109 protein-coding genes (2 of these 109 only partly in view) are annotated in these 111,287 nt (G+C 67.3%); 60 read left to right on the forward strand and 49 right to left on the reverse strand.

From position 1 onward, the window contains the following. The 3 genes in view from AC1RSI_RS08275 to AC1RSI_RS08285 are tightly spaced (at most 40 nt apart) and all read right to left on the reverse strand, a layout consistent with a single transcriptional unit that may run on beyond the window. Window positions 1-2,362, reverse strand: partial view of an efflux RND transporter permease subunit gene (locus tag AC1RSI_RS08275; protein ID WP_154725214.1) — the 5' portion only. Its footprint begins 860 nt before the window's first position; 2,362 of the gene's 3,222 nt are visible here — the first part of the coding sequence; the start codon lies at window positions 2,360-2,362; its stop codon lies beyond the left edge, outside the window. After that, window positions 2,359-3,384, reverse strand: coding sequence for an efflux RND transporter periplasmic adaptor subunit (locus tag AC1RSI_RS08280; RefSeq protein WP_035305106.1), 1,026 nt, complete (start codon window positions 3,382-3,384; stop codon window positions 2,359-2,361). Before AC1RSI_RS08280 ends, AC1RSI_RS08275 begins: the two co-directional genes overlap by 4 nt. A gap of 40 nt (window positions 3,385-3,424) precedes the next feature. After that, the gene (locus AC1RSI_RS08285) at window positions 3,425-3,763 is read right to left on the reverse strand and encodes a rhodanese-like domain-containing protein (protein WP_008261203.1); all 339 of its coding nucleotides are present in this window, start codon (window positions 3,761-3,763) and stop codon (window positions 3,425-3,427) included. Window positions 3,764-3,881: 118 nt separating this feature from the next. Between AC1RSI_RS08285 and AC1RSI_RS08290 the strand changes: the two genes are divergently transcribed. The 6 genes from AC1RSI_RS08290 (at window position 3,882) to AC1RSI_RS08315 (ending at window position 8,287) form a co-directional block, all read left to right on the forward strand. Next, a complete protein-coding gene (locus tag AC1RSI_RS08290) occupies window positions 3,882-5,159 on the forward strand; it encodes an NAD(P)/FAD-dependent oxidoreductase (protein ID WP_035305103.1) in 1,278 nt (425 codons plus the stop codon). A gap of 29 nt (window positions 5,160-5,188) precedes the next feature. Next, window positions 5,189-5,392: a YgaP family membrane protein gene (locus tag AC1RSI_RS08295; RefSeq protein ID WP_008259227.1), complete on the forward strand. Its 204-nt coding sequence runs from the start codon at window positions 5,189-5,191 to the stop codon at window positions 5,390-5,392. Then, window positions 5,389-6,657, forward strand: a complete 1,269-nt coding sequence (locus AC1RSI_RS08300; RefSeq protein WP_008258841.1) for a TolC family protein — start codon at window positions 5,389-5,391, stop codon at window positions 6,655-6,657. Before AC1RSI_RS08295 ends, AC1RSI_RS08300 begins: the two co-directional genes overlap by 4 nt. Window positions 6,658-6,869: 212 nt before the next feature. Beyond that, window positions 6,870-7,262 (forward strand): NADH:ubiquinone oxidoreductase subunit NDUFA12, encoded by a 393-nt coding sequence (locus tag AC1RSI_RS08305; protein WP_035305092.1) that lies wholly within the window; start codon window positions 6,870-6,872, stop codon window positions 7,260-7,262. Continuing rightward, on the forward strand, window positions 7,259-7,924 hold the full coding sequence (locus tag AC1RSI_RS08310) for a DUF2155 domain-containing protein (protein WP_008260685.1): 666 nt from the start codon (window positions 7,259-7,261) through the stop codon (window positions 7,922-7,924). The genes AC1RSI_RS08305 and AC1RSI_RS08310 overlap by 4 nt, the downstream gene beginning before the upstream one ends. A 21-nt stretch (window positions 7,925-7,945) precedes the next feature. Then, complete coding sequence (locus AC1RSI_RS08315) at window positions 7,946-8,287, forward strand: hypothetical protein (protein ID WP_035305262.1); 342 nt, start codon at window positions 7,946-7,948, stop codon at window positions 8,285-8,287. Here the strand turns inward: AC1RSI_RS08315 and lepB are convergent. The 6 genes from lepB to aroQ all read right to left on the reverse strand — a co-directional run bounded on the left by lepB (window position 8,284) and on the right by aroQ (window position 13,195). Then, window positions 8,284-9,039 carry a signal peptidase I gene (gene lepB, locus AC1RSI_RS08320; protein ID WP_008261214.1) on the reverse strand — a complete coding sequence of 252 codons (756 nt, stop codon included), beginning with the start codon at window positions 9,037-9,039 and terminating at the stop codon, window positions 8,284-8,286. The genes AC1RSI_RS08315 and lepB overlap by 4 nt on opposite strands. Window positions 9,040-9,120: 81 nt before the next feature. Then, window positions 9,121-9,807 carry a leucyl/phenylalanyl-tRNA--protein transferase gene (gene aat / locus AC1RSI_RS08325; RefSeq protein ID WP_154725212.1) on the reverse strand — a complete coding sequence of 229 codons (687 nt, stop codon included), beginning with the start codon at window positions 9,805-9,807 and terminating at the stop codon, window positions 9,121-9,123. Beyond that, window positions 9,804-10,820, reverse strand: coding sequence for a 2-hydroxyacid dehydrogenase (locus tag AC1RSI_RS08330; protein WP_154725211.1), 1,017 nt, complete (start codon window positions 10,818-10,820; stop codon window positions 9,804-9,806). Before AC1RSI_RS08330 ends, aat begins: the two co-directional genes overlap by 4 nt. A gap of 27 nt (window positions 10,821-10,847) precedes the next feature. Beyond that, window positions 10,848-12,200 carry an acetyl-CoA carboxylase biotin carboxylase subunit gene (accC, locus tag AC1RSI_RS08335; protein WP_035305084.1) on the reverse strand — a complete coding sequence of 451 codons (1,353 nt, stop codon included), beginning with the start codon at window positions 12,198-12,200 and terminating at the stop codon, window positions 10,848-10,850. Window positions 12,201-12,209: 9 nt separating this feature from the next. Continuing rightward, window positions 12,210-12,698, reverse strand: a complete 489-nt coding sequence (gene accB / locus AC1RSI_RS08340; protein WP_154725210.1) for an acetyl-CoA carboxylase biotin carboxyl carrier protein — start codon at window positions 12,696-12,698, stop codon at window positions 12,210-12,212. Between the two features lie 47 nt (window positions 12,699-12,745). Next, window positions 12,746-13,195: a type II 3-dehydroquinate dehydratase gene (gene aroQ / locus AC1RSI_RS08345; protein WP_154725209.1), complete on the reverse strand. Its 450-nt coding sequence runs from the start codon at window positions 13,193-13,195 to the stop codon at window positions 12,746-12,748. 333 nt (window positions 13,196-13,528) lie between these two features. Between aroQ and thiS the strand changes: the two genes are divergently transcribed. Continuing rightward, the gene (gene thiS / locus AC1RSI_RS08350; RefSeq protein WP_054766899.1) at window positions 13,529-13,726 is read left to right on the forward strand and encodes a sulfur carrier protein ThiS; all 198 of its coding nucleotides are present in this window, start codon (window positions 13,529-13,531) and stop codon (window positions 13,724-13,726) included. Window positions 13,727-13,787: 61 nt separating this feature from the next. Further along, on the forward strand, window positions 13,788-14,570 hold the full coding sequence (locus AC1RSI_RS08355; protein ID WP_154725208.1) for a HisA/HisF-related TIM barrel protein: 783 nt from the start codon (window positions 13,788-13,790) through the stop codon (window positions 14,568-14,570). A gap of 180 nt (window positions 14,571-14,750) precedes the next feature. Here AC1RSI_RS08355 and AC1RSI_RS08360 read toward each other — a convergent pair whose 3' ends face one another. After that, on the reverse strand, window positions 14,751-15,500 hold the full coding sequence (locus AC1RSI_RS08360; RefSeq protein WP_008259558.1) for a tRNA1(Val) (adenine(37)-N6)-methyltransferase: 750 nt from the start codon (window positions 15,498-15,500) through the stop codon (window positions 14,751-14,753). 130 nt (window positions 15,501-15,630) lie between these two features. Between AC1RSI_RS08360 and AC1RSI_RS08365 the strand changes: the two genes are divergently transcribed. Both AC1RSI_RS08365 and AC1RSI_RS08370 read left to right on the forward strand, forming a co-directional pair. Beyond that, on the forward strand, window positions 15,631-16,647 hold the full coding sequence (locus tag AC1RSI_RS08365; protein WP_154725207.1) for a polyprenyl synthetase family protein: 1,017 nt from the start codon (window positions 15,631-15,633) through the stop codon (window positions 16,645-16,647). Next, window positions 16,637-17,290 (forward strand): squalene/phytoene synthase family protein, encoded by a 654-nt coding sequence (locus AC1RSI_RS08370; RefSeq protein WP_154725206.1) that lies wholly within the window; start codon window positions 16,637-16,639, stop codon window positions 17,288-17,290. The genes AC1RSI_RS08365 and AC1RSI_RS08370 overlap by 11 nt, the downstream gene beginning before the upstream one ends. On the opposite strand, the gene trmFO is transcribed toward AC1RSI_RS08370, so the two are convergent. Further along, window positions 17,287-18,681, reverse strand: a complete 1,395-nt coding sequence (gene trmFO, locus AC1RSI_RS08375) for a methylenetetrahydrofolate--tRNA-(uracil(54)-C(5))-methyltransferase (FADH(2)-oxidizing) TrmFO (protein ID WP_035305063.1) — start codon at window positions 18,679-18,681, stop codon at window positions 17,287-17,289. The two genes, AC1RSI_RS08370 and trmFO, sit on opposite strands and share 4 nt — an antisense overlap. Window positions 18,682-18,752: 71 nt before the next feature. Here trmFO and AC1RSI_RS08380 point away from each other — a divergent pair, with 71 nt between their 5' ends. Genes AC1RSI_RS08380 through AC1RSI_RS08390 form a run of 3 tightly spaced genes read left to right on the forward strand, consistent with a single transcriptional unit; the run spans window position 18,753 to window position 21,419 of the window. Then, entirely contained in the window at window positions 18,753-19,556 is an 804-nt protein-coding gene (locus tag AC1RSI_RS08380; RefSeq protein ID WP_154725205.1) for a hypothetical protein, read from the forward strand. Continuing rightward, entirely contained in the window at window positions 19,549-20,508 is a 960-nt protein-coding gene (locus AC1RSI_RS08385; RefSeq protein ID WP_154725204.1) for a hypothetical protein, read from the forward strand. The genes AC1RSI_RS08380 and AC1RSI_RS08385 overlap by 8 nt, the downstream gene beginning before the upstream one ends. 29 nt (window positions 20,509-20,537) lie before the next feature. Next, window positions 20,538-21,419, forward strand: coding sequence for a hypothetical protein (locus tag AC1RSI_RS08390; protein WP_154725203.1), 882 nt, complete (start codon window positions 20,538-20,540; stop codon window positions 21,417-21,419). Between the two features lie 28 nt (window positions 21,420-21,447). Here the strand turns inward: AC1RSI_RS08390 and uvrA are convergent, their stop codons facing one another. Further along, window positions 21,448-24,393, reverse strand: a complete 2,946-nt coding sequence (gene uvrA, locus AC1RSI_RS08395; RefSeq protein ID WP_154725202.1) for an excinuclease ABC subunit UvrA — start codon at window positions 24,391-24,393, stop codon at window positions 21,448-21,450. A 130-nt stretch (window positions 24,394-24,523) separates the two neighbouring features. Between uvrA and AC1RSI_RS08400 the strand changes: the two genes are divergently transcribed. After that, entirely contained in the window at window positions 24,524-24,808 is a 285-nt protein-coding gene (locus AC1RSI_RS08400; RefSeq protein ID WP_035305053.1) for a hypothetical protein, read from the forward strand. A gap of 103 nt (window positions 24,809-24,911) precedes the next feature. Next, entirely contained in the window at window positions 24,912-25,097 is a 186-nt protein-coding gene (locus AC1RSI_RS08405; protein ID WP_154725201.1) for a type II toxin-antitoxin system RelE/ParE family toxin, read from the forward strand. Here the strand turns inward: AC1RSI_RS08405 and AC1RSI_RS08410 are convergent. Next, window positions 25,094-25,588, reverse strand: coding sequence for a group III truncated hemoglobin (locus AC1RSI_RS08410; protein ID WP_154725200.1), 495 nt, complete (start codon window positions 25,586-25,588; stop codon window positions 25,094-25,096). The two genes, AC1RSI_RS08405 and AC1RSI_RS08410, sit on opposite strands and share 4 nt — an antisense overlap. A gap of 229 nt (window positions 25,589-25,817) precedes the next feature. Here AC1RSI_RS08410 and AC1RSI_RS08415 point away from each other — a divergent pair, with 229 nt between their 5' ends. Continuing rightward, window positions 25,818-27,428, forward strand: coding sequence for an ABC-F family ATP-binding cassette domain-containing protein (locus tag AC1RSI_RS08415; protein WP_154725199.1), 1,611 nt, complete (start codon window positions 25,818-25,820; stop codon window positions 27,426-27,428). Here the strand turns inward: AC1RSI_RS08415 and AC1RSI_RS08420 are convergent. After that, the gene (locus AC1RSI_RS08420) at window positions 27,425-27,874 is read right to left on the reverse strand and encodes a tRNA (cytidine(34)-2'-O)-methyltransferase (protein WP_008261133.1); all 450 of its coding nucleotides are present in this window, start codon (window positions 27,872-27,874) and stop codon (window positions 27,425-27,427) included. The genes AC1RSI_RS08415 and AC1RSI_RS08420 overlap by 4 nt on opposite strands. 194 nt (window positions 27,875-28,068) lie before the next feature. On the opposite strand from AC1RSI_RS08420, the gene petA reads away from it, so the two are divergent. The 5 genes from petA (at window position 28,069) to AC1RSI_RS08445 (ending at window position 34,363) form a co-directional block, all read left to right on the forward strand. Next, on the forward strand, window positions 28,069-28,611 hold the full coding sequence (petA, locus tag AC1RSI_RS08425; protein ID WP_008260246.1) for a ubiquinol-cytochrome c reductase iron-sulfur subunit: 543 nt from the start codon (window positions 28,069-28,071) through the stop codon (window positions 28,609-28,611). A gap of 16 nt (window positions 28,612-28,627) precedes the next feature. Then, window positions 28,628-29,956: a cytochrome b gene (locus AC1RSI_RS08430; protein WP_154725198.1), complete on the forward strand. Its 1,329-nt coding sequence runs from the start codon at window positions 28,628-28,630 to the stop codon at window positions 29,954-29,956. Window positions 29,957-29,961: 5 nt separating this feature from the next. Further along, a complete protein-coding gene (locus AC1RSI_RS08435; RefSeq protein WP_008261999.1) occupies window positions 29,962-30,834 on the forward strand; it encodes a cytochrome c1 in 873 nt (290 codons plus the stop codon). A gap of 151 nt (window positions 30,835-30,985) precedes the next feature. Continuing rightward, complete coding sequence (locus AC1RSI_RS08440) at window positions 30,986-32,644, forward strand: M28 family metallopeptidase (protein ID WP_154725197.1); 1,659 nt, start codon at window positions 30,986-30,988, stop codon at window positions 32,642-32,644. Window positions 32,645-32,713: 69 nt separating this feature from the next. After that, window positions 32,714-34,363 carry a M28 family peptidase gene (locus tag AC1RSI_RS08445; protein ID WP_154725196.1) on the forward strand — a complete coding sequence of 550 codons (1,650 nt, stop codon included), beginning with the start codon at window positions 32,714-32,716 and terminating at the stop codon, window positions 34,361-34,363. A gap of 66 nt (window positions 34,364-34,429) precedes the next feature. Here the strand turns inward: AC1RSI_RS08445 and AC1RSI_RS08450 are convergent, their stop codons facing one another. Then, the gene (locus tag AC1RSI_RS08450; RefSeq protein ID WP_035305041.1) at window positions 34,430-35,410 is read right to left on the reverse strand and encodes a DUF6607 family protein; all 981 of its coding nucleotides are present in this window, start codon (window positions 35,408-35,410) and stop codon (window positions 34,430-34,432) included. Between the two features lie 39 nt (window positions 35,411-35,449). Next, window positions 35,450-37,654, reverse strand: coding sequence for a TonB-dependent hemoglobin/transferrin/lactoferrin family receptor (locus AC1RSI_RS08455; protein ID WP_035305038.1), 2,205 nt, complete (start codon window positions 37,652-37,654; stop codon window positions 35,450-35,452). 110 nt (window positions 37,655-37,764) lie between these two features. Here AC1RSI_RS08455 and AC1RSI_RS08460 point away from each other — a divergent pair, with 110 nt between their 5' ends. Continuing rightward, window positions 37,765-38,298, forward strand: a complete 534-nt coding sequence (locus tag AC1RSI_RS08460) for a hypothetical protein (protein ID WP_040349386.1) — start codon at window positions 37,765-37,767, stop codon at window positions 38,296-38,298. Here the strand turns inward: AC1RSI_RS08460 and ychF are convergent. From ychF to AC1RSI_RS08500, 8 genes are all read right to left on the reverse strand, one after another. After that, window positions 38,291-39,385 (reverse strand): redox-regulated ATPase YchF, encoded by a 1,095-nt coding sequence (gene ychF / locus AC1RSI_RS08465; RefSeq protein WP_154725195.1) that lies wholly within the window; start codon window positions 39,383-39,385, stop codon window positions 38,291-38,293. The two genes, AC1RSI_RS08460 and ychF, sit on opposite strands and share 8 nt — an antisense overlap. Before the next feature lie 70 nt (window positions 39,386-39,455). After that, entirely contained in the window at window positions 39,456-39,953 is a 498-nt protein-coding gene (locus AC1RSI_RS08470; protein WP_035305029.1) for a copper chaperone PCu(A)C, read from the reverse strand. A gap of 12 nt (window positions 39,954-39,965) precedes the next feature. Beyond that, window positions 39,966-41,336, reverse strand: coding sequence for a PepSY-associated TM helix domain-containing protein (locus AC1RSI_RS08475; protein ID WP_154725194.1), 1,371 nt, complete (start codon window positions 41,334-41,336; stop codon window positions 39,966-39,968). Further along, on the reverse strand, window positions 41,336-43,414 hold the full coding sequence (locus tag AC1RSI_RS08480; protein WP_035305025.1) for a TonB-dependent receptor family protein: 2,079 nt from the start codon (window positions 43,412-43,414) through the stop codon (window positions 41,336-41,338). The genes AC1RSI_RS08475 and AC1RSI_RS08480 overlap by 1 nt, the downstream gene beginning before the upstream one ends. 66 nt (window positions 43,415-43,480) lie before the next feature. Next, window positions 43,481-43,867, reverse strand: coding sequence for a DUF2946 family protein (locus AC1RSI_RS08485; protein WP_154725193.1), 387 nt, complete (start codon window positions 43,865-43,867; stop codon window positions 43,481-43,483). 37 nt (window positions 43,868-43,904) lie between these two features. Next, entirely contained in the window at window positions 43,905-44,525 is a 621-nt protein-coding gene (gene pth / locus AC1RSI_RS08490) for an aminoacyl-tRNA hydrolase (RefSeq protein ID WP_035307603.1), read from the reverse strand. An 87-nt stretch (window positions 44,526-44,612) separates the two neighbouring features. After that, on the reverse strand, window positions 44,613-45,245 hold the full coding sequence (locus AC1RSI_RS08495; RefSeq protein ID WP_035307605.1) for a 50S ribosomal protein L25/general stress protein Ctc: 633 nt from the start codon (window positions 45,243-45,245) through the stop codon (window positions 44,613-44,615). A 167-nt stretch (window positions 45,246-45,412) separates the two neighbouring features. After that, window positions 45,413-47,653, reverse strand: coding sequence for an ATP-binding protein (locus AC1RSI_RS08500; RefSeq protein WP_008263295.1), 2,241 nt, complete (start codon window positions 47,651-47,653; stop codon window positions 45,413-45,415). Window positions 47,654-47,848: 195 nt separating this feature from the next. On the opposite strand from AC1RSI_RS08500, the gene AC1RSI_RS08505 reads away from it, so the two are divergent. The 6 genes from AC1RSI_RS08505 to phoB all read left to right on the forward strand — a co-directional run bounded on the left by AC1RSI_RS08505 (window position 47,849) and on the right by phoB (window position 54,528). Next, window positions 47,849-49,261, forward strand: coding sequence for a sensor histidine kinase (locus AC1RSI_RS08505; RefSeq protein ID WP_008262189.1), 1,413 nt, complete (start codon window positions 47,849-47,851; stop codon window positions 49,259-49,261). A 140-nt stretch (window positions 49,262-49,401) separates the two neighbouring features. Next, the gene (gene pstC, locus AC1RSI_RS08510; RefSeq protein WP_154725192.1) at window positions 49,402-50,832 is read left to right on the forward strand and encodes a phosphate ABC transporter permease subunit PstC; all 1,431 of its coding nucleotides are present in this window, start codon (window positions 49,402-49,404) and stop codon (window positions 50,830-50,832) included. Continuing rightward, window positions 50,825-52,129, forward strand: coding sequence for a phosphate ABC transporter permease PstA (pstA, locus tag AC1RSI_RS08515; RefSeq protein ID WP_154725191.1), 1,305 nt, complete (start codon window positions 50,825-50,827; stop codon window positions 52,127-52,129). Before pstC ends, pstA begins: the two co-directional genes overlap by 8 nt. A gap of 4 nt (window positions 52,130-52,133) precedes the next feature. Further along, window positions 52,134-53,084 (forward strand): phosphate ABC transporter ATP-binding protein PstB, encoded by a 951-nt coding sequence (pstB, locus tag AC1RSI_RS08520; protein ID WP_035307608.1) that lies wholly within the window; start codon window positions 52,134-52,136, stop codon window positions 53,082-53,084. Beyond that, the gene (gene phoU / locus AC1RSI_RS08525; protein WP_008262987.1) at window positions 53,084-53,815 is read left to right on the forward strand and encodes a phosphate signaling complex protein PhoU; all 732 of its coding nucleotides are present in this window, start codon (window positions 53,084-53,086) and stop codon (window positions 53,813-53,815) included. Before pstB ends, phoU begins: the two co-directional genes overlap by 1 nt. Before the next feature lie 20 nt (window positions 53,816-53,835). Continuing rightward, entirely contained in the window at window positions 53,836-54,528 is a 693-nt protein-coding gene (gene phoB, locus AC1RSI_RS08530) for a phosphate regulon transcriptional regulator PhoB (protein WP_035307610.1), read from the forward strand. 39 nt (window positions 54,529-54,567) lie between these two features. Here phoB and AC1RSI_RS08535 read toward each other — a convergent pair whose 3' ends face one another. Continuing rightward, entirely contained in the window at window positions 54,568-55,491 is a 924-nt protein-coding gene (locus AC1RSI_RS08535) for an Hsp33 family molecular chaperone (protein WP_035307637.1), read from the reverse strand. 213 nt (window positions 55,492-55,704) lie between these two features. On the opposite strand from AC1RSI_RS08535, the gene AC1RSI_RS08540 reads away from it, so the two are divergent. From AC1RSI_RS08540 to AC1RSI_RS08550, 3 genes are all read left to right on the forward strand, one after another. After that, window positions 55,705-57,147, forward strand: a complete 1,443-nt coding sequence (locus AC1RSI_RS08540; RefSeq protein ID WP_035307612.1) for an SDR family oxidoreductase — start codon at window positions 55,705-55,707, stop codon at window positions 57,145-57,147. 121 nt (window positions 57,148-57,268) lie between these two features. Continuing rightward, window positions 57,269-59,161 (forward strand): phosphoglycerate dehydrogenase, encoded by a 1,893-nt coding sequence (gene serA / locus AC1RSI_RS08545; RefSeq protein WP_035307614.1) that lies wholly within the window; start codon window positions 57,269-57,271, stop codon window positions 59,159-59,161. A gap of 114 nt (window positions 59,162-59,275) precedes the next feature. Further along, window positions 59,276-61,081: an autotransporter domain-containing protein gene (locus AC1RSI_RS08550; RefSeq protein ID WP_154725190.1), complete on the forward strand. Its 1,806-nt coding sequence runs from the start codon at window positions 59,276-59,278 to the stop codon at window positions 61,079-61,081. Window positions 61,082-61,103: 22 nt separating this feature from the next. Here AC1RSI_RS08550 and AC1RSI_RS08555 read toward each other — a convergent pair whose 3' ends face one another. Next, window positions 61,104-61,667, reverse strand: a complete 564-nt coding sequence (locus tag AC1RSI_RS08555; RefSeq protein WP_154725189.1) for a GGDEF domain-containing protein — start codon at window positions 61,665-61,667, stop codon at window positions 61,104-61,106. Between the two features lie 181 nt (window positions 61,668-61,848). On the opposite strand from AC1RSI_RS08555, the gene purE reads away from it, so the two are divergent. The 3 genes from purE to AC1RSI_RS08570 all read left to right on the forward strand — a co-directional run bounded on the left by purE (window position 61,849) and on the right by AC1RSI_RS08570 (window position 64,536). Next, entirely contained in the window at window positions 61,849-62,340 is a 492-nt protein-coding gene (gene purE, locus AC1RSI_RS08560) for a 5-(carboxyamino)imidazole ribonucleotide mutase (RefSeq protein WP_008263824.1), read from the forward strand. After that, window positions 62,341-63,435, forward strand: a complete 1,095-nt coding sequence (locus tag AC1RSI_RS08565; RefSeq protein ID WP_154725188.1) for a 5-(carboxyamino)imidazole ribonucleotide synthase — start codon at window positions 62,341-62,343, stop codon at window positions 63,433-63,435. It begins immediately after the preceding gene. A 90-nt stretch (window positions 63,436-63,525) separates the two neighbouring features. Further along, entirely contained in the window at window positions 63,526-64,536 is a 1,011-nt protein-coding gene (locus AC1RSI_RS08570; protein WP_230307479.1) for an NAD(P)/FAD-dependent oxidoreductase, read from the forward strand. Here the strand turns inward: AC1RSI_RS08570 and AC1RSI_RS08575 are convergent. Further along, a complete protein-coding gene (locus AC1RSI_RS08575; protein WP_035307622.1) occupies window positions 64,533-65,267 on the reverse strand; it encodes a TonB family protein in 735 nt (244 codons plus the stop codon). The genes AC1RSI_RS08570 and AC1RSI_RS08575 overlap by 4 nt on opposite strands. 178 nt (window positions 65,268-65,445) lie before the next feature. On the opposite strand from AC1RSI_RS08575, the gene AC1RSI_RS08580 reads away from it, so the two are divergent. Together AC1RSI_RS08580 and spbR are read left to right on the forward strand one after the other, a co-directional pair. Then, window positions 65,446-66,243 carry a transglycosylase SLT domain-containing protein gene (locus tag AC1RSI_RS08580; RefSeq protein ID WP_154725187.1) on the forward strand — a complete coding sequence of 266 codons (798 nt, stop codon included), beginning with the start codon at window positions 65,446-65,448 and terminating at the stop codon, window positions 66,241-66,243. An 88-nt stretch (window positions 66,244-66,331) separates the two neighbouring features. Then, entirely contained in the window at window positions 66,332-67,474 is a 1,143-nt protein-coding gene (gene spbR / locus AC1RSI_RS08585; protein ID WP_008261489.1) for a SpbR family protein, read from the forward strand. A 68-nt stretch (window positions 67,475-67,542) separates the two neighbouring features. Here the strand turns inward: spbR and AC1RSI_RS08590 are convergent, their stop codons facing one another. The 3 genes from AC1RSI_RS08590 to AC1RSI_RS08600 form a co-directional block, all read right to left on the reverse strand. Continuing rightward, window positions 67,543-68,019 carry a hypothetical protein gene (locus AC1RSI_RS08590; RefSeq protein WP_008264077.1) on the reverse strand — a complete coding sequence of 159 codons (477 nt, stop codon included), beginning with the start codon at window positions 68,017-68,019 and terminating at the stop codon, window positions 67,543-67,545. 68 nt (window positions 68,020-68,087) lie between these two features. Beyond that, on the reverse strand, window positions 68,088-68,867 hold the full coding sequence (locus AC1RSI_RS08595; protein WP_154725186.1) for an NAD kinase: 780 nt from the start codon (window positions 68,865-68,867) through the stop codon (window positions 68,088-68,090). 32 nt (window positions 68,868-68,899) lie between these two features. After that, window positions 68,900-70,030 carry a DUF2336 domain-containing protein gene (locus AC1RSI_RS08600; RefSeq protein ID WP_230307478.1) on the reverse strand — a complete coding sequence of 377 codons (1,131 nt, stop codon included), beginning with the start codon at window positions 70,028-70,030 and terminating at the stop codon, window positions 68,900-68,902. Between the two features lie 187 nt (window positions 70,031-70,217). Here AC1RSI_RS08600 and AC1RSI_RS08605 point away from each other — a divergent pair, with 187 nt between their 5' ends. The 4 genes from AC1RSI_RS08605 (at window position 70,218) to AC1RSI_RS08620 (ending at window position 76,189) form a co-directional block, all read left to right on the forward strand. Then, entirely contained in the window at window positions 70,218-70,982 is a 765-nt protein-coding gene (locus AC1RSI_RS08605) for a class II aldolase/adducin family protein (protein WP_008264051.1), read from the forward strand. Between the two features lie 131 nt (window positions 70,983-71,113). Then, a complete protein-coding gene (locus AC1RSI_RS08610; RefSeq protein WP_154725185.1) occupies window positions 71,114-71,770 on the forward strand; it encodes a hypothetical protein in 657 nt (218 codons plus the stop codon). Window positions 71,771-71,882: 112 nt separating this feature from the next. Then, entirely contained in the window at window positions 71,883-72,983 is a 1,101-nt protein-coding gene (locus tag AC1RSI_RS08615; RefSeq protein ID WP_008260424.1) for an efflux RND transporter periplasmic adaptor subunit, read from the forward strand. After that, a complete protein-coding gene (locus tag AC1RSI_RS08620) occupies window positions 72,983-76,189 on the forward strand; it encodes an efflux RND transporter permease subunit (RefSeq protein WP_230307483.1) in 3,207 nt (1,068 codons plus the stop codon). Before AC1RSI_RS08615 ends, AC1RSI_RS08620 begins: the two co-directional genes overlap by 1 nt. A 4-nt stretch (window positions 76,190-76,193) precedes the next feature. On the opposite strand, the gene AC1RSI_RS08625 is transcribed toward AC1RSI_RS08620, so the two are convergent. Next, window positions 76,194-76,712: a c-type cytochrome gene (locus AC1RSI_RS08625; RefSeq protein WP_035310842.1), complete on the reverse strand. Its 519-nt coding sequence runs from the start codon at window positions 76,710-76,712 to the stop codon at window positions 76,194-76,196. 153 nt (window positions 76,713-76,865) lie between these two features. Here AC1RSI_RS08625 and AC1RSI_RS08630 point away from each other — a divergent pair, with 153 nt between their 5' ends. Genes AC1RSI_RS08630 through AC1RSI_RS08640 form a run of 3 tightly spaced genes read left to right on the forward strand, consistent with a single transcriptional unit; the run spans window position 76,866 to window position 79,786 of the window. Further along, window positions 76,866-77,132 carry a FeoA family protein gene (locus tag AC1RSI_RS08630; protein ID WP_008258842.1) on the forward strand — a complete coding sequence of 89 codons (267 nt, stop codon included), beginning with the start codon at window positions 76,866-76,868 and terminating at the stop codon, window positions 77,130-77,132. Beyond that, a complete protein-coding gene (gene feoB / locus AC1RSI_RS08635) occupies window positions 77,132-79,000 on the forward strand; it encodes a ferrous iron transporter B (RefSeq protein ID WP_008259671.1) in 1,869 nt (622 codons plus the stop codon). The genes AC1RSI_RS08630 and feoB overlap by 1 nt, the downstream gene beginning before the upstream one ends. Window positions 79,001-79,033: 33 nt before the next feature. After that, the gene (locus AC1RSI_RS08640; RefSeq protein WP_154725183.1) at window positions 79,034-79,786 is read left to right on the forward strand and encodes a prepilin peptidase; all 753 of its coding nucleotides are present in this window, start codon (window positions 79,034-79,036) and stop codon (window positions 79,784-79,786) included. On the opposite strand, the gene AC1RSI_RS08645 is transcribed toward AC1RSI_RS08640, so the two are convergent. Then, entirely contained in the window at window positions 79,783-80,409 is a 627-nt protein-coding gene (locus tag AC1RSI_RS08645) for a TetR/AcrR family transcriptional regulator (RefSeq protein ID WP_035310838.1), read from the reverse strand. The genes AC1RSI_RS08640 and AC1RSI_RS08645 overlap by 4 nt on opposite strands. Before the next feature lie 151 nt (window positions 80,410-80,560). Beyond that, window positions 80,561-82,042 carry a D-alanyl-D-alanine carboxypeptidase gene (locus AC1RSI_RS08650; RefSeq protein ID WP_154725182.1) on the reverse strand — a complete coding sequence of 494 codons (1,482 nt, stop codon included), beginning with the start codon at window positions 82,040-82,042 and terminating at the stop codon, window positions 80,561-80,563. A gap of 273 nt (window positions 82,043-82,315) precedes the next feature. Between AC1RSI_RS08650 and AC1RSI_RS08655 the strand changes: the two genes are divergently transcribed. From AC1RSI_RS08655 to AC1RSI_RS08680, 6 genes are all read left to right on the forward strand, one after another. Further along, window positions 82,316-82,786: a phasin family protein gene (locus tag AC1RSI_RS08655; protein ID WP_008261352.1), complete on the forward strand. Its 471-nt coding sequence runs from the start codon at window positions 82,316-82,318 to the stop codon at window positions 82,784-82,786. 169 nt (window positions 82,787-82,955) lie between these two features. Further along, a complete protein-coding gene (clpS, locus tag AC1RSI_RS08660; RefSeq protein WP_035309618.1) occupies window positions 82,956-83,285 on the forward strand; it encodes an ATP-dependent Clp protease adapter ClpS in 330 nt (109 codons plus the stop codon). 13 nt (window positions 83,286-83,298) lie between these two features. Beyond that, entirely contained in the window at window positions 83,299-85,602 is a 2,304-nt protein-coding gene (clpA, locus tag AC1RSI_RS08665) for an ATP-dependent Clp protease ATP-binding subunit ClpA (protein ID WP_008264041.1), read from the forward strand. A 92-nt stretch (window positions 85,603-85,694) separates the two neighbouring features. After that, window positions 85,695-87,380, forward strand: coding sequence for a class I SAM-dependent methyltransferase (locus AC1RSI_RS08670; RefSeq protein WP_008262082.1), 1,686 nt, complete (start codon window positions 85,695-85,697; stop codon window positions 87,378-87,380). 55 nt (window positions 87,381-87,435) lie between these two features. Beyond that, window positions 87,436-87,759, forward strand: a complete 324-nt coding sequence (locus AC1RSI_RS08675) for an ArsR/SmtB family transcription factor (RefSeq protein WP_154725180.1) — start codon at window positions 87,436-87,438, stop codon at window positions 87,757-87,759. Beyond that, window positions 87,756-88,166: an SRPBCC family protein gene (locus tag AC1RSI_RS08680; RefSeq protein WP_035309620.1), complete on the forward strand. Its 411-nt coding sequence runs from the start codon at window positions 87,756-87,758 to the stop codon at window positions 88,164-88,166. Before AC1RSI_RS08675 ends, AC1RSI_RS08680 begins: the two co-directional genes overlap by 4 nt. 41 nt (window positions 88,167-88,207) lie before the next feature. On the opposite strand, the gene AC1RSI_RS08685 is transcribed toward AC1RSI_RS08680, so the two are convergent. Together AC1RSI_RS08685 and AC1RSI_RS08690 are read right to left on the reverse strand one after the other, a co-directional pair. Continuing rightward, complete coding sequence (locus tag AC1RSI_RS08685) at window positions 88,208-89,356, reverse strand: GNAT family N-acetyltransferase (protein ID WP_447941563.1); 1,149 nt, start codon at window positions 89,354-89,356, stop codon at window positions 88,208-88,210. Beyond that, entirely contained in the window at window positions 89,353-89,811 is a 459-nt protein-coding gene (locus AC1RSI_RS08690; RefSeq protein ID WP_154725178.1) for a RidA family protein, read from the reverse strand. The genes AC1RSI_RS08685 and AC1RSI_RS08690 overlap by 4 nt, the downstream gene beginning before the upstream one ends. 104 nt (window positions 89,812-89,915) lie before the next feature. On the opposite strand from AC1RSI_RS08690, the gene AC1RSI_RS08695 reads away from it, so the two are divergent. After that, window positions 89,916-90,833: a hypothetical protein gene (locus AC1RSI_RS08695; RefSeq protein ID WP_154725177.1), complete on the forward strand. Its 918-nt coding sequence runs from the start codon at window positions 89,916-89,918 to the stop codon at window positions 90,831-90,833. A gap of 19 nt (window positions 90,834-90,852) precedes the next feature. Here the strand turns inward: AC1RSI_RS08695 and AC1RSI_RS08700 are convergent, their stop codons facing one another. Genes AC1RSI_RS08700 through AC1RSI_RS08710 form a run of 3 tightly spaced genes read right to left on the reverse strand, consistent with a single transcriptional unit; the run spans window position 90,853 to window position 94,197 of the window. Continuing rightward, window positions 90,853-91,593: a polysaccharide deacetylase family protein gene (locus AC1RSI_RS08700; protein WP_008260473.1), complete on the reverse strand. Its 741-nt coding sequence runs from the start codon at window positions 91,591-91,593 to the stop codon at window positions 90,853-90,855. Window positions 91,594-91,630: 37 nt separating this feature from the next. After that, window positions 91,631-92,926, reverse strand: coding sequence for a nicotinate phosphoribosyltransferase (locus tag AC1RSI_RS08705; protein WP_154725176.1), 1,296 nt, complete (start codon window positions 92,924-92,926; stop codon window positions 91,631-91,633). 8 nt (window positions 92,927-92,934) lie between these two features. Beyond that, a complete protein-coding gene (locus AC1RSI_RS08710; RefSeq protein ID WP_196066289.1) occupies window positions 92,935-94,197 on the reverse strand; it encodes a DNA polymerase IV in 1,263 nt (420 codons plus the stop codon). Between the two features lie 112 nt (window positions 94,198-94,309). Between AC1RSI_RS08710 and AC1RSI_RS08715 the strand changes: the two genes are divergently transcribed. Then, the gene (locus tag AC1RSI_RS08715; protein WP_164952723.1) at window positions 94,310-94,675 is read left to right on the forward strand and encodes a response regulator; all 366 of its coding nucleotides are present in this window, start codon (window positions 94,310-94,312) and stop codon (window positions 94,673-94,675) included. Further along, on the forward strand, window positions 94,672-96,033 hold the full coding sequence (locus AC1RSI_RS08720; RefSeq protein WP_154725174.1) for a PleD family two-component system response regulator: 1,362 nt from the start codon (window positions 94,672-94,674) through the stop codon (window positions 96,031-96,033). Before AC1RSI_RS08715 ends, AC1RSI_RS08720 begins: the two co-directional genes overlap by 4 nt. Before the next feature lie 144 nt (window positions 96,034-96,177). Here the strand turns inward: AC1RSI_RS08720 and rpmG are convergent, their stop codons facing one another. Further along, window positions 96,178-96,345, reverse strand: a complete 168-nt coding sequence (gene rpmG / locus AC1RSI_RS08725) for a 50S ribosomal protein L33 (RefSeq protein WP_008262536.1) — start codon at window positions 96,343-96,345, stop codon at window positions 96,178-96,180. Between the two features lie 126 nt (window positions 96,346-96,471). On the opposite strand from rpmG, the gene AC1RSI_RS08730 reads away from it, so the two are divergent. Continuing rightward, window positions 96,472-97,038, forward strand: a complete 567-nt coding sequence (locus AC1RSI_RS08730; RefSeq protein WP_154725173.1) for a hypothetical protein — start codon at window positions 96,472-96,474, stop codon at window positions 97,036-97,038. Window position 97,039: 1 nt separating this feature from the next. Here AC1RSI_RS08730 and AC1RSI_RS08735 read toward each other — a convergent pair whose 3' ends face one another. Genes AC1RSI_RS08735 through rnr form a run of 3 tightly spaced genes read right to left on the reverse strand, consistent with a single transcriptional unit; the run spans window position 97,040 to window position 100,501 of the window. Further along, on the reverse strand, window positions 97,040-97,447 hold the full coding sequence (locus AC1RSI_RS08735; protein ID WP_154725172.1) for a DUF5990 family protein: 408 nt from the start codon (window positions 97,445-97,447) through the stop codon (window positions 97,040-97,042). Window positions 97,448-97,449: 2 nt separating this feature from the next. Beyond that, the gene (locus AC1RSI_RS08740) at window positions 97,450-98,169 is read right to left on the reverse strand and encodes an NUDIX hydrolase (RefSeq protein ID WP_154725171.1); all 720 of its coding nucleotides are present in this window, start codon (window positions 98,167-98,169) and stop codon (window positions 97,450-97,452) included. A 16-nt stretch (window positions 98,170-98,185) separates the two neighbouring features. Continuing rightward, window positions 98,186-100,501, reverse strand: coding sequence for a ribonuclease R (gene rnr, locus AC1RSI_RS08745; RefSeq protein WP_154725170.1), 2,316 nt, complete (start codon window positions 100,499-100,501; stop codon window positions 98,186-98,188). Window positions 100,502-100,606: 105 nt separating this feature from the next. On the opposite strand from rnr, the gene AC1RSI_RS08750 reads away from it, so the two are divergent. Next, complete coding sequence (locus AC1RSI_RS08750; protein ID WP_154725169.1) at window positions 100,607-102,007, forward strand: pyridoxal-phosphate dependent enzyme; 1,401 nt, start codon at window positions 100,607-100,609, stop codon at window positions 102,005-102,007. 4 nt (window positions 102,008-102,011) lie between these two features. Beyond that, window positions 102,012-103,175: a cystathionine gamma-synthase gene (locus AC1RSI_RS08755; protein ID WP_154725168.1), complete on the forward strand. Its 1,164-nt coding sequence runs from the start codon at window positions 102,012-102,014 to the stop codon at window positions 103,173-103,175. A 2-nt stretch (window positions 103,176-103,177) separates the two neighbouring features. On the opposite strand, the gene AC1RSI_RS08760 is transcribed toward AC1RSI_RS08755, so the two are convergent. From AC1RSI_RS08760 to AC1RSI_RS08780, 5 genes are all read right to left on the reverse strand, one after another. Then, window positions 103,178-103,435 carry a hypothetical protein gene (locus tag AC1RSI_RS08760; protein ID WP_008260096.1) on the reverse strand — a complete coding sequence of 86 codons (258 nt, stop codon included), beginning with the start codon at window positions 103,433-103,435 and terminating at the stop codon, window positions 103,178-103,180. A 25-nt stretch (window positions 103,436-103,460) separates the two neighbouring features. After that, on the reverse strand, window positions 103,461-103,634 hold the full coding sequence (locus tag AC1RSI_RS08765) for a hypothetical protein (RefSeq protein WP_008262128.1): 174 nt from the start codon (window positions 103,632-103,634) through the stop codon (window positions 103,461-103,463). Between the two features lie 36 nt (window positions 103,635-103,670). Beyond that, entirely contained in the window at window positions 103,671-103,883 is a 213-nt protein-coding gene (locus AC1RSI_RS08770; RefSeq protein WP_008260450.1) for a cold-shock protein, read from the reverse strand. A 175-nt stretch (window positions 103,884-104,058) separates the two neighbouring features. Next, window positions 104,059-104,769, reverse strand: coding sequence for a TorF family putative porin (locus tag AC1RSI_RS08775; protein ID WP_154725167.1), 711 nt, complete (start codon window positions 104,767-104,769; stop codon window positions 104,059-104,061). 34 nt (window positions 104,770-104,803) lie between these two features. Further along, the gene (locus AC1RSI_RS08780; RefSeq protein WP_008261410.1) at window positions 104,804-105,736 is read right to left on the reverse strand and encodes an NAD(P)H-dependent flavin oxidoreductase; all 933 of its coding nucleotides are present in this window, start codon (window positions 105,734-105,736) and stop codon (window positions 104,804-104,806) included. A gap of 544 nt (window positions 105,737-106,280) precedes the next feature. On the opposite strand from AC1RSI_RS08780, the gene queF reads away from it, so the two are divergent. Beyond that, window positions 106,281-106,742 (forward strand): preQ(1) synthase, encoded by a 462-nt coding sequence (gene queF / locus AC1RSI_RS08785; protein ID WP_040349994.1) that lies wholly within the window; start codon window positions 106,281-106,283, stop codon window positions 106,740-106,742. A gap of 127 nt (window positions 106,743-106,869) precedes the next feature. Here queF and AC1RSI_RS08790 read toward each other — a convergent pair whose 3' ends face one another. Both AC1RSI_RS08790 and AC1RSI_RS08795 read right to left on the reverse strand, forming a co-directional pair. Further along, window positions 106,870-107,397: a type II toxin-antitoxin system PemK/MazF family toxin gene (locus AC1RSI_RS08790; protein WP_154727092.1), complete on the reverse strand. Its 528-nt coding sequence runs from the start codon at window positions 107,395-107,397 to the stop codon at window positions 106,870-106,872. 193 nt (window positions 107,398-107,590) lie between these two features. Further along, window positions 107,591-108,199: a nitroreductase family protein gene (locus tag AC1RSI_RS08795; RefSeq protein WP_372704704.1), complete on the reverse strand. Its 609-nt coding sequence runs from the start codon at window positions 108,197-108,199 to the stop codon at window positions 107,591-107,593. Between the two features lie 45 nt (window positions 108,200-108,244). On the opposite strand from AC1RSI_RS08795, the gene AC1RSI_RS08800 reads away from it, so the two are divergent. The 4 genes from AC1RSI_RS08800 to AC1RSI_RS08815 all read left to right on the forward strand — a co-directional run. Further along, the gene (locus tag AC1RSI_RS08800; protein ID WP_154727060.1) at window positions 108,245-108,871 is read left to right on the forward strand and encodes an NUDIX domain-containing protein; all 627 of its coding nucleotides are present in this window, start codon (window positions 108,245-108,247) and stop codon (window positions 108,869-108,871) included. Window positions 108,872-108,891: 20 nt separating this feature from the next. Continuing rightward, entirely contained in the window at window positions 108,892-109,713 is an 822-nt protein-coding gene (gene cysE / locus AC1RSI_RS08805) for a serine O-acetyltransferase (protein WP_035307878.1), read from the forward strand. A 52-nt stretch (window positions 109,714-109,765) separates the two neighbouring features. Continuing rightward, the gene (locus AC1RSI_RS08810; RefSeq protein ID WP_035307881.1) at window positions 109,766-109,987 is read left to right on the forward strand and encodes a DUF3126 family protein; all 222 of its coding nucleotides are present in this window, start codon (window positions 109,766-109,768) and stop codon (window positions 109,985-109,987) included. A gap of 246 nt (window positions 109,988-110,233) precedes the next feature. Then, window positions 110,234-111,287, forward strand: partial view of a glycoside hydrolase family 3 protein gene (locus AC1RSI_RS08815; protein ID WP_291753804.1) — the start only. Its footprint extends 1,436 nt past the window's final position; 1,054 of the gene's 2,490 nt are visible here — the first part of the coding sequence; it begins with the start codon at window positions 110,234-110,236; its stop codon lies beyond the right edge, outside the window.

The following is a 111,287-nucleotide window of genomic DNA, read 5'->3' on the forward strand; positions in this document are numbered from 1 at the left end:
TAATCGGCAGGGGCGAGCGGCCGTCGCCGCGCGGCGCGTAGCCGACCGTGGAGCCGGCCAGGATCGCGCCGATGGAATCCTGCAACTCGCGTTCGGACAGGCCGTAATAGTCCAGGCGATCCCGAACGGGGACCAGCCGCAGTCGCGGCCGTTCCTGGCCGAAACTGTTGTCGACATCGACGATATAGGGGACGGAGCGGAACAGTTTTTCGACTTCCAGCGCGGTCTTGCGCCGGGTTTCGGCGTCGGGGCCATAAATCTCCGCCAGCAGGGTGGCCAGGACGGGCGGGCCGGGCGGCGTCTCGACCACCTTGATCGACGCGCCGGAGGGCAGGGGCAGGGCCTTCAGCTTGTCGCGCAGGTCCAGCGCGACGGCGTGGCTGGAGCGGCTGCGCTCGTCCTTGGGCAGAAGGGAGATCATCAGATCGCCCATCTCAGGCCGGTCGCGCAGGAAATAGTGCCGCACCAAACCGTTGAAGTTGAACGGCGCCGAGGCCCCGGCATAGGCTTCCATGGCGTCCGCCTCGGGCAGGGTGCGAATCTGAGCCGCCGCCTCGTCCAGGGTGCGGGAGGTGGCTTCCAGGCTGGTCCCTTCGGGCATGTCGACCACCACCTGGATCTCCGACTTGTTGTCGAAGGGCAGCAGTTTCACCGTGACCGCCTTGAAGTAGAACATCGAACAGGCGACCAGGGTGGCGAGGCCGACGCCGATCAGGAAGTTGCGGGCCGAGGACCGCTTGTCGATCACGCGATGCGCCACGCGGGCGTACAGCCGTCCCAGCTTGCCGCCGCCCTCTTCATGGGCCTGATCGTGCTGGCCGTGGGCCAGGGTCTTTCGCGCAAACCGGATCATCAGCCACGGGGCGATCACCACCGCGACGAAGAAGGAGAAGATCATCGCCGCCGAGGCGTTGACCGGGATGGGCGCCATATAGGGACCCATCAGACCTGAAACGAACAGCATGGGCAGCAGGGCCGCCACGACGGTCAGGGTCGCCACGACGGTGGGATTGCCGACCTCGGCCACCGCCTCGACGGCCGCCTCGGTTCGGCTGCGCCCGTCGCGCATCCCCCAGTGACGGGCGATGTTCTCGATCATGACGATGGCGTCGTCGACCAGGATGCCGATGGAGAAGATGAGCGCGAACAGGCTGACGCGGTTGATCGTATAGCCCATCACATAGGAGGCGAAGAGGGTCAGCAGGATGGTGGTGGGAATGACCACGGCGGTGACGGCGGCTTCGCGCCAGCCGATGGCGAAGCCGATCAGCACGACGATCGACACCGTGGCCAGGGCCAGGTGGAACAGCAGTTCGTTGGCCTTTTCGTTCGCCGTCTCGCCATAGTCGCGGCTGACGGCGACCTCGACCCCCTCGGGGATCAGCTTGCCTTCCAGGTTTTCGACGCGCTGACGCACGGCTTCGGACACCACCACCGCATTGGCGCCGGCGCGCTTGGCGATGGCGATGCTGACGGCGGGCGTGCTGGCCCACTGACCGTCATGCCGGGCCCAGCGCCACACCCGGGCCTGGTCTTCTCGCGGCCCCTGGGCCACGTCCGCGACATCGCGCAGATAGACCGGCGCGCCGGTGACGGAGCGGACGGTCAGCAGGCCGATCTCCTGGGCCGAGGACAGGGTGCGGCCGGAGGTGACGGCCACGGCCTGGCCGTCCTCGCGGACATTGCCGACCGGGAAGCTGCGGTTGGCCTGAGACGCCGCCTCGATCACACGGCCCAGCGGCACGCCATACTGATTCAGCTTTGCGGGATCAGGAGCGATGCGGATCTCGTCGGGCCGACCGCCGGTGACGAACGTCAGGCCCACATTATCGACCTTGGCGATTTCGGTGCGCAGCTTGTGCGCCAGATCATAGAGGGCCTGATCGGTCCATTGGCCCGCCGCGCCCGGTTTCGGGGTCAGGGTCAGGACGATGGCCGGCACGTCGTCGATGCCGCGCACCGTCACCTTGGGATCGGGGACCCCCACCGGAATCCGGTCCCGGTTGGCGCGCAGCTTCTCCTCGATCCGGATGGCGGCGTCCTCGGGGTTGGACCCCACCAGAAAGCGCGCCGTCACCAGCACCCCATTGTCTTCGGCCTGGGTGTAGACGTGCTCGACCCCGTTCACGCTCTTGACGATGGTCTCGAGGGGAATCCCGATCAGTTCGACCGCATCGGGGGCCGCCAGACCGGGCGCCGCCACCTGGATGTCGACCATGGGCACGCTGATCTGCGGCTCTTCCTCACGCGGGATCGAGAACAGGGCCAGCAGGCCGACGGCGATGGCCGCCAGCAGGAACAGCGGCGTCAGCGGAGAGGTGATGGTGAAGCGCGTCAGGCGCCCGGACAGGCCCAGTTTCATCCTTGCGTCCTCGTCGCGACCAGCCTGTCGCCGGCCTTGACGCCGCTCAGGATTTCGACCGTTTCAGGGTCGTTCGTGGGGGCCGTCTGAACCGGGACGGCGCTGGGTTTCCGGTCAGGTGAAATCACTTCCACATAGTCCAGACCATAACGCGTCGTGACGAAACGCCGGGGTACGGTCAGGGCCTGACGTTGGCCGATCTCGATCGAGGCCGCGACCCTGCGGCCGACCAGTTCGGTGGTCAGGCCCGGTACGGCCGCATCGATCTGAATCCGCCCGCCGACGATGGCGGGATAGACCTGCGTCACCTGTCCCTGGCGCGCTTCGACCGGCAGATCGTCCGCCGTCAGCAGGACGCGCGCGCCGGGCTTGACCCGGCCGGCGAGGGATTCGGGGAGTTCGAGACGAAGCACGGGGGGGCCTGCGGTGATCGTCGCGACCGACATTCCGGGGCTGACCACGGATCCGGCCGTGACCTCGACCTTCAAGACGCGGCCGGCGGCCGGCGCCAGGATCGCCCCCTGGCCGGCCATGCTGGCGCTGGCGCCGCGTTCGGCGCGGGCGGCGGCAGTCTGGGCGTCTGCGGCGCGGGACGCCGCGACGGCCTGATCCAGGCGCGCCTTGGCGTAGACATTGTGGTCATACAGGTCCTGGATCCGTCCCAGGTCGGCGCGGGCGCGCGTCGCCTCCGCCTCGGCGGCGGCGACCTGGGCGCCATAGGCCCTGGTCTCGAAACCGATCCGGTCGTCGACAACCCGTCCGATCTGCTGACCGCGGCTCACCATATCGCCCTCGCGCACCGACAGGACGACCAAGACGCCGGAGATGCGCGCCCGGGCTTGCGACTGGTCGCGGGTGGTGATCTCGCCCGCCACCGTCTTGGTGTCGGCGAGGAGGTTCGAGGCCAGGACGAGTTGCTCGCCGGCGGGCGCCGCCTTCGCGGTCGGCTCGCGCTTTTCATCCGCGCCGCCGCACGCCGACAGCGTCAGCGCGGCCGCAGCCATCAGGGTCCACATCTTCATCGCCGTCGTCCTTCCACCATCCCCGCCGATCAATCGCACGTCAGCCGCGCTCGACCGGAAGGCCCGCCGACTTCCAGGCCCCGAGTCCGCCCGCCAGGTGCGTATCGATCGCAGCCTGGGCCTTGGCGCAGCGTTCCAGCGCCATGCCCGACCGCTTTCCGCCCGCGCATTGCAGGACGACCGTCTTTCCGTCCGCCTGGGGAAGGCGCGCGGGGTCGAAGGACGAGAGCGGCAGGTTCACGGCGCCTGCGATATGCTCGGCGGCGAACTCGCCCGCTTCCCGCACATCGACCAGCAGGACCTGATCCTGGGCGAGCATGGTTTTAAGATCGGCCGGGCCGATCTCCCGATGGGCCTTGGGCTTTCCAAATCCGAACATTTTCGACCTCCATGGACCCGCCGAACGCGGTGTCATACTTTTATTATTGTGTATATCATGTAATCATTATATTCGGTCAAGCACATAAGGGCGATGGAAACGCCTTCTGGAGGGAAACATGGCCAAGCCCAAGATTGTGATCATCGGCGCCGGACTGGGCGGCACAATCGCCGCCTATGAGATAAGAGCGGCCGTCAAGGGGCGCGCCGAGGTGATGATGATCGCCGAGTCGGAGACTTATTCTTTCGTTCCATCAAACCCTTGGGTCGCTGTCCGCTGGCGGGAGCCGGAGGAGATTCAGGTTCATCTGCCGCCGATTTTCGCCCGCAAGAAGATCGGCTTCACGGCGGTGGGGGCGAAACGGCTTCACGCTGCAGAAAAAAGGGTCGAGCTGAACAACGGCGACAGTGTCGATTACGATTATCTCGTAATTGCGACAGGCCCCGATCTGGCCTTCGATGAAATCGAAGGGCTGGGGCCGGATGGCTACACGGTGTCCGTCTGCCAGACGTCGCACGCCTCGCACGCCGCCAACATGTTCGACGCCTATGTGGAGAACCCCGGCCCCATCGTCGTCGGCGCGGTTCAGGGCGCGTCCTGCTACGGCCCGGCCTATGAGTTCGCGCTGATCCTGGATACCGAGCTGCGACGGCGCAAGATCCGGGATCGGGCGCCGATGACCTTCGTCACCGCCGAGCCCTATATCGGCCACCTCGGCCTCGACGGCGTCGGGGACACCAAGTCCCTGATGGAAAGCAAGCTGCGCGAGCGGCACATCAAGTGGATCACCAACGCCCGTGTCGCCAAGGTCGAGCCGGGCCTGATGCACGTCGAGGAGATCGCCGAGGACGGCGCTGTCGCCAAGACCCATCAACTGCCCTTCGGCTATTCGATGATGCTGCCGGCGTTCCGAGGCGTGCCTGCGGTCCGCGACATCCCGGGCCTGACCAATCCGCGCGGCTTCATCCTGATCGACAAGCATCAGCGCAATCCCGCCTTCCCGGAGATCTTCGCTCTGGGCGTCTGTGTCGCCATCGCCCCGACCGGCCCGACGCCTGTTCCCGTTGGGGTGCCCAAGACCGGTTTCATGATCGAAAGCATGGTCACCGCCGTCGCCGCCAATCTGGCCGCCCTGATCGCTGGCGAGACGCCCGAGGCCGAGGCGACCTGGAACGCCGTCTGTCTGGCGGACTTCGGGGACGGCGGCGTCGCCTTCGTGGCCCAGCCGCAGATCCCGCCGCGCAACGTCAACTGGGCCGCGAGCGGCAAATGGGTCCACCTGGCCAAGGTCGGCTTCGAGAAATATTTCCTGCGCAAGGTGCGCAGGGGCGAAAGCGAACCCTCCTACGAGCGGCTGGCGATGCACATCATGGGCATCCGCAAGCTTCGCATGTGACCCCCTCCCTCTAAATCTGGAGCCTACCGATGAACCTTGATCGTGCTGTCGTGATCTTCGCCGGATGCGTCGTGCTGGCGGGCGTGGCCTTGTCCTACGCCGTCCATCCCTGGTGGATCGCCCTGACCGTCTTCGCAGGGCTGAACATGATCCAGTCCGGTTTCACCGGCTTCTGCCCGGCGGCCATGGTGTTCAAGGCGCTGGGTCTGCGTCCGGGGAACGCCTTCCGATGAGCCTGCGCCACGCTGCGCCCTGGGCCTTGGTCCTGTTCCTGGCCGCACCCGGTCTGGCGCAGGCGACGACGCTGGAGGAGGCCATCGCCGCCGCTATCGCCCATGCGCCCGAAATCGCCGAGGCCGACGCCGGCGCCGACGCCGCGAAAGGCCGGTTGCAGCAGGCGCGCTCAGCGCGAGCGCCTTCGCTGAGCCTCAGCGGGACGGTCGGTCAGGGCCGGCTTGATCCGAAGGCGTTCTTCGGTCTGGGCGCGGCGGACGTCACGCCTCGGGCGGCCCAGTTGACGCTCGAACAGCCCCTGTTCACCGGGGGACGCGCGGCGGCGGGGATCGCGCAAGCGCGCGCAGGCATGGCTGCAGCCGAGGCCGGCGGCGACGCCGTTCAGGGGCAGGTCGTCCTGGCGGTGGTTCAGGCCTATGGCGATATGCTCGCCGCCAGCGACGTGTTGAGGCTGTATCGCGAGCTGGCGGGCCAGACGGTGGAAATCGAGCGACAGGCGCGCGAGCGCTTCCGGACCGGCGAAACCCCCAGCACCGACGTCGCCCAGGCCGCGTCGCGCGCCGCCGAGGCCCGCGCCGACCTGGCCCGCGCGGAGGGAATGCAGGTTTCCGCCCGCGCCCGTTACCGCAATCTGACCGGCCTCGAGCCGGTTGATCTGCAACCGATTCCACCCAATCCGCCTCTGCCCGGCTCACTCGACGATGCGATGGCGATCGCCATGGGCGGCAGCCCCGCCCTGCGTCAGGCGCGGGCCGATCTCGAGGCGGCCGAGGCCGCCGCCCGCGCCGCGCGCGGCGAACGCCTGCCGACCGTCAGCGCCTTCGTCGAGGCGGGCTCGGTTCGTGACCAGTTCTTTCCGGACTATCGCGCCGACAGCGCGACCGTGGGAATCCGCGGCCGCTGGACTCTGTTCAGCGGCGGCCTGACGTCCGGCAAGATCGCCGAGACCAGCGCCGATGTCCGCGCCGCCTCCGCCCGGCTGCGCGCCGCCCGCATGGGCCTGGAGGAACAGGTTCTCGCCGCCTGGCAGGACATTCACACCGCCGAACTGGTGGCCCAGGCGTCCGACGAACAAAGCGCGGCCGCGGTCCAGGCCCTGGCCAGCGTTCGACATGAAGTCCGCGTCGGACTGAAACCCCAGATCGACCTGCTGAACGCCGAGCGCGAAGCCACGGCCGCCGCCGCTGCCGCCACCCAGGCCAGGACCGCCCGGATCGTCGCCGCCTATCGCCTGAAGAGCCTGATCGGATCAGCTTTGGGTTAGGGGGCGACAGGGCTCCGACGGATGGTGGTCGTGGAGGCGTTTCGGCGGGCGGCGCGTCAGATCGCGGAGCCCGAGTTCTGCAAGACGGTTCATGCCGACTGCTTTTCCCGCTTCTGCGAACGTGTCTGCTGGACGAAGGGGGCGAGTGTTCCTATGATCCGCTCCGGCCGCAGGCTCTTTTTCTGCGGGAATTTCGCGTGGGTTTTGACGACGTGCTGAACAAGATTTTCGCCTGGTGGAACGGGGCCACGATCGGCACCCTCTTCACGATCGCCAAGCGCGGCCGTTTCGTCGGGACCGACGAGATCGGCAACAAATATTACGAGGCCAAGGACAACTCGAGCTACGACGGCCGCAAGCGCCGCTGGGTCGTGTACGAAGGCTATGCCGACGCGTCCAAGGTGCCGGCCGATTGGCACGGCTGGCTGCGCTACACCTTCGACCTGCCGCCCACCGAGGCGCCTCTGCCGCGCCGCGCGTGGGAGAAGGATCACCTGCCGAATTTCACCGGCACCCCGATGGCCTGGCGTCCGCAAGGCTCTTTGGCCGCCGAGGCCAAACGCCCCGCCGCGACCGGCGACTATCAGGCCTGGACGCCCGAGTGAGACCGAATCGGCTCCTGCTGGGCGGGGCGGCCGTCGTCGCGGCGCTCAGCGCCGGGGCGGTGACCGCCAGCGTCCTTCAGGACTCGCCGCGCGAGGCCCGTCCGGTCCAGGATCCCATCGGCGACATCCTGCGCACCACGCCGGCCCAACCCGCCAATGCGCCGACCGAGACCGCCCCGGCCGCCGCACCCGCGCCCCGGACGCCGGTGGCGGTGACGCCGCCGCCCTCCGTCGTCATCGCCGAGGATGAGGCCGTCGCGGAAAAGGCCGAGGAAGAAGCCGCCTCCGAAAAGCCGGTGGTCGAAAAGGCCATCGAACAGCCGGCCACGCCCGCTCGCCGCCAGCGGCGCAAGTTCGCCGTCATCCAGGCTATCGACAAGACCACAGCCGAGACCATGAAGTTCGAGGTCGAAGTCGGCGGCCGTCCGGTCCGCTTCAACCGCAACCTGATCTTCAGCGTCCGAGCCTGCGAAGTCTCGACGCCTGACGAACTGACCGAAGACGCTATCGCCTACGTCGATGTCTCGCTGCAATCGCGCGGCGCCAACCAGCCGGCCGAACCGCGCCAGATCTACCGCGGCTGGATGTTCGCCTCGTCCCCGGCCGTCAGCGGGCTTCAGAATCCCAATTACGACGCCTGGGTGGTGGGCTGTAAGAACTAGACCGTCGCCATGGAGGGCGAGATGAACCGACAAAGACCGCCGAAAAAGAGCGAAACGGTCGAGGTTCGCCTGCCCTATGTGACCAAGACGGCCTTTATGAGCCGGTGCCGCGCCGAAGGCCGCACGGCCAGCGACGCGATCCGCAGCTTCATAGAGGCCGAGCTCGACCGATCCGCTGAAGCCCGGCCGTCGGTTGGCATGGGATGGCGTCCGCTGCTGGCCGCCGCCGTGGCCGGCCTGGCGCTGGGGGCGGCGGCCGCGCCTTCGCTGGCCCAGTCCGTCGCGCCGAGCAAAGCCGACTTCGACCGCCTGGACCGCAACCATGACGGCGTGATCCGCTTCGACGAGTTTCGCGCCCGCTAGCGGACAGGGGCCAGGAACCGACCCCACTGAAGGTTCAGCCAGGTCCAGGGCTTGAACAGGCCGGCGCCGGGTTTCCAGGACGCCACGACGATCTCGGCCCGACCGACGATATTCGCGGCCGGCAGCAGGCCGACGCCGATGGCGGACGGCCAGCGGCTGTCCAGCGAGTTGTCGCGATTATCGCCCATCATGAAATACTGACCCGCTGGGACCCGATAGACCGACGTGTCGTCGCCGGCCTGATCGGGGCCGCCGTCGTAGGTGACATAGGTCTTGCCGCCGGCCAGGGTTTCGCGGACTTCGAGCACGCTCCGCTGGGGCGCGTCATGGTCGCGGACGATGCTCTGCCGGGTCTGGTCTATGGCGCGGCCGTTCACGAAGACCTGTCCGGCCCGGACCTGAACCCTATCGCCGGGCAGGCCGATCACCCGTTTGATCCAGACCTGTTCCGGATCACGCGGCAGGCGGAAGACGACGACGTCGCCCCGCGCCGCCGGCCGCTCGAACAGGCGGCCCCTCCAGACCGGAAGGTTGAAGGGCAGGGAGGCCCGGCTCCAGCCATAGGCGTATTTGGACACGACGATATAGTCGCCGGTGACCAGGCCGGGCTCCATCGAGGACGAGGGAATGGTGAAGGGCTGAAACAGCAGAATCCGGATCAAGCTCGCCAGGACCAGGGCGCCGAGCAGGACGCTCCCAATTTCGCGGGCTTCATTCAGGGCGGAGGTCGGGGGCGATGGGGTCTTGGGCATGGGCCCAACAAGGCGCCGCATTCTCGGGCAAGCCAGCCCGGCCTTGTCCGGACACCGCGCCCATCTTGTCCGGACAGGGCTTCAGGCCGGTCTTAAGGCCCAGTCCACCGCCTCGGCCCCCGTCATCGGCGCGATCAGGACGGTCTCGTCCACCGTCCCCTTCAACGCGGGTTTCAGCCGTCGCAGATAGGCCGCCTGGGGCGTCTCCACCGCGCCGAACTGGCTGAGGTGGTCGGTCAGGAACTGGGCGTCCAGCAGGGTCCAGCCGCCTTTTCTCAGGCGCGCGACCAGATGGACCAGCGCCACCTTGGAGGCGTCGCGTTCGCGGCTGAACATGCTCTCGCCGAAGAAGGCGCCGCCCACGGAGACGCCGTAAAGGCCGCCGGCCAGCCGCTCGTCCTTCCAGCATTCGACCGAATGGACGAAGCCCTGGGCGAACAGGGCGGCGTACAGGCGCCGGATCGGCGCGTTGATCCAGGTCTCCTCGCGCTCGGGCCCCTGGGCCGCCGCGCAGCCGTCCAGCACCGCCTCGAAGGCGGTATCGACCCGCACCTCGAACGGTTCGTTGCGCACGGTGCGGCGCAGGCGTGTGGGGATATGGAAGGCGTCCAGGGGTATGACGCCCCTCTGCTCCGGCTCGATGATGAAGACGCGCGGATCGTCGCGCGACTCGGCCATCGGGAACACGCCCCGGGCGTAGCACCCCAGCAGGTCCTCGGGGCCGAAGCCGCCGAGAGGCCCTTGGGCGCTGTAGTCCGGCTCGGTCATGGGGCGGGACGGATCTGGTCGGCGGTGACGCGATTGGCGGGGACGCGTCCGGCCTCGATCTCGGCCAGACCCGACAGGGTGGTCACGGCGATGGCTGTCAGCGCTTCTTCGGTCAGGAAGGCCTGGTGGCCGGTGACCAGGACATTGGGGAAGGTCAGCAGGCGCTGGAATACATCGTCCTGAATGATCTCGTTCGACAGGTCCTCGAAGAACAGATCGCCTTCCTGCTCATAGACGTCCAGGGCGACGCCGCCGACACGATGGCTTTTCAGCGCGTCGATCAGGGCCTGGGTGTCGATCAGGGCGCCCCGGCTGGTGTTGACGATCATCACGCGAGGGCGCGCCGCCTCCAGGGTCGGGCCGTCGATCAGGTGGCGCGTATCGGGCGTCAGCGGGCAGTGCAGGCTGATGATGTCGGACTGGCGCAGCAGGGTGTCGCGATCGACGTAGCGGACGCCGATCTGGGTCAGGGCCGGGTCCTCGACCACATCATGGGCCAGCACCTCGCAGCCGAAACCCAGTTTCAGCGCCCGCGCGACGAGGGCGCCGATCCGCCCCGTGCCGACGACCCCGGCCGTCCGGCCCGACAGGTTGCGGCCGATCAGGCCGTCCAGGGCGAAGTTGTTCTCGCGCACGCGGGCCGAGGCGCGGGGGATGTTGCGGTTCATCGCCAGCAGCAGGCCCAGGGTGAACTCCGCCACCGCCTCGGGCGAATAGGCCGGCACGCGGATGACGGCCAGGCCCAGGGCCTCGGCGGCGCGCAGATCGACATTGTTGTAGCCGGCGCAGCGCAGGGCCACGGCGCGCACCCCGCCTTGGGCCAGTCGGGTCAGGGCGGGGGCGTCCAGCCGGTCGTTGACGAAGACGCAGACGGCGTCGAAACCGTCGGCCAGCGGGGCGGTGGTGTCGTCCAGCCGCGCCTCGAACCAGTTCAGGTCGTGGCCGAACTCGGCGTTGGCCAGGTCGAGGAACCGGCGGTCATAGGCCTTGGTCGCAAAGACCGCGATGCGCATGGGCCGGTTCCTCTGATCAAGCCAGCGTCAGGCGTCGCCCTTCTGACGGGCGGCCCATTTCTCCAGCCAGTGGATGTCATAGTCGCCGGACAGGATGTCGGGCTCCTGCAACAGCTTCTGGAACAGGGGGATGGTGGTGTCGACGCCGCCGATGACGATCTCGTTCAGCGAGCGTTTCAGGCGGGCGATGGCCTCCTCGCGGTCGCGGCCGTGGACGATCAGCTTGCCGATCAGGCTGTCGTAATAGGGCGGGATCGAATAGCCGGCGTAGATGGCGCTATCCAGACGCACGCCCAGGCCGCCGGGGGCGTGGAAGTCGGTGATCTTGCCCGGCGACGGGGTGAAGGTCTCGGGGTTCTCGGCGTTGATCCGCACCTCGATGGCGTGGCCTTTGAACTCGATGTCCTCCTGGGTGAAGGACAGGGGCAGGCCGGCGGCGATACGGACCTGTTCGCGGACCAGGTCGACGCCGGTGATCATTTCCGTGACCGGATGCTCGACTTGCAGGCGGGTGTTCATCTCGATGAAGAAGAACTCGCCGTCCTCCCACAGGAATTCGATGGTGCCGACGCCCAGATAGCCGATGGCGGCGATAGCCTTGTTGACCGTCTCGCCGATCTGCTTGCGACCCTCGGCCGACAGGGCGGGCGAGGGGGCCTCTTCCAGCACCTTCTGGTGACGGCGTTGCAGCGAGCAGTCGCGTTCGCCCAGGTGGACGACATTGCCGTGGCTGTCGGCAATGACCTGGATCTCGATGTGGCGCGGCTTCTGGAGATAGCGCTCCATATAGACGGCGCCGTTGCCGAAGGCGGCCTTGGCCTCGGACTGGGCGGTCTGCACCGCCTCCACGAGATCATCAGCCGTCAGGGCCACCTTCATGCCGCGTCCGCCGCCGCCCGCCGCCGCCTTGACGATCAGGGGGAAGCCGATGGACTTGGACGCCTCGATCGCCGCCTCGACGGTCTCGACCTCGCCCTTGGAGCCGGGGACCACGGGGATGCCGGCGTCCATGACGGTCTGTTTGGCGCTGATCTTGTCGCCCATGACCCGGATATGTTCGGGCTTGGGGCCGATGAAGGTCATGCCGTGGGCTTCGACGATTTCGGCGAAACGGGCGTTCTCGGACAGGAAGCCGTAACCGGGGTGGATCGCCTGGGCGCCGGTGATCTCGGCCGCCGCGATGATCGAGGGGATGTTCAGATACGACTTGGCCGCCGAGGCGGGGCCGATGCAGACGCTCTCGTCGGCCAGCCGCACCCACATGGCGCCGCGGTCGGCTTCCGAGTGCACGGCGACAGTGGAGATGCCCATCTCCTTGCACGCCCGGTGGATGCGCAGCGCGATCTCGCCGCGGTTGGCGATCAGGACCTTGGTGAACATCAGGGCGCCTTAGGCTTCCAGCAGGACGAGGGGCTCGCCGAACTCGACCGGCTGGGCGTCGCCGACCAGGATCTCGGCCACGACGCCGTCGCGCGGGGCCTGGATCGGGTTCATGGTCTTCATGGCCTCGACGATCAGCAGGGTCTGGCCCTTCTTGACCTTGTCGCCCGGCTGGACGAAGGCCGGCGCCTCGGGCGAGGCCTGCAGATAGGCGGTGCCGACCATCGGCGACTTCACCTCTTCACCGGCGCGGGCGACGATGGTGGCCGGGTCCGACGGCATGGAGACCGGAGCGGCGGGGCCTGCGGGCGCAGCGGCTGGCGCCGGGGCGGCGGCGTACTGGACCGGGGCGGCGTGCATGGTGATTTCGCGCGCGACGCGGATGCGCAGCTCGCCGCGCTCGACCTCGACCTCGGTCAGGTCGGTTTCGTTCAGGATCTCGGCCAGCTGGCGAACCAGGGCGGCGTCGATCTCGGCGTGTTTCTTGTCATCGGCCATTGCGTTGCGCCTTTGTCTTTCGTCTTGGAATGCGAACGGGTCGGCCCTCAGGCGCGTTCCCGAACCTTGGTGAGAGCCGCCTGGACGGCCAGTTCATAGCCGGCCGCGCCGAAGCCGGCGATGACGCCGGTCGCCGCGGACGACACATAGGAGTGATGGCGAAACGCCTCGCGCGCCGCCGGATTGGACAGATGAAGCTCGATGACCGGAATGGTCAGGGTCTTCAGCGCGTCGTGCAGGGCGACCGAGGTGTGGCTATAGGCCGCCGGGTTGATGATCAGGGCCTGCGCGCTTTCACGCGCCTCCTGGATCCAGTCGACCAGCACGCCTTCGTGGTTGGTCTGGCGGAACACGATCTGCGCCTCGCCCGCCGCCGCCGTCACGCAGCGCTGTTCGATGTCCGCCAGGGTGTCGCGGCCATAGATCTCCGGCTCCCTTGCCCCGAGAAGGTTCAGGTTGGGGCCGTTCAGCACATAGATGACGGACGTGTCGGACATCGGTTCTCGAATCGAGGCTCCGGAATCGGGCGACCTCTGACGGTTCAGGGCCGGCCTTGTAGCTTAGGCGCGGCGCGGGTCAAAGCGCAGCGTCGAAACGGCTTGACCTAACGTCATCCGCGCAGGCGTCAACGGCTTTCCCGTCGCAGGGGGCGTTAATGGCGCGGATCGGGCGTTGCGTCTGGGCTGTCGTACAAGCGCCGGGCCACTCGATCCTCGGGTCAAGCCAGAGGATGACGAATTGGGGTAGGCCATGTGAATGCGACGGCGCCTCATGCCCTCCGCGCCAAAACGCGCTATGAAACGCCCACACACGACATCGAGGCAGACGGTTTGCGTATTCAAGTCAACGGCGATCCACGCGAGGTCTATGCGACGACCGTGACGGAGCTGGTCGAGGAACTGGCGCTGGACCCCCGCAAGGTGGCGGTCGAGCGTAATCTGGAGATCGTGCCCCGGTCGCTGCACGCCGTCACCGCCCTGGCCGAGGGGGACCGGATCGAACTCGTCCAGTTCGTCGGCGGCGGGTGATCCCGATCAAAAGGGGCAACGGCGCTTTCCCTTGCGCTCGGGGAGGACTAGGTCAGCGTCCATGACCGATACAGCCCCCGAAACCTGGTCCGTCGCCGGCCGCACCTTCAACTCGCGCCTGATCGTGGGCACCGGCAAATACGCCGACTACGCCCAGAACGCCGCCGCCGCCGAGGCGGCGGGCGCCGAGATCGTGACCGTGGCCGTGCGCCGGGTGAACCTGACCGATCCGAGCCAGCCGATGCTGGTCGACTATGTGAAGCCCGACCGGTTCACCTTCCTGCCTAACACCGCCGGCTGTTTCACCGGCGAGGACGCGGTGCGGACCTTGCGGCTGGCGCGCGAGGCGGGGGGCTGGAGCCTGGTCAAGCTGGAGGTGCTGTCCAACACCGCCCACCTCTATCCCGACATGATCGAGACGCTGCGGGCGCTGGACCTGCTGATCAAGGACGGGTTCGACGTCATGGTCTATTGCACCGACGACGTGGTCATGGCCAAGCGGCTGGAAGACGCCGGGGCCGCCGCCATCATGCCGGCCGCCGCCCCGATCGGCTCGGGCCTGGGCATCCAGAACGAGGTCAATGTGCGGCTGATCGTCGAACAGGCCAAGGTGCCGGTTCTGGTGGACGCCGGCGTGGGCACGGCCTCGGACGCGACCCGGGCGATGGAGCTGGGCTGTGACGCCGTGCTGATGAACACCGCAATCGCCGGGGCCAGGGATCCGATCCGCATGGCGCGGGCGATGAAGCATGCGGTGATCGCGGGGCGTGACGCCTATCTGGCGGGGCGGATGCCGAAGCGGATGTATGCGGATCCGTCCTCGCCGCTGGCGGGTTTGATTTAGGGAACTTCATAGACCCTCTCCCGCTTGCGGGAGAGGTGTCGCGTCGATCGGCGAAGCCGATCCAGCGACGGAGAGGGAAGTCTCGTCCAGAAGATGACTTCCCCCATCGTCAGGCGTGTCGCTACGCGCCACGACCTGACACTTCCCCCGCAAGCGGGGGAAGATCGCGGGCGCCAGACCCTACCACCCCAGCGCCGCCTCGCCCCGCAGGATCGCCTCGGCCTCGGGCGTGTGTTTGGCCCCTGAGCGGTCGTGCAGCACCAGGGGCGGAAGCAGGCGCAGGGGGGCCTTGCCGGTCTTGATCGCTTGGACCAGCACGCGTTTGGCCGGTTCGTCGGCGAAGGGCTGGACCGGGCGGATGGCGAAGGAGCCGGCCTTTTCGCCCAGCAGGGTCAGCAGGTCCGCCAGACGGTCGGCCCGGTGGATGATCACGATCCGGCCGCCCTCGCGCACCGCTTTCAGCAGCAGGCCGGTCCAGGCGGACAGGCCGTCGTCGGCCATCCAGGCGCCCTGTTTGCCGGGCGCCGGGGCGCGCAGGGCGCCGGGGTCGTCGAAGAAGGGCGGGTTCGACACGGCCCAGTCGAACGGGGGCAGGTCCAAAGGACGGAACCCGTCGGCCACGTCGCCGTCGAAAATCCTGATTCGATCAGCAGATTGATTCAGGTCGGCATTCTCGCGCGCGAGGCCAGCGGCGACCGAATCGCGCTCCAGCCCGGTCAGCGAAACTCCGGCATGACGGGCCGCGATCTGCATCAGCACGGCCCCGGCGCCGCAGCCCGCCTCGAACAGGCGGTCGCCAGAACGGGGAGCGACGGCGGCGGCCAACAAGGCTGCGTCCATGCCCGCCCGATAGCCGCGTGCGGGCTGACGCAGGCGGACACGCCCGTCCAGAAGAGCGTTCTCGACGACATCCGGGGCGGCGGGAGCCATGTCCAAGCCTCAATCTCCTTGACCCTCCGTGGGCCTATCACCATTGTGCGCCGCATCGCGATCCGGCAAGCGGACGCGGTCGGAATTGCCTGACGCGGCCCAGGTCGCGCGACGTGTGAAAGAATATCCCTTGGACGCAGTCCTCGCCGCCTCTCCCCGTCCGAAGGGGGATGTGAACGCCCTCGTCCGGCTGGCCGGAACCGACATGGCCGAGGTGGATGCATTGATCATCGATCGGATGCAGTCGGATGTGCCGATCATCCCCAAACTGGCCGAACACCTGGTTTCGGCCGGGGGCAAGCGCCTGCGACCCCTGCTGACCGTCGCCGCCGCCCGCGCCTCTGGCGCCGAGGGCGACATCCTGTCGCCGAAGAAGTTGGCCGCCGCGGTCGAGTTCATTCACACCGCCACCCTGTTGCACGACGACATCGTCGACGCCTCCGAACTGCGGCGCGGCAAGGTCGCGGCCCACCTGATCTGGGGCGCGCCCACCAGTGTGCTGGTCGGCGACTTCCTGTTCGCCCGCGCCTTCGAACTGATGGTCGAGACCGATTCGATGCGCGCCCTGGGCATCCTGGCCCAGGCGTCGCGGGTGATCTCCGAAGGCGAGGTGCTGCAACTGACCCGCGCCCACGACCTGAACCTGGACCAGGCCACCTATCTGCAGATCATCTCGGCCAAGACCGCCGAACTGTTCGCCGCCGCCGCCGAGGCGGGGGCCGTGGGCGCCGGGGCAGACGCCGCCGCGACCGCCGCCCTGCGCGACTACGGCATGGCCCTCGGCATAGCCTTCCAGCTGGCCGACGACGCCCTGGACTATGGCGCGACGGCCGAGGCCCTGGGCAAGAACGCCGGCGACGACTTCAACGAGGGCAAGGCCACCCTGCCGCTGCTGCTGGCGGTGGCCCGCACCCGGGGCCGCGAGGACGATTTCTGGGAGCGGACCGTGACCAAGGGCGAACGCACGCCCGAGGACTTCGCCCGCGCCCGCGAACTGGTGGTCGGTTCCGGCGCCATCGGCGCGACCCTGGATCTGGCCGGCGACTACGCCGATCAGGCCAAGGCCGCCCTGTCGGTCCTGCCGGCGTCGGACTGGCGCGCGGCCCTGGAAGACCTGGCCGATTTCGCCGTTTCGCGTGCCGCCTGAACCCGATCCGGCGGCGGTGGCCGGAACCCTGGACGCCCAGGTTCGCGCCGCCGATCTGGACCGCTGGCTGTCCAGCCGTCTGGTCGCCGACGACCGCGTCCGCGCCGATCTGATCACGCTCTACGCCTTCGAGGCCGAGCTGATGTCCATCCCGACGCGGGTGACCCAGCCCCTGCTGGCCGAGATGCGCTACACTTGGTGGGCGGAACAGATGGACGGGGTGTTCGCCGGGATCGCGCGCAAGGGGCATCCGGTGCTGGAGGCCCTGACCGACCTGGTCGCCCGCCACGCCCTGGACCGCGCCCCCTTCGACGCCCTGATCGAGGCCCATATCGGCCGGGTCCACGGCGAGCCGCATGACCTGGACGCCTTCTACGTCGGCCCGATGCAGGCGGCGGTCCAGGTGCTGGCCGGTCCGGGTCATGCCGACAAGGTGGTCGAGGCCGGGCGGGTGCGGGGGCTGGGCCAAGTCGGGCGGATCGACGAGGCGAAGGCCGCGCGGCCCAAGGCCAACGCCGCCTTGAAGGGCTTGCCGGCCGAGGGGTTCCCGGCCGTGGCCTCGGCCGCCCTGACGACGCCCGACGAGCCGGAACCGGTCAAGCGCCTGCGACTGATCTGGGCGACGGTGCGCGGACGGGTTTAGCCCGCGTCCCGCCAGGCCTTCAGGTTTTCCATCGCCCGGATGCTCTGCAGCCGCTTCTTGGCCCGGCCGCGTTCCTTCGGGTGGATGCGTTTGCCGTCTTCATCGACCTTGGGCGCCTCAAGCGGCGGCAGCAGGCCATAGTTGATGTTCATCGGCTGGAACTTGGACCCTTCCAGGTGCCCGCCGGTGATGTGTTCGACCAGGGCGCCCATGGCGGTCTCGGGCGGGGGCGCCGACAGGTCGCGGCCCAGAGCTTGCGCCGCGGCGAGGCGGCCGGTCAGCAGGCCCATGGCGGCGCTCTCGACATAGCCCTCGACCCCGGTCACCTGGCCGGCGAAGCGCAGGCGGGGCATGGCCTTGAGCCGCAGCTGCTTGTCCAGCAGCTGGGGGCTGTTCAGATAGGTGTTGCGGTGCAGGCCGCCCAGACGCGCGAACTGGGCGTTCTGGAGGCCGGGGATCATGCGGAAGACCTCGGCCTGGGCCCCGTGCTTCAGCTTGGTCTGGAAACCGACCATGTTGAACAGGGTGCCCAGGGCGTTGTCCTGACGCAGCTGGACGATGGCGTAGGACTTGACCAGCGGGTCGCGCGGGTTGGTCAGGCCGACCGGCTTCATCGGGCCGTGGCGCAGGGTCTCGCGGCCGCGTTCAGCCATGACCTCGATCGGCAGGCAGCCGTCGAAATAGGGCACGTGCTCCCAGTCCTTGAACTCGGCCTTGGGGCCGTTCAGCAGGGCGTCGATGAAGGCCTCGTACTGGGGCTTGTCCATCGGGCAGTTGACGTAGGCGGCGGCGTCTCCGCCCGGGCCTTCCTTGTCATAGCGCGACTGACGCCAGGCGATGTCGAAGTCGATCGAGTCAGCGTGGACGATGGGGGCGATGGCGTCGAAGAAGCTGAGGCTTTCCTCGCCCGTCGCCTTCAGGATGGCCTCGGCCAGGGCGGGCGAGGTCAGGGGGCCGGTGGCGACGATGACATTGTCCCAGTCCTCAGGCGGCAAGCCTGCGATCTCCTCGCGCACGATGGTGATCAGCGGATGGGCCGCCAGTTTCGCCGTCACGGCGTCGGAGAAGGCGTCGCGGTCCACGGCCAGGGCGCCGCCTGCCGGCACCTGGTTGACGTCGCCGCAGGCCATGATGATCGAGTCCAGCGCCCGCATCTCGGCGTGCAGCAGGCCGACGGCGTTGTATTCCCAATCGTCCGACCGGAAGGAGTTGGAGCAGACCAGTTCGGCCAGGCCGTCGGTCTGGTGAGCGTCGGTCTTCACGCCGGGCACGCCGCGCATCTCGTGCAGGATCACGGACACGCCGGCCTGGGCGATCTGCCAGGCGGCCTCCGAGCCGGCGAGGCCGCCGCCGATGACGTGAATAGGGGAAGGAGAGGGGGAAGCAGTCATCGCGGCCTTCTAGCGGTCGTCTGGCGTGATGTCATGATCCCCTGCTATGTCTGAGGCGGGGATATGGGGCGATGATCGTGACGAACGACAGGCGATTGCGGCTGGGCGAGGCGCTGAAGGCGTCGGTCGTCGGCCTGGTCAGGGCGTGGCGTTGGGCCTGGGGCGCCATGGCGGTCTGCGCCCTTGTGTGGGCCGTGCGACCCTTCATGGTCGGCGTCCTGGGCTGGGTTTGGGCGGCGGCGGCGCTGGTCGCCGGCCTCATCCTGATCGGCGCCCTGGCGCGCACGGCGATCAGCGACGACCGAAACGACGCGCGGCGGCTGGGCCTGGGGGCGGCGGGTCTGCAACTGGGTTTGCCTGAACTGCGCCTGCTGGGCGCCGCCCTGCTGTGTTCGGTCTTCATGGCCATGATCCTGTCGGTCGTGGCCCTGGTGCTGCTGGCCGTGTTCGGCATGGCCGAGCTGAACGCCGAGGCGATCCGCCTGCGGGACTGGGCGGCGGTGGGGCCGATCTGGAAACTGGTCCTGCTGGCGGTCGTGACCCTGCTGGCCTTCTACGGCGTGCTGGTGATGGTCGTGCGCCTGTCGCTGTTCGCCCCGGCCACCCTGGGGCGCGGACACATGGTGTCCCTGAACAGCATGGGGATCGCCCAGGGCAGTTTCCGGCCTCTGCTGGGCGGACTGGTCGTGGTCGTGGGCCTGCCGATCCTGGGACTGCTGATCCTGACGGGGGCGGGCCTGCCATCCGGCGTGGCGACGTGGATCGTGTGGGCGGTGGTGATCTCCGCGTTCGAGGCGCCCCTGGCTCTGGCTTTCCTGGGTGCGGCCTATCGCAGACTCGAGTACTGGACACCGCAAGGAGCCCCCCATGACTGAGATATTTTCCATCGGCGAGGCCATGGCGACGCCGGGACGCGTGATCCGGCGCCATCCCATGGCGGTCTTCGTCTGGGGATTTCTGATGATGGGCTTCAGCCTGTTGGCTGTGGCTCTGATGTTCGGAACCCTGGCGGACCTGCCTCTGACGGACGGCGCCGAGCCGCCGCCGGAAATGTTCGGGAAACTGATGGCGGTTCAGGGCCTGTCCATGCTGTTGAACGTCGGACAGGCCGTGTTGGCGGTCGTGATCTGGGCGGCGACCATGCGGGCGACGTTGATGATCGGCCGGCCCGAACAAACCTTCTTCCTGCGCGCGGGAATGGACGAGTTGCGGCTGGTGGTCGTGGGGCTGGCGCTGTTTGTCGGGGCCTATATCGCCGTGATCATTCTGGTGCTGCTGGGCGCGGCCCTCGTCGCCACCCTGTGGCAGGCCAATGAGGCGGCGGCGATGATCGGCGGCTTCGTTCTGGTGCTGGGTCTGATCGCACTGGTCGTCGTCGCCATGGCGCGGCTGTCCCTCATCGCGCCCGCCACCCTGATCCTGAAACGGTTCGCCTTCGTCGAGGGCTGGGCCCTGGGCCGCGGGCGCACCCTGCCTTTGCTGGGCCTGCTGGTCTGCACCTGGCTGGTCTATCTGGTCGTCTATTTCGTCCTGGCCTTTGTCGTGATCGTCGCCCTGTTCGCCAGCGGTGTTCTCGCGGACATCACGGCCCAGTCGCCTCCCGCCACCCTGGGCGAGCTGTTTCCATCGCCGCCGGTGTTGGCGACGGTGGCCGGGCTGATGCTTGTGCCCGGCGGCTTTGTTTATGGGGCGGTCATGACCCTGCTCAGCGCGCCCTTCGCCTCCGCCTGCCGTCAGCTTCTGGATGGGCCGTCCGGCCCCATGTTCGCCGCAGCGACGTCGCCCGCCGCCACCTCGGCGGGCGACGCGGCTGACACGATGGTCTAGGATCGCGCCAATCTGATTTGGAGTGCAGCATGAGCTTTTCCGCCACCGACGCGGCGTTCGAAGGATTTCGGGTGGTGCGTCGCCATCCGGTGACAGCCCTGATCTGGGGTCTGGCCTATCTGGTCCTGTATGTGGCGACCTTCGGTCTGGGCGCCGGCCAATGGGCCGCGATCATGGCCTCGGCCCAGACGCTGGAACAGTCGTCCAATCCGTCGCCTGAGGAGATGATGGCCCTGGGGCAGGCCTATATGGGCCTGCTCGTCTGGTTGGCGCCTCTGGGCCTGGTGATCGGGGCTGTGCTCAGCGCCGCCGTGGCTCGGTCGGTGCTGCGGCCCGCCGAGAACGCCTGGGGCTATCTGCGGTTGGGCATGGACGAGGTTCGGGTGTTCGCGGTCACGCTGGCGATCGGGGTGATCGTCGGGCTTTTGTGCGGGGTGCTTTCCGCCATTGTCGTGGCCGTGTTCGGCCTCGGGGTCGCCTCGGGTCAGGCGGTCATGTATCTGCTCGCCTTGATCCTGGGCCTGGCCGCGGCGGCTCTCGTGATCTGGCTTTCGATCAAGCTCTGCCTGGCCGTGCCGATGACGATCGACCGGCGCAAGTTCACCCTGTTCGAGTCGTTCAAGGCCACCAACGGCCAGTTCTGGCCCCTGCTGGGCATGACGATCATCGCCGTGATCATGAGCCTGATCGTCAGCATTCTTGGCACGATCATCAGCGCGGGCACGGATCTGGCGACCGGCGGCATCTCTGTTCTGGCGGGCATGGACGGCCTGTCCACCCTGGATGTCTTGGCGCGCGCCTGGCCCGCCATCCTGGTCTGGTCCGTGGTCAACGCCCTGATGTCCGCCCTGCAGCTGGCGGTGCTCTATGCGCCCTTCTCGGCGGCCTGGCAGGGTCTGCGGGACCGCTGAACCGACCCGCAAACCGGCGGTGAAGGCGTCAGGCCGACGCCTTCACCCGCTTCTTCTTCACAGGTTCGCCCACCGACCCGCCAAGCGCCGCGACCCGCGCCTTGCGGCGGGTCTCGTGCCGGTCCAGCACCTCCTTGAGGTATTTGCCGGTCCAGCTGGCGGTGTTGTCCGCCACCTGTTCGGGCGTGCCGACCGCGACGATTTCGCCGCCGCCGTCGCCGCCCTCGGGACCGAAGTCCAGAAGATAATCGGCGACCTTGATGACATCCAGATTGTGCTCGATCACCACGATGGTGTTGCCGGCCTCGACCAGTTCCTGAAGCACTTCCAGCAGTTTGCGGGTGTCCTCGAAATGCAGGCCGGTGGTCGGTTCGTCGAGGATGTACAGGGTGCGGCCGGTAGCGCGTTTCGCCAGTTCCTTGGACAGCTTGACCCGCTGGGCCTCGCCGCCCGACAGGGTGGTGGCCGGCTGGCCGACCTTGACGTAGCCCAGGCCTACGCGTTCCAGCGTCAGCATCTTGTCGCGGATCGGCGGCACGGCCTTGAAGAAGGTCGCGGCCTCCTCGACCGTCATGTCCAGCACGTCCGAGATGGACTTGCCCTTGAACACGATCTCCAGGGTCTCGCGGTTGTAGCGTTTGCCCTTGCAGACGTCGCAGGTGACATAGACGTCGGGCAGGAAGTGCATCTCGATCTTGATGACGCCGTCGCCCTGGCAGGCCTCGCAGCGGCCGCCCTTGACGTTGAAGCTGAACCGGCCGGGTCCGTAGCCGCGGGCCTTGGATTCCGGCAGGCCGGCGTACCAGTCGCGGATGGGGCCGAAGGCGCCGGTGTAGGTCGCCGGGTTCGAGCGCGGGGTGCGGCCGATCGGCGACTGGTCGATGTCGATCACCTTGTCGAAATGCTCCAGCCCCTCGATGCGGTCGAAGGGGGCGGGGGCTTCCGACGCATTGTTCAGACGGCGCGCGGCGGCCTTGTACAGGGTCTCGATGGTGAAGGTGGACTTGCCGCCCCCGGACACGCCGGTGATGCAGGTGAAGACGCCGACGGGGATCTCGCCGGTCACGCTCTTCAGATTGTTGCCGCTGGCGCCGCTGATCTTCAGCATCCGCTTGCGATTTATGGGACGGCGACCATCGACAGGAATCTCGATCTCGCGTTCGCCGGTCAGGTATTTGCCGGTGAGGGAGTTCGGATTGGCCATGACCTCGGCGGGCGTGCCCTCGGCGCAGACCGTGCCGCCGTGGACGCCGGCGGCCGGGCCCATGTCGATGACATAGTCGGCCGTCAGGATGGCTTCCTCGTCGTGCTCGACCACCAGCACCGAGTTGCCCAGGTCGCGCAGCCCCTTCAGGCTTTCCAGCAGGCGGGTGTTGTCGCGCTGGTGCAGGCCGATGGACGGCTCGTCCAGCACATAGAGCACGCCGGTCAGGCCCGAGCCGATCTGCGACGCCAGACGGATGCGCTGGCTCTCGCCGCCCGACAGGGTGCCGGAGGATCGCGACAGCGACAGATAGTCGAGGCCGACGTTATTCAGGAATCGCAGCCGGTCGCCGATCTCCTTCAGGATGCGGCGGCCGATCTCCATCTGCTTGTCGCTGAGCGCCTCGGGCAGGGCCTGGACCCAGTCGTAGGCCTTCTTGATCGACAGGGTGGAGATGTCGGCGATGTCCTGCCCTCCCACCTTGACCGCCAGGGCCTCGGGCTTCAGCCGCTTGCCGTGGCAGGCGTCGCAGGGCGTTTCGGACTGATAACGGGCCAGTTCCTCGCGCACCCAGGCGCTGTCGGTCTCGCGCCAGCGACGCTCCAGGTTCGGCAGCACACCCTCGAACGGCTTGGAGACCTCGTATTTGCGGGCGTTGTCGTCGTAGGTGAATTTGATCTTCTCGGCGCCGGTTCCATACAGGATCGCCTTGTGCGCCTGGGCCGGCAGCTCGCGCCAGGCCACGTCCATCGAGAAGCCGTAGTGGCGGCTGAGCGACTGCAGGGTCTGGGTGTAGAGGGGCGAGGGGCCGCGCGCCCATGGCGCGACGGCGCCCTTGTGCAGGCTCTTGTCGCGGTCCGGGATCACCAGATCGGCGTCGAAGGCCAGCTTGACCCCGAGGCCGTCGCAGACCGGGCAGGCGCCGAAGGGATTGTTGAACGAGAACAGCCGCGGCTCGATCTCGGAGATGGTGAAGCCGGACACCGGACAGGCGAACCGTTCCGAGAACAGCAGGCTGCGCGGCGCCGTCTCGCCCTCGGCCGTGCTGGCCCATTCGGCGTTGGCGATTCCATCGGCCAGACCCAGGGCGGTCTGAAGACTGTCGGCGTAGCGGGCTTCCTGGTCAGGCTTGGTGACGATACGGTCCACGACGATGTCGATGTCGTGCTTGAACTTCTTGTCCAGGGTGGGGGCTTCGTCGATCGGATAGAATTGGCCGTCGATCTTCAGCCGCTGGAAGCCCTGACGCTGCCACTCGGCGATTTCCTTCTTGTATTCGCCCTTGCGGCCCCGGACGACGGGGGCCAGCAGCAGGATCCGCTCGCCGTCCGGCAGGGCGACCAGCTTGTCGACCATCTGGCTGATGGTCTGGCTCTCGATCGGCAGGCCGGTGGCGGGGGAATAGGGGACGCCGACCCGCGCCCATAGCAGGCGCATATAGTCGTGGATCTCGGTGACCGTGCCGACGGTCGAGCGCGGGTTCTTGGACGTCGTCTTCTGTTCGATGGAGATGGCGGGGGACAGCCCCTCGATCAGGTCCACGTCCGGCTTGCCCATCAGTTCCAGGAACTGGCGCGCATAGGCCGACAGGCTCTCGACATAGCGGCGCTGGCCTTCGGCGTAGATGGTGTCGAACGCCAGGGACGACTTGCCCGAGCCTGACAGGCCGGTCATCACCACCAGCTGTTCGCGGGGAATGTCGAGGTCCACGCCCTTGAGATTATGCTCGCGGGCGCCGCGAACGCGGATGAAGTTGTGCTTTTCGGTCATGCTGTCCGGGAACGCGGGAAGGGCCGGGCGGGTCCGGCGCGACATCGCTATATGGGGATGAATCGCGCGATTGAAGCAAGAACAATGTGGGAACATTGCGGCGCCCTGTGGGCTGAGGTATCGTCGGCGCATGGCCGAGGGTTTCGACATCCACCTGAACGAAGATCAGGCGCGGCGGCTGAAGGCGGTGGCCGAGGCGGCGGGGCTGGACCCGACGGCCTTTGCGATCCAGACGCTGGAAGGCGTGATTGGGGATATCGGCATCGCAGGCGTGAGCGAATATCCGGCCTCCTGGGTCTCGGAGGACGCGGAACGCTGGGCCGAGTATGAGCGGACGGGCGTGACCGTGCCGCTGGAGGATGCACTTCGCGATTTTCACGACAACTTGGCGCGGCGCCTGGCGGAGAAGCGTTGAAATATCGGGTTCGCTTGCTGCCGCCTGCGCGCAGCGATCTGATCCGCGTCTCCAACTTCCTCGCGGATGTCGCCCCCAGAGCTGCATTGAGGGCGGCTGACGTTTGGATCAAGCGCTTAGAACGCTCGAGCTGTTCCCAGAGCGCGCGCCCAAAACAGGGGCTGCATCAAGGGAGTTGGTCGTTCCATTCGGACAGGCAGGCTATATCATCCGTTACCGTATTGAGCGGACGGATGTGGTTGTGCTGCGCATCTTCCACACCCGCGAACATCGCCCTTTCGGACCCTAATCCGGCGTCCACGCCTGCGTAGTCCGCACGAACCGTTCGCCCTTGGCCAGCATCACCCCGCTGGCGGTGGCGATCCCAAGCTCCAGGCTTTCGGCGATGCGTCGGGCGCGTTCGATGAAGTGGTTGGCGGCCACGGGCGGGCAAAGGTCGCGGGCCGTCTCGACGAAAACCTCCAACCAGCGATCGAAATGGCGGGCGTCGATGGGCAGGGGCAGGTGCTTCGGCATAGGTCGCCCCTGATAGACCCCAGTCGACAGGGCGACGGACGACCAGAATAGTTTCATCTGCGCCAGGTGCGGCGCCCAGTCGGTGATACGGTCAGCGAAGATCGGGCCGATCAGGCGGTCGTCACGGACGCGGGCGTAGAAGCCCTCGACCAGGGCGTCGATCATCGCCTCGTCTATGCCGGTCTCGTCGCGCAAACGCTGGACGGCGGCTTCGCGGCGCGCGGCGGCGCCGGCGGGGTCTTCGATGCGGAAACGGCTTTCCATGGAGTCGTCCTAGCGGTCTGGCGAGCAGATCGCCACTGGACCGACGGTCCACCCCGGAAGGGAGGGTTCACGCGGCCGTGTTCGCTTCAGGGGCGACGCGGACTTGCACATCGCACAAATACGACCCATCCTCTTGTCTCTGACGAGTTTTGAGCAGGAGGCTCGAAGATCATGATCATCGCACTGGCAACCGGTTCCGCCCTGTCCGCCATGCTGCTCGTGATTTTCCATGCCAACAAGCCCAAGCCGAAGCGCGTCCCCGTCCGCGCTCGCGACTCTCGACAAGGTCGCCGCTAGAACGCCCGCCGGCGTCACGCTTTTCGACAATCTGAGCCTGACGTTCGGGCCTGAGCGCACCGGCGTCGTCGGTCGCAACGGCGCCGGCAAGAGCACCCTGCTACGTTTGATCTCGGGCGGCCTGTCGCCGGCCGAGGGCGTGGTGACGCGCATCGGGACGATCGGCGTGCTGGATCAGCGCCATGATCCTGCGCCGGGCGAGACGGTCGCCCAAACGCTCGGCGTCGGCGAAGCCCTGGCGGTGATCGAACGGGCGTTGGCCGGCGAGGGCGACGCAGAAGATCTCGCGAACGCGGACTGGACGCTCGAACTGCGGATCGCCGAGATTCTGGCCGAGGTCGGGCTGGCGGACCTGGCCATGGACCGGGCGACGATCAGTCTGAGCGGCGGCGAACAGACCCGGCTGCGGCTCGCCGGCCTGCTACTGGCGCGGCCGGACCTGATCCTGCTGGACGAGCCGACCAATCATCTGGATGTCGAGGCGCGGCGACTGATCGCCGAGGTGCTGGGCCGCTGGGACGGCGGGGCGGTGGTGGTGAGCCATGACCGCGATCTGCTGCGGCGCATGGACCGGATCGTCGAGGTCTCCGGTCTGGGCGTGACCGTATACGGCGGGAACTACGACCTCTATGCCGAGCGCAAGGCGACCGAGCGGGCGGCGGCGGAACGCGATCTGGCGGGCGCCGAACGGACGGCCGCCAGGGTGGGGGCGGACGCCCAGCGCCGTACGGAGATGAAGGCGCGGCGCGACGCAGCCGGACGGCGCAAGGGCGCCAAGGGCGACATGCCGAAGATCCTGATCGGCGCCAGAGCGGAGCGGGCCGAGAACAGCGGCGCCGGCGACCGGCTGCTGGCGGCGCGGCAAGCCGCAGAGGCGGAGGCGGCCCTGGCCACGGCGCGCGAGCGGGTAGAGCGCACCCGCGCCCTGTCGATCCCCATGCCATCGAGCGGGCTGGCTTCAGGGCGGACCTTGCTGGTTCTGGACGATGCGACGTGGGAGACGCCGCAGGGGCGCACCGTCGTGGGTCCGGTCAGCCTGCGGCTGACGGGGCCGGAACGGGTCGCGATCACAGGGCCGAACGGGGCGGGGAAAACGACCCTGCTGCGACTGATCCATGGGGCGCTGGAGCCGACGACCGGACGGGTGGAACGGCTAGGCCGAGCGGTGCTGCTGGACCAAGAGGCTGCGATCTTGAAACCGGAGGAAACCCTGGTCGAGGCCTGGCGGCGGTTCAATCCCGAGGGCTCAATCAATGACGCCCAGGCGGCGCTGGCGCGGTTTCTGTTCCGGAATGTAGCGGCGCATCGCGAAGTCGGCGCGCTGTCGGGCGGCGAGCGGCTACGGGCGGCCCTGGCCTGCGTCATGACAGGGGCCAAGCCGCCGCAACTGCTGATTCTGGACGAGCCGACCAATCACCTGGACCTCGATTCCGTCGCCGCCGTGGATGTCGCGCTGCGGGCCTACGACGGCGCCCTGATCGTGGTCAGTCATGACGCCGACTTTCTGGACGCCATTGGGATCGAGCGGACGATAGCCCTCTAGCCGATCCCGCCTGTCTGGCGCAGCCCCTCCCACAGGGCGATGCCTGCGGTGACCGACAGGTTCAGCGAACGCGCTTCAGGACGCAGCGGAATCACCACGCGGGCGTCGACGGCGGCGTGGACATAGTCCGGCGCGCCGGATGTTTCCTTGCCGAACAGAAGCGTGTCGTCGGGGTGAAAGACGAAATCGGACAGGGGCGTCGCGCCGCGGGTGGTGAACAGAATCAGTCGGCCGGCGGGGCGGTCGCGCTGAAATGCATCCCAGTCGGCGTGCCGGGTCATGTGCGACAAAGGACCATAGTCGAGCGCCGCTCGCTTCATGGCGCGGTCGTCGAAACGAAAGCCCGTAGGCTCCACGACGTGCAGTTCCACCCCGAAACAGGCCGACAGCCGGATGCAGGCGCCGACGTTCTGAGGAATGTCCGGTTGAAAAAGAGCGAGACGCATTCTAATCCCTAGATATACGCGGCCTGGGGGTTTGTCGCGGTCTGTCTGCGAACGTTTCGCAAGAAACGTCAGCGACTTGCGGCCTTAGGCCGCAAATACAGACCGAGGGGAATACTGGGTCTCGCTTTTAGGGTTCGTGCCGCAAAAGAGGAGCGCCAATACAGGCGGTCCCGGCGGTTTTCGAGAGGTGAAACGTGGCCGAGACGGGTGTGATTCCGGAAGGCGAGGGCGATCCGAATCGCCGCGACTTCATCCATATCGCAGCGGGCGCCGCTGCGGTCGGCGCCGGGGCGATGATCGCCTGGCCGCTGATCAACCAGATGAACCCCGCCGCCGACACCCTGGCCCTGGCTTCGATCGAGTTCGACCTGACCAAGGTGCAGGAAGGCCAGCAGGTCGTGATCAAATGGCAGGGCAAGCCGGTCTTCGTGCGCTATCGCACTCCGGCCGAACTGCAGCGCGTCATCGCCGATGATCACGCCTCGGACCTGAAACAGCCCCAGACCGACGCCGAGCGCACCAAGCCAGGCCACGAGAAATATCTGGTCGTGGTCGGATCCTGCACCCACCTGGGCTGCGTGCCGACCTTTGGCGCCGGCGACTACGGCGGCTGGTTCTGCCCCTGCCACGGTTCGCACTATGATGCGTCCGGGCGGATCAGGAAGGGGCCCGCGCCTCTGAACCTGGTGGTGCCCGACTATGAATTTGCGTCCGACACTCGCGTCAAGATCGGGTGAGGGCCAGGGGGAGGAAATGAGCGAACACGAATCCACCTACGTCCCTAAGACGGGCGTCGAGAAGTGGCTGGACACCCGGCTGCCGATCATCCGCTTCGGCGCAGACTACATGTCGCTGCCGACACCCAGAAACCTGAACTACTGGTGGACCTTCGGCGGCATCCTGGCCCTGTGTCTGATGACGCAGATCGTCACCGGCATTGTTCTGGCCATGCACTATACGCCGCACGTCGACCTGGCCTTCGCCTCGGTCGAGCGGATCATGCGCGACGTCAACGGCGGCTGGCTGATCCGCTATGTGCACGCCAACGGCGCGTCGATGTTCTTCATCGCCGTCTATCTGCACATGCTGCGCGGGCTGTACTACGGCTCGTACAAGGCTCCGCGCGAGATGATCTGGATCATCGGCTGCGTGATCTTCTTCCTGATGATCGCGACGGCCTTCCTGGGTTACGTCCTGCCCTGGGGCCAGATGTCCTTCTGGGGCGCCGAGGTGATCACCAATCTGATCGGGGCCATCCCGGTGATCGGCGAGCCGATCCTGATCTGGCTGCGCGGCGGACCGGCGATCGACAATGCGACGCTGAACCGCTTCTTCTCGCTCCACTATCTGCTGCCCTTCGCCATATTGGGCTGCGTCGTGCTGCACCTGTGGGCGCTCCACTCGGCGGGTCAGAACAATCCGGTCGGCATCCTGATCCCCAAGGATCGGACGAAGAAGGACATGTTGCCCTTCCACCCCTATTTCACGCTGAAGGACGGGTTCGCGATCATCCTGTTCCTGCTGCTGTTCGCGATCTTCGTCTTCTATCAGCCGAACGCCCTGGGACACGCCGACAACTACATCCCGGCCAACCCGCTGCAGACCCCGGCGCACATCGTGCCCGAGTGGTACATGCTGCCCTTCTACGCCATCCTGCGCGCCATCCCGGACAAGTTCGGCGGCGTGGTGGCGATGTTCAGCGCCATCGGCGTGCTGTTCGTCCTGCCCTGGCTTGATACGTCCAAGGTCCGGTCGATGCGGTATCGCCCGACCATGCGGACCTTCTTCTTCATCTTCCTGGTGGTCGGCGTGGGCTTGGGCTGGTGCGGTGGTCAGCTTCCGGACGCGCCGGTCATTCCGGGGTTGGGCGGCGTGGTTCTGCTGGACGGCAACCTGAACTCCTACCTGTGGCTGACGCGGCTGTTCACGGCCTACTACTTCCTCTTCTTCCTGGTGATCCTGCCGTTCGTGGGCTTGAAGGAGACGCCGCTGCCGATCCCGGCGACCATTTCCGAGCCGGTCCTGACCGGTGCGGACGCGATGCCGGCTTTCGCCCCGGCCTCGCCCGAGAAGAGGGGGTGAGGGCCATGATGACCGTGAAAACCAACGCCTCGATGTCCAGGCTCATCGCCTCGGCGGCTGTAGCTTTCGGCCTGCTGGCCGCGGCCCCGGCCCTGGCTGCTGGCGGGGCCGCCCATCCGCGCTCGGGCGGGTTCAGCTTCGAAGGGCCGTTCGGCGTCTATGACCAGGGCCAGCTTCAGCGCGGCTACAAGGTCTATCAGGAGGTTTGCGCCGCCTGCCACAGCATGAACCTGATGCACTATCGCAATCTGGGTGATCGCCACGGGCCGTTCTGGAATCCGAAATATCCGAACCCGAACGACAATCCGGTGGTCAAGGCCCTGGCCAAGGAGGTCCAGGTCCCGGACATCGACAGCGAGACCGGTGAACCGATCCAGCGCGACGCCACTCCGGCCGACAAGTTCCGCAGCCCTTACCCGAACGCGACGGCCGCCGCCGCAGGCAACGGCGGAGCGGCGCCGCCTGATCTGTCGGTGATGGCCAAGGCCCGCCACGACGGCGCCAACTATATCTACTCTCTGCTGTCGGGCTATCGCGCGGCGCCGGCGGGCCTGACCATCCGAGAGGGGCAGCATTACAACCCCTATATGGCCGGCGACCTGACGCCCTTCTGGACGGGGGACAAGCACCATGTGCCGGAGGGGGGCTTCATCGCCATGCCGCCGCCGCTTCGGAACGGCCAGGTGACCTATGACGACGGCTCGCCCCAGACGGTGGACCAGTACGCCAAGGATGTGGCCGCCTTCATCGCCTGGACGTCCGAACCGAAGATGGTCGAACGCAAACAGGCCGGCTTCGGTGTGATCATTTTCCTGCTGATCTTCGCCGGCCTCACCTACGCCAGCTATCGCCGCGTCTGGAAGGGCGTCGCCCACTAGGCGCAGGTTCAAATGACCTGATCATCAGCCCGCCGAAGTCCGCTTCGGCGGGCTTTTGTTTGCGACAAATGGCGCGTGACACGGAATCGACATGATGGATTTCGCCCCCTAGGGTCGGCGACTTCATTTCCGGCTGTGGGGCCTCGTGTTCATGCGTATCGTCTCTTCTTTCGCCGCCGTGCTGATGGCCGGCGTCACCCTGTCCGCCTGCGCCACCGTCGGAGCGGATCAGGCCGCGCCGTCCTTCGACGCCGCGCGGATTTCGGAGGATATCCGCGTCCTGTCGAGCGACGCCTATGAGGGACGCGGCATCGCCACCCCGGCTGAAGAGAAGGTCGTCCAGTACCTGAGCGCTCAATATGCGGCCGCCGGTTTCGAGCCGGGCGGTCCCAACGGCCAGTGGACCCAGGACGTCATCCTGAACCGTTTCGTCCAGTCCAACGTCCATGCCTCGCTGAAGCTGGGGGACTGGAGCCTGCCGATGACCCAGGGCCGCGAGGTAGCCATTTCCACCCGCCGTCCGGCCGAGCATGTCAGCCTGAAGGACGCGCCCCTGGTCTTCGTCGGCTACGGCATCAATGCGCCCGAGCGGAACTGGAACGACTTCAAGGACCAGGACTTGCGCGGCAAGATCCTGGTCGTCCTGGTCAATGACGCCGATTTCGAGGAGCCGGCGCTGAACACCTTCGGCGGCAAGGCCATGACCTATTACGGCCGCTGGACCTACAAGTACGAGGAGGCCGCCAAGCACGGGGCGGCGGGCGTGCTGATCGTGCACGAGACGGCGCCGGCCTCTTACGGCTGGGCGACGGTCGCCAACTCCTGGGGCGTGCCGCAGTTCGACATCCTGAGGCCCAATGCGGCGGCCGAGCGGGTGCCGATGGAGGGCTGGATCCAGCGCGATGTGGCGGTGGACCTGTTCCGCCGCGCAGGACTGGATTTCGAGGCGCTGAAGGTCCAGGCGCGCAGCCGCGACTTCCAGCCCGTCGCCCTGACCGGCGCGTCCTTCTCGACCGAATTCGACGTGGCGACCAATCAGGTCACCAGCCACAATGTCATCGCGCGCCTGCCGGGCACGACCCATCCGGACGAGACGGTGCTGTACACCGCACACTGGGACCATATCGGCATGGGCGAGCCGGACGCGACGGGCGACCGGATTTTCAACGGCGCCGTCGACAACGCCTCGGGCACCGCCGGCCTGCTGGAACTGGCGCGGATGTACGGACGCGCCCCTCGCACCGAACGCTCTGTCGTTATGATCAGCTTCACCGGCGAGGAAAGCGGTCTGCTGGGTTCGGAATACTACGCCGTGAACCCGGTCTATCCGCTGCCCAGGACGGTGGGCGGGTTCAACATGGATTCGATGAACGTCTATGGCCGTGTCACGGGGCTGGGCGTCACCGGATACGGCCAGTCCGATTTCGATGAGCGGTTGGCCGTCGCGATCCAGTCACAGGGCCGTAGTCTGGTCCCGGATTACGAGAACGCGGCCGGCACCTATTATCGCTCGGACCACTTCCCCCTGGCCAAGCGGGGCGTGCCCATGGCCTACGCCGGCAGCCGGGGCGACTTCCGCGATGAACCGATCGCCGAACGCCAGGCTGCGCGCGCTGAATACGGCGCCAAACGCTATCACCAGGCGGCGGACGAATGGTCGCCGGACTGGGACTACAGCGGCATGATCGAGGATCTGACGGTCTTCTATGATGTCGGTCGCGCCCTGGCGAACGGCCGGGACTGGCCGGAATGGAAGACGGGGTCCGAGTTCGGCCCCGTGCGGGCCACGACGGCGTCCGAGCGTCCCTGATATCTGTGAAAACCGGGGGCCGGGACGCGATCCTGGCTCCCTGTCTATTCGTCTGTTCGAGCCGCCCGCATGATCCTTCGTCGTTCCCCCTTCATCGCCCTGGCGGCGCTGGTCCTGACCGCCTGCGCAGGCGCGTCCGTCAGCCCGCCGCCCGCCCGGCTGGACGCCTTCGCCACGGCCTCGGCGGCGACGCCGCAGTTCAGCGCCCAGCGTCTGTCCGACCACATCAAGTACCTGGCCTCCGACGAGTTGGAGGGCCGCTTCCCCGGCCTGATCGGTGAGCAACTGACTCTGGCCTATCTCCAGCGCCAGTATGAGGCCATGGGGCTGGAGCCGGGCGGACGGGACGGATCCTGGCTGCAACCGGTCGATCTGGTGCGGTTCACGCCGGAGCGTGCGCCGACGGCCGCCTGGACCGGCGCCGACGGCGTCCGTCACGCCCTGGTTTCGGGAACGGACATCACCTTGCGCGCGGGACCGGCCGATCCGATGGTCAAGATCGACGGTGCGCCGCTTGTCTTCGCCGGCTACGGAATCGTGGCTCCGGAGCGGGGATGGGACGACTATGGCGACGCCGATCTGACGGGCAAGGTGGTGGTGATCCTGCGCGCCCAGCCCGACGCCCTGGGCGTCGATCCGAACTTCTACGGCTCGGGCACGCACAAGACCCAGGAGGCGCTGAAGCGCGGCGCGGTCGGGGTGATCAGTCTTCAGGACAACGACGGCCGCTGGCGTCGGGCCGTCGGCGGCGCGACCCGGCCGCAGATGACGGTCAAGGGCGCAAAGGATGCGCGATTCACCGGATCCATCAGTCCGGCGACGGGGACCGCCATCGGTGGAGACGTTCTGACCGAGGCCCTGGCGCGCGCCAAGACCGGCGGCCTGGGCGGGGTGGTGGACCTGGGCGTGCGGCTGGACGTCGACATCGCCGAAACGACCGAGGTCATTCACTCGAACAATCTGCTGGCCAGGATTCCCGGGGCGACGCGGCCTGACGAATATGTCGTCTATTCCGCGCACTGGGATCACGTCGGCAAGGCCAAGGAGCCGAACGCCGAGGGCGACGACATCTTCAACGGCGCCTGGGACAACGCCTCGGGCACGGCGGGCCTGATCGAGATGGCGCGCGCCTTCAAGGCCGGGCCGGCGCCGGAACGGACGGTGGTCTTCCTGCACGTCACGGCCGAGGAACAGGGACTGCTGGGCTCGGAAGCCTATGCCGCCGATCCGGTCTATCCGCTGGCGAAGACGGCGGCGGACATCAATATCGACATGCTGCCCTTCACCCCCGCGACGCGCGACGTCGCGGTGTTCGGCGCCGGCAAGTCGGAGCTGGAAGATATTCTGGGCCGGTTCGCCGCCGTGCAGGGCCGCACGGTGACCGGCGACGGCTATCCGCAGGAAGGTTTCTACTACCGCTCCGACCATTTCAACTTCGCCGCAGGCGGGGTGCCGGCCCTGATGCCGTGGAGCGGTCGTGACTTCGTAGAGGGCGGGCTGGAGGCGGGCACGCCGTACTACGAGGCCCAGATGGCGCGCTATTATCACCAGCTGACCGACGAATGGCGGGCCGACTACGACTTCACCGCGGCCTTCCAGAACCTGGATCTGCTGTACCGGCTGGGGCTGACGGTGGCCGACAGCGAGACCTGGCCGGCCTGGAAACCCAGCGCGGAATTCAACGCCATCCGCGACGCCAGCGCCGATCAGCGGCGCTAAATACGAAAACGGCGGCCCGGAGGGGAGCCCGGGCCGCCGTCGATCATCCGTCGCTGGCCTTAGCGGTCAGCGGGCGGATGTCGCCTCGGCGATCAGGACGCGCGCCTGGGCGATCGCGTCCGCCTCTGTAGTTTCGCCGTCGGCCAGGGACTGGGCTAGGTCCATCAGCGGCGCGCCGGTGACGGAGCCGGTCTGGGCCTCCTGCTGCAGATGGACGCCGTTTCCGGCGACGATGGCGTCATCCCAGGCCTGGCGCACGGCGGCCCAGAAGCCCTGGGTCTTGGCCCAATAGGCGTCGCCGGCCGCAGGGGAATAGCCGGTCGACCGGTCATAGGTGTTGATCACATCCTCCTGGACCACGGCGACCGGCGCGCCGCCCGCCTTGCCCGACATTTTCACATTGTCCTGGATATGGACCCAGCCGTTCGGCGTCAGGATGTGGCGGTTGGTCCCCAGATAGCGGTCATAGACGGGGTTCCGCACCGCATCGCGCCGCGCCAGCGGCCGCCAGGTCGGGTCGGACGTCCAGGCCGACAGGCCGTTGTCATAGGTCCAGCGACCGACGCCGCCGTAACGGGGCGAGTCGTCGGTCTGCCACACGGTCTGGGACCAGGCGCCCTGGCGCTGATCGGCCGGGACGGGCGTCAGCACCCACTGGTTCGGCCCGGCGTAGGTCAGCACCGTCTGAGGCTGATAGACCCAGTCCTGACGCCAGTGCTTGATGACGATGACCTGGCCCTCATGCTCCATGACCAGGATGTGTTGCAGACTGATCCGGTCGCCCTGGTCATAGACGACGCGGACGATCTCGCTGCCGCCCGACAGTTGCTCCTCCAGCGGGTCGTAGTCGGCCTGGAAGCTGACGTTCTCGCGCATGTCGAAATGGACGCGATACTGGCCGGCCTGGGCCAGGATCGACTGGCGATCCCGTTCGAAGGCGCTGGCGGGGGTGGAAGCCGCAGTCGGGGCGACGGCTCCGGCTTCCAGCGCCTGGGCGGCGGGCGCAGCGGCGGTCAGCAGGGCGGCGGCGATCAGGATGGCGCGCATGGGACGAGGGCTCTTGATGTGGGGGATGTGCATGGTCGCTTACAGACGCAGGGTCAGGGACAGACCGAAGTTGCGGCCCGGCTGGGTGTAGGCGTCCTTGATGGACGAGGCGGCGGACAGGCCGCGCACGTCGCTCCACCAGCCGTATTTCTCGTCGAGAAGGTTGAAGGCGCCGGCCCGCAGTGTGGCGCGCTCGGTGACGTTCCAATAGGCGGTCACGTCGAGAAGGGTGAAGCTGTCGCCGGTGTAGCAGGCCGATCCGCACGACAGTTCATAGGTGGCGGCGTCCTTCCTGTCCGACCAGGTCACGACGGCCGAACCGCCCCAGACCCCCGAAGGCGCGGCATAGTTCAGGCCGCCGACCAGTTTGATCGGATCGACGCTGCTGAGCTGGGTCTTCTCACCGTCCGTTTCCTGCTCGCCGTCCGCAAAGGCGGCGGAGACGATCAGGCTGAGGCCATTGCTCCAGGCGATGTCGCCTCTGGCTTCCAGCCCCCAGATGTCGACATTGGTCAGGTTGACGTACTGATAGATCAGCGGATCGACGCCCGGCACGCCCGTGCCCGACGCCACCACCTGTTCGATGAAGTTGTCATAATGGGTGCTGAAGGCCGTGGTCTGGAGCCGCAGCTCGCCCCCGAAGGCCGCGATGTCGCGGAACCGCAGGCCGCCTTCGATACTGTCGCTGGTTTCGGGCTTGAGGTCCGGGTTGGGGATCGAGGTGTAGCCGTAGACGGGATTTTCGAAATAGTTGTTCACCTGCATCGGCGACGGGGCGCGGAAGCCTTCGGCGTAGTTGGCGAACAGGCCGAAGCGACGGTCGGCCCACCAGACGACGCCCAGCTTGGGCGAGATGTGGTCTTCCGACTGGCCCGTGGCCGAGGCAGGGAACAGGGCGTCGACTTCCGGCGACAGGTCGTACCAGTCGTAGCGTACGGCGGGGATGATGCTGAGCGCGCCGCCCAGCATCTCGATCTCGTCCTGAACGAACAGACCCGCCAACTGGTAGTCGGTCTTGGGGAAGGCGCGGGTCGGGAAGGTTTCGCCGACGGGCGGGGTGACGCCGTCGCGGACGCCTTCCTGCGTGGTCATCGACCAGTCGCCGCCGACCGTGACACGGTGTTCCACCGCCCCGCCCGCGCCGAAGACGCGCGCGCCTTGGGCGGCCAAGCCGTAGACGGTGTTGTCGAAGGTGGTGTCGCGGACCCGGTCCACAGCGGGGCTTCGATCTTCATAGGTATACTGGCGGGTGGTCGCATCCTGCCAGTAGGCGCTGACCGAACCGCTCTCGAAGCCGGCGAAGTCCTGGAAGCGCCACTCGCCCTTGAGGCTGTCGCGCTGGGCTTCGTCATGGGCGGTGACGGCCAGAACCGTCGCCGACCGGGCGGTCAGCGCGTCGCCGTCCATTTCGGAGTCGAGGTGGTCATAGGTCAGGCGCAGCGCATGGCCGGGCGCCACGTCCCAGACCAGCTTGGCCAGGATGGCGTTGGAGGTGAAGTCCTGCGGATTGGGTTGGGTTCGGGCCGAACCGACGCCGCCGACCTCGCCCTGGTTCTCCGTCTCCTGGTGATCGCGGCGGGTGTAGGCCAGCAGGCCCGAAACCGACCCCGTGCGGCCGGCGACGGCAAGACTCTCGGTCCAGCCTTCATCTGCCGAACTATAGGCCGCCCGTGCCCGTGCGCCGAAATCCTGGCTGACCTTCAGGAAATCGGACGGGTCCTTGGTGGTGAAGGCGACGGCGCCGGCGACGCCGTCCGAACCATACAGGGCCGATGCGGGGCCGCGCAGGATCTCCACCGACTTGACCATGTCCAGGTCGTTATAGTCGCCGCGACCGACCGCCTGGGCGCCGAAGCTGAAGCCGCTGGGCAGGCGCACCCCGTCGTTGATGATCAGCACGCGGTCGCCGCCCATGCCGCGAATGGTGAAGCCCGAATTGCTGTCGCGACCGCCGCCTGACAGCGCCAGGTTGAAGCGGGCGGGGGAGGTCGGCACGCTGACGCCCGGTTCGAACCGAATCAGATCCTTGATGTCGGTGGCCAGCATGGTCTCGATCTGGTCGGCGCTGATGACGCTGACCGTGGCGGGCGTGCGTGACGCCAGACGCTCCGACCGCGTGCCGATCACGATGACCGGATCGACCTCGGTCGCCGGCGCGTCGGCCGCTTCGGCGCACGCGGGCTGGGCGATCAAGACCGAACCGAAGGCGGCTGCGGCGGTGGAGAGGAGGAGTAGGTTGCGCATAATGGCCCCGCTTGATGACAGGCGGAGGTGTTACTGCGAACGATTATCAGGATCAACCGCAATGAGGACGCGGGTTTGAACCCCAGCCTTGGCCGTGGTGTTGTAGGCGGATGAAATATGCGTTCTTCCCGATGGTTGCGGCCATCGCCCTGCTGACCGCCTGTGGAGACAACGGGGTCAATCCTCCGGACGAGCCGGCGCGTCCGCTCAGGACGCCTGAGGCGATGCAACAGGTGGAGGCGCCGGGCCCGTCCTCTCTGGCCGGCCGCGGCCCGCGCAGCTTTGTGGGAATCTGGGCCGCCAACCCCGTCTGGTGCGCCCATCCGCAGGGCGAGCGGGCGCCCATCACCCTGACGCCGATGCGGTTCGAAGCCCCTGGCGTCGCCTGTGACATCGCTCGGATTGAAGAGACCGGAGCGGGCTATGTGGCCACCCTGGCCTGCGCCGCTCAGGGGCAGGCCAAGCGCGAGCGGGTTCATATGGCCGCCACCGGCGACGTGATGAACCTGACCTACGTCGACAGGGACATGAAAACGGTGAAACTGGCGCGCTGCCCCGGCTCGCCGCGCGCGCCGGATCCCGCCAATCCGTTGGAAAGCATGATGAAGAAGGAGCCGGAGGCCCCCGCTTCGAAACCTAGTTGAACAGGAAGTTCATCACGTCGCCGTCCTTGACGACATAGGTCTTGCCTTCCGCACGCAGCTTGCCGGCTTCGCGCGCCTTGGCTTCGCCGCGCAGGGCGACGAAGTCGTCGAAGGCGATGGTTTCGGCGCGGATGAAGCCCTTCTCGAAGTCGGTGTGGATGACGCCGGCCGCCTGGGGCGCGGTGTCGCCGACGTTGATCGTCCAGGCGCGGGCTTCCTTGGGGCCGACCGTGAAATAGGTCTGAAGTCCCAGCAGCTTGTAGGCCTCGCGGATCAGGCGGTTCAGGCCGGGTTCTTCCAGACCCAGGGTCTCGAGGAACTCCTTCTGCTCCTCGTCGTCCAGCACGGCGATCTCGGATTCGATCTGGGCCGAGATGACGACCGAATTGGCGTTGTCCGTGGCGGCGCGGGCGGCGACCTTGTCCGACAGCTCATTGCCCTTGTCGGCCGAACCTTCCTCGACATTCGAGACATAGAGGGCGGGCAGGGCGGTCAGCAGTTGCAGCATGTGCCAGGCCTTGGCGTCCTCCTTGGACACGTCGGCTGTGCGGGCGGGCTTGCCGGCGTTCAGCTGGGCCAGGGCCAGATCGACCAGTTTCAGCGTCAGGCCGGACTCCTTGTCGCCGCCCTTGGCGCGCTTCTCCAGCTGGGGCCGGCGGCGCTCCAGGCTTTCCATGTCGGCCAGCATCAACTCGGTCTCGATGATCTCCAGATCGGCGATCGGATCGATGCGGTTCTCGACGTGGGTGATGTCGTCATCGACGAAGCAGCGGGCCACGAAGGCCACGGCGTCGCAGTCGCGGATATTGGCCAGGAACTGGTTGCCCAGGCCCTCGCCCTTGGACGCGCCGCGCACCAGGCCGGCGACATCGACGAAGGTGATGCGGGCGGGGATGATTTCCTTGGACCCGGCGACCTCGGCCAGGGCGTTCAGGCGCGGCTCTGGCACGGCCACGTCGCCGGTGTTCGGCTCGATGGTGCAGAACGGATAGTTGGCCGCCTGGGCCGCCGCCGTCTTGGTCAGGGCGTTGAACAGGGTGGACTTGCCGACATTGGGCAGGCCGACGATCGCGACTCTAAGGGCCATGGGATTCCTCGTGAGGCGCGAGCCTTTAGCCGGTTCAAACCGGTTTGTCAGGCTCGCGCTTCAAAAGGCGTCAGTGCGCGCCGTGATCCATGCCCGCCATGGCCGCCATTGCGGGTTGGCGCACCGCCGCCTGCACCGTCACCTCGGGCGCCGAGGCGAACTTCAGGGTCAGGGGCACGGTCTCGCCGGCGACCAGGGGGGCGGTCAGGCCGATCAGCATCAGATGATTGCCGCCGGGCGCCAGACCGACCGCCTGACCGGCCGGTAGCGGCAGGCCTTCGGTCAACTGCGCCATCTTCATCATGCCGTTCTCGGTCTTCATCTCGTGGACCTGAAGCTCGCCGGCGCGGGGTGTGGCGCCGCCGGTCAGTCGGTCGTCGGTGGTCGCGGTCAGGGTGACGTAGCAGCCGCCGGCCTTGGCCCCGTTCGGCGAAGGCCGGCACCAGGCGTTGGCGGCGGTCACGGCCGCCGTGGCTGTGGGCGACTCCGGCGCCGTCTTGGCCTCTTGCGGCGGGTTGCAGGCCGCCAGTGCGAGGGCGATGGCGGCGAGGGATAGATGGGTCTTCATGGCGTCGTTCTTTCAGGAAACGGCGGGACTGCGCCGGATCATCGGCCGCACGGCTCGATCGAGCAATACGGCGAAGACCAGGCTCAGGCCCGTCAGGGGATAGAGGAGGGCGAGGGGCAGGACGATGCCCAGCACGGCGGCGCGGACGCGCGGTCCCGGCGGGGCGGGCGGGCCGCCCAGGCGAAGCCGCGACAGGTTCGGCGGGCGGCGTTTCCACCACATGACCAGACCGCTGATCGCCAGCAGCCAGACGCCGATACAGCCCAGCAGCATGACGATCCGGTTCACCTGGCCGTACTGTGTGCCCTGGTGGGTGTAGACGCCCCATTCGATCGCCTTGGCGCCCGCGCCGAACTGGTCGTAGCCGAGGTCGGCCAGCACATGGCCCGAGGCGGCGTCCACATACAGGGAACGGCTGTCCTGGACCCGGCGGGCCTGGGTCGTGATCGTATAGGCCGTGCCCGGGGCGGCGGGAATGGAGACGGCGTAGGGGCGGGCGAGACCCGCGTCGTCGGCTGTCTTCAGCACCCGACCCAGGGCGCCGTGGCCCGCATGATCGTGGGCCATGACCATGCCCTCCAGGGTCCATCCGGCGCCGAGCGGCTGGTCATGATGTTCGGCCCTTTGCCAGGCCCCGGCGACGGGGGCCGGGGGGCGGCCCAGGCCGCTGGATTTGACAACGTCCATGACCGTAGCGCCCCAGAAGGCCGACCAGGGCATGCCGGTGACCGCCAGGAACAGCACGACCCCGCCGACATAGACGCCGGTCAGGGCGTGCAGGTCGCGCCAGAAGGGGCGATGTCGGGCATCGGTCGTTCGGAGCGAGACGGTGGCGACGGCCCGCCCACGCGGCCACCACAGATAGAGGCCGGTGGCGAACAGGATGATGGTCCAGCCCGCCACGATCTCCACCAGGACGTTGAACGGCCGACCCAGCAGGGTCAGGCTGTGGGTCTTCTTGACCAGCTCCATGAAACCGCCGGCGGGAATCACGCCGGTGGCGCGGCCTGTGTGCGGATCGACGAAGACCGTCTTCTGCACCCCGTCGGGCCGATCCACCCGCAGGCGGACGGCCTGGTCCGGCCGGGCGGGCAGGACCAGATTGGCGACCCGGCCGCCGCCGGCGGCCTGGACCGCCGACGTCAGCCATGTTTCTGGGGCTGCCTGGGCCTGACCTGCTTGGGACTGAACCGCCGGCACGCGGATCATGTCGCGATAGAGGGCGCCGTCGATCTCGTCCTTGAACAGATAAAGGCCGCCGGTCAGGGCCAGCAGCATCAGCACGGGCATGACGAAGACGCCGGCGTAGAAATGCCAGCGCCAGACGGCCCGGTAGGCGCCGGACAGATCGTCCGGCGCCGAGGTTGCGGCCTTGCCGGCCATCAGTAGCTCATCCTCACGCCGACATAGGCCGAGCGGCCCTCGCCGGGGAAGAAGACGGCGGTCGAGACGCTGGCCAGGCTGGCGTCGGTGACGGCGCTGAAGTTCGAGACATAGGCCTCGTCGAACAGGTTGCGTACGTCGGCGAAGACGGTCAGTCCGTCCCGCACGGTCCAGCCCATGTTCAGGTTCGCCACCGTATAGGCGGGCGACTTCAGGGTCGGCGTATTGGCGTAGTCGACCCAGGAATCGGCCATCGACCATTCCAAGCTGGGCGCCACGAACCAGCCGGCCGGGTGATCATACCTCAGCTCGGCCCGGTACAGATGAGGCGGCACGACCGGCAGGTCATTGTCGCCGTAGACCTTGTCTCCGTCGAAGAAGAAGTCCGAGAAGGCGTAGGTCTGGCGGAGCCGCCATTGCGGCGCGATCCGCCAATCCAGCCCCGCTTCGATCCCCTGGTGAACGGTCGGTCCGGCGTTGAATGTGGCGGGAAGCCCCGTCACATTAGGCAGGAAGTTCAGCAGTTCGTGGTCCAGTTCGGCGCGATAGGCGGTGACGTCCCAGGTCACGGGGCCGCGGCGACCGCGCGTGCCGATTTCCCAGGTGACGGCCTCCTGCGGAACCAGGGGCTGATAGCCGTCGGCCGTCGGCGACAGGGCCGAGAAGTTGGGCGGTTCGACCGAGCGGGTGACATTGGCGAACACCTGATCGCCTTCCTCGCTTTCCCACAACAGGCCGGCGCGGGGCGCGAACCAGTCAAACGTCTTATCGACGCTCAGGTCGATCGTGCCGGCGACGCCGGGGACCACATAGCTTTGATAGTCGCGTTCTGCGCGGCCCCAGGTTCCCCCGGCGACCAGGGCGAGGCGGTCGGTGACGAACAGCCGCCCCTCGCCGAAGACGTCCAGCCCCTTGCCGTTCTGGAAGCTGCGGGCGCGCAGACCGTTCTGCTGGCCGGCCAGATTGGCCCACTGTTTGGCGTCCAGATCGCCCTGGCGGTACCAGGCGCCGTAGAAGGCGTCGGCGCGCAGGCCGGCGACCTGACCCTGCCAGTCGAACCGGCCGAAGGCGCCGTAGTTGCGGCTTTCCTGGTCGATGACCTGGAAGATCGGGTGGTCCAGATCCTTCCAGGTTCCATAGACGGCGCCCTCGAACACGGTGGATTGGTCCAGCCGCCAGTGCGTCTGCACCGTCGTGCGGATCGACTGCATATTGCGCTGATAATTCAGGCTGAGATTGCCCAGGTTGGCCTTCTCCGGCTGGGTCAGGGCGTCGTTCAGGCTGACGCTGCCGGGGATTTCCTGGTGGATGTCGCCGCCCGAGACGAGCAGGCGCACCTCGCGGTCCTGACCGAAGCTACGGCCGATGTTGGCGGACAGGTGCAGGGACTTGCCCTCGCTCTGCTGACGCCAGCCGTCCACGCTCTGGCCGGTGACGGCGGCGAAGCCGTCCCAGTCGCCGCGCACGCCCGCGACCTCGGCATGGGCGCGCACCGTGCCATAAGAGCCGCCGTCCAGACGCAGGTTCAGGTTCGACGCCGCCGTGCGGCCAGTCGGCGTCACCAGATTGATCGCCCCGCCCAGCAGGGCGCCGCCGAAGCGCAGGGCGTTGCCGCCCTTGTAGACCTCGGTATAGCGGGCGATCAGCGGGTCGATCAGCTGGAAGTCGCCGAAGCCGTCGGCCTCGTTGAACGGCACGCCGTCCTGGGCCAGCAGGGTGCCGCGATTGTGGCTGGAGTTGCCTATGCCCGAGCCGCGGATCGACAGACGGATGTCGCCGCCCCACTTCTTCTGGGCATAGACGCCGGGGGCGTCGCGCAGAACGTCGGCCAGATTGGGCGCGTAGCGATCAGCGTAGGATTCGGCCGAGACGACGGCGACCGCGCCGGGCGTGCGCGACAGGCGTGCCCGCGCCTCGGCGACAACGGCGGGGTCGTCGGCGTTGCGGCGGGCGGTGACAATGACGCTGTCCAGCACGGTCGGCTCTGAAGGCGGCGTGGCGGGCTGCTGAGCGAAGGCTGGGCCGGCCAGGGCGGCGAGCAGCAGGGCGCAGGGCGCCGCAGTGGTCTTGAGAGACATGGTGATCCTGAAGTCAGAACGAGAAGGGCGCGCGGGCGAAGGGCCGGCGCGGGCTTTGGGTCTGGTTCAGGCGTGGGGCGGTGCGGTGGACGGCGGACGCGGCGGCGCGCGCGCCGGGGGCGGCGGGCTGACGCGGGCGGGCGAATAGACGACCGTCTCGACCGTGCGGATGACCGGCGCAGGTTCGGGCGCTGGCGGAGCGGGCAGGGCGGCCGCGAGAGGCACGACGCAGGCGGCGCACTTGGCACCCAGATGCTTGTTGACCGGGCCGTCCATCCCGCCGGACTGGATGGTCTGGGGCCCTTCTGCGGAACAGATGACCAGAGGCTGTCCGTGTTGCACCGCCGCCAGGGCCCCGAAGGGCAGCAGGGCGCCGAGCATGAGGGCGAACACCGCCGCCAGGAAGGCGAGCGACTTCGATGTCGACCAATGATCGGCGCCGGAACGGTTCACGCCTCGCCTCTACGGCGTTTCCGCCAGGCCGTACAGGCTACAGTTCGCCGCGCGCCGCCTGGCGGGGGCTGAACTTGGGCGCAGGAGCCAGGCGCATGACCTCGCCCTGATAGCGCTCGTCGTCGCCGGCGGCGGCGAAGGGAAGGGCGTCGGCGCAGGCCTGGAGCAGGGCGTCCAGCCAGGGCTGTTCGGCCTTGTGGAAGTCGCCCAGGACATGGGGCATGACCATCTCCTTCTCGCCGGGATGGCCGATCCCCATGCGCGCGCGACGGAAGTCGGGCCCCAGATGGCTGATCAGCGAGCGGACGCCGTTCTGGCCTGCGGCGCCGCCGCCGGTCTTCATGCGGAACCGGCCGGGGGCCAGGTCGATCTCGTCGTGGAAGACGATGATCTCGGACGGCTTGATCTTGTAGAAGCGTGCGGCCTCGCCCACGGCCCGCCCGCTCTCGTTCATATAGGTCTGGGGCTTCATCAGCAGGACCTTGACCGGTCCGTCCGCCGTATCGACCAGGCCCTCGCTGACGATCGACTGAAACTTGGCCCGCTCGGGCCCGAAGCGCCAGCGCCGCGCGATCTCATCGGCGGCCATGAAGCCGATGTTGTGGCGGTTCTTCTCGTATTTGGCGCCCGGATTGCCGAGCCCGGCGATGATGATCATGGCGTCCTCATGCCGCGTGCGTCGCCCAAAGAAAAGCCCCGCCGCGGCGAACCGGGCGGGGCCTGATCTTGTCGATGCGACGAAGGCTTAACCTTCGGTCTTCTCGGTCGGAGCGGCTTCGGCCTCGGCGGCTTCATCGGCGGCGGCCGACATGGCGGCGGACGAGACCTTGATGGTGGCGATCACGAAATCGCGGTCGGTGATGGTCGGCTCGACGCCCTTGGGCAGTTCGATGTCCGAGAAGCGGATGGTGTCGCCCATCTGCGACTTGATGAGATCGACGACCAGTTCTTCCGGAATGCTGTCGGCCTTGACCATGATTTCGACCGCGTGGCGGACGACTTCCAGCGAGCCGCCCTGACGGACGAACGGCGCGTCATCGGCGTTCTTGAAGTAAACCGGAACCTCGATCTTGATCGGGGCGTGTTGATCGACGCGCATCAGGTCGAAGTGCATCGGGCGGTCCGACACCGGGTCGAACTGGATGTCCTTGGCGATGACCGGCTGGGTCTCTTCGCCGTACTTCAGCGTGACCAGGTGGCCCAGCAGCTTGCCGGTGTAGAGCGACTTGCGGAAGTCCTTCTCGTTCACCGCCACGGCGACGGGGGCCTTGTCGCCGCCGTACAGGACGCCCGGCACGAAACCGGCGCGACGGGCAGCGCGTGCGCTGCCGGTGCCGACGCCATCGCGGACGTCCACGTTCAGAATGATCTCGGCCATCTGGCTCGCCTCAACAACAACGGAAACACCGCGCCAACCCTGGGCCCGCGCGGCGGGGGTCATGAACCCTCGAATTCAAGAGCGCGGGCTATTACACGCATCATGATGGATGTGCAACCGCCCTGACGGTAAATGGAACGGCAGGACGGTCTTGGCGGCGCTTTCGATCAGGCCGCCTTTGCGGCGTCTTTGAGCAGAGCGTCCGGATCGGCGACGATTGCAAGCAGTTCTGTCGTGTTGAAGGGCTTGGCCAGATGGTGATCGGCCCCGGCGGCCCGTCCGGCGGCGACGTGTTCGGGCATGGCGTTGGCCGTCAGCATGACGATGGGGGTCCGGCGGCCGCCTGCAGTCGCTTCGTGCAGGCGAATCTCCTGAGTCGCCGTCAGCCCGTCCATGATCGGCATCTGCATGTCCATCAGCACCAGATCGAAGTCGCCGGCGCGGAACGCCTCCAGCGCCTCCGCCCCGTTCTCCGCCATGGAGATCACCGAGGAGATCTGGCTCAGTATCAGTTCCAGGACGCGACGGTTTGTCGGGTGGTCGTCGGCCACCAGCACCCGGACGGGACGCCGATCGCCATCTATGGCGGGCGAAGCCTTCGCCTCCAACTGGACCGGCGCTTCGCAGGTGATCAGGGGGAGGGTCAGGATGAAGGCGGATCCGCCACCCGGTTCGCTTTCGCAATCCAGGTCGCCCCCCATCATTTCGGCCAGCTGACGGCAGATCGACAGGCCCAGTCCGGAGCCGCCGAATTGGCGGGTGATGCCGCCGTCGGCCTGTTCGAAACGGCTGAAGAGGCGCTCGCGGGTGGCGGCGTCGAAGCCAATTCCCGTGTCCTCGACCATGAAGCGCAGGGTGGGCGCGCCCTCCTTCTCCGGGCCGCGCTGGACGGTCAGGCCGACGAAGCCCTGGCTGGTGAACTTGACCGAGTTCGAGATCAGATTGGTCAGGATCTGCTTCAGCCGCACCACGTCGCCGCGGATCCAGAGACCCGCGTCCACGTCGATATCAATGTGGAAGCCCAGGTGTTTCTCACGCGCGTTTTCGGCATAGAGTTGCGCGGCTTCGCGCACAGCTCTTTCCAGTTCGAAGGCGTCGTTGGTCAGTTCAAGCTTGCCCGATTCGACCCGCGCCAGATCCAGGATGTCGCTGAGCAAGGTCTGAAGCGTGCGTCCCGAGGCCTGCATCAGGTCCAGCATCTCATGCTGCTCCGCCGTGAGGTCGGTCTTGGACAGGGCCTGCGACAGACCGATCACGCCATTCAAAGGCGTGCGGATCTCGTGGCTCATGTTCGCAAGGAACTGGCTCTTGGCGACATTGGCCGCCTCGGCCGCGTCTCTCGCCTCTCTCAGGGCTTGGGCGTCGCGCTTCAGGGCCGTGATGTCGTTGCAGACTGTGACCGTACCGCCCTCGGCGGTGCGTCGATCCTGAATTTGCAGCCATCGGTCGCCGGCCACCCGCTGCTCGATCGTCGATTCGCCCTGGCGGCGCACACGGATGCGTTCGGTGATCCATTCGTCCTCGCGGCCAATGGCTTCGTCATATCGGCCTTCATTGATGCCGATCTGAAGGACTTCACGAAAAGTAATTCCGACTTTGAGGAAGGGCGCAAGTTCCGGATTCACCTCAGCGTAGCGCGCATTCCACAGCAGCAGGCGGTCATCGGCGTCGTAGAAGCCCAGTCCGTCCGACATGGCCTCGACCGCTTCGCGGATATGACCGAGCGCGTTGGCCCGCGCCATATAGGCCATGAAAACCAGGGCGCTGCCGATACTGAGGATGGAGAGGGCGATGAGGAACACCAGGGTTCGCATGGCGTCGGGCGAAAGGCCGGACTGCGAACTCAAGGTTGGGTCCGGCGTCACGGTTATGGCGGCCATGCCGACGAAATGCAGGAACAGGATGCACACAGAGGCTCCGAGGACCGTCGTCGCCAATCGTGTCAGTCCTCCACGCTTGTAGAAGAAGGCGGTGGTTCCACCGATCACCATGCCGCCGATGATGGACACGATCACGAGTTCGGGCCGCCAACTGAGATGCACGGGCGCCTGAAGCGCCGCCATCCCCAGATAATGCATGGCGGCCAAGCCCGAGACGGCGACAAGGGCGCCCATGACGCGGCGCCAGCGGTCGTCGCCGCTCAAGATGGTGAAGATGGCCACGCCTATCGCGGCCAGGATCACCAGCGTGGAGGCCAGGGTCATCGCCACATCGTAGGTTAGGGCGCCCACGCCGACATAGCCCTGCATGGCGATGAAATGGGTGGTCCAGATCGTGATCGAGCCGATCAATCCCGCCGAGATTGCGAGGCGGCGGCGGCGTGCTCCATCGGTGATGCGGGCGCGCTCCATGAAGCGGGAGGCTGAACCCATGCCGACGAGGCAGACGATGACTGCCAGCAGGCTCACCCGCCAGTCGTGATCACGTACGATGCAATAAAGTATCCGGTCCACGGCGTCCCCTTCAGCGCCATGCTGGGCCAAACTCCTAAACAAACGGTGCGGCCACGCTTGGAAAAATCAATGTCGTCTGTCGGCGCGCCGTCACAGAATCCGTGCAAGGATTGGATTCCTTAGGCTGCTCACACGAGTCTGGCGCCGCATATGCCTTATGAATCCTCGCCTTCGCCGGTGGCGCCGATCTCGACCTCCCGTTTCTGGACGGTGGGCATCAGCATCGCAATCGCCCTGGTTGTGATGGTGGGGCTCGCCTTCATCCATCCCGAGATCGCGAATTGGCTGATCGGTGGAGCGGTGGTCGTCGCGGCTTCGGCCTGGATTCTGAACGTGCAGCCGCCTTCGGTCGCGACCTTGCCTGAAACATCGGGCGCCCCGATCGAACGGTCGGCGGATCCAAAGACTGCGGAGCTGCTGGACCGTGTGTTCGAAGCCCTGGACGACCCTGTGCTGATCATCAGCGGGGGCGAGCCCGACGACATCGCGGGCCGCCGGGTCGTCATGGCCAACAAGGCGGCGCGAGACCTGCTCCGCATCCAGAGTCAGGGCGCCTTGCTGGTTCAGGTGATCCGGGAGCCCGGCGTGCTGGAAGCCGTGGACGAGGCCCTGTTCGGCGGCGTCTCTCGAACCACGGACTACGCCACCGGAGGGCAGCGCGACCGGCGCTGGCGCGCCTGGACACGCCCCTTAGGCGACGGAGAAGGAAAAGGGCAGGGCTCTCTCGCCCTGGTCATTCTTCGTGACGAAACCGACGCGCGGCGCACCGAGATGATGCGCGTCGATTTTCTGGCCAACGCCAGCCATGAACTGCGCACGCCGCTGGCGTCCCTGAGCGGCTTCATCGAGACGCTCAAGGGACATGCGCGCGACGATGTCGCGGCCCGCGATCGCTTCCTGGACATCATGTCGGCCCAGGCGGATCGGATGGGGCGGCTGGTCGCGGACCTGTTGTCGCTCAGCCGGATCGAGCTGAATGAGCATATTCCGCCGTCCGGGCGAGTCGATCTGGATCGCGCGGCGTCCGACGTCGTCGACGCCGTCAGCGTGTTGACGCAAGAGAAGCAGATCAATGTCGTGGTCGACCAGGGCGAGGCGAGGGCCTCGATCAGCGGCGACAGGGACGAGATATTGCAGGTGGTGCAGAACCTGCTCGACAACGCCGTCAAATATTCGGCCAAGGGCGGAACGGTGGAAATTTCGGTGCGGTCCGATCTGTCGTTCGACGAGGCCTGGGCTTCGCGGATGCCCGGTGCGACGCGACTGCCCCTGGTGACGCCCGATCGGGCGGTCGGCGTCCTCTATGCGGCTGTCACGGTTCGCGATCACGGACCGGGCATGGCCCGGGAACATTTGCCGCGGCTGACGGAACGCTTCTATCGGGTCGAGGGCCAGAAGAGCGGCGAACGTCAGGGGACGGGACTGGGCCTGGCCATCGTCAAGCATATCATAAACCGCCACCAGGGCGGGCTGGTGGTGGAGAGCGCGCCCGGGCTCGGGGCCGCGTTCACGGCCTGGTTCCCCATGGTGGTCGAGCGTCGTGACGTCCGGACGGCCGCCTGATGGCGCTGGAGGCCGCCGCTGTTACCGAACTGTCATCAACGTGTCTTATTCCGCTGACCATTCGCAGGCAGTAGTCGCGCCGCGTCGAAGCCGGATTCCCGGTCGCCATTCGATTCGCGCCTGCCCGCTTCGGACCCGGAATGATCTGGATTTATTTGCTGATCCTCACCGCGCTCAGCGCCGCCGCCTTTTTTGGCGGACGCGAGCTGGCGCGTCGTCGCGCCGTTGGCGCGCATCCCCACTCGCGTCCGGGGCAGCACGGCGCCTACGCGCTGATCTGGGTCGCTGCGCCCGCTCTGCTGGTTCTTATCCTTCTCAGCGTTTTCGCTGCGCCGCTGGAGCGTCAGTTAACCGCCGCCGGCACGCCCGACGTGGTGGCCGAGCTTGAGCACTTCCGCCGCGACGCCTTCTTCGCCGACGCCCACCGGGTCGGTCGGGGCGAGCCGGCTCTTCAGATCTGGGAACGGCCTCTGGCCGAACAGCTACCGGTCGAAGCTCGCCGCATGGTGCGTATCGAACGCACCCTGCAATGGGGCGGCGGGGTCGCCGCTATCCTGGCCGCTATTCTCGGCGGCCTGTTCGCCCTGACCCAGATCAAGCCCCAGACCCGCGCGCGCAACCGGGTCGAAGGCTGGATTTACGGCGCCCTGTTCATCTGTTCCGCCATCGCCGTGCTGACGACCCTGGGCATCATCGCCTCGCTGGCCTTCGACTCCTTCCGCTTCTTCCAGAAGGTGCCGATCTTCGACTTCCTGTTCGGCACCCAATGGAGCCCGCAGATCGCCATCCGGGCCGACCAGGTGGGATCCACCGGCGCCTTCGGGGCCGTGCCCCTGTTCGTCGGCACCATGTTGATCATGTCGATCGCCATGTGTGTGGCGGCGCCGATCGGTCTGCTGTCCGCCATCTATCTTTCGGAATACGCCAGCCGAACCACCCGGGCCGTCATCAAGCCGCTGCTCGAGATTCTCGCCGGCGTGCCGACCGTGGTCTATGGCTTCTTCGCCGCCCTGACGGTGGGACCCATCCTGCGGGTCTTCTTCAATGAGATCGGCCTGTTCCTGATGGGCGGACCGCTGGACGGACTGGGCCAGTATCTCGCTCTGGTTCAGAACCAGATGGCCCTGACGGCCGGCGCGGTGATGGGCATCATGCTGATCCCCTTCGTCTCGTCCCTGTCCGACGACATTCTGAACGCGGTGCCGCAGTCCCTGCGCGACGGCTCGTTCGCCATGGGGGCGACCAAGTCCGAGACGGTCAAGCGGGTTCTGTTGCCCGCCGCCCTGCCGGGCATCGCCGGCGCCCTGTTGCTGGCCGTGTCGCGCGCCATCGGCGAGACCATGATCGTCACCATGGCCGCCGGCCTCGCCGCCAACCTGACCTTCAATCCGCTGGATACGGTGACCACCGTCACGGTGCAGATCGTGACCCTGCTGACGGGCGACCAGGAGTTCAACAGCGCCAAGACCCTGTCGGCCTTCGGCCTGGGCCTGACCCTGTTCATGGTCACTCTGGTGCTGAACATCATCGCTCACCGGATCGTCCAGACCTATCGGGAACAATATGACTGACGCGACCCCCGATCAGATCGACAGCGCGGCCGCAAAAGGGCGGCTGGATCGTCTGCGCGCCGGCCTCAAGCGCCGTCACGCGAAAGAGACTCGGTTCAAGTGGTACGGCCGTCTGGCCATCGCGGCCGCCATGATCTTCCTGGCGATCCTGATGGTGCGTATCGTCGCCCAGGGCCACACCGCCTTCTACACCCACACCGTGACCGTGCCGGTCTATATGGACCCTGCGCGTGTGGACCGGGCCTATCCGCAAGGCTCGAACTTCGAACAGATGGCGGCCGAACAGCAGCTGAAGCGCTGGGGCATTCAGGACGATGCGGCGGGCGACGCCTCTCGCCAGATGAAGGCCCTGTTTTCGTCCGAGCTGAAGTTCGTCGCCGCCGACCTGGTCGCCAAGCGGTCGGACGTCATTGGCGAGACCGTGCCCTTGGCCGTGCCTCTGTCGGACGAGGCGGACCTGTATCTGAAGGGCGAAATCTCGAAGGAGACGCCGGAAGACCAGCGCCGTCTGACCGACCAGCAGCTCGCCTGGCTGGACCGGATGCAGGCCGAAGGCGTCGTCGGTTCGCACTTCAACACCGCCCTGTTCACCAACGGCGACTCGACCCAGCCGGAACTGGCGGGCGTGCTGGGCGCCGTGGTCGGTTCCGCGCTGATGCTGATGGTCACGGCCCTGATCGCCATTCCGTTGGGCGTCGGCGCCGCCGTCTGGCTGGAAGAGTTCGCGCCGAAGAACAAGCTGACCGACATCATCGAGGTCAATATCAACAACCTCGCCGCCGTGCCGTCGATCGTCTACGGCCTGCTGGGTCTGGCCCTGTTCATCAACTGGATGCATCTGCCGCGCGCCAGTCCGATCGTCGGTGGTCTGGTCCTGGCCCTGATGGCCCTGCCGACCCTGGTGATCGCCACCCGCTCGGCGCTGAAGGCCGTCCCGCCGTCCATTCGCGAGGCCGCCCTGGCCATGGGCGCCTCCAAGACCCAGACGGTGTTCAGCCACGTCCTGCCTCTGGCCATGCCCGGCGTGATGACCGGCGCCATCATCTCCATGGCGCACGCTTTGGGCGAGACCGCGCCGCTGCTCCTGATCGGCATGGTCAGCTTCGTTCCCGGCGTGCCGCATGCGATCGACCAGCCGGTCGGCGCCCTGCCTTCGCTGATCTACATCTGGGAGAACGCCTCCGAGCGGGCGTTCCACGAACGCACCGCTGCTGCGATCATCGTTCTTCTGGTCTTCATGATCATCATGAACACGGCGGCCATCATCCTGAGGCGGCGCTTCGAGCGTCGGTGGTAAGAGAATGAAATTCCGTATCTTCCGTTCTGCTGAAGACCAGACCGGCGCCGGCGCCGCCGATCCGACCGAATCCGTTCGCATGGGCGGTCAGGTCTTGCCCGAAGCCACGCCCTCCAAAGCCGCCTCCGCCGTGGAAGCCCGGCTTGAAGACGCCACGCCTGTGAGCGGCCCGACCGTGGTCGCTACTCCGCCAACCGGACCGATCAAGATCGCGGCGCGTGACGTCTCCGTCTTCTATGACGGCAAGCAGGCGCTTTACGACGTCTCGCTGGATATTCCGGACAAGACGGTCACGGCCCTGATCGGCCCTTCGGGCTGCGGCAAGTCGACCTTCCTGCGGACCATGAACCGCATGAACGACACGATTGCGGGCTGCAAGGTCACCGGCCGCATCGCGATGGACGACGAGGACATCAACGATCGGTCCATCGACCCGGTCCTGTTGCGCGCCCGTGTCGGCATGGTGTTCCAGCGCCCGAACCCCTTCCCGAAATCCATCTACGAAAACGTCGCCTACGGCCCCAAGATCCATGGGCTGGTCAGCGCCAAGTCCGAGATGGACGGCGTGGTCGAAAGCGCCCTGAAGCGCGCCGGCCTGTGGGAAGAAGTCGCCGACCGCCTGCAGTCGTCGGCCATGGGGCTGTCGGGTGGTCAGCAGCAGCGTCTGGTCATCGCCCGCGCCATCGCGGTGAACCCCGAAGTCATCCTGATGGACGAGCCCTGCTCGGCCCTGGACCCCATCGCCACCGCGCGGATCGAGGAACTGATCGACGAACTGCGTGAGCGGTTCTGCATCGTCATCGTCACCCACTCGATGGCCCAGGCTGCACGGGTTTCGCAGCGCACCGCCTTCTTCCACATGGGTCGTCTGGTCGAGACCGGCGACACGGAAGACATCTTCCAGAACCCGCGTGAGCGGCGCACCCTGGACTACATCACGGGACGCTTCGGCTGATGAACCAGCACACGGTCAAGGCTTACGGCGACGAGCTGAACCAGATCACGGCCGAGGTCGCCCGCATGGGCGGCCTGGCCGAAGCCCAGGTCTCGGACGCCATCGATTCCGTCGCCCGGCGGGACGTGGCCTTGGCGCGCGCCGTCGTGGATCGCGACCTGAAGCTCGACGCCCTGCAACGGGATATCGAGCGGAAGGCCATCCGTCTGATCGCCCTGCGCCAGCCGGTCGCCAGCGACCTGCGTCGGACCCTGGGCGCCATGAAGATGGCGTCAGACCTGGAACGCACAGGCGACCTAGCCAAGAACATCGCCAAGCGGGCGCTGATCCTGGCGGAAGCCGAGCCGATGCAGCCCCTGACGCGTTCGATCGAGCGGATGGGCCGCCTGGTTTCGACCCGTCTGCGCGACGTTCTGGACGCCTACACCGCTTCCGAGCTCGATCGCGCCGTGGCCGTCTGGCAGACGGACGACGAGGTGGACGAGCATTACAACGCCCTGTTCCGCGAACTGCTGACCTACATGATGGGCGACCCGCGCACGATCGGGGCCTGCACCCATCTGTTGTTCATGGCCAAGAATCTGGAACGGATCGGCGACCACGCGACCAATATCGCCGAGACCGTTCACTACGAGATCACCGGCGACGACATGGTGGGCGAGCGACCGCGCGCCCTGCCGGGAGCGGAAGACGAGACCTCGACCCCCAACCTGACGACCAACTCGCACTAAGCCGAGACCGGAGACCCGAAGTGCAGCCCTATATCCTTGTGATGGAAGACGAGGACGCGCTGGCGACCCTGCTTCAGTACAATCTCGAGAAGGAAGGTTACGACGTCGCCGTCGCTTCCGACGGTGAAGAGGGCATGCTGCAGATCGATGAGCGTCAGCCCGATCTGGTCCTGCTGGACTGGATGCTGCCCAAGCTGTCCGGCATCGAGGTCTGCCGCCGTATTCGGGGCAAGGCCGAGACGCGCAACCTGCCGGTCATCATGTTGACGGCGCGGGGCGAGGAAAGCGATCGGGTTCGCGGCCTGGACACCGGAGCCGACGACTACCTGACCAAACCCTTCTCGATGGTCGAACTGATCGCCCGCATCCGCGCCGTGCTGCGCCGCATCCGGCCGGGCCTGGCCGACGATCGTCTGAACCACGGCGACATCATCATCGACCGCGTCTCGCACCGGGTGAAGCGCTCGGGCCAGGAAGTGCATCTGGGCCCGACCGAGTTCCGACTGCTGGATCATTTCATGCAGCATCCGGGCCGGGTGTTCAGCCGTGAGCAACTGCTGGACGCCGTCTGGGGCTCCGACGTCTATGTCGAGGCCCGCACGGTGGACGTCCACGTCGGCCGGCTGCGCAAGGCCCTGTCCATCGGCGACGACAGCGCCAACCCGATCCGCACCGTGCGCTCGGCGGGCTATTCGCTGGATCTGGAAGGCTAGATAAAAATGGGGCGGCCGGATCGGCCGCCCCTTTTCCATTCAGATCTGTTCGGCGACGACCTCGTCCGGCTCCAGGGCGTAGACGGTGGCGCAGTATTCGCAGGTGACGCGGATCTTGCCGTCGTCCTCGACCATGTCGGCGCGTTCGGCGGGGTCGAAAGAGGCCAGAACCGAGGCGATACGGTCCCTTGAGCAACGACAGACGGCCGTCAGCGCCCGTGCGCCCTCCAGCCGCACGCCGTCTTCGTGGAACAGGCGGAACAGCAGGGTCTCAGGCGAGATGGTCGGGTCGATCAGTTCGTCGTCGCCCAGGGTGCCGAACAGGGCGCGGGTGCGGTCCCAGACCTCTTCGGTCGAGCCGCGCGCCTCGTCGCCGGCGATGATCTGGATCATCGCCCCGCCGGCGCGCCACTGCGAACCCGCCTCGGTCAGGACCTCGCCGACGGCCAGGCGCACCTTGGTCGGAACCTGTTCGGACTGCTGGAAATAGTGTTCGGCGCACAGCGACAGGCTTTCGCCCTCTATGGGCGTGATCCCCTGGGTGCGTTCGAAGTCGGGGCCGCGATCAAGGGTCATGACGAAGACCCCCTGGCCCAGCAGGGTCTGGGCGCCGGGACGAGCGAAGCCCTGGGACGCCTCGGCCACCTCGGCTTCGTCATAGCGGCAATAGCCGCGCAGCGTGCCGTCGGTGCCATAGTCGGCGACGACATAGCGGACCGGTCCGTCGCCCTGGGCCTGGACCATCAGCCGGCCGTCGAACTTCAGGCTGGACCCGATCAGGGCCGCCAGGGCGCAGGCCTCGCCCAGCAGGGCGGCGACCGGCTCGGGATAGGCGTGGGCGGCCAGGATCTTGTCGATGGTCGCGCCCAGCCGGACCAGGCGGCCGCGCACAGGCCAGCCCTCGATCTGGAAGGCGGCGGCCAGATCGTCGGAAACGGCGGATTGAGGCGCGTGATCGGTCACGGCAAGGTCCTTGAACGGCGTCATTTCGGGATCGCGGCTATTTAGGCGCCCTGAGCCGCCTTGATAAGGGGGACGATGATCGGGGACGAATTTGCGCGCCGGCGCGGCGGCCCGCAAACTCGCGCGCAGGCCTCGAAAAACCTGTAGAATCCGCCTCGACAAATCCGGAAAAACCTCGAGAAATTGTCGAGCTCTGGAAGCAAGGAACGGTCGATGAGCGCGAAACCTGTGCTGAAGCCCCTGGGCGAGCAGTCCATCGTCGTCACCGGCGCGACCTCGGGCGTGGGGCTGGCGACGGTGCGGCGGGCGGCGCGGGCCGGCGCCCGGGTGTTTCTGATCGCGCGGGGCGAACGGGACTTGCGGACCCTGTGCGAGGAGTTGCAGGCCCAAGGCGCGCGCGTGGCCTGGGCCGTTGCCGACGTGGCCGATCCCGAGGCGTTGAAGGCGGCGGTCGAGAAATGCGTGCGGCTGTTCGGCGGCTTCGACACCTGGGTCAACAACGCCGGGGTCGGGATGTTCGGGTCGATCCGCGAGACGAGGCTGGAGGATCAGCGCCGCCTGTTCGAGACCAACTATTGGGGCGTGGTCAATGGGTCTCTGGCGGCGGCGGAGCATCTGCGGACGCGGCCGGGCGGCGGGGCGATCATCAATGTCGGCTCGATCCTGTCGGACCTGCCGCTGCCGGTGCAGGGCGTCTATGCGGCGTCCAAACATGCGGTGAAGGGGTTCACCAACGCCCTGCGGATCGAACTTTTGCGCGAGCAGGCGCCTGTAACGGTCAGCCTGGTCAAGCCCGGCGCGATCGATACCCCCTACAGCCGTCACGCCCGCAACCTGACCGGCCAGGCGGTGCATAATCCCCAGCCGGTCTATGCGACCCATGTGGTCGCCGACACCATCCTGTATTGCGCCACCCATCCGATCCGCGAGATCACGGTCGGCGGGGGAGGGCGCGTCATCGCGTCTTTCTACTCAGCTTTGCCGGGGATTGCGGAACCTCTTCTGGCGCGGTTCGCTCCATCTTTGATGCGGGACCGCCGTTCCGCCTATCGGCCGTATGACGACGGGCTCTATGACCCGACCGAGGACGGCCTCGATGAAGAGGTTCACTATCCCATGGTCCGTAATTTCAGCGCCCTGGCCGAAGTCCGCAAACATCCGGGCGTCACCGCCGGCAGCCTCGTCGCCCTTGCGGCAGGCGCCGCCGTGGTCCTGTATCTGACCCAGCGCAGCGGACCGACTCGCTATCAGCGTATCAAGACCCGTATTGATCCGCGCGGATGGGTGGACACGGAAGACCTGCGCGACCGTTTCCACGACGCCGTCGACGCCTTCCGTCATCGGGCCGAAGACGCGGGCGAGCGGGCCGGAGACTTCTCCCGCGAGGCGCGCCATCGCGCGGCTGACGCGGCCCATGATGCGCGGGGGCGGGCGGACGAATGGTTCCGCTCCACCCGCAAAGGTTCAAAGAAGGCGCTGAAGAAGCACGGCAAGACGGCGCGCCGTTATGCCGACGACGCCGGCGCCTATGCCCGCGATCACGCCCGCGAGGGCGGGGCCCTGCTGGCGGTGGCCACCATCGCCGCCGCTGTGGGCGCGGCCGTGCTGGAAAGCCGTCGCCCCGACAGCCACGTGCGCCGTATCGCGCGCTTCTGATATTTCTTGCCGTCCGCCGCGACGAATTTCGCGGCGGACGGCAAGGTTTAAGCGAAACTGAGCCTGTTCATCAGCAAGGCTCGGCTTTGCTGCGAGGGCGAAGGCGGCTAAGACCCCGCCCATGAGCGCGCGCCCCACACTGATCTTCGACTTCGATTCGACCCTGGTTGGGTTCGAGACCCTGGAAGCCCTGGCCGATATCGCCCTGGCGGGATCGCCCGAGGCCGATCAGGTCCGGGCTCAGATCGCAGATCTGACAGACAGGGCCATGTCCGGTGAAATCGCATTCGGCGAGGCGCTGCGCCGCCGTCTGGCCCTGCTGCCCCTGACCCGCGCCCATATAGCGACCCTGGCCGAGACGGCGCCGGATCACCTGACCGCCTCGGTGCGGCGCAACCTGAACTTCTTCCAGCAGCACAAGGGCAAGGTGGTCATCCTGTCCGGCGGCTTCCGCGAGGTGATCGCGCCGGTGGCCGAGATGCTGGGCGTCTCGCCTGACCGGGTGCTGTGTAACGACCTGGTCTATGACACCGACGACCGGGTGACGGGTGTCGATGACGCCAATCCCCTGTCCCAGGCTGACGGCAAGCCGGCCGTCATCCACGCCCTGAAGCTGTCGGGTCGGGTCGTCATGGTCGGCGACGGCTGGAACGACGCCGAGGTCAAGCTGGCCGGGGCCGCCGACGTCTTCTACGCCTTCACCGAGGTCGCGCGCCGTCCGTCGGTGGTCGAGGTCGCCGACGCCGAGGCCGCATCGCTGGACGAGGTGCTGCACGCCGAAGGCCTGGTCGGCCGCTGGTCCTTCCCGCGCAGCCGGATGAAGATGCTGCTGCTCGAGAACATCCACCCCGCCGCCGTCGAACGGCTGGAGGAGGCCGGTTATTCGGTGGAAACGGTCAAGGGCGCCCTGGATGAGGACGACCTGATCGCCGCCATCAAGGGCGTGCACGTGCTGGGCATCCGCTCCAAGACCACGGTCAGCCGCCGGGTGCTGGAAGAGGCCGACCGGCTGATGGCGGTCGCCGCCTTCTGCATCGGCACCAACCAGATCGACCTGGACGCCGCCTCGGACCATGGGGTCGCGGTGTTCAACGCCCCCTATTCCAACACCCGTTCGGTGGTGGAACTGGCCATCGGCCTGATGATCGTTCTGATGCGCGACGTGGTGGACAAGTCGGCCGCCATGCACGTGGGCCAGTGGAACAAGTCGGCGACGGGGTCGAAGGAACTGCGCGGCAAGACCCTGGGCATCGTCGGCTATGGCGCCATCGGCAGCCAGTTGTCGGTCCTGGCCGAGAATCTGGGGATGCGGGTGCTGTTCTATGATTTGTCGGAGCGGTTGGCCCTGGGCAACGCCCGGCGCATGCGCTCGCTGGACGCCCTGCTGGCCGAGAGCGACGTCGTGACCCTGCACGTCGATGGGCGTCGCGAGAATTCCAACATCTTCGGCGCGGCCCAGTTCGCCCGGATGAAGGAGGGGGCGCTGTTCCTGAACCTGTCGCGGGGCCATGTGGTCGACGTCGGCGCCCTGGCCCAGGCCATGGGGTCGGGCCGGGTCGCGGGCGCCGCGGTGGACGTCTTCCCCGAGGAGCCGCGCACCAATTCGGACCCGTTCGAAAGCCCGCTGCAGGGGATGAAGAACATGATCCTGACCCCGCACATCGGCGGCTCGACCGAGGAGGCCCAGGAAGCCATCGCCGAGTTCGCGGCCGAGCGTCTGCTGGGCTATCTGAACCGGGGCGACACGACCTTCAGCGTCAATCTGCCGAACGTGCAACTGGCCGAGGTCTCGGGCGCGCACCGCATCCTGCACATCCACAAGAACCAGCCGGGCGTGTTGGCCGAGCTGAACCGGGCCTTGGCGGCGGCGGGGCTGAACATCCTGGGTCAGCATCTGAAGACCGATGAGCGCACCGGCTATGTCATCACCGACGTGGACCGGGACTATGATCCCGAGGCCCTGCGGACGTTGAAGACCGTGCCGGGGACGCTGAAGTTCCGCACCCTGCACTGACGGAACGACCCGTTATCTTCCGAAGGCTGACGTAACGGCATCTTGCGCTCGCCGCAGAGTGGCGCATCCTCCCGAGTAACGGCCGCGATACACGACGGCTGTGGGAGGAAATAAATGTCACGCTATCTCACCGGCGGCGCCGTCGCCGCTCTGGTCGTCGCCGCCTGCGCCTTTGCGGGCTCGGCCTCGGCCCAGACCTACAATCGCCTGGTCGTGTTCGGCGACAGCCTGAGCGACAACGGCAACCTGTATCTGGCGTCCGGCGGCACGCAGCCGCCCAGCCCGCCCTATTACCAGGGACGATTCTCCACCGGTCCGGTCTTCACCGAACTGCTGGGCTTCAACGCGGTCAATTTCACCGGCTCCGTCAGCGGCAGCATCAACTACGCCTTCGGCGGCGCCCGCACCGACGCCTCGGCCGGCCCGCCGCCCGGGATGCTGACCCAGCTGGCCGCCTACACCAGCCGGGGCGGGACCTTCGGGTCCAATGACCTGGTCAGCGTCCTGGGCGGCGCCAACGACATCTTCCAGGGACTGCCCGCCGCCGGCGCCTCGGCAAGCCCGGTCGGCGCCATCACTCCGGTCGCGACGTCGGCCGCCGCCAACATCAACAGCCTGGTCAACAGCGTCGCCGGCGCGGGGGCGGGGACCATACTGGTCACCAACCTGCCCAAGCTCAGCCTGACGCCGCAGTTCCGTGGCACGACGGCCGCGCCCCTCGCTGACTATGCGGTGACGACCTTCAATTCGAGCCTGCTGACGGGGTTGAACACCACGGCCGCGGGGCGGCCCGGCAGCAACATCATCCTGATGGACCTGTTCAAGATCGGCGACACCCTGGCCGCCGATCCGGGTCAGTTCGGCATCACCAACGTGACCCAGGCCTGTTTCAACGGGGTGACGGTCTGTTCGAACCCGAACAGCTATTTCTACTTCGACGGGGTCCATCCCACCGCAGCCGGGCACCAGATCATCGCCCGTCTGGCGACCGACTACCTCTACTATGGCGACATCGGGTCCCAGGCGGCTCTGCAGGGCGAGACCACCTTCCGGCACCGCGAAGACGCCCTGGATGCAGCCAGCGAGGCCCTGTCGGGTCGTGAAGCCTGGGAGGCCGGCGTGGCGGTCACCGCCTCGGCCATGGTCGACAGCGTGGACACGGACGCGCGCCATTCGGTCACCGAGTCGTCCAGCGACGGCTGGGGCGGTCGGATCGCGCTTGAGGCGGGACCGTCGGCGAACTGGCGGTTCGGCATGGCCGGCACGGCGCGCAAGACCGATGTCGAGAGCCAGGCCCTGACCTTCAACGTCGAGAGTTTCGGCCTGGATCTGTATGGCGGCTGGCGCTCAGGCGACCTGTTCGTCAATGCGGCGGTCGGGGTGGCGCGCGACAATATCGACGACATCGAGCGCACCACCAGCCTGGCGCCCATCGTCCACACGGCCGAGACCCGCGCCTTCAGCACGGGCGCTCGGCTGCAGGGCGGGATGTGGTTCGACATGGGGGGAGTGGCCCTGTCGCCGCGTGCGGCCGTGACCTGGGCGACCAGCGACGTCGACGGCTATTGGGAGCAGGGCGTCGCCGCCCAGTACGAATATGAGGATCGCGAGATGAAGGCGATCAGCGGCGAGGTGGCGCTGCGGGCCGAGGCGGAGATGGGCGGGTTCGGCCTGTTCGCCGAGGGCGGCTATCGCGACGCCCTGGACGACAGTTCCGACCCGGTGCGCGTCGGCCTCTACAACAACCCGGCGCAGGTGCTGGAGCGGGAGGTCGAGGATCCGTTCGGCGGCCAGTTCCTGGCCTCGGCCGGGGTCGAAGGGTCGCTGGGGCCGGTCAAGGTGACGATCGCCTATCGCGGCCGGTACGGCGAACACGCCGACAGCCATATGGGCGGCGTTCAGTTGCGGCTGCCGCTATAAGAGGGAAGGCGGGGAAGGGGCCTCAGCGCCCCTTCTTGCGCACCCACATGGCGGCGTCCGCCTCGGTCAGCCAGATTTCGGGGTCGGTGTGGCCGTCCCAGGCGCGCACGCCGAACGAGCCGCCCAGCGGCGTCTGCTGGCCGTTCCAGACGAAGCCCTCGGTCTTCAGCGCCTCGGCCAGCTGGCGCGCCTTGGCCCGGCCTTCATCGACGCCGGCGTTCAGCATCAGCAAGGCGAATTCGTCGCCGCCCAGGCGGCCTACGGCGTCCGATTCGCGCAGATGGCCCAGCAGCATCCGCGCCACCGCCACCAGGGCGGCGTCGCCCGCGGCGTGGCCCAGCCGGTCGTTGACCCCCTTGAACCCGTCCATATCCAGATAAAGCAGCACCGCCGGCACGCCGTGGCGCTGGCAATAGGCCATGGTCCGCTGCAGGGCGGCGACGAAGCCGCGGCGGTTCAGGGCCGGGGTCAGGACGTCGTGGTCCGCCGCCGCCTCGGCCGCAGCGGCGCGCTGTTTCCAGGCGTCCAGCTCGGCGCGCAGGCGCGCGATCTCGGCGGTCAGGTCGTGTTCGGCCACGTCGGTCACGGCGCAGGCTGGCTCCGGCGGCGCGACTCAACCGGACGCGCGATAAGCGGATGTTAGAGGCTGAACGGCCGAGATTGAAGGCGGGGCCGTAGCGAAACCCGCCGTAAACACGGCCTGTATCGGTTGCGGGCGTCCGCCGCGTGCTGTAACGGGCGGCCTTTCCGCGAGGGGCCTTGAAGATATGGCGACTTCCGCAACGCCGGTGGCGATCATCATGGGCAGTCGGTCCGACTGGCCGACGATGAAGCTGGCCGCCGACAAACTGGATCAGTTGGGCGTCGCCTGGACGGCCAAGGTCGTCAGCGCGCACCGTACCCCCCAGCGGCTGGTCGAGTTTTCGACCGGCGCCAAGGCGGCGGGTTTCAAGGTCATCATCGCCGGGGCCGGGGGCGCCGCCCACCTGCCGGGCATGGCCGCCTCGATGACCGAACTGCCGGTGCTGGGCGTGCCCGTCCAGTCCAAGGCCCTGAAGGGCATGGATAGTCTGTTGTCCATCGTGCAGATGCCCGCCGGGGTTCCGGTCGCCACCCTGGCGATCGGCGAGGCGGGCGCGGCCAACGCCGGCATACTGGCCGCCCAGATCCTGGCCTTGTCGGACGAAGCCCTGGCGGCGCGTCTGGCCGCCTTCCGCGCCGCCCTGACGGATTCCGTCGCCGAAACCGTCGAGGACTGAGTGCCCACGCTTCCGCTTCCTCCCGGTTCGACCCTCGGCATTCTCGGCGGCGGCCAACTGGGCCGGATGCTGAGCCAGGCGGCTGCACGCCTGGGCTTCGACGTGGTCATCCTGGATCCGGAGCCCGACAGCCCGGCGGGCCGGGTCTCCACCGCCCAGATCGTCGCCGCCTATGACGACCCCGAGGCCCTGACGGCCCTGGGCCGGGCCGCCGACGTCGTGACCTTCGAGTTCGAGAACGTGCCCGCCGCCTCCATCGAACGGCTGGCCGAGGCCGGCGCCCTGGTCGCGCCCGGACCGACCGCCCTGCGCGTGTCGCAGGACCGGGTGGAGGAAAAGACCTTCCTGAACGCCGTCGGCGCACCGACGGTCGAGTTCGCCGTAGTCGATACGCTGGACGATCTGGTCCTCGGCCTGACGACCCTGGGTCTGCCCGCCCTGCTGAAGACTCGCCGCGAAGGCTATGACGGCAAGGGCCAGGTCTGGATCCGCACTCTGGAGGAGGCTCCCGCCGCGCTGGAAAGCCTGGGCGGCCGCCCGGCCATTCTGGAGGCCAGGGCGAGCTTCGTGCGCGAACTGTCGGTGATCGCCGCCCGCGACTGGGACGGCCATATGGCGGTTTATCCGCTGGGCGAGAACCGGCACGAGGGCGGGGTGCTGCGCACCACCCTCGCGCCGGCCACGGTGGACGAGAAGACCCAGGTCCGCGCCCGCGCCATCGCCGAAGCCATCCTGGACGGGCTGGACTATGTCGGGGTCCTGGGGGTCGAACTGTTCGATATTCCGGTTGCGGGCGGCGAGGACGTCCTGCTGGTCAACGAGATCGCGCCGCGCGTCCACAACACCGGCCACTGGACCCAGGACGGCTGCGTCTGCGACCAGTTCGAACAACATATCCGCGCGGTGGCCGGATGGCCTCTGGGGCCGACGTCGGCTCATGCCCGCGTCGAGATGAAGAACCTGCTGGGCGACGAGGTCGAGCAGTGGCGCGCCCTGGCCGGCAAGCCGGACGAACGCCTGCACCTGTACGGCAAGGCCGAGGCCCGTCCCGGCCGCAAGATGGCCCATGTGAACCGTGTGCTGGGCGCAGTCTGAAACAATGCGGGCGAAGCGCCGCAGCTAGGACGAAAGGTCCGGGCGGGGCGGCTTGCATTCCGGGCCTCGCGGGTCGATCTGGACATGGTGATGTCTTCCCCTGCCATAGTGATCATCGGCGCCGGCGTTTTGGGCCTGAGTACGGCCTTCGAGCTGACGCGACGCGGCCATAGGGTGACTGTGGTCGATCCCGGCGGACCCAACGCCTCGCGGGTGGCGGCGGGCATGGTGGCGCCGGCCATGGAGGCGGCGATCGACGATGTCTCGCCGGACCGGGCGGCGCTTCTGCGTGCGGGACGCGATCTGTGGCCCGCCTTCGCCCAGGCGTCCGGCGTGGCCTTCGCGCGGCGTCCGGCCGAATGGCGCGGCGGAGACGTGGACGGCATGGCGGCGCGGCTGAAGGCCCTGGGTTTCGAAGCCCGCCGCGACGGCGATCGGGTAGTCACGGACGAGGACGGTCAGATCCAGCCGGAACAGGCGATGGCTGCCCTGCACGCCTCGCTCGGCGACGGGATCATCCAGGGCCGCGTGGTCCGGCTGACCGCCCAGTCCGACGGCTGGACCATCGAACTGGACGATCGGACGCTGACGGCCTCGGCGGTCGTGCTGGCGACGGGAGCCGGCGACGCGATTCCGGGTTCGCCGGAGGCGACGCGGACCTTGGTCGAGAACGTCCAGCCGATCCGGGGGCAGATCGGGGTGGCCAAGGCGGATCTGGCGTCCCACGCCTTGCGCGGGCCGGGGGCCTATGTGGCGCCTATGACCGGCGGAGCGGTCATAGGCGCGACGATGGAGCCGGGACGCCGCGACACCGTGCCCGACGCGGCTGTCGGCGAACGCCTGCTTGAGGCGGCTTGGCGGGTGCTGGGGCGCTCGCCCGAACCGCTGGACATCGAATGGCGCGCCGGGGTGCGCGGGGCCTCGCCGGACGGGTTGCCGATGGCGGGCCCGGCGCCGGACGGCGCAGGTCTGTTTCTGGCTCTGGCGCCGCGTCGCAACGGCTGGCTGCTGGCGCCGATGGTCGGGGCCGTCGTGGCCGATGCGATCGAGGGGCGGGCGCCGTCGCCTGCGGCCCGCGCCCTCGATCCTCGACGGTTCTAGTCCGCCATCGCGAAACGGACGGTGAAGTTGACCGTCGCCCCGTCCACCGCGCGGCCGTCGACCGTGCGGGGGTTCATGCGGAAGTCCCGCGTCAGGCTCATGGCCGCCCGACCGAAACCCTGGCCGTTCGGGGTTTCGCCAGCGACGCGGCAGGCGGTCAGGCCGCCGTCGATGCGCACGACGCAAGAGAGGCTGGCGGAGCCTGACAGGCCATTCTCGGCCGCGCGCGTCGGATAGGCCCGCGCCATCTGCGCCGCCGACGGACGGCTGGCCCAGGTCGGGTTGTTGATGACCGAGACGGCGCGGATCGGCGTTTCCGTCGTCGCCGTGCCGCCTTGGACGCCGGTCGGGGCCGTGCTGACGACCAGACCCGGGGCCGCGTCGACGACAGGGACGTCCGGCGCGGCGAAGGGCGAGGGCTCCGTCGTCGGGAAGACCACCGGCGGCTTGTGGGTCGGATTTTGCGGCGCGGGCGGCGCCTTGGCCTCGACCTTCGGCAGGGGTTTCGGACGCGGCAGGTCCAGGGTGACGATGGTCGGCGGCGGCGCCGGCGGAGTGACGTCGGGCGCCTTCAACTGGAACCGCTGGTTATAGAGCACCACGCCGGCGCCGACATGGGCGAGGACCGACAGGCCGATGGCCGCCCACATCCAGCGCGGCAGCGGTTTCTTGCGTTCCCCGAAGTCGATGGGGCTGACGGCGCCGGGACCCCCGGCGGCACGGATCATCATGACTGCACTCCCTCGTTCACCGCCCCCGCAGCGCCCGTAACAGAAAGTGAGCGCTCAGGTTGTGGCGGCTTTGCGGCGAAGATACGCGGTTCGACAAACGTCGATCATGGCTCGGCTGTTAACGCTGTCGTTAACGATTAACGGTTGATTAACCACGTTCGACGACCCTCCGCTTGTCATGGGCGTCAGAGCGATTCCATCTTCCGGCGGGGTAGAGGCGGCCATCCAGCGCGCCTCGACCGCCGTGGGAGTCGATTACGACTTCCTGGTCAAGACGGCGCGGCGCGAGAGCGCCATGAACCCGTCGGCCAAGGCGCCCACCTCATCGGCGGCAGGCCTGTTCCAGTTCATTGAACAGACCTGGCTGGGGACGGTCAAACAGCATGGCGCCCAGCACGGCTACGGCCAGTACGCCGATCTGATCCACCGGGGGACCGACGGACGCTGGCGCGTGGAGGGATCGGCGCGAAATGTGGTGCTGGACCTGAGATTTGATCCGCACGCCGCCTCGGTGATGGCGGCGGAGTTGACGGCGTCCAACGCCGCCTATCTGCGCGGGCGCACCGGCAAGGAGCCCGGCGCCGGCGATCTGTACGCCGCCCATTTCCTGGGGCCGGCGGGCGCGGCCAGTCTGATGAACGCCCTGGACCGCAACCCGGGCGCCAGCGCCGTCGCCCTGTTCCCCGATGCGGCCCGGGCCAACCGCAGCATCTTCTACAAGAACGGGCGGGCGGCCACGGTTTCGGAGGTCCATGCCAATCTGCAACGCTCGGCGGGCGACGGCGCGCCGGCGGCCGGGGCGGGGGATACGCGGTTCCCAATGCCGGAATTGAGCGATCGCGACCAGGTTCTGGCGGCGCGGATGGATCGGCTGAAGCAGGATCAGGGCATCCTGGCCCTGCTTCTGGGCCAGGACGGATCGAGCGGAAGCGGGTTCGGCGGCGCCTTTTCGCCGAATGGCGGGAAATCGACCTGACCGCCGCCCGGTCTCTCCATAGTAAACCGGCCGTTAAGCATGGCAGTCTCATGATATCGGACACGCCCGATTCCCTGACGAGCCGTCCATGACCGCCCACCGCGCCCGACTGACCGAAATGGACATCCAGCGCCTGGTGAAGGCGGCCGATGACGATGAACGCGCGGAGGCGGCGCACAAGCTGTGCCGCAACATGGATCGCGCCGATCTGGATGACCGGGACCGGCAGGCGGCGCAGAAGATCGTGCGGCTGCTGGCCAATGACGCGGCCGAACTGGTGCGTCGGGCCATGGCCGTGACGCTGAAGGCATCGGACCTGATCCCCAATGACGTCGCCCGCCGGCTGGCGGCGGACGTGGACAGCATCGCCCTGCCGATCATCGGCGCTTCGCCGGCCTTCAGCGACGAAGACCTGATCGAGATCGTGCGCGGGGGCGCGGCCTTGCGTCAGGTCGCCGTCGCCGGTCGACCGCGCGTGTCGCGCGACGTGGCCCAGGCGCTGGCGGACGAAGGCTGTGAACAGGCGGTCAGAGCCCTGGCGGCCAATGACAACGCAGACCTGTCGGAACGCGCCCTGGGGGCGATCGTCGATCGTTTCCCGGACTCGGCCGAGGTGGTGACATCCGTCGCCTATCGCCAGGTGCTGCCGCTGCATATCACCGAGCGCCTGATCGAACTGGCCAGCGAGACGGTGCGCGAACACCTGGTCTCGCGGCATGCGATGGCGCCCGAGACCGCCATTCGCCTGGCTCAGTACGCACGCGAGCGCGCCACGGTCGATCTGGTGGATCAGGCCGCGAGCAGCGCGGACCTGGGCGCCTTCATGGCGCAGTTGAATCTGCGCAAGGCCTTGAACGCCTCGCTGTTGCTGCGCGGCCTGGCGCGGGGACAGATGGCGATGTTCGAGCATGGTCTGGCCGAGTTGGCCAACACGCCGCATCACCGGGCCTGGCTGATGATCCATGATGCAGGACCTCTCGGGCTAAAGGCGATCTATGACCGGGCCGGTCTGCCGCCACGGCTGTTCCAGGCCTTCCGCGCGGGGGTCGACACCTGGCGCGCCCTGTCGGCCGAAGGGGTGGATACGGCGAGCGAGGTTTTCCGCCAGCGCATGTTGGAACGGTTCCTGACCCAGCGGCCGAACGTCCTCCGCGACGACCTGGCCTATCTGATGGAGCGGCTGGACCAGGCGCCCGTCCGCCCCGCAAGGATCGCCGCCACCGCCGCTTGAGTCCTGGGGCACAGCAAAGAAAAGGCCCGCCTGACGGCGGGCCTTTTCATTTTGGAGGGTGCTGAAGCTCAGCGCGCCTTGTGTTCAGCGACCTTGGCTTCCAGGGATTCGGCCAGGATGCGGCCGGTCGGGTTTTCGTCGGTCTTCACCTGGTCGCGAACCACGGCGCGGATGGCGTCGATATGGGCGTCGATAATGATCAGGGGCGCGTTCTGGCGGGCGCCGGCGTCGTCCAGCAGGCGGCAAAGCGAACCGGCGATACGGGTCACCAGCGGATATTCATACGTCGTTCCCAGCCCCTTCAGGTCATGGGCGCGGAAGTACAGGGCCTCGGCGGTCTCTGCGTTCAAGCCCTGTTCGCGGACGTCGGCCTGGGCCTTGTCCAGCTTGACGATCTCGTCGTTCAGCCACTGTCCGAACTGGGCGGACATGGCCTTCAGCGCTTCCTCCGCCCGTGCGATGGCGTCGGCGTTGATGCCGAAACCGCCGCCGACCTTCGTGCGAAGGGGGGGCGTGGGGCGAATGACGTGCGCCGGGTCGCTCATGGGAGACTCCATAGAAATTTCGGCGAAGCTTATCCGCGCGCCCTTAAGAAGGGGTGTAGGGGCGGTCGTCAGTTGGCGAACTGCTCGGCCATCACCCGCTCGTCGAACGACCGGCCTGCGTCAAACAGCATGGTCAGGGCGACGTCGCGGCGTTCACGCACCTCGACCCGCGCCACGCGCCGAACTTCGAAATTGTCGGCCGTGGCGGAGACCGGCCGCTTGTCCGGCTCCAGCACGTCGAACCGCACCTTGGCGCCGTGGGACAGCAGGGCGCCGCGCCAGCGACGGGGACGGAAGGCGCTGATCGGGGTCAGGGCCAGAATACGGGCGTCCAGAGGAATGATCGGGCCGTGGGCCGACAGATTATAGGCGGTGGATCCGGCCGGGGTCGCCACCAGGCAGCCGTCGCACGACAGCTCTTCCAGCCGCACCCTGTCGTCGACCGTGATCTTCAGCTTGGCGCTCTGGCGGGTCTGGCGAAGCAGGGAGACCTCGTTGATGGCCAGGCCGGTGTGGACCTCGCCGCTCTCGGTCCAGGCGTCCATCTGCAGCGGATGGATCACAGTGCGTTCAGCGGCGACCACGCGGGCGATCAGATCGTCCTCGTCATAGTCGTTCATCAGAAACCCGACCGAACCGCGGTTCATGCCGTACACCGGGGTGCGACGACGCAGGTTGGCGTGCAGGGTCTCCAGCATCTGCCCGTCGCCGCCCAGGGCGACGATGACGTCGGCCTCTTCTTCCGGAACGGCGCCGTAGCGCGCGATCAGACCCTGGCGCGCCGCCTGGGCCTCGGGGCGGTCGCTGGCGGTGAAGGCCAGGGCGGGGACGGGCGGAGTCGGGTTCACGCGCGAACGTGAGCCTCAGCTTGGCGCCGAAGTCAAACTGTCGCGAATCTTTCCATCATCTGGCGGAAGGCGCGGGCTGCGGAATGACTGTTCATCGGCGTGGCGGACCAGCCGCCGTCGCCGGGCAGGCCGTCGGTCAGCTTGCGCAGTTCGGCCAGGACGGAGGCGAAAACCGCCTTGTCCAGGCCCACGGCAGTGCACGCCAGATAAAGGGGTTCTGCGGTCGACGAATGAATCGCGGCCCGGACCTGGGCGGGGCTGAATCCGCCCAGGTGGCCCAGAGCCCGTTCGAACAAGCCGTATCGCTGCTCGCGCAGGGCGCGGATGAGGATGCCGGGACGCAGTTGGCCGGCCGCCTGCAGCTTGTCGACCAGGCGACGTTCCATTTCCTGGCGTTCGCGATCCTCGGCGTTGCGGCCGTTCGGCAGGGGGCGCCAGACCGGGATGCGTGACGCCTTTGCGGACGCTTCCCGCACGGCGGCGTTCAACAGCCGGTCGTCGATCTGGAAACGTTCGCCGATCGACTGGCGCAGGGCCTGGCCGACCCATTGGTACAGTTCCTGCGCCAGGGACTCGCTGAGCCTGGGATGGCGCGCCAGGGGCGCGCGCAGTCCGGCGATACGGCGGGAATGTTCGACCAGGCGGTGCATGGCGGCCTCGCCGATCTCGGCGCTGCGGTTGGAGGCCAGGGCGGTCATGGTGACGGGATCCGCGCGGTCCAGAATGGCGTCCACGACGCCGCCCGACAGATTGGGGCGGCGGGCCACGGCGATCTGGTGCTCCAGCGTGGTCTCGACCAGGACGCGGATCAGGGCGGCGTCCTTCAGCAGGGGGCTGGCGGCGATGACCGGGGCGGCGATGTCGATTTCGTCCAGCGCCAGCATGTCGATCAGCGCCGGCGGGGCCCAGTCGGCGTGAGCCAGGCGTTCGGACAACTGCCTGCGGATCTCGTGCTCGGCCTGGGCGGCCAGGGTCAGGAAGATCTCGCCGAGCGCGGTCGGCAGGGGCGTGGCCGGCGCGGCGCTTTCACACAGGGCGATGACGCCCATCAACAGGCGGTGACGATCGTCTGGAGCCTTGCTGCGGGCTAGATCGACAAGGTCCTGCGGCGACAGATCTCTGTCCGTTCTGGACGAGGTCCTCAGTTGGACGACAGCGGACACGGCGACTCCCGGACGCAGCAAACTCTCGCGATCATCATGGGGCTGCGGCGTGAAGACGCGGTTAACGGAATCTGAAACGTGACGGTTAACCCCCTGCGGACTGGGCCTGCAGCCGCTTGACGGATCGACGACGGAGGGAGACGCTGAAGCAAAGCCCAGCAGAGGCCCTGCCATACAGGAGGAAACCATGGCCGACGGCGCCCATCCCGCATTGAAATCCCGCGTGTCCGAGGCCGAATGGCAGGTGCGTGTGAATCTGGCCGCCCTTTATCGCCTCGTGGCGCTGAACGGGTGGGACGACATGATCTTCACCCACATCTCGGCCCGCGTGCCCGGCCCCGAGCATCATTTCCTGATCAATCCCTACGGCTATTATTTCGACGAGATCACCGCCTCCTCGCTGGTGAAGGTCGATCTGGAAGGGAACGTCGTTCAGGAGACGACCGACTTCATCAATCCGGCCGGCTTCACCATCCATTCGGCGGTCCATGCGGCGCGCGAGGATGCGAAATTCGTCATCCACCTGCATACGGTCAACGGGGTTGGAGTGGCCGCCCAGCAGCATGGATTGCTGCCCATCAGTCAGAACGCGTGTTTACTGCAGCATCAGGTTGCGTATCATGGGTATGAGGGACTGGCCCTGAATCTTGACGAACGCGAACGTCTGGTGGCCGACCTGGGGGACAAGTCACTGATGCTGCTGAGAAATCACGGCACTTTGGCGGTCGGGGAAACGGCGGCGCAGGCATGGATCGGGATATTCTTCCTCGAGAGGGCCTGCGCACAGCAGGTGGCCGCCCTGTCGGGCGGCCGCGAACACGTGCTGATCGCGCCGGATCAAGCCCAGTCCGAAACCAGGGAACAGGGGCGGGGCATCAGCTTCGTTTCGTCCCTGGCCTGGCCGGGCGCCCTGCGTCAGCTGGATCGGAAGTCGCCCGGCTACGACGCCTGAAGTCCGGCGGGGCGTTCGGCGCCCTGGCGGCCGTCGTCGGCCTGTGCGGAGGTCTTCTGGCCGAGGAGGCCTTCGCCGGGGCCTGGACCCAGCCCAGGGGCCGGGGACAGGCGATCGTCAAATACGAGGACATGCGCGCCGAAACGGGCTTCGATCCCTCAGGCGAAGAGCAGCCGCTGGAGGCCGACCGCACCGACACGACGCTGGGTCTGTTCGCCGAATACGGGCTGACAGATCGTCTGACCCTTCAACTGAAGGCCGATTGGCAGCAGGGGGAAGACGCCTTCGTCGACTATGAAGGGCGCGGGCCGGTCGAGATCGGGGCGACCTGGCAAGTCTGGCGCGATGATCACAATGCCGTCAGTCTCTATGGCGGATACGCTCAAGCCGGCGAGGGGCGCAACGCAGGCTACGCCTCGCCGGGCGTCGGCGAATACGACTGGGAGGCGCGGGCTTCAGCGGGTCGATCGTTCGGCGGGGCCGGAGCCCGGTGGGGCATGGATCAGTCCTTCGTCGAACTGCAGATCGCCCGCCGGCTGCGCGACGGTCTGCCTGATGAAACCCGTGTGGACGCTACGCTGGGCGGGCGTATCGGGGGCCAGTGGCTGGTGATGGGCCAGGCTTTCGGCGGCGCGGCGGACGGCGGCGCACGTTGGTTGTCGCTCGAGGCGTCCGTGGTGCGCGACATGGGGGGCTGGAGCATCCAGGCCGGTTGGCGCCAGACGGTCGCGGGTCGGGAGACGGCCATCGCCCATGGACCGGTTGTGGCGATCTGGCGCAGGTTTTGAATGTAATCCCGGCGACGGAATTCAGCGTAGGCGACGTTACCAATAGGTAATGTTGCGCATGGCGGAGAGAAGCCGCTAAGCGTGCGCGTCCTCTGAATTGAAAGACCGTTGCGTGATAAAACGCCACTTCTTCCTGATCGCCGCAGCGGTTCTGCTGGGGCTGATGGTGCTTGCCGCTGTGCTGAAAGTCGCTTTCGCAGACGATGATGCGGGCGGCCCGCCAGGCGGGGGACGGCGCGGAGGCCAGCAGGTGTCCGAAGCCACGGTGTCCCAGCGGTCGTTCTCGGATCAGATCCGCGTCCTGGGCGTGGCGCGGGGACAGAGATCGGTCAACATCACCTCGTCCACCACGGAGCTGATCACCCGCGTCCTGTTCACCGACGGCCAGACGGTGTCGGCGGGCGCGCCCCTGGTCGAACTGCAGGCCCGTGAAGAGGATGCGGACATCATCGAGGCCCGCGCCAACGTCGCCCAGGCCCAACGCGAGTATGACCGCTACAAGGCCCTGGCGGATCGGGGGGTCGCCCCTCAGGTGCTGCTTGAACAGGCTGAGACGGCGCTGGAGACGGCGCGCGCCTCGTTGCAGGCGGCGCAGGCGCGTCGCGGCGACCGGGTCATTCGCGCGCCCTTCGCCGGGACCCTGGGCCTGACCACGGTGACGCCGGGCACGCTGATCAATCCGGGCGCCGTCATCGCGACCCTGGACGACACATCGACCATCCGCGTCGACTTCCCTCTGCCTGAGCGGTATCTGGATGTGCTGAAAGCCGGAGCGCCGATCACGGCGACGGCCGACGCCTATGGCGAAACGCCGTTCCAGGGGCGGATCGCCCTGATCGACACGCGCGTGAACGAGACCACCCGCGCCGCCACGGCCCGCGCCGAGTTTCCCAATCCCGGCGGTCGTATCCGCCCCGGCATGCTGCTGCGCGTCGTGGTCCAGCAGGGCCAGCGCCAGGCGCCGGCCGCGCCCGAATCCGCCGTCCAGTACGAAGGGGCGGGCGCCTTCGTCTATCGCATCGCCGCCGGGGCCGAGGGCTCGACCGCTCAGCGGGTCGAGATCGTGGCCGGCGCCGTCGAGAACGGCTTCGTCGAGATCCTTTCGGGCGTGGACGTCGGGGACCGGATCGTCGGTTCGGGCCTGAACCGGATTCAGCCGGGGGCGCCCGTCAGCGTTCCCCGCGCCCAAGGCCAGCGGGCCGCCGCCCGATGATGCTTTCCGATGTCTCGGTCCGGCGTCCGGTCTTCGCGGCGGTCGCCGCCATCGTCCTGTGCGTGATCGGGGCCGCCGCCTTCTTCTTCCTGCCCGTGCGCGAACTGCCGGACGTCGATCCGCCCATCGTCTCGGTCAACACCTCCTACGCTGGGGCGTCGGCCGAGGTGATCGAGAGCCGGATCACTGAGCCCATCGAGCAGCAGATCGCCGGCATCCAAGGCGTCGAACGCATCAACTCGACCAGCCGAGACGGCCGGTCGAACGTGAACATCGAGTTCTCGCTGGACCGCAATATCGACGACGCCGCCAATGACGTGCGCGACCGGGTCAGCCGCGTCGTGGGCCGCCTGCCGGATCAGGCCGACCCGCCGGAAGTGGCCAAGGCGGATTCCGACAGTCAGCCCATCATCATCGTCTTCCTGCGCTCGACGACGATGAACCGGCTGCAGCTGACCGACTACGCCGACCGCTATCTGGTGGATCGGATGGCGACGGTGCCGGGCGTGGCCCAGGTCAACATCTATGGCGAGCAACGCTATTCGATGCGCATCTGGCTGGATTCCGCCGCCATGGCCGCGCGCGGTCTGACGGTCAACGACGTCGAGACGGCCCTGACAAGCCAGAATGTCGAACTGCCCGCCGGCTCGCTGGAATCGACCGACAAGGACTACACCGTCCGGGTGGCCCGCACCTACGCCCGGCCTGACGATTTCCGCCAACTGCCCATCGGCACGCGGGGGTCCGCCTCCGCCTCGACCGCCGTGGCGACCGGCGCGGGCAGCGGCTCTTCCGCAATCATCCAGGGTCAGCCGACCTATGTGACCCGCCTGGGCGACATCGCCCGGGTCGAGGAGGCGCCCGAGGAGCCGCGTCGTCTGTTCCGCGGCAACAGCATGGATCAGATCGGTCTGGCGGTGACCCGCCAGGCCCAGTCGAACGACCTGGCCATCTCGGACGGCGTCCACAAGATGATCGACGAGATCCGGCCCAGCCTGCCGCCGGGCGTGACGCTGGAGATCGGGTCGGACAACTCCGTCTTCACCTCACACGCCATCGACGAGGTCTGGATCACCATCGGCATCTCCATGGCCCTGGTGGCCCTGGTCAACTTCATCTTCCTGGGCAGCCTGCGCGCCGCCCTGATCCCGTCCATCGTGGCGCCCATCTGTCTGCTGGCGACCTTCATCGTCCTGGCGCCCCTGGGCTTTTCGCTGAATCTGCTCACCCTGCTGGCCCTGGTTCTGGCCATCGGTCTGGTCGTCGATGACGCCATCGTGGTGGTCGAGAACATCCAGCGTCGTCTGGACCATGGCGAGCCGCCGCTGGTCGCGGCCGAACGGGGGGCGCGCCAGGTCTTCTTCGCCGTCGTGGCCACGACCATCGTCCTGTTGTCGGTGTTCGCGCCCCTGCTGTTCCTGCCGGGCTATGTCGGACGGCTGTTCGTCGAGCTTGCAGCCGCCATCGCGGCGGCGGTGGCCTTCTCGGCCTTCTTGGCGCTGAGCCTGTCGCCGATGCTGGCGTCCAAGATCCTGAAGCCGGCGCATGGCGGCGGCTGGGTCGCGCGCCGGGTCGATTGGGGCATGGACCGACTGAAGACCTCCTATGGCCGGTCGCTGGACATGCTGCTGGGCAAGCGGATCGCCGTCATCGGCGTCGGCGCCCTGATCGTCCTGGTGGCGGCCGGAGCCGGGGGCATCTTCCTGGTCCTGCCCAACGAGTTGGTGCCGGATGAAGATCGAGGCCGGGTCTCGGTGCGTGTCGCCGGACCGGAGGGGGCAGGCTTCGACTATACCCGCAAGATCATGATGGGGCTGGAACCCCTGCTGGCCGAATACAAGAACAGTGGCGAGGCGGATTCCTATCTGGTGTCGGCGCCCGGCTTCGGCGGCGGCAGTTTCAACACGGGCAATGGCGTCCTGGTCCTGTCCGACTGGTCCAAGCGCGACCGCACCGCCGCCGAGATCGCCCAGGAGCTGAACGGCAAGCTGCGCGGCCAGACAGACGCCCAGGTCAACGCCTCGACCCCCGGCGCCTTCCAGCGGGGGGGCGGCAACTCCAATTCGGTCGAGCTGATCGCAACGGGGACCGACTACCAGCAGATCTACAACTGGCTTCAGCCCCTGCTGGCGGCGGCCCAGGCCAACCCCGGTTTCTCGCGTCCGCGCCTGAATTACGAACCCAATTCGCCGCGCCTGTTGGTCGATGTCGATCCGCAGAAGGCGGCGGCGCTGGGCGTCTCGTCCCAGTCCATCGGGCGGACGCTGGAGACCATGTTCGGGTCGCGCACCGCCACCACCTATATCAAGGGCGGCCAGGAGTATGACGTCATCCTGCAGACCGACCGGGACAACCGCCGCGAAGTGGCGGATCTGGAAGCGCTCTATGTCGCGACCGGCGCGGGCCAGCTGGTGCCTCTGTCGGCGGTGGTGACGACCAAGACCTCGGGCGACACGCCGGATCGCCGGCGTCTGGATCGCCAGCGGGCCATCTCGCTTCAGGCCGATCTGAACCCCGGCATGACCATCGACGATGCGATCCAGTTCCTCAGCGCCGAGGCGGCCAAACAGCCGACGGGCGGGGTGATCACCCAGTGGGGCGGCGCCGCACGCGATCAGCAGGAGGCGGGCGGGGCTGTGCTGGCGGCCTTCGGCCTGGCGCTGTTGCTGGTCTTCCTGGTGCTGGCGGCCCAGTTCGAGAGCTGGATCACCCCGGCGGTCATCATGCTGACGGTGCCGCTGGCGGCGGCGGGCGGCCTGTTCGGCCTGCTGATGGCGGGGTCCAGCCTGAACATCTACAGCCAGATCGGCCTGATCATCCTGATCGGGGTGGCGGCCAAGAACGGCATCCTGATCGTCGAATTCGCCAACCAGCTGCGCGACCAGGGCCGGTCGATCCGCGAGGCGATCATCGAGTCGGCGTCGCTTCGCCTGCGGCCGATCATCATGACCTCCATCGCCACCGCCTTCGGCGCCCTGCCGCTGGTGCTGTGGCAGGGCGCGGGCGCCGGCAGCCGTCAGACCATCGGCGTGGTGATCTTCACCGGCGCCATCTTCGCCACCGTCCTGACCCTGTTCGTCGTGCCGGTGATCTATGGCGTGCTGGCGCGCTTCACCAAGTCGCCGGAATGGACCGCCCGCAAGATCGCGGAGTGGGAGGCCCAGGAAATGCGCGAGGGCGGACCCAAACCCATCGAAGAGGGCTGAAGGATCAGGAGGCGGGCGCCGCCGGGCTCTGGGGCTTATAGCCCGTCTCCACCTTCAGGAAGGCGATGACGTCGCGGCGGTCCGTTGCATCGGGCAGACCAGGATAGTTCATCTTGTTGCCCGGCAGGAAGGTCTTCGGATTCTGCAGCCAGTGGTCCAGCTTTTCGGCGTCCCAGGTGAATTCCGCCGTGCGCATGACGTTGGAATAGTTGAAACGCGGGCGATCCCCCGCCTTGCGCCCGAACACGCCGTGCAGGTTCGGTCCCGCCAGATCCGGCCCGTCCTGCCCGATGGTGTGGCACGAGCGGCAGCGGGCGAAGACGCGACGACCATTGGCCAGGTCTCCGGCGTTATACGGTGCGGGCAGGGCGGCCAGAAGACTGGCCTTTTCGGCATCCGTGGCGACGCGCGCCGGCTTGGCGGCCGGTCGGCCCTCGTCGCCCGTCTTGCTGGGCCGATCGCCCGGGCCGCAGGCGGCAAGCGCCAGAATCAAGGGAACGGCGAGGGGGGTGAGACGGCTCATCAAGGGCTCCAGTTTTCGCGCGACATAGGGAAAACTCCGGACGCAGCAATTGGTCAAGCTGTCCTGCTGGACGGATGGGGCGCGCACCTGATAATCAGTGTCAAAGAAACGCGGAGTCGCCGGGGGGCGGCGTCCGCCCGTGCGAGTCTAGATTTGACCGATACCATAAAGCTGAGCCAGGCCCGCCGCGGCGATCAAGGCGTGATCACCCAGGTGGGCGCCCATTGTCACCACCAGGGCGAGGCGGTTGAACTGGAACGCCGCCTGCTTGAACTGGGCTTCGTCGAGGGCGCGCACGTCGAACTGCTGCACGAAGGCCTGTTCGGTCGCGATCCCATCGCGATCAAGGTGGATGACATGCGCGTGGCCCTGCGCCGCCACGAGGCCGCCAGTCTGACGATCAGGCTGGACGCCGCCTGATGGACATGGCCCTGAAGACCGCCCGCGTCGCCCTGGTCGGCAATCCCAACAGCGGCAAGACGGCCCTGTTCAACGCCCTGACCGGCGCCCACCAGAAGGTCGCCAACTACGCCGGGGTCACGGTGGAGCGGAAGGAGGGGCTGATCCGCGCCGCCTCCGGCCGGACCATGTCGGTGCTGGACCTGCCCGGCACCTATTCGCTGCGCGCCCGCAGTCCCGACGAGGAAGTCACCCGCGACGCGGTCCTGGGCCGGCTGGCCGGTGAAACCCCGCCGGATGTGGTGGTCTGCGTGGCCGACGCCACCAATCTGCGCCTGATCCTGCGCCTGGTCCTGGAGCTGAAGGCCGTCGGCCGGCCCATGGTCCTGGCCTTGAACATGTACGACATCGCCCAGCGTCAGGGCCTGCGGATCGACCTGGAAAAACTGGGCGCCGAACTGGGCGTGCCGATCATCACCACGGTCGCGACGCGCAAGCGCGGAATCGACGATCTGATCGCCGCCGTCGAGACCCAGGTCGATGTCGCCGCCGCCAGCGAGAACCAGTGGCGCAGTCCCGACGCGACCGAGCTGCGCACCGCCGCCCGCGAGGCGGAACGGATCATGAAGGCCTGCGTGCGCCCGCCCGAGCGGCCGGACACTCTGACGGGGCGTATCGACAGCGTCCTGCTGCATCCGCTGGGCGGCATGATCATTCTGATGATCATCCTGTTCGCCATGTTCCAGGCCGTGTTCAGCTGGGCCGCGCCCCTGATGGACGGGATCGAGGGGATCGTCGGATGGCTGGGCGCCGGCGTGGCCGCGCTCATTCCCGACGGCCTGCTGCAAAGTCTGATTGTCGACGGGATCATCTCGGGGGTCGGCAGCGTGCTGGTCTTCCTGCCGCAGATCCTGATCCTGTTCCTGTTCATCATCGCCCTGGAAGACTTCGGCTATATGGCGCGCGCCGCCTTCCTGATGGACAAGATCATGGGCGGGGCGGGGCTGCACGGCCGGGCCTTCATCCCCCTGTTGTCCAGCTTCGCCTGCGCCATTCCCGGCATCATGGCGGCGCGGGTGATCGATTCGAAGCGCGACCGCCTGACCACCATACTGGTCGCGCCGCTGATGACCTGTTCGGCGCGGATTCCGGTCTATACCCTGATCATCGCGGCCTTCATTCCCAACGAGACCGTCTGGGGCTTCGTCAATCTGCAAGGCCTGGTGATGTTCGGCCTCTACGCCGCGGGCATCGTCAGCGCCCTGCTGGTGTCGCTGGTGATCCGCAAGGTCTTCTGGCGCGGGGCTGTGGAGCCCTTCATGATGGAGCTGCCCACCTACAAGGTTCCGGATTTCAAGAGCGTCGTCTTCAACCTTTGGATTCGCGCCAAGATCTTCGTCAACCGCGCCGGCCGGATCATCCTGCCGCTGGTGATCATCCTGTGGGTTCTGGCGACCTTCCCCTATCCGCCCGAGAACGCGACCATGCCGGACATCGACTATTCGTTCGCCGGCATGATCGGGCGGGCGCTGGAGCCGATCTTCGCGCCCATCGGCTTCAACTGGCAGATGGTCGTGGCCCTGATCCCCGGCATGGCGGCGCGCGAGGTGGCGGTGGCGGCCCTGGGCACGACCTACGCCATCGCCGACGCCGAGAATGCGACCGGGCTTCTGGCCTCGACCCTGTCGTCCCAATGGTCGCTGGCGACGGCCCTGTCCTTCCTGGCCTGGTACATCTTCGCGCCCCAGTGCGTGGCGACCCTGGGCGTGGTGAAGCGCGAGACCAATTCGCTGAAATGGACCTGGATCATGATCGGCTACATGTTCGGTCTGGCCTATCTGGCGTCCTTCGTGACCTATCATGTGGCGGTGGCGCTCGGGGGCGGCTAAGCGGGGGCGGTGCCTAACCGACTGGACCCCGAGATGAGCCCTGCCGTCGCCGCCGTCGTCCTGGGCCTGCTGGGCCTGATCATCGGCAGCTTCCTGGCGGCGGTCAGCGTGCGCCTGCCGCGTGACGAGGACATCGTGGTCGCCCGGTCGCGCTGCATGGGCTGTGACCAGACCCTGCGGCCGTGGGAACTGGTTCCCCTGTTCAGCTGGCTGGTGCTGCGCGCCCGGTGCGCGCGGTGCGACGCAGCCATCTCGCCGCGCTATCCGCTGATCGAGCTGGGGGCCGCCGGGATCGGCGTCTGGGCGGGCTTCAGCGGGTCGTCGTGGCTGATGGTCGCCGCGACCGCCGTCCTGGGCTGGCAACTGCTGCTGATCGCCATTATCGACGCCGAGAATTTCTGGCTGCCCGATGTCCTGACCTGGCCGTTGGCGGCCACAGGTCTGATCGCGGCGGCCCTGATCGACCGGGGTTCAGTCCTGACGCACCTGATTGGAGCGGCGGTCGGCTTTGGCGGTCTTTGGCTGGTCGGCTGGCTGTACAAGGCGGTCCGCAAGCGCGACGGCCTGGGCGGAGGCGATCCCTTCCTGTTCGCGGGCGCAGGCGCCTGGGTCGGCTGGTTGGGTCTGCCCAGCGTGCTGCTGTGGGCCTCGGCCGTCGGTCTCAGCCTGGTGTTCGGCATGCTGGTGGTGCGCCGTTCGGTCAGCGCAACGCAGAAACTGCCGTTCGGCGTCTTCCTGGCCGTCGGAATCTGGCTGACCTGGCTGTCCGGGCCGCTCGGGTTCTAGCGCCCGGTCGTCAGCTTGACGATGATGATGGCCGCCGTGTCCAGAATGGCTTCAGGCGTATCGGCCCGGCGCAGCAGGTCGAAGCTGGCGGCGGTCGATTCGGCGATGGACGCGATCTGGTACGAGGCCAGGCGCGGGCTGTAATCCTTGGGATGCAAGCCTGCGGCATGGGCCTGGGCGACGCGGCGTTCGATCGCCAGGTGCAGGCGACGCAGGCGACGCACCCGGCTCTCGACGAAGGCGGCCTCGCCGTTGTCGGCCAGCATGTGCTCGACCCGCAGCACCTGACCGTGATCGCGCCAGATGGCCATGACGTCCAGTATGAAGGCCCGGCCGATGGCGAAGGCCTTGTCGCCCGGCCAATCCGCCTGGAAATGGGCGGCCAGGCCCTGGAAATCCGTCGCCGCCGCCTCGCACAGGGCCAGGACCGGCTCTTCGACCGTCTTGAAATAGGTGTAGAAGTTGGACGGGGACACCCCGGCGGCCGAGGCGAGGTCCGCCACGCGGATTTCGCCATAGTGCCGCTCGTTCAGCAGGGCGCGGGTCGCGTCGAGGATCGCCTGGCGCGTGCGCCCGCCCCGCGCGCCGATCTTGTGCCCCAGCTTGTTGGTCGTGTCGGCCATGTCCTCGATGGTCGGAAACTGAACGGGGTCGTGCGCGGAGATATGATCCGCGAGATTCGCTCAGATAAGAAGAATGAACGTCGTTCTAAGACAGTTCAGGATATTTGAACCTCGCCGGAAAGACCAGCGCAGACGGCGATCCCGTCGCATTTCAGTCGGGACGGATGACCATGCAGGTCACGCGCCGTTCCGACAGGGCGTCGCACGCGGCCTTGGCGGTGTCTTCGGTCAGGCCTGTGAAGCGTGAACGGTACCAGTCGCCGGCCGTCTGAACATTACGCTCGGCGCTGGCGAACTGGGCGCGGAAACGACGATTGACCTCGGCCAGCCAGTCGGTCGCGACCTTCTCGTCGCGGAAGGCGCCGACCTGCACCGCCCAGCGGCCGGACGGGCGAGCGGCGGCGCGAGCCGGTTCGCGGGCGGGCGGCGGCGCGGCGCGGCGCGGCGTGGTCGAGGGCGCGACGGCGGCCCCGGACGGCGCGCCGTTCAGGGCGGCGGTGACATTGGCGGGCGCGCGACGGGTCGGGACGGTCGGCTGGGCTTGAGCCTGGGCCTGGGCGGCGGCGCGCTGACTGGCGGCGGCGCTGCGTTCCGATGGCGAGGGCGTGATCCGCGTCGGCAGAGCGGCGGGCGCCGGAGCCGCCGTGTAGGCGACGGCGCTCGACTCGGCCCCGATGCCGTCTTCGTCATTGCCGATGGAGGCATAGGCGACGGGCGCGCTGGGCGACAGGGACTCGCCGCCGACGCCGAAGCCGCGCTGTTCGAAGAAGGCCTGGGCGATCTGGATGTTTTCGCCCTGGCTGCGACGACGCTCGACCTCGAAGCCGGTGTCCATCAGTTCGGCGACGTGGGCGTTGCGGCTGGCGCTGGAGCGGCCGCCCAGGACGACGGTGATCAGCCGACGGCCGTCGCGCACCGCCGAGGCGGCCAGATTATAGCCCGAGGCGTTGGTGTAGCCGGTCTTCATGCCGTCATAACCGTTTCCGGTCGGCAGTAGGCCGTTGGTGTTGCGATAGCTGCGACCGTTGTAGGCCCAGTCGTGCAGGCCGAAGTATTTATAATACTGCGGGAAATCGCGCATGATGGCGCGAGCCAGGATCGCCTGGTCGCGGGCCGAGGTCGTCTGGCGTGCGTCGGGCAGGCCGTTGGCGGTGAAATAGCGCGTCTGGGTCATGCCCAGCTGTTGCGCCTTCGCGGTCATCAGGGTGGCGAAGCGCGATTCCGAGCCGCCGATATGCTCGGCGATGGCCACGGCCATGTCGTTGGCCGAACGCACCGCAGTGGCCCGCATGGCGTCGTCCAGGGTGATGGTCTGGCCTGCGCCCAGCCCGAGTTTCGACGGGGGTTGCGCCGCCGCTTGCGGCGAGACCGTGAGGACGTCGTCGGCATGGACCTTGCCCTGAGACAGGGCTTCAAACGTCAGGTACAGCGTCATCATCTTGGTCAGGGACGCCGGATATCGGCGGCTGTCGGCGTGGCGCGAGAACAGCACCTCGCCCGACGCGGCGTCGATGACGATGGCGGCGTAGCGGCTGTTTTCCTGCGACTGGGCCTCGATAGGCCTGACGTTCGCCCCAAGGACGAGCGAAAGCGCGAGAACGGCGAAAAGGCCACGACGGAGAAAGGCGATCATGGGCGGTTACGACCCTCGGTGAGCAGGGTGCGACAGGCCCCCCGGCCGACGCGATTAAAGGACTAGCATAGGAACTTGGGGTTTCATGGTGGTTAACCGGCCGTCAACGCGAATTTGAAGTGTCGAACCAGATTATCGCCGTTCATATGCTGCGTTGCACAAAAATCTTGAATCGCCTTCGCACTTGCAGCATAACGGTCGCGGGCCAGTTCATCCGACGCCCCGATTTCGCCGTGCCTATTTCCCCCTCTTCCTTCCTCTGGAGACACGATCATGGCTGACAGCGCCGAAACCGTGAAGAAGACCGTCGAACAAACCGCCGCCAAGGCGAAGGCCCAGGCCGCCGAGTTCCAGGCCGCCGGCGCCAACGCCTTCCGTGAAGGCATCGAGAAGTCGGTGGCTTCGCTGGGCGAACTGAACGCTCACAGCAAGAAGAACCTCGACGCCATGGTCGAGTCGGCCACGGTCGCCCAGAAGGGCGCCGAAGCCCTGTCGCAACAGGCGCTCGGCTTCGCCAAGTCCGCCTGGGAAGACGGCGTCGCCGCCAGCAAGGAACTGTCGACCGCCCGTTCGGTGCAGGAGTTCTTCGAGCTTCAGACCAACTGGGCCAAGAAGTCCATGGAACGCTACATGTCTGAAATGACCCGGACGAACGAGATCGTCACCGCAACGGTCAAGGACAGCCTCAAACCCATCAACGAGCGCGTCACCGCCTCGGTCGAGACCTTCCAGGCCGCCCGCTGATTTCGCGGCGATCCTGACGGATTCGAAAGGCCCCGGGGTTCGCCCCGGGGTTTTTTTCGTTCTGGGACCGTGGTTTGCGCTTCACGAAACCTGTGACTGGACGCCGCTTCAATTCAGGCCATCATTCCCTATCTGATAGAGAAGACGACTCCCCGATTACGGAACACGAATGCCCATACAAAGGCCCGGTGAAAACGGGGGAGGCGCAGGCGCCGCCACCGTCACCGAAACAAAGCCGAAGCTTCAGAAGCCCTCGCTCTATCGAGTGCTGATCCTGAACGACGATTATTCGCCGATGGAATTCGTCGTCTATGTGCTGGAGCGGTTCTTCCAGAAGAGCCGGGAAGAAGCCACCCGCATCATGCTGCATGTGCATCAGCATGGCGTGGGCGTTTGCGGCGTCTTCACCTACGAGGTCGCCGAGACCAAGGTCGCGCAGGTCATCGAGACCGCGCGCCGCCACCAGCACCCTCTGCAATGCACGATGGAAAAGGACTGAGAGGAGCCTCCCTATGCCTTCATTTTCCCGTCCTCTCGAAGAAACCCTGCATCGCGCAGTCGGCTACGCCAATGCGCGCAGGCACGAGTATGCGACGCTCGAGCACCTGCTGCTCGCGCTGATCGACGATCCCGACGCGACCGCGGTCATGAGCGCCTGCAATGTCGATCTGACCGCGCTCAAGGCCGCGCTGACGCTCTATGTCGATAATGATCTCGCCGCCCTCGCCACGTCCGATGGGGAGGAAGCCAAGCCGACCGCCGGTTTCCAGCGCGTGATCCAGCGCGCCGTGATTCACGTCCAGTCGTCCGGGCGCGAGGAAGTGTCCGGCGCAAACGTGCTGGTCGCCATCTTCTCCGAGCGCGAGAGCCACGCCGCCTATTTCCTGCAGGAGCAGGACATGACGCGGTATGACGCGGTCAACTTCATCGCCCACGGCATCGCCAAGAAGGCGGGCGCCAGCGAGACCCGTCCGGCCAAGGGCTCTTCACCCGAAGAGGCGGAGGACCAGTCGGCCGTCAAATCCGGCGGCGAGGCGCTGCAGGCCTATTGCGTCGACCTCAACGAGAAGTCGCGCCAGGGCAAGGTCGATCCGCTGATCGGGCGCCAGGCCGAGGTCGAACGCTCGATCCAGATCCTGTGCCGCCGCACCAAGAACAACCCGCTGCTGGTCGGCGACCCCGGCGTCGGCAAGACCGCCATCGCCGAAGGCCTGGCCCGCAAGATCGTCAACGGCGAGGTGCCTGACGTCCTGAAGGACGCCACCATCTATTCGCTGGACATGGGCGCCCTGCTGGCCGGCACTCGCTATCGCGGCGACTTCGAGGAGCGGCTGAAGCAGGTGGTCAAGGAGCTGGAAAGCCACGACAACGCCGTGCTCTTCATCGACGAGATCCACACGGTGATCGGCGCCGGCGCGACGTCGGGCGGGGCCATGGACGCCTCCAACCTGCTGAAGCCGGCCCTGGCCTCGGGGTCGCTGCGGTGCATGGGGTCGACGACCTACAAGGAATATCGCCAGCACTTCGAGAAGGACCGCGCCCTGGTGCGTCGCTTCCAGAAGATCGACGTCAACGAGCCGACGGTCGAGGACACGGTGAAGATCCTGAAGGGTCTGAAGACCTATTACGAGCAGCACCACAAGGTCCGCTACACCGACAGCGCCATCCGCACCGCGGTGGATCTGTCGGCCCGCTACATGACCGACCGCAAGCTGCCGGACAAGGCGATCGACGTGATCGATGAGGCCGGGGCGTCGCAGATGCTGGTGGTCGAATCCAAGCGCAAGAAGGTCATCGGTCAAAAGGAGATCGAGGCCGTCATCGCCAAGATGGCCCGGATCCCGGCCAAGTCGGTGTCCAAATCCGACACCGAAAGCCTGCGCGAACTGGAGGTCGATCTGAAACGGGCCGTCTTCGGTCAGGAACAGGCCATCGAACAGGTTTCGGCGGCGATGAAGCTGGCGCGGGCGGGTCTGCGCGACCCGAACAAGCCGATCGGCAGCTTCCTGTTCAGCGGTCCGACCGGCGTCGGCAAGACCGAGGTGGCCAAACAGCTGGCTTCGACCCTGGGCATCGAGATGCAGAGGTTCGACATGTCGGAGTACATGGAGCGCCATACGGTCAGCCGTCTGATCGGGGCGCCTCCCGGTTATGTCGGCCATGACCAGGGCGGTCTGCTGACCGACGCCGTCGATCAGCATCCGCATTCGGTGGTGCTGCTGGACGAGATCGAGAAGGCGCACCCGGATGTCTACAACATCCTGTTGCAGGTGATGGACAACGGCATGCTGACCGATGCGGTCGGCAAGAAGGTCGATTTCAGGAACGTCATCCTGATCATGACCACCAACGCCGGCGCCGCCGACAACGCACGGGCCTCGATCGGCTTCGGCCGCGGCAAGGTCGAGGGCGAGGACGACAAGGCCATCCAGCGCCTGTTCGCGCCGGAGTTCAGGAACCGCCTGGACGCCATCGTGGCCTTCAAGCCGCTGCAGGCCGACACGATCCGCTCGGTGGTGACCAAGTTCATCCTTCAGCTGGAAGCCCAGCTGGCGGACCGGAACATCACCATCGAACTGACCGACGAGGCGGCCGACTGGCTGGCCAAGAACGGCTTCGACGAACTGTACGGCGCGCGTCCGCTGGCGCGGGTCATCCAGGACTCGATCAAGAAGCCGCTGGCCGACGACATCCTGTTCGGGCGTCTGACGCGCGGCGGGCACGTCAAGGTCCAGTTGAAGGACGGCAAGATCGACTTCGACATCAAGAGCGCCGGCGGCGTGGCGGTGAAGTCGGAGGAAGAAGAGACGGCCTGATCGGGCCTGATCGACGACGAATGGGAGGTCCGGGCGGAGACGCCCGGGCCTTTTTTCATGCGCGGAGCGCACGGCGGCGGCATACTGGGCCGATGGGGCAGGTTGAACAGATTGAAGAGGCGGGGGCTTTGCTCGCCCAGGCGGAGGGGCGGCTGGCGGACGGGGACCTGCACGGCGCCTTTGCGGCCTACAAGGCGTGCCTGAAGGCGGCGCCCAATTTTGCGCCCGGACTTGCGGGCATGGGTCTGTTCCTGGCCGAGCACGGCGATCCCGGAACGGCGGCCCAACTGTTGAGCCAGGCGATGGCGGAGGGGGATGCGGCGGTGCGGTTGCGGGTCGCGCCGGCGTTCGCGCGCCTGCTGGAAGGGCTAAAGCCCAGCGCCTGGGATCCGGCGCTGGACCGCGATCTGCTCGTTTGTCTGTGCTCGCCCACCGTAGATCCGCAGACCCTGGCGCGCGTCACGGCGGAGACCCTGTTGTTGAAACAGGCCCGGTTCGACGGAACGGCGGCGACGCTGGATGCCATGGGGCGCGACCCCTTGTGGCTAGCCTTCCTGTCGCGCTGTGTGAACGTCAGCGCCGCCATGGAGATGCGGCTCAATGCGGTGCGGACGGCGGTGGTCGAGGCGGGAACAGGGGCGGGGGACGCACGCGATACTCCCATCGGAGACCTGGTCGCCGCCCTGGGGATCAGCGGCTTCGCATCCGAATATGTTGCACAGGTACGGGCAACTGATGGCGCGGTCGCCATGCTGTCCCGGTCGCCCACCCTGTCAGAAGCGACGGCCTTGGGGGAGGGCGAACTCAAGGCGCAACTGATCCGCCGCGCCATCGACGAGCCCGCGCGGGAGCGTACTCTGGCCCAGTCCGTGCCAGCCTTGACGCCCGACGGCGCCGACGCCATTTCCGAAGCGGTCAAGGATCAGTACGAGGCCAACCCCTATCCGCGCTGGTCAGCGCCCCCCGCGCCCACGCCGCGAAGACTCTCAGATGCGATCGCGGCCCTGCCGGGGCTTGATGGCAAGGCCTTCGCCGGTCGTGCGGAGACAGTGCTGGTCGCGGGGTGCGGCACAGGGTTCGAGCCTATCGACATGGCGCGGATGGACCCTTCGCTGGCGATCACCGCCATGGACCTGAGCCGCGCCAGCCTGGCCCACGGCATGCGGGTGGCGGAAGACCTCGGGCTGACGCGGGTTCAGTTCGTCCAGGGCGACATCCTGGCGTTGGACAAGGTGCGAGCGCGGTTCGACGTCGTCACCAGCACGGGCGTACTCCACCATATGGCGCGGCCCGAGGACGGGCTGGCGCGGCTGGCGGGCGTCTTGCGGCCCGGTGGCGTGGTGCGGCTGGGCCTCTACAGCGAGCGGGCGCGGGCGGTGGTGCGGGCGGCACATCAGCTGATCCGGGCGCGGGGCTGGACGCCGGTCGAGGCGGACATCCGGGCGTTTCGCGCCCATGTTCTGGCCCTGCCCGACGGGGAGCCCTTGGCCGCGCTGAAGGAGAGCGCCGACTTCTACAGCCTCAGCGGCTGTCGCGACCTGGTCTTCCATGTTCAGGAGCATCGCTACACGCCGCCGGAACTGGGCAGGCTGATCGCTGGGGCAGGGCTGCGGTTGGTGGGTTTCGAAGCTTCACCTGAGGCGAGGGCTGCCTTCAACTCGGCGTTTGGGGCGGCCGACCCTCTGGATCTGAGCTTGTGGGACACGCTCGAGGCGCGACGCCCCACTCTTTTCCATGGCATGTACCAAGTCTGGGCCCAGGCAGGCGGCGCGCATTGACAAACCATAACCTTGAAGTTATCGGTTAACTCATCACTGTCGCGTTATGGGTTTCATGTCTGCCTCGCACGAACTGCTTTTCACGACCTTGGCTGATCCGACCAGACGCGGACTTTTCGAAAGCCTGTGTCGTGAGGGAGAGCAGACGGTGCACGCGCTTACTGCACAGTCCGGCGTTTCCCAACCTGCAGTCTCAAAACACCTCGGCGTCCTCAAGCTGGCAGGCTTGGTGCGCGATCGTCGCCAAGGACGAGAAACCCATTACAGCGCGCGCGCCGACGCCCTCGCGCCGCTGAACGACTGGACAGGAAGAATGACCGACTTCTGGCGAGGTCGGTTCGACGAGCTCGACAATCTACTCCAGAGGATGGACCAATGACCGAGGTTGCAACCCAAATTCGCTCTGTCGTCATCGAGAGGGAGTTTCCCTATCCGCCGGAGAAGATCTGGCGCGCACTGACGCAGCCCCACCTGATCGCAGAGTGGCTGATGAAGAACGATTTTCAGGCCGAGCTTGGCCACGCCTTCGAGTTCCGCGGAGATTGGGGGGCGGTTTCCTGCAAGGTTCTGGAAATCGAACCGAACAGAACCCTGACCTACAGCTGGTCCGCCCATGGCCTTGAAAGCGTGGTGACCTGGACGCTTGCGCCTTCGGCTACGGGCGCGAGTTTGCGAATGGAGCATTCGGGCTTTCAGGACGACCAAGACCAATTCTATCAGGGCGCAAAGACAGGATGGGCGCATTTTCTCGCTTCGCTCGACCCGGTGCTGGCGCGATTGGACTGAGTTCCGACGCCGGGGCGTCGAATCCGCGCAGGGGGCGGGAATCAGCCATTTCCTTTGAACGGCGACAGTTCCGCGGTCATCTCCAGCCTTTGCGCCTCGACGGCAGGACCTTCACGCCGGAGATAGTCGGCCACCGGACCGCGCAGCGCGGGGTCGGCGATGAAGTGGGCGGAATAGACCGGCGAGGGCAGATAGCCGCGCGCGATCTTGTGCTCACCCTGGGCGCCGGCCTCGACGCGGGACAGGCCGCGCGCAATGGCGAACTCGATGGCCTGATAATAGCAGAGCTCGAAATGCAGGAAGGGCACCTCTTCCAGCGTGCCCCACTGGCGGCCGTACAGGGCGTTGCGGCCGATGAAGTTCAGGGCGCCGGCGATGGGCGTTTCGTCGCGGAAGGCCATGACTAGGGCGATGCGGTCCGCCATCGTCTCACCGACCCGGGTGAAGAAGTCCCGCGTCAGATAAGGCCGGCCCCATTTGCGGTCGCCCGTGTCCATGTAGAAGGCGAAGAAGGCGTCCCAATGGGCCTCGGTGATTTCGGCGCCGGTCAGGACGCGGATGTCGAGATCGGCCTGGGCGTCGCGGCGTTCGCGGCGGATGGTCTTGCGCCGGTTGGCCGACAGGGCGGCCAGGAAGTCGTCCAAGGTCTGATAGCCGTCGTTGCGCCAGATGAACTGGATGTCCTGGCGCGGCAGCAGGCCGGCCTGGGCCATGTCCGTCCACTCGACCTCGGTCGGAAAATTGACGTGCAGGGACGACACCACCATCCGCTCCACCAGGGTCAGGGCGCCCTGGAGCAGGGCCTGCCGCACCGTCGCGGCGTCTGTGTCGGGATGATTGAGGAAACGCGGCCCGGTCGCCGGGGTGAAGGGCACGGCGCCGAGCAGCTTGGGATAATAGCGGCCGCCGGCGCGCTCATAGGCGTCGGCCCAACTGTGGTCGAAGACGTATTCGCCCTGGCTGTGGCCCTTCAGATAGAGGGGCATGACGCCGAGGACGGCGTTGTCCTCGTCACGCAGGGCCAGGTGGCGCGCCGCCCAGCCTTCCTGCGGGGCCGCGCTGCCGGAGGCCTCGCAGGCGTGCAGAAAGTCGTAGGAGACGAAGGGATCGCCCGTGGGACGCGCGCAGGCGTCCCAAGCCTCGCGGCCGATGTCGGCGATCCCCTCGTGGACCGTGAGGGTGAAGGTCAACGGATCTCCACGATGGCGTCGACCTCGACGGCGAATCCGAGAGGCAACTTGTAGACGCCCACGGCCGAGCGGGCGTGGCGGCCGGCGTCGCCGAACACCTCGACCATCAGGTCCGAGCAGCCGTTGATGACGGCGGGAATGGCCTCGAAATCCGGACCGGCCTGGACGAAGCCGCCCAGTTTCACGATCCGCACCACCCGGTTCAGGTCGCCGTCGCAGGCGGCCTTGATCTGGGCCAGCAGGTTGATCCCGCACAGGCGGGCGGCGGCGTTGGCCTGGTCCGGCGTCACGTCCACGCCGACCGTGCCCTTGACCCCGCCCGAGGCGTCGTTCGACAGCTGGCCCGACACATGGACCACGGCGCCCGTCTGGACAAAGGGCACATAGTTGGCCACCGCCTTGGCGGGTTCGGGCAGGGTGATGCCGAGTTCGGCGATGCGGGCTTCGATGCTCATGGGGGCTCCTTGATCTGGTTGGCGGTTTAGCGCGGCGCAAGGGCGGCGTCACCGGTCGCGTGGCTTTAAAGCTTCGCCAACCGGGCCGTGTCATGGTGTGGCCCATGGATCTGCACCTGACTCCCGACGTCTCCGCCTTCCAGGCCGTTCTGGCGCGGCTGTCGCCCGAGGATCGGGCGCGCGTGGACGCGGCTCTGGAGCCGGCGGCGGTCAGAGCCGCCGAGGCTGCGCCCCACTGGGATTTCGAAATGCCGGCCAAGGCGGTGGACGCTCTGCTGGGGCCGGGCGTGTCGGACGACGTGCGACGCGGCCTGGTCGCGGCCTGGGCCCTGGGTCTGCCGGACCGGGTGAAGGCCATGGCCCTGCCGGCCGAGGTCCTGACGCTCTACCCTTATTGGATCGACCAGCTCGCCGCCTTTCTGAGCAAGGCCGAGGGGGATTACGACTTCGATCACTGGTCCAAGGACGTGCGCTTTTCCCTGGCGCTCAGCGTGCCGGGGGCCAAGAGCCAGGTGATCGACCTCAGTTCGCCGGTCGGTCCGGGACAGATCGTCAAACATGTGCGCGAGGGCTGGGGCTTCCGCCCGCTGTTCCGCTATCTGGCGGCGGGCGCGAAACGCGAGCCGTGGCTGGAGGTCCATACCGAGAGCCGCTGGCTGCGCGGCTTCAATGAGGACGGCTGGAACGAGGCCTGGGCCACGGCGGCGGAAATCTGCCGGACGCGGCCGGAACTGGCGGGGATGATCGGCTCCAGCTGGTTCTATGATCCGCCCCTGACCGAGATCAGCCCGCGCCTGGCGCACCTGCGCCTGAACCCGCTGAAGGGCGGCGCCTTCATGGTTCACCAGGGGCCGGGCGAGATCCATACGGAGCGGGCCGGAACGGCCTCGGCGTCGCGTAAGGCCTTGATCGACAGCGGTGAATACACCGCGCGGTCGTGGCTGATGGTCTGGCCGAGGAAGGAGCTGATCGCCTGGGCGGATCGGCGGAAGATGGAAGAGGCCGCTTCTCATCAAGCGTAGGCGCAAGTGACGGCGGTGGCTAATAGGCCGCCATCGCCCACGCCGCCGCGACCGGCTGTATGTCCAGACCGGCCGCTTTGGCCAGGCGGATCAACCGGTCGATATCCTCAGGGCGGCAGCCGTAGGGGGTGGGAGCGTCGCTGACGTCATGGCCGTAGGCGATCAGCCAGCCCCTAGACGCCGCCGTGTCTGCGACCATCTGTTCCAGATCATAGCCGGGCAGGCGGCGGCTCTCCAGCCCGACAGCCTGCAACAGATTGCGGTCCACGCGGCCGGCGTTGATCCCGTCGCGCACGCCGCGGCCGCAAAGGAAGCGGCGGTCGATCACCGGCTTGGCCCCAAGGGCGCAATCGCCGAACGGATAGGCGAAGCTGAGCATCTGATAGTCGTCCAGACGTTCCGACACCCAGGCGGCGTTTCGGGCCAGGCTGGCGTCCAGTTCGGCGGGCGACAGGGTCAGGGTCGAGACGTGTTCATAGGTATGGCAGCCGACCTCGTGCCCGGCCTCGTGCAGGGCCTGGAGGTGTTCGGTCTCGAACTGCGGCAGGTCCAGATTGCGACCGCCCGACAGGCCGCCGCAGACATAATAGGTGGCCTTGACGCCATGCTCGGCCAGGATCGGCCCGGCCTCGAGCCAGGCCGAGGCGGGGATGTCGTCGAACGACAGGCTGAGGACGCCGCGCGCGGGCTGGATCATCTCCGCGCGGACGTCGAGGTAACGGCCGGCGCGGCGGCGCATCTTGTCGATGAAGGCGTTCATCCCGCCCTTATGGCCGAAAGGGGCTTAAGGCCGGGTTTCAGACGACGACGGGCTGGGCCGTCAGGCCGCGCACGCCGAAGACGCGGCGATAGCGTTCGATCTCGGCCGGATCGCCGACGGCCTTTTCCGGGTTGTCCGACAGTTTGACCGCCGGCCGGCCGCCGGCCTCCGCCACCTTGCAGACCAGGGAGATGGGCTCCAGCTCGGGCGCGAAGGCCGGCGAACAGTCGCGGAAGTCGTTGGTCAGATTGGTGCCCCAGCCGAAGCTGAGGCGGGCGCGGCCGTGGAAATGGGCGTGGGCGGCTTCGATGCCGTCGATGTCCATGCCGTCCGAGAAGATCAGCAGCTTCTCCTTCGGATCGCGGCCGTGGGCGCGCCACCAGTCGATCAGCCGTTCGCCCGCCGCGATGGGCGGCGCCGAGTCGGGGCGGAAGCCGGTCCAGTCGGCGACCCAGTCGGGAGCCTGGTCCAGGAAGGCCTCGGTGCCGAAGGCGTCGGGCAGGACGACCAGCAGATTGCCGCCATAGTGGCGCCGCCATTCGTCCAGCACCGCATAGGGGGTCCGGGCCAGGGCCGCGTCGTCGGGCGCCAGGGCGGCCAGGACCATCGGCAGTTCGTGGCCGTTCGTGCCGATGGCTTCCAGGTCGTTCTCCATGGCGTGAAGCACATTGGAGGTGCCGATGAAGGCCTGGCCCAGCCCCTCCTTGAGCGCCTGTATGCACCAGCGCTGCCACAGGAAACCGTGGCGACGGCGGGTGCCGAAGTCGGACAGGGCCAGATCGGGCAAGGCCCGCAACCGCTCGACCTTGGACCAGAGCCGGGTCTTGGCGCGGGAGTAGAGGACGTCCATCTCGAACCGGCCCAGCCGCCGCAGACCAACGCGGCAGCGCAGTTCGTTCAGGATCGCCAGGGCCGGAATCTCCCACAGCGTCACCTCGGCCCAGGCGCCCGCGAAGGTCAGGACATACTGGCCGTCCTGAACCGACAGGTCGTAGTCGGGCAGGCGATAGTCGGTCAGCCAGCCGATGAAGTCGGGCGAGAAGATCTGCTTCACGCCATAGAAGCTGTTGCCCGCCAGCCAGACCAGTTCCTTGTTGGTGAAGCCCAGGGTGCGGGCGTGGTCCAGCTGTTCGCGCAGGGCGCCGATGTCGATCTCGTCGGCCAGGCGGACGGACCGGGTGCGGTTTATGACCTGGAAGACGACCGGCGTGTCGCGATGCTCGCGCCAGATCATCTGCAGCATCAGCAGCTTGTAGAAGTCGGTGTCCAGCAGGCTGCGGACGATGGGGTCCAGGCGGAAGCCGTGGTCGTAGGCGCGTTTGGCGAGATCCATGCGGCTTCCTAGGGCTTCAACGCCCGCCCCGCCACCACGGCGTCCTTGCCGAATTTTTCGCGCAGGGCGTCGATGGCGCGTTCGGTTTTCAGGGCGCGGGTCTCGGGGGTCTGGAACAGGCCGGCGGGGGCGTCGTCGGCGTCCTGGATGTCGGCCATGCCGATGCCGATCAGCCGGTAGGGCGGACCCAGTTCCGGCTTCAGCAGGTCGCGGCCGGCGGCGAACAGGGCGCGGGCGGTCTGGATCGGATCGGCCAGTGTGACGCGGCGGGTAATGATCTTGAAGTCGGTGCGCCGCAGTTTCAGCACCAGAACGCGGCTGGCGACGCCGTCGCGCCGGGCCTTGGACGCCAGCTTCTCGCACAGGGGCCAGAGCTCGGCCTCCAGCGCCTCCTGAGAGCTCAGGTCTTCGTTGAAGGTCGTTTCGGCGCTCATGCCCTTGCGGTCGCGCTCGGGGTTCACCGCTCTGGCGTCGCGGGCGTGGGCCAGATCATGCAGGCGCAGGCCCGATTCGCCGTAGCGCTTGACCAGGTCGCGCAGGTCCGCCTTCGCCAGGTCGCCGATGGTGGCGAAGCCGTCGCTGCGCAGCGCCTTGCCGAACACCGGGCCGACGCCGGGCAGGGCGGTGACGGGGCGCGGCGCCAGAAGAGCCTGGGCGTTGGCGGCGCCGACGACGGAAAAGCCCTGCGGCTTGTCCATCTCCGACGCCATCTTCGCCAGGAAGCGGTTGGGGGCGAGGCCGATGGAGACCGTCAGGCCGGTTTCTTCCTCGATCTGTTTCTGGAAGCGAATCAGCTGGAAGGCGGGCGGGCCGCCGTTCAGCCGCTCGGTCCCCGAAAGGTCCACCCAGGCCTCGTCCAGCGACAGCGGCTGGATCAGGGGCGTCAGCCGGCCCAGGGCGCCGAGGATGCGTTCCGACTCAAAGACGTATTTGGCGAAGTTCGGCTTGATCACCACGGCCTCTGGACAGGCCTTCAGCGCCTTGAACATCGGCATGGCGCTGCCGACGCCGTACTGGCGCGCGACATAGCAGGCGGTGGAGACCACGCCGCGCTTGCCCCCGCCGACGATGACCGGCTTGTCGCGCAGTTCGGGCCGATCGCGCTTCTCCACCGAGGCGTAGAAGGCGTCGCAGTCCATGTGGGCGATGGACAGCTGGTCCAGTTCCGGATCGGCGACGATGCGACGGGAGCCGCACGACGGGCAGCGTCGGTCCGGCGGTCCGGCGGGGTCGGCGCCGGTCCACAGGCAGTCGCGGCAGACGGCCTTCATGGCCACGCTTAAGGTCTCCGTAACCTTGGCTTCACCCCAACTTAAGACTGGGCGCCCACTATTCCACCGCACGAGGCGCCCCGTTGTGAGGGGCCCCGCAGGTCAGGTGATGATGTCCAAGAAAGTCCTCATCGTCGAGGATAACGAGCTGAACATGAAGCTTTTTCATGATCTGCTCGATTCCCAGGGCTACGAGACCCTGCAGACCCGTGAGGGACTGCAGGCTCTGGCTCTCGCGCGCGCGCATCATCCGGACCTGATCCTGATGGATATTCAGCTGCCTGAAATCTCCGGTCTCGAAGTCACCAAATGGCTGAAGGACGACGAGGAGCTGAACCATATCCCGGTGATCGCCGTTACGGCCTTCGCCATGAAGGGCGACGAGGAACGCATCCGCCAGGGCGGGTGCGAGGCCTATATCTCCAAGCCGATCTCCGTCATGCATTTCCTCGAAACCATCCGGCAGCATCTGGGATGAGCGCGCGGATTCTGGTGGTCGACGACGTGGACGTGAACGTCCGTCTGCTCGAGGCCAAGCTCACCATCGAATACTACGACGTCCTGACCTGCAACGACGGGGCGACCGCGCTGGATCTGGCGACGGAGCATCAGCCGGACATGATCCTGCTGGATGTGATGATGCCCGGCATGGACGGGTTCGAGACCTGTCGGCGGCTGAAGGCGCGGGCGGAGACGCGGCACATACCGGTGGTGCTGGTGACGGCGCTGGATGGACGCGAGGATCGAATCCGAGGGCTTGAGGCGGGGGCCGACGACTTCCTGACCAAGCCGATCGACGACGTGGTCCTGTTCGCGCGCGTCAAGTCGCTGACGCGGCTGAAACAGGTGATGGACGAACTGCGCGAGCGCGAGGAAAGCAGCCGGCGCATGGGCGTGGACGGCGAGGGGGGCGCGCGGTTGCGCAGCGAGGGCGGCCGGGTCCTGATCATCGACGACGATGCGAGCCAGGCCCAGACGATCGCCGCCGAACTGGGACGCGAGCACCGCGTCTCCATAGAGTCCGATCCGGAGGCCGCCTTGGCGACCGCCAAGGGGCCGCTGGACCTGATCATCGTCAATGTCTCCGCCGAAAGCTTCGACGGGCTGCGGGTCGTGGCCCTGGCCAAGTCGGGCGATGCGCGTCGCGCCCCAATCCTGGCCATTGTCGAGCCGAAGGAACGGCCGCGCATGGTCAAGGCGCTGGAACTGGGCGCCACCGACATCCTGCCGCGCCCGATCGATCCCGAGGAGCTTTCGGCGCGTGCGCGAACCCAGATTCGCCGCAAACGCTACACCGATTTCCTACGGCAGAAGCTGGACAGCAGCCTGGAGATGGCCGTCACCGACGCCCTGACCGGTCTGCATAACCGTCGCTACATGACCGGGCAGTTGCAGGCCCTGGTCGGGCGGGCCGCGCATGGGGGCGCGACGGTGGCGGTGCTGGTGCTGGACATCGACCACTTCAAATCCGTCAACGACGGCTTTGGTCATGACGCCGGCGACGAGGTTCTGGCCGAGTTCGCCGTGCGACTGGCCACCAATGTCCGCGCCGTGGACGTGCCGTGCCGGATGGGCGGCGAAGAATTCGTGGTGGTCATGCCGGGCGCCAGTCTGGAAGACGCGCGGATCGTTGCGGAACGGATTCGCCGGGACATCGCCTCCGCGCCCTTCCGGGTCATGGGCGGCAAGGAACTGCTGACCATCACCATCTCGATCGGGGTCGCCGCCACGACCGGCGCCGGCGATACGCCCGAAGCCCTGCTGAAACGCGCCGACGAAGGGGTGTACGAGGCCAAGGCGGGCGGCCGGAACAAGGTCATCGCCAAAGCGGCCTGACGTCGCTTGTCTCCGTTGTCAGACGATGTCGAGAAGAACGACAAGCAACTGAAAACGCCCGGCGGATGACCCGCCGGGCGTTTCATTTTCAGTCTCAGATCAAGGCGCCCTCGGATCGTGCGAGGGTCGCCGGGCCTTGAGCCCTTACTTGATCTTGCCTTCCTTGAAGTCGACGTGCTTGCGCACGACCGGGTCGTACTTCTTGACGACCATTTTTTCGGTCATGGTGCGGGCGTTCTTCTTGGTGACGTAGAAGAAGCCGGTGTCGGCCGTGGAGTTCAGGCGGATCTTGATGGAAGCCGGTTTGGCCATCGGAATTACCTCTGCGACGGCGAAAGCCGCTTAAAATAAGAGGCGTGGAACATACTCAGCCGCGCCCCAAAGTCAACGGGCGCGATGCCACGTTGATGCGGCGCGGCGCACATATAATGTCGTCGCATGAAAATCGCATCCTTCATCGCCGCCCTGGCCCTTGTTTCCGCGCCTTTCGCAGGCGCGGCGTCCGCCTTTTCCACGCCAGAGCAGGACGCCTTCCTGGCGCGGCTCAACGCCCTGTGCGGCCAGAGATTCGAAGGACGGGTCGTCACGACCGACGCAGCCGACGCCGCCTTCGCCAGCCAACGGTTGATCATGCATGTCCGCGACTGTTCGGCGGAAGAGGTGCGTATTCCCTTCGCCGTGGGCGAGGATCGGTCGCGGACCTGGGTGGTGACGAAGACCGACACGGGCCTGCGGCTGAAACACGATCACCGGCACGAGGACGGCACGACCGACGTGCTGCACTGGTACGGCGGGGATACGGCGGAGGCGGGCACGGCCGAGCGGCAGGAATTCCCCGTCGACGCCGAGTCCATCGCCCTGTTCGACGCCAACGACGCGGCGGTCTCGACCACCAATGTCTGGGCGATGGAGGTCCATCCGGATCGGATGTTCGCCTATGAGTTGCGGCGTCCGAACCGTCATTTCCGCGTCGAGTTCGATCTGACGAAGCCGCTGACCGAATAGGTCAGACGGCGCGCCAGGGCTGGAGCGGCCGCACGGTGGCGCAAGCCGGGCCGCCGTCGCGGGCGCGGCCGGGCAGAACGGCTTCCAGCACGCGCCCTTCGCGCGCCAGGGCCAGAAGGTCGGCGGGAATGTCGAGGACGTCGATCTTGGCGCGACGGGTCCATTCGCTGTGCTGTCCCGCCGATGTGCCGATGGCGATATAGACGAAGCGTCGCGACGGCCCTTCGCGTCGCACGAAGGGGCCGGTCAGCCGCCCGTCGTCGGACAGGGTGACAGGGACGTCGAAACTGATCGGACCATCGTCGGCGATGCGGGGATCGACCGGCGCGTTGGCCTTGTCCTGCAGGCTGTAGGCGACGCCTGGGACCGGATCGGCTGTGGTCAGGCGCAGGGTGATGGCGCTGGGCATGGTCAGTCCCTGTGATCGACGACGTGGCGGCCACGCACCATGCGGACGAAGGGCAGGGGGCGGTCAGGATTGGCGCGGTCCTGGGCCAGGCGCTCGGCCAGTTCGCCCAGCACGAAGCGGGTGATGGCGGGCAGGTCCAGGGCGCGGGCGTCTTCCAGCGGCAGCCAGGCGATCTCGTCCAGTTCGCCCGATCCGGCGGTGGGTTCCGGCGTCATAAGCGCCTCGGACGGCGCCATGAAGAAACGGGCGTCGAAACGGCGTGTGCGGCCGGGCGGCGTGACGGCGCGGGCGATGTAGGACAGGACCGACAGGTCGGGCAGGGCGCCCGCCTGTCGATATTCGCGCCACGGCCCGGCTGTGTTGGCGGGCGGCGCGGGGCGGCCCAGGATCAAGCCGGTCTCCTCGAATGTCTCGCGCACCGCCGTCAGGGCCAGTGCGCGCGCGCGGCGGGCGGGAACCTCGGCCTCCAGCCTGCGGGCGACGTCGGACGTCAGATCGCCCGTTGCGGCGGCGGTGAAATCCGCCCGGTCGATCCGCCCACCTGGAAACACCCATTTCGACGCCATGAAGACATGCCCTGGCGCCCGTCTTCCCATCAGCACCTCGGGCCGCGACCCGCCCCGCGTCAGGATCAGGGTCGCCGCGTCCTTGGGCCGCTGGGCGCCGCCGACACGCGGGGCGTCGGCGAGGTCTTGGGCGGCGTCGAAGGGGTGATCCTTCATTCCGCTCATTCCGGGGTCATTTCCGTTTGCCCTTCCGGACGCCCTTCAGTCCGCCCGCCGGCTTGGAGCCGTTGCGAGGCTTGGGACCGCCCGGCCGACCCTTGCCACGCATGGGCGGGCCGTCGCCGCCGCGTCCGCGAATACCGTAGCGCGGGGCGGGTGCGTTGGGGTCGCGGGGTTCGGGCTCGCTGAGCATTTCGAACACCAGGCCGCCGGTGACGGGGGTGGCCTCCATCAGCTTGACCTCGACCTTGCGACCCAGGGTGAACCGCTTGCCCGTGCGTTCGCCGACCAGGGCGTGGGCGCGGTCGTCGTGGGCGAAATATTCGCTGCCCAGGGTCGAGACGGGCACCAGGCCGTCGGCGCCCGTCTCGTCCAGCCGGATGAACAGGCCGAAGCGGGTGACGCCGGTGATCCGACCGGTGAAGGTGGCCCCGACCCGGTCTTCCAGGAAGGCGGCGATATAGCGGTCCATGGCGTCGCGTTCGGCGGCCATCGACCGGCGCTCGGTCATGGTCACGCCCTCGGCGATGGCGGGCAGTTCGGCGATCTCGCGATCCGTCAGCCCGTCCTTGCCGAAACCCAGCGCCCGGATCAGGCCGCGGTGGACGATCAGGTCGGAATAGCGCCGGATCGGCGAGGTGAAGTGGGCGTAGCGATCCAGGTTCAGGCCGAAGTGGCCGACGTTGTCGGGCGAATAGATGGCCTGCATCTGGGTGCGCAGGACCACCTCGTTGACCACATCGGCGTATTCGCCGTCGCGCGTCTCGTCCAGCAGCTTGTTGAACCGCTTGGTCGTGCCCGGCTCGCCCTTGTTCCACGGCTTGCCGATGGTCGAGAGGAAGTCGGCCAGGTTGAAGATCTTCTCCTGGCTGGGCGCGTCGTGGACGCGGTAGATCAGGGGCGTCTTCTTCTGCTCCAACGTCTCGGCGGCGCAGACATTGGCCTGGATCATCATCTCCTCGATCAGCCGGTGCGCCTCGAGAGAGGCGCGCTTTTCGATTGAGGCGATGCCGCCGTCTGGAGCCATGCGGATGCGGCGCTCGGCGGATTCGATCTGCAGCGGGCTGCGCTTCAGCCGGCCCTTGAGCATGGCGTGATAGGCGTTCCACAGCGGATAGAGGATGGCCTCCATGATCGGGCCGGTGGCGTCGTCCGGTTGCCCGTCGATGGCCGCCTGGGCCTGTTCGTAGGACAGTTTGGCGTGCGACCGCATCAGGCCGCGCACGAACTTGTGGCCGGTCTTTCGGCCGTCCTTGTCGAACACCATCCGTACCGCCAGGCAGGCGCGGTTTTCGCCTTCCTTCAGGCTGCACAGGCCGTTCGACAGCACCTCGGGCAGCATCGGCTCGACGCGGTCGGGGAAATAGGTCGAGTTGCCCTTGTCCCGCGCCTCGCGGTCCAGATGGGTTCCGGGCCGCACATAGGCGGCGACGTCGGCGATAGCGACCCAGACGATCCAGCCGTTCGGGTTCTTGGGATCCTCGTCGCGGGCGGCGTAGACGGCGTCGTCATGGTCACGCGCATCGGCGGGGTCGATGGTGATGAAGGGGACCTCGCGCAGGTCCTCGCGGCCCTTCAGCGTCGGCAGGGCCTGATCCTCGGCCTCACGCTCGACGGCCTCGGAGAAGCCGGTCGGGACGCCATGGGCGTAGATGGCGATCAGGGAGGCGGCGCGGGGGTCGTCCTCCTTGCCGATATGTTCCAGGATCTTGCCGCGCTTGGGACCGAACCGCTGTTCGCCCTTTTCGATGGCGGCCAGGACCAGGTCGCCGTCGCGCAAATCACCCGACTGGGCCTGGGGCACCAGCAGCACGTCCTTGGAGCGGCGGTCGACCGGCTCGACGCGGGTCTCGCGCGCCGACTTGCGGATCACGCCCAGGACGCGGTTCGTGCCGACGTCCAGCTTCTTGATCAGTCGGGCTTCCCAGCCGTCGCCGCCGCGCTGGAACTTGACCAGCAGGCGGTCGCCCAGTCCGGGCGCGGGGCCGGGCTTGCCCTTGTCGGGCATCAGTATGGCGCGGGGCGCGTCGGCGCTGGCCTCGACCAGACGGACGTAAAGTTCACCGTCGCCGTCGCGTTCGATCACGTCGGCGACGCCGACAGGGGGCAGGGCGCCGGCTTCGGAGAAGCCCTTGCGGCCGCGCTTGCCCAGTTTTCCTTCTTCTTCCAACTCGCGGATCATTTCGCGCAGGGCGCGGCGGTCGCCGCCCTTCAGGCCGAAGTGGCGCGCGATATCGGTCTTCTCGGCCGATCCGGCCTCGCGCAGGAAGGCGAGGAGGGTGTCTTTGTCGGGAAGGCCGGCGGGCGGCCTTTTGGATGAATTGGTCATTGCGTCTTTCGTAGCGCGGAACCGCGCCCTTGGGTCAAATCTTGCGTGAGTTGACCATGTGAATGTGAGGCCTCAGCCTCTCTGCGTCCTGAACCGGAGTCTTCGATGTCCCTGAACGCCCCCGCCCTGAGCGCGACCGTGAAGTCGCCGCTGGATCTGATCGGCAAGACGCCGATGGTGGAGGTGACGAAGATCGACACCGGCAAGTGCCGGCTGCTGCTGAAACTGGAGTCCCAGAACCCCGGCGGTTCGATCAAGGATCGGATCGCGGTCGAGATGCTGGATGCGGCTGAGAAGGAAGGCTGGTTGAAGGAAGGGGGCACGATCGTCGAGGCGACGGCGGGCAATACGGGCCTGGCCCTGACTCTGGTCGGCCGGGCGCGGGGTTATAAGGTGCTGCTGGTCATCCCGGACAAGATGTCGAAGGAAAAGATCCAGCATCTGCGGGCCATGGGCGCCGATGTTCGCCTGACCCGTTCGGACGTGCCGCACGGGCATCCTGAATATTACACCGACATGGCCGAGCGCCTGTCGCAGGCCATTCCCGGCGCCTATTACGTCAACCAGTTCGCCAACCATTCGAACGCTGACGCCCATGTGAAGACGACGGGGCCGGAGATCTGGGAGCAGACGGGGGGCGACATCGACGCCTTCGTCGCCGGCATCGGCTCGGGCGGGACGATCACCGGCGTGGCGCGCTATCTGAAGAGCGTGGGCTCCAGGGCCCAGATCGTCTTGGCCGATCCGGTGGGATCAACCCTGGCCGGCATCGTCAATGAGGGCGTGCCGGGGCCGGACGGCAGCTATACGGTCGAGGGCATCGGTCAGAACTTCGTGCCCGACACAGCGGACATGAGCCTGATCGACAAGGCCTATTCGATCCCCGACGCCGAGGCGATCGCCACGGCGCGCGAACTTCTGCTGAAGGAAGGCATTCTGGCGGGGTCGTCCTCGGGGACGCTGATCGCCACGGCCCTGCGCTGGTGCCGTGAGCAGACGGAGGCCAAGACCTGCGTCACCTTCGTCTGCGACACCGGGGCCAAGTATCTGTCAAAGGTCTACAACGACGCCTGGCTGGCGGATCAGGGTCTGGGCGAGCGCGAGCTGCACGGCGACCTGTCGGACCTGATCAACCGCAAATACGAGAAGGGCGACGTGGTCGTGGCCGGTCCGGGCGACACCCTGGACACGGCCTTCAAGCGGATGAAGGGCGCCGACGTGTCCCAATTGCCGATCATTGAAGACGGCCGCCTGGTCGGCATTTTGGACGAGAGCGACCTGATCCAGGTGATGAACACCGACGAGATCACCCGCAAGGAGCGGTTCGCCAAGCCGGTGGCCTCGGCCATGACGCGCGATCTGGATACGCTTCAGGTCAAGGAGTCGTTGGACGCCCTGATCCCCGTGTTTGACCGCGACCGGGTGGCCATCGTGCTGGACGGCGAGCGGTTCGTGGGCCTGATCACCCGCACCGACTTGATCAACCACCTCAGCCTGAACCGGTAGAACCATGGCCGACAAGAAGAACAGCCAGGGTTTCTCGACCCGCGCCATCCATGCCGGGCAGCATCCCGACCCGACTACGGGTGCGGTGATGACGCCGATCTACGCCACCTCGACCTATGCCCAGGAAAGCCCGGGCGTGAACAAGGGTTACGAGTATGCGCGGGGCAAGAACCCGACGCGCGAGGCGTTTGAGGCCTGTATCGCGGACCTGGAGGGCGGGACGCACGGGTTCGGCTTCGGCTCGGGCATGGCGGCGACCTCGACGGCGCTGGAGCTGCTGGACGCGGGCGATCATATCGTGACCGGCGACGACCTGTACGGCGGATCGTGGCGGCTGTTCGAGCGGGTGCGTCGGCGGACCATGGGGCTGGACTTCGCCTATGTGGACCTGAGCGACATCGCCGCGGTCGAGGCCGCGATCACGCCCAAGACCAGGATGCTGTGGGTCGAGACCCCGACCAATCCCTTGATGAAGCTGGCGGACATCGCCGCCCTGTCGAAGGTGGCCAAGGCGCACGGCCTGCTGCTGATCGTGGACAACACCTTCGCCACGCCCTTCTGCCAGCAGCCGCTGAGCCTGGGGGCGGATGTGGTGATGCACTCGGCGACCAAATATCTGAACGGCCATTCGGACATCATCGGCGGGGTGCTGGTGACGGCGGATCCCGATCTGGCGACGCGGATCAAGTTCCTGCAGAACTCGGTCGGCGGGATCATGGGGCCGTTCGACGCCTTCCTGGCCAACCGGGGGCTGAAGACCCTGGCGCTGCGGATGAAGGCGCACTGCGAGAACGCCCTGACCGTGGCCCGTTGGCTGGAGACCCGGAAGGGCGTGGCCAAGGTCATCTATCCCGGCCTGATCGCCCATCCGCAGCACGAACTGGCCGCGCGCCAGATGCACGGGGGCTTCGGCGGCATGGTGACGGTGGTGCTGGAAGGCGACCTTGAGCGGACCAAGCGGGTGCTGGAACGGGTGCAGGTCTTTACGCTGGCGGAGTCGCTGGGCGGGGTCGAGAGCCTGGTGAACCACCCGGCGATCATGACCCACGCCAGCGTGCCCAAGGACATCCGCGAGAAGGGCGGCGTCACCGACAGCCTGATCCGGCTGTCGGTCGGGGTCGAGAACGTCGAGGACCTGATCGCGGATCTGGATCAGGCCCTGGGCTGATCTCAGCTGGAGGGAAGGGCGGTCTGGTGGCCGGTGACGGGGGGCAGCTTCTTCTTGGGGGCGGCGCGCTTGACCGGGGCCTTGGCGGCCTTGGGCAGGGCGGCGCGGCGCGCGACTTCGGCGTCGATGACCGGCAGGATGTCGCTGGCGGCCATGACCTGGGTCGAGGCGCCGTGTTCGACCAGACGGGCGGCGTTGGCGCGCAGGGTCACCAGATCGGCGTCGGTCATCGAGGGGATCATGTCGGCGAGCGGGGTCATGCGGGCGTCCTGTACGGAATAGGCATCAGGGCCGGCGCGCGAGGCGCCAGCCCTTCAGCTGATTGAAGGCGATCTCGACCACGACCGGATCACCCAGCCCGGAGACGCCCTGAGGCGTACCGAGCGTGGGCAGAACCGTTACGACGTGGCCGTTGTCCAGGCGGACCTTGCGGCCGCCCAGCGGCAGGAGCTTGGTCACCTCGCCGTCGAAGGCGATGGTGTTCCGAAGCGTGTCCTACTCAGCCGCCGTAAGGCGACCGGCGGATTCCTTGCCGGAGCGCGAGTCGCGCTCGATCTCGTAGGAGATCTTCTGGCCTTCGTTCAGCGAGCCGACGCTCGAGGTTTCGACAGCCGAGGCGTGGACGAAGACGTCCTTGCCGCCGTCATCGGGAGCGATAAAGCCGTAGCCTTTGGTGGGGTTGTACCATTTAACAGTGCCGGTAGCCATTTGGAGACCTCCGTCTGGCGTTGGCCGCAGGGAGGGATCCCTGGTCGGCCTGTCGGGTCTGAATGGGATCGGCGTTTGGACCTCGGTGCGTGATGCAAAGGGAGCAGCGGCGTTACGCAGAGAGATCGACCCTCCCCATATGGGCGGCCTTGGCCCGGGGCGCAAGGGCAGGGCGTCAGAAGGCGTAGGCGAGCCGGGCGACGACGGCGTCCTCGTACTGCTCGTCCAACGCGGCGGCGTCGGTGTCGTAGTAGCGCAGGTCGAGGGCGAGGGCGTCGGTCAGGGCGTAGGTCACGCCCGCGTTCCAGCCGGTGTAGTCGGGGCCGCCGTCCTGTTCGCGTCGGCCGATGGCGGCCGAGCCGTCGAGGCGGGGCGAGAAGGTCCAGCCCAGTTCGGCCTCGACCCAGACGTAGGAACGGGTCAGGCCGGGGGCGTCGGGGGCGTACTGGACCAGCAGGGCCGCCTGGGCGGGACCGACGGCGCGGCTGACCTCGGCGCTCAGCTCCAGGCCGTCGGCGTCGTAGCCGGGATCGACGTCCAGGCGGCGCTTGTAGGCGAGGTTGAGGTCGAAGGCGTAGCCGAAGGCCTCGGGCCGGTAGCCGACGATCCAGTCGGTCTCGATGTTCGAGCCGCCCGCCTGGATGGTCTGGAAGCCGGGGGAGACATAGATCCGGCCGTCGTCGCTCTCCCAGGCGGCGTAGGCGGAGACATAGGCGTCGTTGCACGACTTGGAGGCGGCCTTGGAGCGGTTGTCCGTCCCCGCCTCGACCTCGAAGCCCCAGACGCCGCGGCCGGGAGACGTCTGGGCCTGGGCGGGGACGACGGCGGTCAGGACCAGCAGGGAACCCAGCAGGGCGGAGGGAACGAGCGAGGGGATTCGGATCATGCGGGCTCCAACGCGCGGGATGCGCGAAGGAGCCTTACAGGTTTGCGGTCCTGGCTGAAAACTGTTCCGTGGCCTGAGCGAACTCTTGTCGCAGGCGGCCGACCAGTTCGGTGGTCGGCAGGACGTCGTGGATGGCGCCCGCGCCCTGGCCGGCGGACCAGACCGTCTTCCAGGCCTTGGCCTCGTCGCCCATGTCCAGCTTGTGCTCGGGCAGGTGTTTGGGGTCGATCCCGTTCTCGATCAGTGACTTGGACATGAAGTTGGCCGGGATGCCGGACACGGCCGGGGTGTGGACGATGTCGGTCGAGCCGCTGTCGATGATCATCTGCTTGTAGGCGTCGGCCGCCATGGCCTCGGTCGTGTTGATGAACCGGGTGCCCATATAGGCGAAGTCGGCGCCCAGCATCAGGGCCGCTGCCACGTCCTGACCGGTCGAAATCGCGCCGGACAGGATGATGGTCCCGTCGAAGAAGCTGCGCACCTCGTTGACCAGGGCGAAGGGGTTGATGATCCCGGCGTGGCCGCCCGCGCCGTTGGCGACCAGGATCAGGCCGTCGACGCCCGCCTCGGCCGCCTTGCGCGCATGGCGGATGTTGGCGATGTCGTGGAAGACCACGCCGCCGTAGCCGTGGACCGCATCCACCACGTCGCGCACGGCGCCCAGCGAGGTGATGATCAGCGGCACCTTCTCCTCGACCGACACCGTCATGTCGGCCATCAGCCGGGGGTTGGTCGGGTGGACGATGTGGTTGACGCCAAAGGCGGCGGCCCCGGGCTTCAGCCGGCCCTTGATCTCGTGAATCCAGTCGCGATAGCCCTCGGCCGTGCGCTGGTTCAGCGACGGGAAGGTGCCGATGATCCCGGCGTTGCAGGCCTCGACCACCAGGTCCGGGCCGGAGACCAGGAACATGGGCGCCGAGATGATCGGCAGGGTCAGGCCTTTTTGAAGCGAAGCGGGAATGGCCACGGGCGTCTCCTGGGTTTCGTTTCGCTACGCTTAGCGGGCTGTCGCGGGGGAAGGCAATCGGGGAGAATTCGGGCGACGGGATTTCAGACTCGCCGACGAAAAAACAGAGTCTGAATCGTATGAATCGTCTGAAATCGGCGGCGAAGCTGGACGGTGAAAACACAGTCTAATGAGTCCAATGAGTCCAATTTCGGCCCTCCCATCCGATGGGGGTGATTATAGCCGGATTTCAAGGCATGGCGGGTTGAGCAGGGTTTTTTGACGTCAGAGCGTTGAAAGGCTGAGGAAAAATCTGCGGAACTAGGGGCGTTGAACGCCACAAGCCTCGTGCGCGGCGCGCCCCCTCCACCACCGCGCGAAGAGGCGCGGCGGTCCCCCTCCCCCAATGGGGGAGGATTTCGGTCGTCGGCTTCGTAGTCCTCCCCCGTCTGGGGGAGGGGGACCGCGTCTTCGCGGTGGAGGGGGCCGGACGCGGATGGGGTCTGGAATGGGGCGGTTCGCCCGGAGGATTTTCTTACGCGCCGCAAACGCCTAAATGCGCGGCATGACCCACTACACCGACAACCTCAGCCAACTCGGCGCCCAGACCGCCGCCCCGACCAGCCCCGAGACGGCCGTGCTGGAGCGGGTGCCGAACCCGCATGCGGATACGCTGTATCTGGCCCGGTTCACGGCGCCCGAGTTCACCAGCCTGTGCCCGGTGACGGGCCAGCCGGACTTCGCCCATATCGTCATCGACTATGCGCCGGGCGACTGGCTGGTCGAGTCCAAGAGCCTGAAACTGTACCTGACCAGTTTCCGCAACCACGGCGCCTTCCACGAGGACTGCACCGTCGCCATCGGCCGGCGCCTGGCGGACCTGCTGGCGCCGAAATGGCTGAGGATCGGGGGGTACTGGTATCCGCGCGGCGGCATACCGATCGACGTCTTCTGGCAGACGGGCGTGGCGCCCGAGGGGCTGTGGCTGCCGGATCAGGGCGTGCCGACCTATCGCGGGCGGGGGTGACGTGAAAACAAAAAAGCCGGTTCGAGAAGAACCGGCTTTTCGGAATTATGCCTCCGGAGAGGCGTGGGACAGCAGGGTCCCCGCGGCCGAAACCGTGACGTGTATATAGGCTGAGATCTTGCGATGATCAAGTCACCCCCGATGCGGGATCTGAGGAGGCAATCCCTTTTTGAAGAAAGGGCGTCAGAACACGGCGGACATGACGGCTGATCGCTTCGATGTCACTTGGGTCTAGGGTGAATGGCTTGCGCATCTGACCAGCAGTCGTTCTGAGCGGTCTGAGGCGGCCCGACGAGACCGCATAGATGTGATCGCACACGGCCCATGATTCATCTGCTGTCTGCTCGTTTGGATTGTGTTTGAGTTTGTATCCGTGCGGGTTGGACGACTGATCGCGTTTTGTCAGGGGAATGACGAGAGATACGTCGGTGAGCCTGGCGGATTTGATCACCATGACCAGATGCTCGGAGTCGAATTCAGGAATGAGGTTGGTGTGGGAAAAATCGCACCAGTAAACTTCCCCCACCCGTGTTCCGCTTTTGAGGGAGGTCACGGGTGGCTGCTTAATCTTGGCGGGTGGCGGCGCGCGTTTCGCCATCGCCTCTCTGACATCGTCACTGGCGGATATGGTGCCGGTCTTCCGGGGGGCGGTCATTGCACAACCTTGAATAAACCTTGTGCAACTCGCAATGACTGATCGCCGCCTCTCCCTTGAAGCCTAGGGCCGCGGCTTCTCACCCGCGCCTGGGCTTGGGCCGACCAATCCCGCCCACGTCGTTACGCCTAAGGCGCCGCTGGGTCCCCCGGTCTGCGCCGCGAAGGCGCGGCTTGCCGGAGGATGACGCCTATCACGGCAGGCGCGTGACCCTGGCGGCCATGTCCGGGCGGGGGCGTTCCAGGGCGGGTTCGGTCAGGGTTCCGATGTGGATGAAGCCGGCGACGGCTTCGCCCTCGGTCAGGCCGAACAGGGCCACAGCCTGGGGGTCGTAGCTGTACCAGTCGGTGATCCAGCTGGACGAATAGCCGAAGGCGCCGGCCGCGTGTTCCAGGTTCATGCAGACGGCGCCGGCCGACAGCTGTTGCTCCCAGACCGGCTTGGCGGCGGGGACGGGCGTCGAGACGACCAGAATGGTGAGGGGGGCGGCGGTCAGCTTGGCCAGGACCGCCTGGTCCTTGGCCGGCTTGTCGCGGGTCTCGGCCAGGACGGCCAGTTGCTCGGCGATCCGGGCGCGGCTGAGCGGGCCCAGGACCACGAACCGCCAGGGGAAGAGCTTGCCGTGATCGGGGGTGCGGGCGCCCAGGGTCAGGATCTGGTCCAGCTCGGCCTCGGTCGGGCCGGGGGCGGTCAGGGCCTGGGCCGGGGCGGAGCGGCGCGTGGCCAGCCGGTCGCGCAGGTCCTGCGAGGGGACCGGGGCGGGCAGGGGAGCGTTCAGGGGGATAAGGGGCAGCTCGGTCATGCGGTCTAGCTAGGCTTTCGTCCCCGCCTTCGCCATAGGTGAGCCATGAGCAATTCCGACGAACCGAAATGGGCCGAGGGACTGGTCAAGCCGCCGGCGTGGCGCAGCGACGGAACCGAGGTTCTGTTCGACAGCCCGTGGCTGAGCCTGACCCGACATCCGGCGACGGCGCCGACGGGGCATGCAGCCGACTACGCCGTCGTGCGGTTCAAGAACGTCGGGACCGGCGTGTTGCCGGTGCATGACGACGGGACGGTGGTGCTGGTAGGCCAGCAGCGGTTCGCCCTGGCCAACTATTCCTGGGAAATGCCCGAGGGCGGGGCGCCCCTGGACGAGGATCCGTTCGACGGGGTCCGGCGTGAACTGGCCGAGGAGGCGGGGCTGGAGGCCGCGCACTGGGCGCCGGCCCTGACGGTCGAGATGTCCAACTCCATCACCGACGAGATCGGCATGAGCTGGATCGCCTGGGGCCTAAGCCCTGCGCCGGTCGCGCCGGACCCGACGGAGATCATCGCCGTGGTCCGGGTGCCCTTCCTGGATCTGCTCGACGAGATCGGGCGCGGGACGGTGCGCGACAGTCTGACGGTGGCGACGGCGTACAAGGCCTATCATATGGCGCAGAATGGAGCCCTGCCTCCGGCGCTGGCGCAGGCCATGCTGGGGCGGGTATGATGTCGCCGAAGGAGCCCGGCATGGCCAAGCTTGAAGTCGTTGCGGAAACCGACAGCGTGTGGCGCCAGCTGCGCGCCTCGGCCGAGGCCGCCGCGCGCGAGGAGCCCCAGCTGGGCTCGCAGATGAATGCGGTCATCCTGTCGCACGACGACCTGGCCGGCGCGCTCAGCTTCCAGATCGCGCGCAAGCTGGCCGACGGGGAAATGAGCGCCATGTCGGTGCGCGAGGTCTGCCTGTCGGCCTTCGTCGCCGATCCGGCCATGGTCGCGGCGGCGGAAGCCGATCTGCAGGCGGTGGCCGAGCGCGACCCGGCGATCCGCAACCTATTGCAGCCCTTCCTATATTTCAAAGGCTTCCAGGCGCTGCAGGGCTGGCGCGTGGCGCACTGGCTGTGGGGACAGGGGCGCGAGACCCTGGCCTTCCACTTCCAGAGCCGGATCTCCGAACTGTTCCAGCTGGACATCCATCCGGCGGCGCGGCTGGGCAAGGGCCTGTTCCTGGACCACGGCACCGGCATCGTCATCGGCGAGACGGCGGTGGTCGGCGACGACGTGTCGATGCTGCACAACGTTACCCTGGGCGGCACGGGCGCCGAGCGCGGCGACCGCCATCCCAAGATCGGCAAGGGGGTGCTGCTGGGCGCCGGGGCCAAGGTGCTGGGCAATATCCACGTCGGCGACTACGCCAAGGTGGCCTCGGGCTCGGTGGTGCTGAAGGATGTGCCGTCGGGCTGCACCGTGGCCGGGGTGCCGGCGCGCCTGGTCAACTGCCCCACCGGGGCCGAGCCGGCGCGGACCATGGACCATACGCTGGCGGACGTGGTGTACGACTTCGTGATCTGACGGGTTTCCCTCAACGCCCGACTTCTCTAGGGTCCGCCGCCAACCCAAGACCATGAGGCCCCCCGTGAAAGACACCGACCTGAAGCGCATCGAGGCCCACCTCAAGCGCACCTTCAACACCGGCGGCATCATCGTGAAGGCCCGTCCCAAGCAGAACGACTCGGCCGAAGTCTATGTCGGCGACGAGTTCATCGGCATCGTCTTCGAGGACGAGGACGAGGAAGGCTCGTTCATGTTCGAAATGGCGATCCTGGCCGAAGACCTGCCGGACTAGGGGTTTGATCCCCTCCGGGAATCGCCCTGCGTCAAGTTGCGCGGGGCGATCTTGAGAACGTTCTCAAAAATGGCTTGACGGGCCGCCGCGTCCCGTCCCTAATCCGCGCCGAAGGGCGGCGGATCGATCGCTCGGGAGCAGACGCGCAGGGTGAAGGGTCGGAATGTCGCCATTCCGTCGCGCCTGTCCGCCTGTCTTCCGATCCGTCAGACGCACGCCTCCTGGTTCATCCTGCGAGGAAATCCGATGCGCACGACTGTGTCCCTGATGGTTCTGGCCCTGGCCATGAGCGGCGGCGCCCCCGCCCTGGCCCAGACGGCCGCGGTTCCCGAGGCGGCGCGGGCCCATCCCGCCCTCTGGCCCCAGGCCGCGACCCCGGCCGCGATCAGCGATGCGCGTACCGAGGTCTTCGTCACCGAGCTGATGGCGAAGATGACGCTGGAGGAGAAGGTCGGGCAACTGATCCAGGCCGACATCGGCTCGATCACGCCGGACGACCTGAAGACCTATCCGCTGGGCTCGATCCTGGCGGGCGGCAGTTCGGGACCTTGGGGCGACGACAAGGCGACTGCGCAGAAGTGGCTGGACCTGGCCCGCGCCTTCCGCGCCGCCAACGAGGCGCGCGGGGGGACGGTGATCCCGCTGATCTATGGCATCGACGCGGTGCACGGGCACAACAACGTCCCCGGCGCGACCATCTTCCCGCACAACATCGGCCTGGGCGCCGCGCGCGATCCGGACCTGATCCGGCGGATTGGGGCGGCGACGGCGCTGGAAGTGGCCGTGACAGGGGCGGAATGGACCTTCGGCCCGACCCTGGCCGTGCCGCGCGACGACCGCTGGGGCCGGTCCTATGAGGGATACGCCGAGGACCCGGAGGTTCAGCGGTCCTACGCCGGGCCGATGACCCTGGGGCTCCAGGGCGAGCTGCAGCCGGGGCGGCCGCTGGCGCCCGGCCATATCGCCGGATCGGCGAAACACTTCCTGGCCGACGGCGGCACCTTCGAGGGCGAGGACCAGGGCGACTTCCGGGGCACGGAGCAGGAGCTGATCGACGTCCACCTAGGCGGCTATGTCCAGGCCATCGACGCGGGCGTGCTGTCGATCATGGCCAGTTTCTCGGGCTGGAACGGCTATAAGCACTCGGGCAACCCGACCCTGCTGACCGACGTGCTGCGCGGGCCGCTGGGGTTCAAGGGCTTCGTGGTGTCCGACTGGAACGCCCACGGGCAACTGCCGGGCTGCACCAATGAGAGCTGCGCCCTGGCCGTCAACGCCGGCATCGACATGCTGATGGCGC

The sequence above is a fragment of the Brevundimonas sp. GW821-FHT10E09 genome, assembly GCF_058809375.1.

Bases quoted from the DNA above. Each gene is read 5' to 3' on its own strand.
- spbR (WP_008261489.1), top strand. From the start codon at position 66,332: ATGACCGCCCACCGCGCCCGACTGACCGAAATGGACATCCAGCGCCTG.
- ychF (WP_154725195.1), bottom strand. From the start codon at position 39,385: ATGGCCCTTAGAGTCGCGATCGTCGGCCTGCCCAATGTCGGCAAGTCC.
- AC1RSI_RS08715 (WP_164952723.1), top strand. From the start codon at position 94,310: ATGTCCAAGAAAGTCCTCATCGTCGAGGATAACGAGCTGAACATGAAG.
- AC1RSI_RS08645 (WP_035310838.1), bottom strand. From the start codon at position 80,409: ATGGCCGACACGACCAACAAGCTGGGGCACAAGATCGGCGCGCGGGGC.
- AC1RSI_RS08415 (WP_154725199.1), top strand. From the start codon at position 25,818: ATGCCAACAAGCCCAAGCCGAAGCGCGTCCCCGTCCGCGCTCGCGACT.
- AC1RSI_RS08575 (WP_035307622.1), bottom strand. From the start codon at position 65,267: ATGATGATCCGTGCCGCCGGGGGTCCCGGCGCCGTCAGCCCCATCGAC.
- rnr (WP_154725170.1), bottom strand. From the start codon at position 100,501: ATGACCAATTCATCCAAAAGGCCGCCCGCCGGCCTTCCCGACAAAGAC.
- AC1RSI_RS08640 (WP_154725183.1), top strand. From the start codon at position 79,034: ATGAGCCCTGCCGTCGCCGCCGTCGTCCTGGGCCTGCTGGGCCTGATC.
- AC1RSI_RS08495 (WP_035307605.1), bottom strand. From the start codon at position 45,245: ATGGCCGAGATCATTCTGAACGTGGACGTCCGCGATGGCGTCGGCACC.
- trmFO (WP_035305063.1), bottom strand. From the start codon at position 18,681: ATGACTGCTTCCCCCTCTCCTTCCCCTATTCACGTCATCGGCGGCGGC.
- AC1RSI_RS08380 (WP_154725205.1), top strand. From the start codon at position 18,753: ATGATCGTGACGAACGACAGGCGATTGCGGCTGGGCGAGGCGCTGAAG.
- AC1RSI_RS08690 (WP_154725178.1), bottom strand. From the start codon at position 89,811: ATGAGCATCGAAGCCCGCATCGCCGAACTCGGCATCACCCTGCCCGAA.
- lepB (WP_008261214.1), bottom strand. From the start codon at position 9,039: ATGCCCAAGACCCCATCGCCCCCGACCTCCGCCCTGAATGAAGCCCGC.
- AC1RSI_RS08550 (WP_154725190.1), top strand. From the start codon at position 59,276: ATGTCACGCTATCTCACCGGCGGCGCCGTCGCCGCTCTGGTCGTCGCC.
- AC1RSI_RS08400 (WP_035305053.1), top strand. From the start codon at position 24,524: ATGGCCGAGGGTTTCGACATCCACCTGAACGAAGATCAGGCGCGGCGG.
- AC1RSI_RS08430 (WP_154725198.1), top strand. From the start codon at position 28,628: ATGAGCGAACACGAATCCACCTACGTCCCTAAGACGGGCGTCGAGAAG.
- AC1RSI_RS08505 (WP_008262189.1), top strand. From the start codon at position 47,849: ATGCCTTATGAATCCTCGCCTTCGCCGGTGGCGCCGATCTCGACCTCC.
- AC1RSI_RS08800 (WP_154727060.1), top strand. From the start codon at position 108,245: ATGAGCAATTCCGACGAACCGAAATGGGCCGAGGGACTGGTCAAGCCG.
- AC1RSI_RS08450 (WP_035305041.1), bottom strand. From the start codon at position 35,410: ATGCGCGCCATCCTGATCGCCGCCGCCCTGCTGACCGCCGCTGCGCCC.
- accB (WP_154725210.1), bottom strand. From the start codon at position 12,698: ATGGCCGATGACAAGAAACACGCCGAGATCGACGCCGCCCTGGTTCGC.
- AC1RSI_RS08420 (WP_008261133.1), bottom strand. From the start codon at position 27,874: ATGCGTCTCGCTCTTTTTCAACCGGACATTCCTCAGAACGTCGGCGCC.
- AC1RSI_RS08470 (WP_035305029.1), bottom strand. From the start codon at position 39,953: ATGAAGACCCATCTATCCCTCGCCGCCATCGCCCTCGCACTGGCGGCC.
- AC1RSI_RS08540 (WP_035307612.1), top strand. From the start codon at position 55,705: ATGAGCGCGAAACCTGTGCTGAAGCCCCTGGGCGAGCAGTCCATCGTC.
- clpS (WP_035309618.1), top strand. From the start codon at position 82,956: ATGCCCATACAAAGGCCCGGTGAAAACGGGGGAGGCGCAGGCGCCGCC.
- AC1RSI_RS08435 (WP_008261999.1), top strand. From the start codon at position 29,962: ATGATGACCGTGAAAACCAACGCCTCGATGTCCAGGCTCATCGCCTCG.
- AC1RSI_RS08580 (WP_154725187.1), top strand. From the start codon at position 65,446: ATGGGCGTCAGAGCGATTCCATCTTCCGGCGGGGTAGAGGCGGCCATC.
- AC1RSI_RS08720 (WP_154725174.1), top strand. From the start codon at position 94,672: ATGAGCGCGCGGATTCTGGTGGTCGACGACGTGGACGTGAACGTCCGT.
- AC1RSI_RS08385 (WP_154725204.1), top strand. From the start codon at position 19,549: ATGACTGAGATATTTTCCATCGGCGAGGCCATGGCGACGCCGGGACGC.
- cysE (WP_035307878.1), top strand. From the start codon at position 108,892: ATGGCCAAGCTTGAAGTCGTTGCGGAAACCGACAGCGTGTGGCGCCAG.
- AC1RSI_RS08795 (WP_372704704.1), bottom strand. From the start codon at position 108,199: ATGACCGAGCTGCCCCTTATCCCCCTGAACGCTCCCCTGCCCGCCCCG.
- AC1RSI_RS08735 (WP_154725172.1), bottom strand. From the start codon at position 97,447: ATGCCCAGCGCCATCACCCTGCGCCTGACCACAGCCGATCCGGTCCCA.
- accC (WP_035305084.1), bottom strand. From the start codon at position 12,200: ATGTTCACCAAGGTCCTGATCGCCAACCGCGGCGAGATCGCGCTGCGC.
- pstB (WP_035307608.1), top strand. From the start codon at position 52,134: ATGAAATTCCGTATCTTCCGTTCTGCTGAAGACCAGACCGGCGCCGGC.
- AC1RSI_RS08355 (WP_154725208.1), top strand. From the start codon at position 13,788: ATGACCGATACAGCCCCCGAAACCTGGTCCGTCGCCGGCCGCACCTTC.
- AC1RSI_RS08740 (WP_154725171.1), bottom strand. From the start codon at position 98,169: ATGAAGGATCACCCCTTCGACGCCGCCCAAGACCTCGCCGACGCCCCG.
- AC1RSI_RS08330 (WP_154725211.1), bottom strand. From the start codon at position 10,820: ATGCGCATCGCGGTCTTTGCGACCAAGGCCTATGACCGCCGGTTCCTC.
- AC1RSI_RS08705 (WP_154725176.1), bottom strand. From the start codon at position 92,926: ATGGATCTCGCCAAACGCGCCTACGACCACGGCTTCCGCCTGGACCCC.
- AC1RSI_RS08295 (WP_008259227.1), top strand. From the start codon at position 5,189: ATGAACCTTGATCGTGCTGTCGTGATCTTCGCCGGATGCGTCGTGCTG.
- AC1RSI_RS08620 (WP_230307483.1), top strand. From the start codon at position 72,983: ATGCTTTCCGATGTCTCGGTCCGGCGTCCGGTCTTCGCGGCGGTCGCC.
- aroQ (WP_154725209.1), bottom strand. From the start codon at position 13,195: ATGTCCGACACGTCCGTCATCTATGTGCTGAACGGCCCCAACCTGAAC.
- phoU (WP_008262987.1), top strand. From the start codon at position 53,084: ATGAACCAGCACACGGTCAAGGCTTACGGCGACGAGCTGAACCAGATC.
- AC1RSI_RS08650 (WP_154725182.1), bottom strand. From the start codon at position 82,042: ATGATCGCCTTTCTCCGTCGTGGCCTTTTCGCCGTTCTCGCGCTTTCG.
- AC1RSI_RS08290 (WP_035305103.1), top strand. From the start codon at position 3,882: ATGGCCAAGCCCAAGATTGTGATCATCGGCGCCGGACTGGGCGGCACA.
- AC1RSI_RS08675 (WP_154725180.1), top strand. From the start codon at position 87,436: ATGTCTGCCTCGCACGAACTGCTTTTCACGACCTTGGCTGATCCGACC.
- AC1RSI_RS08670 (WP_008262082.1), top strand. From the start codon at position 85,695: ATGGGGCAGGTTGAACAGATTGAAGAGGCGGGGGCTTTGCTCGCCCAG.
- AC1RSI_RS08570 (WP_230307479.1), top strand. From the start codon at position 63,526: ATGTCTTCCCCTGCCATAGTGATCATCGGCGCCGGCGTTTTGGGCCTG.
- purE (WP_008263824.1), top strand. From the start codon at position 61,849: ATGGCGACTTCCGCAACGCCGGTGGCGATCATCATGGGCAGTCGGTCC.
- uvrA (WP_154725202.1), bottom strand. From the start codon at position 24,393: ATGACCGAAAAGCACAACTTCATCCGCGTTCGCGGCGCCCGCGAGCAT.
- AC1RSI_RS08300 (WP_008258841.1), top strand. From the start codon at position 5,389: ATGAGCCTGCGCCACGCTGCGCCCTGGGCCTTGGTCCTGTTCCTGGCC.
- AC1RSI_RS08775 (WP_154725167.1), bottom strand. From the start codon at position 104,769: ATGATCCGAATCCCCTCGCTCGTTCCCTCCGCCCTGCTGGGTTCCCTG.
- pstA (WP_154725191.1), top strand. From the start codon at position 50,825: ATGACTGACGCGACCCCCGATCAGATCGACAGCGCGGCCGCAAAAGGG.
- AC1RSI_RS08700 (WP_008260473.1), bottom strand. From the start codon at position 91,593: ATGAACGCCTTCATCGACAAGATGCGCCGCCGCGCCGGCCGTTACCTC.
- AC1RSI_RS08610 (WP_154725185.1), top strand. From the start codon at position 71,114: ATGCGCGCCGAAACGGGCTTCGATCCCTCAGGCGAAGAGCAGCCGCTG.
- AC1RSI_RS08770 (WP_008260450.1), bottom strand. From the start codon at position 103,883: ATGGCTACCGGCACTGTTAAATGGTACAACCCCACCAAAGGCTACGGC.
- queF (WP_040349994.1), top strand. From the start codon at position 106,281: ATGACCCACTACACCGACAACCTCAGCCAACTCGGCGCCCAGACCGCC.
- feoB (WP_008259671.1), top strand. From the start codon at position 77,132: ATGGACATGGCCCTGAAGACCGCCCGCGTCGCCCTGGTCGGCAATCCC.
- AC1RSI_RS08390 (WP_154725203.1), top strand. From the start codon at position 20,538: ATGAGCTTTTCCGCCACCGACGCGGCGTTCGAAGGATTTCGGGTGGTG.
- AC1RSI_RS08750 (WP_154725169.1), top strand. From the start codon at position 100,607: ATGTCCCTGAACGCCCCCGCCCTGAGCGCGACCGTGAAGTCGCCGCTG.
- AC1RSI_RS08460 (WP_040349386.1), top strand. From the start codon at position 37,765: ATGAAATATGCGTTCTTCCCGATGGTTGCGGCCATCGCCCTGCTGACC.
- AC1RSI_RS08590 (WP_008264077.1), bottom strand. From the start codon at position 68,019: ATGAGCGACCCGGCGCACGTCATTCGCCCCACGCCCCCCCTTCGCACG.
- aat (WP_154725212.1), bottom strand. From the start codon at position 9,807: ATGACCGAGCCGGACTACAGCGCCCAAGGGCCTCTCGGCGGCTTCGGC.
- AC1RSI_RS08440 (WP_154725197.1), top strand. From the start codon at position 30,986: ATGCGTATCGTCTCTTCTTTCGCCGCCGTGCTGATGGCCGGCGTCACC.
- AC1RSI_RS08730 (WP_154725173.1), top strand. From the start codon at position 96,472: ATGAAAATCGCATCCTTCATCGCCGCCCTGGCCCTTGTTTCCGCGCCT.
- clpA (WP_008264041.1), top strand. From the start codon at position 83,299: ATGCCTTCATTTTCCCGTCCTCTCGAAGAAACCCTGCATCGCGCAGTC.
- rpmG (WP_008262536.1), bottom strand. From the start codon at position 96,345: ATGGCCAAACCGGCTTCCATCAAGATCCGCCTGAACTCCACGGCCGAC.
- AC1RSI_RS08360 (WP_008259558.1), bottom strand. From the start codon at position 15,500: ATGGCTCCCGCCGCCCCGGATGTCGTCGAGAACGCTCTTCTGGACGGG.
- AC1RSI_RS08480 (WP_035305025.1), bottom strand. From the start codon at position 43,414: ATGTCTCTCAAGACCACTGCGGCGCCCTGCGCCCTGCTGCTCGCCGCC.
- pth (WP_035307603.1), bottom strand. From the start codon at position 44,525: ATGATCATCATCGCCGGGCTCGGCAATCCGGGCGCCAAATACGAGAAG.
- AC1RSI_RS08455 (WP_035305038.1), bottom strand. From the start codon at position 37,654: ATGCGCAACCTACTCCTCCTCTCCACCGCCGCAGCCGCCTTCGGTTCG.
- AC1RSI_RS08280 (WP_035305106.1), bottom strand. From the start codon at position 3,384: ATGAAGATGTGGACCCTGATGGCTGCGGCCGCGCTGACGCTGTCGGCG.
- AC1RSI_RS08605 (WP_008264051.1), top strand. From the start codon at position 70,218: ATGGCCGACGGCGCCCATCCCGCATTGAAATCCCGCGTGTCCGAGGCC.
- AC1RSI_RS08710 (WP_196066289.1), bottom strand. From the start codon at position 94,197: ATGAAGGCCGTCTGCCGCGACTGCCTGTGGACCGGCGCCGACCCCGCC.
- AC1RSI_RS08285 (WP_008261203.1), bottom strand. From the start codon at position 3,763: ATGTTCGGATTTGGAAAGCCCAAGGCCCATCGGGAGATCGGCCCGGCC.
- AC1RSI_RS08760 (WP_008260096.1), bottom strand. From the start codon at position 103,435: ATGACCCCGCTCGCCGACATGATCCCCTCGATGACCGACGCCGATCTG.
- AC1RSI_RS08625 (WP_035310842.1), bottom strand. From the start codon at position 76,712: ATGAGCCGTCTCACCCCCCTCGCCGTTCCCTTGATTCTGGCGCTTGCC.
- AC1RSI_RS08695 (WP_154725177.1), top strand. From the start codon at position 89,916: ATGGATCTGCACCTGACTCCCGACGTCTCCGCCTTCCAGGCCGTTCTG.
- AC1RSI_RS08475 (WP_154725194.1), bottom strand. From the start codon at position 41,336: ATGGCCGGCAAGGCCGCAACCTCGGCGCCGGACGATCTGTCCGGCGCC.
- AC1RSI_RS08755 (WP_154725168.1), top strand. From the start codon at position 102,012: ATGGCCGACAAGAAGAACAGCCAGGGTTTCTCGACCCGCGCCATCCAT.
- pstC (WP_154725192.1), top strand. From the start codon at position 49,402: ATGATCTGGATTTATTTGCTGATCCTCACCGCGCTCAGCGCCGCCGCC.
- AC1RSI_RS08445 (WP_154725196.1), top strand. From the start codon at position 32,714: ATGATCCTTCGTCGTTCCCCCTTCATCGCCCTGGCGGCGCTGGTCCTG.
- AC1RSI_RS08810 (WP_035307881.1), top strand. From the start codon at position 109,766: ATGAGGCCCCCCGTGAAAGACACCGACCTGAAGCGCATCGAGGCCCAC.
- serA (WP_035307614.1), top strand. From the start codon at position 57,269: ATGAGCGCGCGCCCCACACTGATCTTCGACTTCGATTCGACCCTGGTT.
- AC1RSI_RS08655 (WP_008261352.1), top strand. From the start codon at position 82,316: ATGGCTGACAGCGCCGAAACCGTGAAGAAGACCGTCGAACAAACCGCC.
- AC1RSI_RS08315 (WP_035305262.1), top strand. From the start codon at position 7,946: ATGAACCGACAAAGACCGCCGAAAAAGAGCGAAACGGTCGAGGTTCGC.
- AC1RSI_RS08790 (WP_154727092.1), bottom strand. From the start codon at position 107,397: ATGACCGCCCCCCGGAAGACCGGCACCATATCCGCCAGTGACGATGTC.
- AC1RSI_RS08410 (WP_154725200.1), bottom strand. From the start codon at position 25,588: ATGGAAAGCCGTTTCCGCATCGAAGACCCCGCCGGCGCCGCCGCGCGC.
- AC1RSI_RS08680 (WP_035309620.1), top strand. From the start codon at position 87,756: ATGACCGAGGTTGCAACCCAAATTCGCTCTGTCGTCATCGAGAGGGAG.